Origin of the sequence: Psychrobacter sp. UBA3962, assembly GCF_002385225.1 — a bacterium.
GTDB lineage: Bacteria > Pseudomonadota > Gammaproteobacteria > Pseudomonadales > Moraxellaceae > Psychrobacter.
In genome coordinates, this window is sequence record NZ_DGDC01000020.1 from 1 (window position 1) to 96,111 (window position 96,111).

Consider the following 96,111-nt stretch of genomic DNA (forward strand, 5'->3'; position numbering starts at 1 on the left):
AAATTGAGGACACGCCCTAAGCAAAACAACTCATCTTTCTTGATGAGCTTCTATTGTCTAATTTTATCCCTTTTTTGTACAAGTGCGTTAAGCAATGACTTACTTGCTTACTCAGGTCGCTTGTGCTTTTTTTTGTTAATCTTTTGGAGGATTAATTATGAGTATGATGTCAGAGTTTAAAGAGTTTGCCCTAAAGGGTAATGTTATGGATTTAGCAGTGGGTGTGATCATTGGTGGTGCATTCTCAGGTATCACTAACTCTTTAGTTGAAGATGTGATCATGCCAATCGTTGCTTTCATCGCTGGCGGTGAGATTAACTTTAAGAACATGTTCATTTTATTAGGCGATGCTCCAGAAGGTGTTGCCATGACTTATGATGCCTTAAAAGAAGCAGGTGTTCCTTTACTGGCTTACGGTAGCTTCATTACTGTACTTATCAACTTCTTAATCTTAGCCTTTATTATCTTCATGATGGTGAAAGGTATGAACAAAATGCGTCGTAACAGCGATGTGGAAGAAGTGGTTGAAGAGACCCCATCAGAAGAAGTTTTATTGCTTCGTGAAATTAGCCAAAAGCTAAGCAAGTAACTCTTAATATAGTAACTATTAATACAGCAACTACTTAAAGCCGTAAATCGCAATATAGTAACTGTATTAGCTAAAAGAAAATAAAAAAAGAGACTATCTAAGGTAGTCTCTTTTTTATTTGCTAAATTTTATGCTTATTCTCTATTCATTATTATGCGTTACGAGTTAGGTTGAGGCTGACAATTCGGACAGAAAGTACTGGCGCGACCAGTGATGGTTACCTTCTCAATAGGAGTGTCGCAGGTAGGGCAGGGCATTTTGTGTTTGCCATATACCAATAAGGTCTGCTGGAAATAACCCGTTATGCCGCTGGCCACAGTAAAGTCTTTTAAAGTCGAACCCCCTTGGGTGATGGCTCTTTTAAGGATTGCTCGAATATGATCCGCAAGCTCAGATAACTGGGATCTAGTTAGCTTATGGGCAGGCGTACTGGGATGAATACCTGACATAAACAGACTTTCAGTAGCATAAATATTGCCCACTCCTACCACAACCACTTGATCCATTATTACCGCTTTAATCGGGCGGCTGATTGGCTTTAAGGGTGGTTTATTGAGTTTATTGCGAGCTTTGTTTTCAGAGATACGATGGATTTTATCGTATAAATAGTCTCCTGAGAACTCTGCATCTAACGGCTCTGCTCCCAAGTGAGCCAACAGCTTTTGTTCATAATCGTCTAACCACAAAATAGCCCCAAAACGGCGGGGGTCATGGTAGTGTAGCTGAATGGAGGTTTCTGAGGCATGATCACTGTCGTACTGCATAATCAGATGGTCATGCTTACGCTTGTCTGTGCCCGTAGGGAATTGCTGCAAACTACCTGACATGCCCAAATGAATGATTAAGGCCTTAGTTGGTGGCTGCGTGATAGTGGCTTCAGTTATGCCAGATTGCATATTTCTTTTAAAATGCAAAATTAAATACTTCGCTCGGCGCTGAATATTATCTAACACATAGCCTTGCAGGCTATCAATATCCTCGGGGACCTGCCAACGTAGCTTGGGCTGAAAGACCTCAACAGTCGCTATTTTTTTATTAAGTAGCGGCTTTAAACTGGTCTTAGTGGTTTCGACTTCAGGTAACTCAGGCATAATTAGACAGCTCTTCTTGCATGTAAGATACCCGGTTGCTGTTCAAGCTTAGCCAGCAATTTTGATAACTGTGATAAACCGGTCACCTCGAGGCGAAACTTAAGGTGGGCCACATTATCATCGTCACTATTGGTATCTACGCCGCGAATGTTAACATCTTCTTTATCGATAACTTGGGTTAGGTCGCGAAGTAAGCCTCTTCTGTCATAAGCCTCAATAATGATTTCAACAGGCTGATAACTGGTCTGCTGTGAGACCCAAGAGGCCGAAATTTCACGTTCAGGTTCCCGTTCAATTAAGCGGTTGTACTCTGCACAGCCTCGATTATGAATCGAGACCCCACTACTTTGAGTAATAAAACCTGCGATAGGCTCACCGTAGACTGGCTGACAGCAATTGGCAAACCGAGTTTCTATATTATCTAGGCCATCAATATTAATCTTATAAGCGTCGAGTTTCCCTGTGACTTTGGGATGCACGCTTGGGGTATATTCTTGCTCTTCCTTATCAGTGACTAGATCAAGCTCTCGAGAGATATGCCCTGTCAGCTGATGAAGGCCGATTTCACCGGTGACTAAACCTACTAAGATATCGTCGGCAGAGTTCACATTAAAATGTTTAACGTAGTCTTTTAAATTAATGCTATTAGGATGGACCGATAAGCGGCCCAACTCTTTTGCTAGCATCTGTTTACCGATCTCTAAGTTTTTATCTCGGTCTTGCTTATTAAACCATTGACGTAGTTTTGAGCGGGCACGTGAAGTTTGAATGTAGCCCAAGGAAGGCACCAACCAATCCCGGTTGGGTTCCCGCGATGATTTGGTGATAATTTCAACCTGTTCCCCAGTTTTTAATTGATAGGTGAGGGGGACATAACGTTGGTTTACGCGCGCTGCTTGAGCCCGGTTGCCTACTTGAGTATGCACATAGTAAGCAAAGTCTAAAACAGTGGCACCTTTAGGCAGCTCGGTAATGTCTCCATCACGGCTAAACACGTAGATGTGCTCTAATTCGCCAAAGTCTACCAGTTGTTCTTCGTCTTCTTCTAAATCAAACTCATCAATGATGCCTTCGGGTGATAAGTTTTTATTGGTGCTATCACTGCCTGCCAATAATAACTGGCGTAAAGAGTTAATTTTCTGATTAAGGTAAGTGTCCTGCTTGTTTTTACCACCTTCTTTGTAATTAACGTGAGCACACATACCCAGCTCAGCTTCAAAGTGCATCTGATGGGTACGAATCTGAATTTCTAAAGATTTATTTTCAGCAATAACTGCAGTATGTAATGAGCGATAGCCATTGGCTTTAGGGTTGGTGATATAGTCGTCAAATTGTTCTGGAATATGACGCCACATACCATGGACAAGACCTAAAGTGTGATAACACTCAGCTTGGGTATCGACCAATACCCGCAGAGCTCGAATGTCATATAGCTGATCAAATGATAAGCCCTTTAGCTTCATCTTGCGGTAGATAGAGTAGATGTGCTTAACCCGCCCAGAGACTTCCCCTTTAATGCCGGCGTCTGCCAACGCTGCTTCGAGTTGGGCTTGTACCCGCTCGATATATTCTTCTCGCTCACTACGCTTTTCGGACAACAGTTTGGCAATTTCTTTATAGCGATCAGGGGCCAGATAGCGAAATGCCAGATCTTCTAATTCCCATTTAATCTGAGCAATACCCAAACGGTGCGCTAAAGGGGCATAAATAGTCATGACTTCACGGGCCACACGCTGCCTACGCTCTTCACTGGCGTAAGAGAGCTCGCGCATGGCGAAGGTACGCTCCGCCAGCTTGATCAGCACCACACGTACGTCATTGGTCATAGAGATCAGCATGCTGTAAATATTTGACAGCTGCTCGCGCTGATTATTAGCGAAATGGTCTTCTAATCGTTTGTTGCTCTCGATGGTTTCAGATAACTGACCCAGAGCTAAGGCATCTTTAACCAGTTTAGCCACTTCACTGCCGAAGGCTTCTTCGATACGCTCATTAGAAATCAGATTGGTACGCGCCGCACGATACAGCATAGCAGCTGTTAACGCATCTTCATCTTGGTATAGATAAGTAAGAATATCGGTCATACCAATGCCAGTCATATAGGCACTAGAACGATTGTCCTCAGTCTCTAAGCTAGACTTTCTACCCACCATTTCACAGGCTTTTGCTAAATCTGGTAGCTCAGGAATATTCACCCGATTAGAAACCGCTTTTAGCCAAGCGGGTAAGTCAATAATGGTATTTTCCGCTAAGACCTTATCTTTGTCTGGCTCATCGGTAGGGCTGGATTTATTATCAGAATCGGAAGTAGAGACAGTATTGTGAGAGTAGGTTAAGGTATCAAGTTTCACCCGCTCAACCAATGCGGCATCATTAAGAGGCAGGAAATCCGCTTCAATAGAGCGGTCCATAGCAGTGGTGAGCTTGGAGATGGCCAGTTGTTTCTTTAAATCTTCATTCAGCAAATTAAAGGAGTCACCAGCGCCCGGTTTATAATAACCATGTTGCTGCTGAGCAATCATTTGCGCAGCTAGGGAGGCACTGTCTTCAGTTGTTGTTTGACCATCAATAAGGGGTAACCCTTCGCGAACTTTTACCAAGTATTCCTCCCTTAACATAAGTTAGACAGGTTTAAGTTAACAGCTTAAACCGGGTCTTATATTATGCTGTATGTTATTACTTAACTATGGTTTATTATTATCTTATCTATTAAAAATATTTCAAGTTCCGCTCTGTGAACAGTTGTGAACCAAAGTAAACCTTGGTCCTATCAATTATATTTTATAAGTATTGTATAGTAAGTAATCAAAATCCTTTTATACCATAGTGAGCTGACTTAACCCTTATATTTCATATGAAGACCTAAGGCTTAGAGAATGTAAGGGTCAATAGGCTCGCTATAGTTTACAGTTAATCCGTTTTGAATTAATCCGACTCCACTTTTTCAAAGCGGGCAATGGACTCAACGTGACCGGTGTGACAGAACATATCCATAACGCCAGCATCTGTTAGACGGTAGCCTTGTTCAATCAAAGCTTTAGTGTCACGAGCCAGCGTGGCAGGGTTACAAGAGACATAGACAATGCGTGAGGCATTAAAGCGAGGTAGATACTGCATCACCTCCCAGGCTCCTGAGCGAGGCGGGTCAATTAAAATGGCATCAAAGCCTTGCTGCGCCCACGGCTGCTCACTAAAGTCTTGGGTCAAATCTTGATTATAAAATTCAGTATTGCTGATGCCGTTACGCTTGGCATTATCTGCAGCGCGGGCTGTCATGGCGTCTGAGCCTTCCACCCCAATGGCCAGACCTTGAGTGCCGTCTTCACCCCCAACTAAGCGGGCTAAAGGTAAGCTGAAATTCCCCAGACCACTAAATAAATCCAGTACACGCTCACCAGGCTTTAAGTCTAGGAGGTCACAGGCCAATTTGGTCATCTTGCGGTTGACCGATAAGTTTACTTGAGTAAAGTCGGTGGGAATAAACTCATAAGTTAAGTTAAATTCAGGCAGTTGATAATACAAACGACCAAACTGCTGCGTTAAGTCATCGGTGTCATGTAAGGCAATACGCTCGATACTGTCTGGGCCTTTTGATTGCAAGTAAAGCTGCCAGTTACGGGCTTTAAAGAAGGTTTTTAGCTTCTCGATATCAGATTCAGATAGTGGTTCAAGGTGACGCAAAATAAGGGCCACAGGCTGGTCGCCATCTGCCAGTTCTGATATCGCTTCGCCCATTGCTAGCTCAATTTGAGCAATATGTGAGCGTGCTTCAAGTGAGCTGATCAAAGTCTTTAAGTTCTCAAGCTCAAAGCCAATACGCTCATCTAGAATATGACACTCATTTAACTCAGCCAGGAAGTTACTGTTACGCTCACGAAAGCCTACTAAAGCCGTATCCTTTTTGGCCACATAACGAACCCCCATACGCGCTTTGGTGCGATAGCCTAAACGGTCTGCCACCACAGGCTCTAGCCAATTGTCAGGTTGAACGTCGGCTTGGTGTTGTAACAGTTCTGCCAGCACAGTTTGTTTAAAGGCTATCTGACCATCAGGCTGCCAATGTTGTAGGCTACAACCACCACATACCCCAAAGTGTGGACAAGGAGGGGTTTGACGTTCTGGGTGAGCATTTTCAATCAGCTCAACCGCATCTCCTTCTTCGAAGCTTTTACGGCTATTGGTTAGGCGTACAGTAACGGATTCGTTAGGCAAGGCAAAGCTGACAAATACTTTTTTGCCATGTTTTTCTTCAATATGACCTTGGTCAACACCAAACTCATTGCCATAAATAGCCACACCTCGACCATCATGAGATAAGCCATCAATTTTAAAAGGGAGCGGCGCAGCGTCTTTTAAGCGGCGGCGCACTCTTGAGCTGGGCTTAGAAAGCTTCTTGCTTGGGGCTGCCGCTAAAGAAGCATTGTCAGTGTGACTGTCAGTTGGAGAAGGGGTGTTGTTTGTATTATCGGTGGGCTGCATAAACCTGCCTGTTTGTTAAATGTGCCAGAAATTAAGAGTAAATATGAGTGAGATTTTAACACATAAAGCCCTTGGCCGAGACTGAAGCGTTAGCAATAACTGCTTTAAAACTGATTAAAAGACGGAGTAAATCTATTAAGGTATCGGAATTTGGGATTAAATCAGTGAAATAGAAGTGGTACAGGGAGGAGTGTTTTAGCTATGCCTCTTGAAAGTGATTAATGAGAGACCGGCCAATACGCTAAAAAGTCCTGATGCCGAATACTGTTATCCTCTTCAAGTTTGTTTTGCAAAAAGTCGCGAGTTTGATCTTGCCAAGTGTCAAAGTCAGCTGAAGAGAGGCTGCCTGTCAAACGCATCCAACGTAGGTAGATTAGCCAAGTATTGAGGACATCTGACTCGCAGTAAATGGCAAGCTCGTGCCACTGCTGCTGTGCCACCATATTGCCAACTTGACTGCCATCAAGCTCACGCTTACCAGGCAAACCATATAAATTAGCCACGATGGTCATGGCTTCACGGCGACTGCTGCCATACTGACTGAATCGATCCATTAAATCCAAATGCCGAGTATGAAAGCGATTAACGTAATTATCATAGCGCATGGCAGTAATGCGGTTGCCTTCTTCAAACAGTAAAGGAACGCTTAGATCGTATAACATTGCTCGGTAAATCAATACTGGGATGTCAAATCCTGACCCGTTCCAACTGACCAATTGCGGTAAAGTATTAAGGTCTTTAAAAGCACGGAAGAAGGTAGATATAATTTCTTTTTCACTAAGCGTTTCAGCCGTTAGAGAAAATAGGGAGAGCTGACCGTCTTTCAAATAAAACACAGAGATACACACAATCTTATGTAGCGGGAGACGCATAAAGTCATCCCCAGACTCTTGAATACGTAGACTGGTTAAAGCGGTCAGCGCATCCTCATCATTAAGGTTAACCAACTGAGGATAAACCCGACGCGCGCCGTCAATATCGCCGATGGTTTCAATGTCGAATACCAAGACAGGTTGTTTTGAAAAATCAGTCATAGCGTATCTGCTGTGTTTTTAGGATTAATAACTCAGTATCGAAAGTAAATGGCAACGGCAAGCTCGCTGCTAGTGCTATTAACTTTCTTATTTTTTATATCGTTGCAAAGCGATTATTCAGCAGTGAATAAGCCGGTAGATAGATATCTATCACCACGATCGCAAACGATAAAGGCGATGACCGCGTCTGGCTGTGTATCTTTGATCTCTTTGGCCACTTGAATAGCGGCCCAAGCGGCGGCTCCTGAAGAGACGCCTGCTAAAATACCTTCAGTACGGGCCAATTTACGCATATAAACCTCTGCCGTATATTGGCTAATGTCCATAGTACGGTCAATAACAGCTGGATCATAAATCTCTGGTTTGTACTCTTCAGGCCAGCGGCGAATACCAGCAATAGAGGACTCATCATCAGGCTGCAGACCAATAACTTGTATGTCGGGGTTTTGCTCTTTTAAGTATTTACCAGTCCCAGAGATGGTTCCTGTTGTACCCATGGAGCTGATGAAGTGAGTGATACGACCGCCAGTCTGACGCCATAACTCAGGACCTGTTGTCTCGTAATGGGCGGCACTGTTATCAGGATTGGCGAACTGATTTAGCACAATGCCTTTGCCTTCAGCTTGTAGCTGTAAAGCCTGATCACGAGCCGCCTCAATACCTTCATCTACTTCAATTAAAGTGGCTCCATAAGCGGCCATAGCATCTTTGCGCTCTTGGGTAGAGTTGGTGGGCATTAACAGAATCATATTGTAGCCGCGCATGGCCGCGACCATAGCCAAGGCAATGCCAGTATTGCCACTGGTGGCCTCAATTAGCGTATCACCTGGTTTGATTTGGCCTCGCTTTTCGGCTTGATGAATCATGTTAAAGGCTGGACGATCCTTAACTGAGCTGGCTGGGTTGTTGCCTTCTAACTTAGCCAAAACTTGTACCTGAGTGTCAACGCCTTCAAGCTGAGGTAAACGCTGTAGAGATACCAAAGGGGTGTTGCCTACGCAGTTTGACAAGGTTGTGACTTGATCGAAGAAGTTCACAGGGGTTTGAGTCGAATTTGACATAAAGAGCCTCAGTACAAGTTATCAATAGTATTATAAGAAGTATAAATGTAAAAGATTATACCATTTTGAGCCCTATCAGGTTATCTGCAATACGTTAAAACCTGTTACACTTATTGTGGCTTCGGCTTATATATAGCTGAGCGTTTATTTGCTTTTATTTGGCTCTAATCTATTGTGGCCTTAATGCCTTTAAATAAAGTCTATTTCTCATGCGAAAAAAAATAATTGATTTTAGTAGTGCGTATGCACAGCTCATCTTACTGGTGTTTTTGCCCATTGTTATATTGGCAGCCGTAGGGGCTTATTTGGTAGAAAGAGAATCGAGTAAAGCCATTAAGTCTGAGCAGCGCACTTTGGCCACAGCAGCATTAATACGCTATGAGCCCATGGTAAAGCAGCTACTGCCTGTGATCCTAAACAACCAAAATGAGGCTCAAGACAGCTTACCCAGCGAGGCCTTACCCGAAAGTTTGGAGCAAAGCGAATCTGCCTCGACAATCAGTGGCAACGATGAAGTTACCCAAGATTCAAGCTCTCAAGTGGCCAATATGTCATTGCCTGAAGAACTTCAAGGTGTTGACGGTAGCATTGGCAGTGAGGAGCTAGAAAGAAACCTTAAGTCTTTAGATGATATACAAAAGCGAATTAGCTATATCTTATCGTCAATGAATAATAATCAGCACATCCAGCGGGTGGCTATTGTTGATGAAAATGGTAAGGCTTTGGCTTCTTCCGGGGACCAAAATATTGAGACTTGGATTAAGGTTAGTCCACAAAAATTAGTTGATACAACGGCTGTTGATCAACAAGAGTTTGTGTCAGGTATTCCCACCGAGATTGGGACAGCCTACGGTTACCTACTGGGAAGCTATGAGGGCACAAAGTATTGGTTGTTCGTTGATATGGACAATGAGCCGTTGACCATAGCTCAGCTAAAGGTTTGGTTGGGATTGGGGATTACCGGTCTATTTACCTTGCTTATGCTGCTACTAAGCCTGAATACTTATGCTAAGAGCTGGATTGCGCCTATTTATGACTTACGACTGCATTTACAGCAAATCACTCCAGAAAACATGTATTTGCCGGTAAACATCGAATCCACGGGTGAATTAAATTTATTACAACAGGATTTGCTCAAGACTTTTAGACGGCTATATGGAGACTTTCAGGAGCTAAAGGATCACTCTGACCAGACCGAAGACGATCTACGCGATGCTTTTGATGAAATGGAGATGCAAAACATCTTTATTCGAGAAGCCCGTGACCAGGCCATCTCTAGTAGCCAAGCCAAGTCTGCCTTCTTAGCCAATATTAGCCATGAGTTACGCACCCCTTTAAATAGTATTGATGGCTTTATTAACCTTCTGGCGCGGCATGGGAATCTAACTGCCGAGCAAGACTTATATGTGCAGACCATCCGTAAATCTTCTGCCCACTTATTGGCTCTAGTCAATGATGTTTTAGACTTCTCAAAAATTGAAGCCGGTAAACTGGTGCTAGATAAGCATGAATTTAGTTTGTACTCAGCCATTTATGACGTGATGGATATGTTGTCGCCGTTGGCTGCTGAAAAAGGGCTGCGGATGGCGGTTATGTACTATAACGATGTGCCCAGCACCATCATTGGTGATGCCTTGAGAGTTAAGCAAGTACTGACCAACTTGGTAGGTAACGCCATTAAATTTACCGATGTGGGTGAAGTTGTGGTCCGAGTGGGCATTGATGAGATTGAAGAGGCCACGGTGATTGAGAGAGACTCAGACACTGCTAAAAGTGCTGGAAAGGGTCAAATTTCAAGAGACAGTAATCCGCACAGTGGCAGCATGATTCACATTGCCATTCAAGACTCAGGCCAAGGATTGTCCGATAGTGCTAAGAGTCAACTATTTCAAAGTTTCAGCCAAGGCGATCCTTCGATTACTAGGCAGTATGGCGGTACCGGTTTAGGATTGGTCATTTCTAAGCAGTTGACCAAACTAATGGGCGGCAGTATTGGTTTTTATGATAATGATAAGGTCAATATAAATGGTCAGGGGTTATTGGCGGACTCCACCTTGCATACCAATGCCAATACGGGGCCAGTTCGTACCGGAGCCACTTTTTGGTTCACAATTCCAGCTCATATAGAAGTAGACCTGCCCGATGATATCGAGTTTGGAGCGACTCATGAGGATATGGAAGATGAAGACCAAATAAGGCTACCTGTACTGCGTCCTTTTGCCCAGTCATCGACAGTCGAAGATAAGCCTTTTGAGATGTTGGTATGGATAAACCATGCCCCAAGTATCCAAGTATTTATGGCGGCTACTCGTCCATTGAATATGAAGGTGACCATAGCCCGCTCGTTGGCAGGGGCTTTAGAGAAGCTAAAAGAAGGCGGTAATCGTTGGAATTGGGTGGTTATCGATGGGGGAGATAGTGAGGCCAGGGAAGATAGGGCTGCCCTGTTAAAGCAAATTAGGTTGCACTACCAAGGAAAGTTAGCCATTTATGGTTATCAAGTGGCTTTAGATGCGACCTTATTGGAGCGTTATAAGGCGACCGGACTTTATCAGCCTCTAGATAAGCGTCAGCTATATAGTATGCTAGACACACGGACCACCAATGTCTCAACTATGGTCGCTCCGCCAACTTGGCAGGGAATAACGATACTGGCGGTGGATGATCATCTACCAAACTTGTTGGTGCTTGACGCGTTACTTAGTGAGTTAGGAATTAAGGTTATTACCGCCAATAGTGGCTATGATGCAGTAGACATAATCAGTAAGCAGATTATGTATGATACCTACCATTATTCAGAGCTGTCCCAGATAGAAGGTGAAGCCAACTCTAACTCAGAAAAAGACAGTAAAAATACTAAAATTGATTTGGTATTTATGGATGTTCAAATGCCTAGAATGTCTGGCGATGAAGCCGCTAAAAAAATACGTCAATTAGAGGAAGAGGCTCAAAAAGAGCATTCAAACTATACCAAACGCTTGCCCATTATTGCGTTAACAGCGCATGGTTTAGCGGACGGCAAAGACAAGCTGATAGCCGCTGGTATCGATGATTATGTGGGCAAACCTATCAGTCGCCCGCAGCTGCTACAAATTCTACAGCGCTGGCTAGGGCGAGGCGGAGAGCCGGTCTCAAGTGCCTTAAAACAAAGTAAATCGGCGCAATCTGATGGTGCGTTGAAACAAAAGCAAGAGGATGCGGCGGCTTCTAGGACAGACAGTGGCGAGATGCCAGTAGTAGATTGGCGAGATGCTTTGATGCGATCGGCGAACAAGGCTGACTTGGCCAAGCAATTACTGCTGATGATGCAGGATTCTGTAAAAGATGAGCTAGTAGATTTACAAAAGGCTTGGGACAATAGAGACAGAGAGCAATTGGCACAAATCGCTCATCGGATACTGGGCGCAAGTCGCTACTCTGGTGTGCCCCAAATCCGTCAAGCCAGCCAAGATCTAGAGGACAAGTGTTTGCTAAACGTGCAGCATACTACGCCAGCACAGTTCAATATGTTAGAGGAATACTATACAGCGCTGGTTTCTAGCTTAAAAGTGTTGCAAGCCTTAGATTTAGATGCTTATATAACCAAACAAATGCAAGACAGTGATGAGAAAAATTTAAGTGAAAATGACATGACTTGGAAAATGATCTAAATTTATTGCCAGTTAACGGAACCCACCTCACTAATTAAGCCAAAAGAGAAAAGCTATGTCCTCCCTACTAACTAAGATTTACCACACAATTACGTTAAGTGAGACCAATGATATTTTGACTGTGACCTTAAATCGTCCAGATAAAAAAAATGCGATGAGTCTGCAAATGATGGCAGAGCTGATCAATGTCGCCAAAGCTCTAAAAAAAGACCGAGCCATAAGGGCTGTTATTATTAATGGAGAGGGCGATACTTTCTGTGCGGGCATTGACTTAGGCGATTTAAATAATCCAAAAAACGCCATTATGGGATTGTATGAGCTGCTAAAACCTACCCAAAGTATCTTCCAAAGAGTGTGTTTGATATGGCGTGAAGTCCCCATGCCGGTCATTATTACCACGCATGGTTACTGCATTGGGGCGGGCATGCAATTGGCCTTGGCGTGTGACTTTCGTATTACCACACCGGACTGTCAGTTTGCCATTATGGAGGCCAAGTGGGGCTTAGTGCCTGACATGGGATTGACTCAATCTGCTTTCCACGTTTTGCCGGTAGATACCCTAAAAGAGCTGACCATGACCGCCCGCTTGATATCAGCAAAAGAAGCCGAGCAGTTACATTTAGTCAGCCATGTAGATGATAGTCCTTATGAGAAAGCCCAAGCCTTGGCTGAAGAGATTGCCAGCCGTTCGCCAGATGCGGTATTGGCCAGTAAGCGAGTCATAAACCATATGACCAAACAAAGCTTTGGTGCTTTGTATCAAGAGAAGATGTGGCAACTTAAGCTTATGGGCGGCGGTAAAAACCGTAAGCTGGCGATTAAAAAAGCCAAGGACAGTGGCGTTCAGTTTTTAAAGCGTCAGTTTAGCTAGCCAGTATAGTGTGTGGATTTTTATTGTTAGTAGCCACTAAAAAACCACCACTAACCTTATTGTTTTATAGTTGAGTAAGCTTGCGTAATTTTGATTGACTAACCCTTATATAAGAGTACGCTTAGCTTATTAACTCCTCTTTTTTAATGAATAACCATGGTTAGTTACTCTAACCTGATTTAAAACAGCCAGTTTCTTTTCGGGGAGACTGGCTTTTAATCTTATTGGGTCTCTATATATTTTATGTCAAACAAACAAACGACTCCTGTTGATAAGCAGCCCATGCCGGTCGCTTGGATTATGATGCTAGGGCTCATTGTGGCTATTGGTCCGTTATCGATAGATATGTATCTACCAGCCTTGCCAACAATGGCCAAAGATTTTGGGGTGAGTACCGCTCAGATTTCAAACTCGGTGCCGGCGTATTTTGTGGGGTTAGTTTTCGGTCAGCTTATTTACGGGCCATTAAGTGACCGTGTTGGCCGAGTAAAGCCCCTTTACTTTGGTATGACGTTATATGTTATCGCCTCACTAATATGTGCCACCACAGACAGTCAATATGTGTTGTTTGCTGCCCGTACGCTGCAAGCCTTGGGAGCTTGTGTTGGTGCCGTGGTTACCCGGGCTGCCATTCGGGATACTATGCCACCGCGTCAAATGGCAAAAGCCTTCTCAATTATGGTGCTGGTCATGGGATTGGCGCCTATTTTAGCTCCGTCCTTGGGCGCTGCTTTTTTAAGGTTTTTTGACTGGCATGCTATTTTTTGGTTTTTAGCCGCTTTTGGGGTGTTAAACCTACTGCTGACCAAGTTCTTTTTTAAAGAGACTTTAACGGAAGAAAACCGCAGCATTCGCCCCTTAAATACCATATTGGCTCAATATCTAGATTTGTTGAAAGATCCATCTTTTGGCTATCCTGCTGTGGGCGCTGGACTGTTGATGGGTTCCATGTTCGTCTATATCAATGCTGCGCCAGAGTTACTGATGGATGGTTATGGGCTGACAGAAAGTCAATTTAGCCTTATATTTGGAATAAATGCCGCTGGATTTATTTTATTAACCCAAGTAAATCAGTTTTTGACCAACCGCTTTCGTCTTATTTCACTGCTGCGTTTTGGGGCCACACTACAGACGATAGCCGCGAGTTGTTTGCTATTTTTAGGTGTGGTTTATGGCTCAGAAGCTTGGTTGCCCTTGGTGCTGATCTGTATCTTCTTTTGTATTTCAGGTTTAGGGTTAACTCAGCCTAATGCTTCAGCGATTGCCTTAGCCTTTCAGAAGCATCGTGCTGGTATGGCCAGTGCCTTACAAGGCTCACTGATGTTCTGTGTGGGTATTTTTGGTGGACTTTTACTGAATCTATTTCCAGTCAATCCGGTATTCAAACTGGGAGCAACCATGACGATATTAATGGGGTTGGGTACGTTTTCAGTGTACCGAGTGGATAGAAAGCTTAACTTAGATAGCGCTGACTGATACCGCCGATAATTACACTCATAAAGCTCACTGAATTAAGCAAATCCATTACTAAAAAAAGACCTTTTGGCATGAGCCGAAAGGTCTTTTTAGTTTTAATCTTCAATACTACCAATCTTCAGTGCTACCAAACTGGAGGACGCCATAAAGGACTGTGCCAGCCATAAGGACCGTAACCATAACGGCCATATCCCCAAGGGTAGGGAGTACTTAGATACTCCATATCTCGTTGGCGTAGATAGTAATAACGGCCTTGATTATAAGCCTCTTCTAGTTTTTCAATGTCCTGTAATGGGCACACCGGTTGCCAAGCGTAGCCCTCACGACCCAGCTTATAGGCATTTAATTCGGTACAGAATTGTTTCAGGCCTTGTTGTCGCCCCTCTTCCCATAACACGCGATTGGGGGCACTCCCTGGCACGGGCGTGCAGCTCTCTATATGTTTTGCAAAATGCGCTCCTGAACGGCCTACAATGCCATCGGCATAGCCAATCTCCGACCAGTTACCAGCTTGACATTGCTCAGGAGACAGGGCTTGAGTAGTGGCACATCCGGACAGCAGGGCGAGGGCAGTGCTTAACACACCACCGGCTAAAGTTATTCGCATTATATTCATGTGGGTTGCTCCTGAGTAAAAATGCCAAGGTAGGAAGTAACAAGGTAAGAAATAAACACTTCCTAAAGCGCTTCTATAGATTAAAAACTATTAGATAGCTTTTTAAAAATATTAATAAATACCTTGGGTTAGGTGCTTATAGAATACTTTTCTTCTGTTATTATGTATGGTGACTCATTTAAGCAACAAAGTTAATAGTTAAATATTGAATTTACGTTAAATCACGTATATATAAGTAGTATAGGAAGGATAACCTAATTTTTAAATAATAATGGGCATAACTATGAAGACAGTATTAGTGGCAAATCAAAAAGGAGGGTGTGGTAAAACCTCAGTGGCAATCACTTTGGCCGCCGCTTTAGCCAATCAAGGCCAAACCGTAGCGTTAGCAGATGCTGATCCCCAGAAATCTAGCTTGCGTTGGTTAAAACAGCGCCCAGACACCGCCGCAAAAATTTATGCTGTAGATTGGCGAGATGAAGAAGAGATTGGTGAACTTCCCAAAAAAGCGGCCAAAAAGTTAGGTAAAAAAGATTGGTTAATTATTGATGCGCCGGGCTCGTTAACCGCTGATCATGCTGAGTCTTTAATTAGTGAGGCCAAAGCCATTTTAATTCCAGTGTTGCCTTCTATCTTCGATGCTGACAGTACCAAGCAGTTTTTAAAGTCTATTCAAGACATCAAGCGTATTCGTAAAGGCAAGGTGGATATTCATTTATTAGCCAATCGCGTCCGTCCTCAGAGTAGCACCAACCAAACTTTACAGGGGTTCTTTGCTGAAATAGGTCAGCCCCCCTTGGCTTGGCTCAGTGAAAGAAGTTTATACCCACAGTTAGCGGAACAAGGCCTGAGTATTTTTGATTTTAATCAGAAGCGCTATCGTGATGTGCAAGCCCAGTGGCAGCCCGTAATGGATGCTTTGATGCCAAAAGTGGCGAGTAAATACGAAGAGGTATTGGCAGACAGTACGATACCTGCTACTTTAGAGAAGTTGGCAAACAGCAGCAATGATCAGGAAAATGCATTAAAAAAAGCAGGTGATGGCTCAACATGGTATGAATAACCATAAAAACCTACTAAACTAGCGCCCTATTTATTCTATAACTGTTGATTGCTGTTATGACTGACAGCGAGTCAAAATTACGGGGAAACTATGGGTACCTGGATAGCCATCGCTATTGGTATGTTTGTATTGGGCACAATTATGGCACTAAAGCCCAGTGTTGTTGATATGCGTTTAGATAAACTGCGTATGACTGCGAGAAGGTTGGAGTTAAACCCTAAAGTTGTTGCCTGTCCCGATTGGGTTCGCGGCCGCAATAATGAGTTTGGAAAAGGGATGATCGGACAGTACTCTCTTATCATGGATGATATGAAATTTCCTGAAACCCACTATCAAGTGGTTGATGGGGTGTTGAAGTTTGAGAATGCTCAAGCTCAAGGTTCAGATGTAAATTCTCAATCCTCCTCTATAGATGAGTCACATTCGACCTCTAAACAGCGGATCGCTCAGCGTTTGCAAGGCGAACCCCTAAATCTACCTCCTAGTATGGCGCCCTTGGTTAAGGGGGTCTATCTTAAAGCCAATAGTCTGGTAGTGTTTTGGCAGGACGGCAGTTATGTGCAACCCGCTACCAATCCAAATTTTAAGATACAACAAATTGAGCCTGAGCTATCCGCTTTAAAGTCGACCATGCAGAGTTGGGCACAAAAGCTGGTCAGTAAAGACGGTTAAAAGGCTCAAAATTGTCTTAATTTGTACAATAGTAGCCTGCTGCTCTTGAAAAACTCGGTTGACAGCGCAACCGTTAGCAGTGTAACGTCAAAGCAACTTTTGGCATTCAGCCTTATTTAATAGTCGCTGCCTTGCTTATAACCCATACATAACAAATATAATTTATAAAAAAGATTACTTAGGATTGTGATATCAATGGCTAAAACCACCGGTAAAAAAACAGCATCGACCTCTTCAGCCAGTGCCAAAGGTAAGTCACTGGTTATTGTGGAGTCTCCTGCAAAAGCGAAAACCATCAATAAATACTTGGGTGACGACTTTATTGTCCGCTCAAGTATTGGTCATGTGCGTGATTTGCCAACCAGCAGCGGTGCCAAGAAAAAAGCCACCAAAGCGGATGAAGACTTAACCAAAGAAGAAAAAGCACAGCAAGCCTTGGTACGCAGAATGGGCATCGACCCAGAGCATGGCTGGAAAGCAGTGTATGAAGTCTTGCCTAGCAAAACCAAAGTTATTAAAGAATTAAAAGCCCTGGCCAAAGATGCAGATAAGATTTATCTGGCGACGGATTTAGATAGAGAAGGGGAAGCCATTGCTTGGCACTTACGTGAAGTGATTGGCGGTGATGACAGCAAATACCAAAGAGTGGTGTTTAACGAGATTACCAAATCTGCCATCCAAAACGCGTTTAAAGAGCCAGGTAAGCTAGATATTGACCGAGTTAATGCTCAGCAAGCTCGCCGCTTTTTAGACCGTGTGGTGGGCTTTATGGTGTCTCCTTTATTGTGGCAAAAAATTGCCCGTGGTCTATCTGCAGGACGAGTACAGTCGGTAGCGACTCGTCTTGTGGTAGAGCGTGAGCGTGAGATTCGTGCCTTTATTCCAGAAGAATATTGGCAAATTCATGCCGACACCACTATGAAAGGTAGTGACAATGCCAATGTGGCCGAAGACACACCTATTCGTCTAGAAGCGGTTAAACAAAATGGCAAGACGCTTAAGCTTGAGAATAAACAGCAAACTGACGCGGTACTTGAGGTTCTTAAACCCGCCAAATATGTGGTTAAAGAGCGTGAAGAAAAACCCACTCAGTCCAAACCAGGTGCGCCATTTATTACCTCGACCTTGCAGCAAGCAGCCAGTACTCGCCTGGGCTTTCCAGTCAAGAAAACCATGATGTTAGCACAGCGCCTGTATGAAGCTGGTCACATTACTTATATGCGTACCGACTCTACCTTCTTATCAGCTGATGCCTTAGCGGGAGTTCGCGGCTTTATCGAAGACAGCTATGGCAAAAAGTATTTGCCAGAGAAGCCCAACTTTTATGGCAGCAAGCAGAATGCCCAAGAGGCTCACGAAGCGATTCGTCCGACCAATGCCAATCTAAAATCGACTCAGTTGAAAGGCGTTGAGCGTGATGCCATTCGTCTTTATGAGTTGATCTGGCGTCAGTTTGTGGCTTGTCAGATGTTACCGGCCAAATATAAGTCAGTTAATTTATTGGTTGAAGCGGGTAACGTGGAGCTAAAAGCCCGTGGTCGTACCATGACTTTTGATGGCTATACCAAGGTTATGCCACCCGCGAAAACAGATGATACCTTACTACCTGATGTTAAACAGGGTGATGAGCTGAATCTGATCAAGCTGGACCCCAGTCAGCATTTCACCAAGCCGCCAGCACGTTACACAGAAGCCAGCTTGGTTAAAGAGCTTGAGAAAAAGGGCATTGGCCGTCCCTCTACCTATGCTTCAATTATCTCGACCATTCAAGACCGGGGTTACGTCAGATTAGAGAACAAGCGCCTATATGCTGAGAAAATGGGTGATATTGTCACCGACCGTCTGACTGAAAGTTTCCCAGAGCTGATGGACTACACCTTTACTGCAGGTCTTGAAGATGAGCTAGACCACGTGGCGCAAGGGGACCAAGATTGGAAAGCGGTTCTTGACGATTTCTATGGTGATTTCAAAAACAAACTTGAACATGCCAAAGAAAAAGACGGTATGCGTCCTAATGATCCAACAGATGTGCCTGATGTGCACTGTGACCTATGTGATCGACCGATGCAGCTGCGTAATGGTTCAACTGGGGTGTTCTTAGGCTGTACTGGTTATAACTTGCCCCCTAAAGAACGCTGTAAAGGCACCAAAAACTTAATGCCTGTTGAGGCCTTTGCTAACTTAGACGACAGTGAGATTGATGAGACTGCTGAAGTCAAAGAGTTGATGGAGAAAAAACGCTGTCCTAAATGTAGCACCGCAATGGATGGCTATATTGTCGATGGTGGCTTAAAACTACATATTTGCGGGAATAACCCAGATTGTGACGGCTATCTGCTAGAAGAAGGTAAGTTTGAAGTACCAGGGTCTGATGCACCGACCATTGATTGTAATAAATGTGATGGTCAAATGGAGCTAAAGACCGGTCGCTTTGGTCCTTACTTTGCCTGTAACAAATGTGACAACACGCGTAAAGTGTTGAAAAATGGCGAGCCTGCGCCACCGCGTATGGACCCAATCGACATGCCACAGTTAAGATCGACCAAGCATGATGACCACTTCATCTTACGTGAGGGCGCGGCGGGCTTGTTCCTAGCAGCGTCTAAGTTCCCGAAAGTACGGGAGACCAGACCCCCGAAATTGGCTGAGCTGCGTAGTATCCAAGATCAAATGGAAGACAAGTTCCAGTACTTGTTCAAAGGTCCAGATGAAGACCCAGAGGGCAACCCAACGATTCTACGTTGGTCGCGTAAGCAAAAGGAGCAGTATATTGGCTCGGAAAGCTTGAAGACGGGCAAGGCGACGCGTTGGGGTATTTACTGGCGTAATGGCGAGTGGGTTGAGGAGTAGGACTTAAGCCATTGGCTACTTGCTTAAGTTAAATAAAGACCACAAGCATATTAAAAGAAAAGGCCCAACACTTTAAGTGTTGGGCCTTTTGCTATAACAGTATTTACTCGATTAAAATTTACTCACTTAGAAGAGACTAGTCTTGTTGCTGCTGCTCAAGCTTTGCTTGTAGCTTCTGCTGTTTGCGAGTTTCAATAACGTCATTTACTTCAGCGCCAATGTGGGCTTCACCACGCTCTTTGGCCAACTGGATTTGACGTTGACGCTCACGGAATCTAGCTCGCTGCTCTTCAGTGGCTTTATCGATACAATGAGGGCAAGACTCGCCTTTTACATAGGCAGGATGCTGCTTATCTTCTTCGGTAATCGGCATACGGCAAGCGTAGCATTGGTCATAATCACTTTTTTCAAGGCTATGATTCACGGCCACGCGATTGTCAAAAACGAAGCAGTCGCCTTCCCACATAGATTGCTCAGCAGGCACTTCTTCTAAGTACTTTAAAATACCGCCTTCTAAATGATAGACCTCATCGAAGCCCTGCTCACGCAAATACGCGGTCGATTTCTCACAGCGAATACCCCCAGTACAGAACATTGCCACTTTTTTATGCTTAGTGGGGTCCAGCTCATTTTTTACGTATTCTGGAAACTCACGGAAGGTTTCTGTTTTTGGGTTTACCGCATTTTTGAAGGTACCGATTTGAACTTCATAATCATTACGGGTGTCGATTAACAGTACCTCTGGATCGCTAATTAAGTCATTCCACTCGCTAGGCTTCACGTAACGGCCAACGGATTGTAAAGGGTCAATACCTTCTACACCCATGGTAACGATTTCTTTTTTTAGCTTAACTTTGGTACGGAAAAAAGGCTGGGTATCGGTAAAAGACTCTTTGTATTCTAGCTGGCCGATGGCTGGTATCTGTTGAATATAGTCTAGTACGGCATCAATCCCTTCACGGCTACCAGATATGGTGCCATTAATACCTTCAGAGGCCAGTAATAGCGTGCCACGTACCTCTTGATCTAACATCAACTGGCGCAATGGCTCACGGTAATCTTCATAATCATTAAAGCGGGTAAATTTATAAAGGGCAGTTACTACAATATCCTGTTGCTGTGAAGTAGCTTCTGCACTTATTGGATTTTGAGTTGTCATGTTTTCTCCTGCTGGCTAGGTCGCAAACCTAGTGCTGATGAGGTCAAAGCAATACATAAAATAGTAGATAATTTTATGATCACTTTGACGGGTTAAAATAGCAAAGGCAGTCAAAAACTGTGCTTTGCTGCTTAATAAACTGCAAAAATAAAAGCGCTATCTTTCATAGCGCTTTTGGGTAGGGTAATCTTATTGGTGGTGGCATACTGTATAAATAGCAAGGGTAGCTTGCAGTTACCTAATCCCTCACTAGAGCCGATGTGAGGAGTTTTACTCTGCTTTAGCAGTTTCCTTCTTCTCAGGAGCTTTCTGCTCTACTTTCTCGGGCTTCCTAGCTGGTGCTGGCTTCTTCTCTACCGGTTTTTCTGATTTTGGTTCAGTAGAAGGTGGGGGCTCAACAGGCTCTGGTGGCTTTCTTTCAGTCAAAGCGGCTCTAGGCGGCGTCATGCCTGCATTGCCGATTACTTTCTGGTTGGTAATTTGACTGCTGTAGTCTTTTTCGCCTTGTTTATCATCATCTGATAAGTTAACCACTTCTTGCTTCTTAATTTCAGATTTTGCCACGTTGTTAACGCTGACCCATTGATAAGGGACAGATTTTAGGGCGCTGCGCATATATTCTACCCAAATAGGCAAGGCAGCCACACCGCCATATTCCCCTCTACCTAAGGTTGAAGGCTGGTCAAAACCTAACCATACTACTGATACTTGAGTGGGATGGAATCCTGCGAACCAGGCATCCTTCATCTCGTTAGTTGTCCCTGTTTTACCGCCAATATCAGAGCGACCTAAGGCTTTGGCTCGGGTTGCTGTCCCGCTTTGAATGACGGCACGAAGCATACCTGCCATCTCATAAGCCACAGCGGGCTTTAAGATACGAGGCGCTTGGTCTGCTGCTTGATAAGTCAACGGTACAGGTTTCAAGCGATCTGATTCAGGACCTGCATCGTAGCGTATAGATTCAATAGCAGTCTGCAACGATTTTTTAGGATCCGGCTTGGCTTCTTCTGAGTCAGAATCTTGGGCAACCACTTCAGGTTCTTCTGACTCTGACGTTTCACTGGCTGTGATTAGCTCTGGATCTTCTTGCAAGGCTTTAACTGCTTTTTCGCGCTGCTCAGCATTGGCCTCAGCTTGTTTCTCAAAATCTTCAAGCTGTTTTTCATTTAGCTCTTTAAGCTCATTGTTGTAGCACAAAGCACAGGCACGTTGAGGATTGGCTAAATATAATAGGTTGTTTTCATAATCGTAAACTTGATCAATAAAGTAAGGCTGTACGCGGTGGCCACCGTTAGCAAAAGCGGCGTAAGCAGTCGCCATTTGTAAAGGGGTGGCTTGTCCAGCGCCCAATGCCAAAGATAGGGTAGTAGGCAGCTTATCCTTATCAAGACCAAACTGATCTAATAACTGACGCGCTTCTTCAGTACCTACCGCTTGCAGTAAACGAATAGAAACCAAGTTACGCGATAAAATAAGTCCCCGTCTTATAGTCATGTCGCCATAGAAGCGACCGTCAGAGTTTTTAGGACTCCAATCGCCAATACGTAAGGGACCATCAGAAATCATGCTGTCAGGGCGATAGCCTTTTTCTAATGCTGCAGCATAGTTAAGTGGCTTAATGGTTGAACCAGGCTGACGCCAGCCTTGTGTGGCCCGGTTAAATTTACTGTGCTGATAGTCAAACCCACCCACTAGAGCTTCAATGGCTCCGGTTTCAGGATCTAAGGCTATCAAGCTCCCTTGCACATCAGGAACCTGAGTTAAGCGCCAAGAGGTGTTATTTTCATTGGCTATTAAACGCACGATATCATCCTTTTTGACGATATCTGAGGCGCTGTTGGGATATCTTCTAATACGGTTGGCATCTAGATATTCTTTGGCCCAGCTCATGCCTGACCAAGGAATGGTAACCACTTCACCGTTTTGTAACTCAGCTTTGAAGCTACGACCACTCACCTCAGTAACTTTGGCTGGAACCATGTTGGAATAAGTTTTGAAATTAGCCAAAGGCTCACCATTGGCCTCAGCACCTCGCCAACCGTGGCGACGGTCATAGCCGATCAAACCTTTTTTGATGGCTGTGTCTGCTGCTCTTTGGTCTACACTATCTACGGTCAGCTTAACGCGCCAACCGGCGTTGACCACTTCTTCTCCATAGCGATCCACTAAAGTACGACGGGTCATTTCAGCCAAATAAGGCATATTCACATCGAGCTTTTCTTTATATAGATGGACGCCAAGTGGCTGCTGAATCGCTTTGTCATGCTCCGCTTTAGTAATATGACCCAACTCTAACATACGCCCTAAAATCCAATTACGACGTTCTAGCGCGACGTCAGGATTAGAGACAGGGTTATTTTGTGAAGGAGCTTTAGGCAGGCCAGCCAGTGTGGCCATTTCAGCGATGGTTAGGTTTTCTAAGGACTTACTAAAATATTTCTTGGCAGCGGCCCGGATACCATAAGCGCCTTCTCCCATATAAATCTTATTGACATATAAGGTTAGGATTTCTTGCTTGGTTAATTCTTCTTCAATGTTACGGGCCAAATATAGTTCAGTTAGCTTACGGCTGAAAGTGCGCTCAGGACTTAAGAAATAGTTCTTTGCCACTTGCATGGTAATGGTTGAGCCACCGGTTTGCCCTTCATCCTCAGTAATAATTTCGGTTACCGCCCGACCCAAACCTTTAATACTAATGCCGCTGTGCTCATAGAATGAGGAGTCTTCAGCCGCTAAAAAAGCATTAATAAAATCTTGGGGAATCTCATCATAGGTCACTGGCAATGACATACGGTTACCGTATTGACCAATTAACTTGTCGTCTTTGCTATAAATTTGCAAAGGCATTTCCAGATTTGAGGTCTTGATATCTGAAATATCGGGTAGGTTTGGCGAGATATACATGGCCATCCCATAAAATCCAATAGGCAGTGCCAATACCAATATGAGAGCCAAGGCAAGGATGGCCAACAATATGGAAACAATATAATGGATAAGACGAGAGTTAGCAGACGATTGAGACATAGTGACTCTATTAATTAGAAACGGAAATATTAGGCACAGTAGAAATTACAGTCTCTGCCTTAAAAATCAATCAAAACAGTAACCTAGGTTGACTGCTATAGCCGATTAAATTCAAGAGAGGTCAGGATAGTGATTTCTTGCTATGCATAAAAAGCACATATAACACGCATATAACTACAATTATAAAGCAAATTATAAAGTAATTGAGCGTTATCTTATAGTTCTAACCACAAAACAAAGTAATGCGCTAAGTTTTAAGTGATAAAAAGTTCTATTTTATAATAAAACACAGAGGAAGGTGTAGAAAAGCTAGAGACATCATAGTTTAGCGTAAATTTAAAGTTATCACCTCAACTATTGGGAACAGTTGAAAATAATTTATTATGTATATCTTAATAGAATAATTAATTTAAATTAATTATTGTATTGACAAAGGGTGGTTAAATAAATAGGGTGGTAAATCAAATTAGAGAGAATTAATTTATTGAAACCAACGCTAGTCGGTAACAACTAAGCTTATTATTAGCGTACAAAATCAAGGATGTGTCTCTTGCGGCTATCTTTTGCCCAATCAAAATCATTACTAGCAATATCGGTTAATGCCAGTACTTTAAGCGTTGTAGAATTAAGTTTCAAAAAGCAGCAGTACCATTTGTTAGCCTATGGCATGGTGGCACTAGAGGAGGGGGAGGTTGTAGACAACCAGATTATAGACACCGAGCATATGGGTCAACGTATTGCCACTCTTGTTGCTCGTAGTTCGTGTCAAACCAAGCATGCAGCAATGGCTCTAGCAACAGATCTGGTTATCACTCGCTACATTAATTTGCCTAACGATCTTGATGAACAAGACATTGAAGCTCAAATACGAGTCGATGCCGACCAGTATATTCCTTATCCCTTGAATGAGGTGAGTTTAGACTTTGAGGTATTAGGAGCAGCCAAGGATGAGGTTGGCTGCAATGAAGTTTTGTTAATAGTGGCGCGCACAGAATACGTCGAACAGTATCGCGATACTTTAATATTTGCTGGACTAAAACCAAAGATAGTAGAGGTTGAGGCACAGGCTATCGAGCGTGCTTTGCAACTTATGCTTAGCGGAAGTATTAATTATCCAACTACGATAGCATTGGTCGTTATAGGTCAAAGTCGAACCACGGTTTATATTGCTCAGCAAGGGCAATTTGTTTATCAGTTGCAACAGTTGTTTGGTGACAGTCATTTGACCAGTGCCATTGCTACACACTATGGCCTAGTCAGTGAAGAGGCTGAGCAGGCCAAATTAAACCCAAAGTCGCTCATTGATTATGATCAGCTCCTCTTTCAGCCCTTTATTGACACTTTAATGGCACACCTAACTGTGGCTTTTGAGCAGTATGCAAAAACTGAGATAAGTTCTGAGATTGAACACGTCATATTATGTGGCAAAGGGAGTGTACTGCCTCAGTTGGACAGTAAGCTACAACAGCAACTGTCTTTGCCGGTTACCTTAGCCAACCCGTTTAAGGCTATGAATATATCGGCCGCTATTGATACTGAACAGCTGTTGAACGATGCCCCTCAGTTAATGACCGCCTGCGGCTTAGGCATGCGCTGCCAAAGGGTTGGCTACTGATGCCTAAGCTTAACTTGTTGCCGTGGCGGGAGCAGCGTCGGCAGCAAAAAAATAATCAATTCATAATGGCTTTGGTTTTAAGTTTAGCTATTACCTTATTGATGGCGGCAGCTGTTTGGGGCTATTTGCAGCAAATAAACCATACTCTTATTTTGGCCAATAAAGTATTGATTGATAAAAACGCACAATTACAGATTGCCATAGATAAGGATCAGTCAGAGAAGCAACGCCAACAAAAGATCGTCGCACAGTTTATAGAAACAGAGCGCCTGGCTCATCATCGCAACAGCTTAGTGCAGCTGTGGTCAGAGCTGACTTCAGTTATTCCAACAACGATGTCTCTGACAAATATTGAGAGTCAACAAGGCTCAATGGTGTTTCGCGGCAAGAGTAGGGAGTCTAGTGCAGTCTCAAAGTTTGTGGCTTACTTACAGCAAAATCCAGCCATACAACAAGCACAAGTTAAACATATAAAAAAACCAGAATCAGTGACACAAGCTACGCCTTATCACAGTGATCACAATCAGAGCAGTGTTGATCAGCAGATTGGTGCATCTCTTATAGACTCAAGGGCTGATAGCCACCACTTCGACTTTGAAGTGGTGGCTATCTTGTTTGAGAAGGAAGCTAAGCATAATGATTCTGTACCAAACAACTCTAGCAACGAAGCAGCTAGTAAAGAGGCCGGATCATGAGCGCTCTACAGATGCCTCAGCAGCCAGCTTTAACTAAGGTAAAGCGCTTGGATTTACGGCATTGGTATTATGAACTGCAAAGTTTAGATAGCCAAAATTATGGCAGTTGGCCTTTTGCAGTAAAGGGATGTTTAGTAGCAATGGCGGTGCTACTGGCCAGTTTAGCCTGCTATTTATTACCTATTAGCAATCAATTGCAGCAGATTGAAGCAGAAGAAAATAAGCAGCAAGTATTAACGGGGACGTACCAAAGTATCCAAGCTCAGGCCAATCAGTTAAGCACTGAGATTGAACAAGGTGAGGATACTCAGCAACAGCTTGACACGCTATCGTCTCTAATGCCCAGTGTAGAAGGTATGTCTTTGACACAGCAATTAAATGAGTTAGGACTTAGTAGCGGAGTCATCATTGAGGATTTGAAGCTTGAGGCAGAGCAGGAACTAGACTTTTATCACGAACAGCCGCTGACTCTGATAGTTTCGGGTAATTATCATCAAATAGGCGAATTTCTAGGCCGTGTATCTGCTTTACCACGGTTGGTTACCTGGCATGATTTTTCAGTAAAAGCTTTAGCAGCCAATAGTTTGCAACAAGCGAAATCTCCAAGTTTGGCCCTGACTCTGCAAATCAAAGCTTATCGTTTAAAACCTGACACCTTTAGTAAAACACAAAAAGAAAAGGTCGCATCTGCTTTTTATATTCCCGAAGAACCAAAGGCAGACACTACTGAGACAAAAGCCAACCTCTATCAGCCCAACGCCCAGCGCAGTCCCTTTAGCTTACCTAATTTTATAACTCCGCAATCACCTCCAGCCGCTAAGCCGGACAGTAACTGGAGTGAGTCTCTGCCCACACAGCCCGATAAACAGTGGCAACATCCCCTGAGTAGCTTCCAATACCGAGGTAGGATAACTGGAATAGGAGGGAGTTATGGCTTAGTTGAAGATGCTGATGGGATAGTAAGGCGTGTCGAAGTAGGCCAGACATTGGGACAAGATAATATCAAGGTCGTAGAAATAACCCCCACTCAGATTAATTTCACTGAGCAGCTTGAAGACCTTAGAGCAGGGCGCTCCGAAAACAGGTTAGCTTTAATAGCTCCTACATCACCCCTTAGGAATGGCCAATGATATCTAATGTCTCGACTTTGAAGTGGCTCTGGTCAGTAGTGATAATGTCTGCCACAAACTGTTTTAGACCAGTAATTTACAATAGACGAGCGACTTATCATATCGTTGTCAGTACCTTGTTATCGATGCTGATAGCCTTAAGTAATCTAGCTCATGCCAACCTCCACTATTCAGAAGGGCTAATTGATATATCTGCTGTAACTGCAGATATGAGCGCCAATGAAGATAATATAAAACCTAAAAGCTATTTAAGCCGTGAGGCTATTCATTATCAACCTTTAGGCGATAAGGCTGAAAGAGTAGAGATTGTGTTGAAGACAGCCGATCAAATAGCAGCTATTGAGCGTCAAGGTAATAAAGTTATTTTGAAGCTACCAAAAACTCAAATCGAGCCAGGATTAATCTACCAGCAGAATTCCTCGGAGCGTTTGCTTCGATCTATTTATAGTAAAAATAAGGGCAAGTATGGTGGGTTAACTATTGAGTTAGGCCAAGACTTTGAATACCAAAGCTATCAGGTGGGAAATAAAATAACAATAAACTTGCAACCTGCTAAAAGCTTAGTCCAATTTAGTGCCCCCATTACTAAATATAGTGGTGCCCCTATTTCTATCGACTTTCAAAATGTTGAAGTACGCAGTGTGCTTCATTTGCTTGCGCAATTTATGGATACCAATATTGTCGCCAGTGAAACAGTCACAGGCACCCTGATGCTGAACTTAATTAATGTTCCGGTAGATCAAGCCTTAGATATCATCTTAACCAGTAAACATCTTGGTAAGCAGGTAAATGGTAATGTTATCTTAGTTGCTCCCTTAGCAGAATTAGCCAAGCAGCAAACCACCTTATTACAAGCACAGCAACAAAAAGTGGCATTGATGCCCTTACGCAATGAATATATTCGGCTTAATTATGCCAAGGCCAGTGAAGTTTATGCTCTAATCGAAAAGACCAGTGGTAATGCGGTTATCAACAATAAGCGTATGAATAGTAGGGGTAGTGAAGACAGTCAGCAACCTGAGCTTATTGCTAATAAGATGACCACTAATTTACTCTCGAATCGCGGGGTGATGGCGGTCGATATCCGCACCAATACTTTAATCATAAAAGACACGGCGACCAGCATTGATAATATTAGAGCCTTAATTGCGAAGATTGATATTCCAGTGCAACAAGTTATGATTGAGGTGAGAATCGTCAGTGCCACAGATAACTTTAGTAAAGAGCTGGGAGTTAAGTGGGGAATATTATCAAATGGAGTGGCCAATAACGACACTCTGTTGGTGGGTGGCAGTGATCAAACTCTAGCTGATCTAAAGAAATTTAGCTTACGCAATACCACCTTTAAAGGGAGGCCAGTCAGTAATCCTGATTATGGTGTGAGTCGACCTGATAACCTTAATGTCGATTTGGGAATTGCCAATCCTGCCGGCAGTATTGCGTTTGGCATATTGAGTATGTCGGATTTGATGATTGATTTAGAATTATCCGCGATGCAGGCAGAAGGCCGTGGTGAGGTCATTTCAACCCCTAAAATACTGACTTTGGATAAACAAACCGCTCGGGTCTCTTCAGGAACAAAAATTCCGTATCAAAGTGAATCTGAAGGAGGGGGGACCACTACCCAATTTGAGGAGGCCTTGCTAAGCTTAGAGGTTACCCCAAACATTACTCCAGAAGGAAGGATATCACTACAACTGAATATCGAAAATGGTCGCCCAAACCCAGTAGGGAATGGGGTTATTCTTATTGATACCGATAGACTGAGTACTCAGGTGAATGTTGCTGATGGAGAAACCATGGTTTTGGGAGGTATCTATCGCAATCAGGTATTTAATAATGTTGAGAAGGTACCATTTTTTGGCGATTTACCTTATCTAGGACGATTATTTAAGAAGGACATGCGCCGCAATGATAAGCAGGAACTGCTAATTTTTGTTACCCCAACATTGATTGCAGATAAAGTTTTGACTCATTGAACGATACGGTAAAACAAATGGCAAGCTCTAGGTGCAGATAGGTTTAGCGGAATAGTGACAGATCGCTAGTTATGTCAAAACTGGGTTGCTATTATTACATTCATGGGTGATTCATTATAATTGGCGCCTAGTTTTTAAAAATAGCTTTAATAAGCCAGTTAATCAGAAGTTTAAAGAGTTATTTTTATTAAGCACTGTTTTTAGTTTAATCGGATTAGTCACCTAAGCAGGACTAACGACAAAAATGCCTGTATAATCTGTGTATTTATGTGAGAGATAATAATGCAATCGACATTGCCGTCATTATTTATTGTGGGCCCTATGGGAGCGGGGAAGACCACGATTGGAAAGTTGTTAGCAAAGCATTTAGGACGCACTTTCATAGACAGTGATTATTATATTTGCGAACAAACGGGTGCGGATATTCCTTGGATTTTCGAAAAGGAAGGTGAGGCCGGGTTTAGAGAGCGCGAAATACGAGCTATTGCTGAGCTGACTGAGTTGCCCAATATTGTATTGGCGACGGGTGGTGGGGTCGTAACACAGCCACAAAATCGTGAAAACTTGAAGAAGCAAGGCATCACCATTTACCTTAGAGCCAATGTCGATGTGCAATTAAAAAGAACTTCTAAAGATAAGTCGCGCCCCTTATTAAACAATCCTAATCCTCGAGCAGTATTGCAATCTTTGTTTGAAGTCCGTGATCCTCTATATCTTGAAGTTGCCGATGTCGTGGTAGAAACTGGGGAGGGTTATCCTAGATATATGCTAAAGAAAATCATGGAAGCTTTAAAAGAGAAATATCCTGAGCATTTTGTGTGACCATATAACGCTATCATGCTAGCAGGTCGTTGCCGCAAATGAGAGACCCCCTTTGACCCTTGTAATCGCCAAAAGTGGCCAGTAGTAGCTAACAGTAGACAGTAGATAGGGAAGACAGATGAAAGCTAATTTAACCGTACATACCCAAAGTCATGATTATCCGATCGTTATTACCAGTCAGTGTGATTTGGCCAAAGAGGTAGCTCCTTATATTAAGGGCAAGCAGGTAATGGTAGTTACCAATACCACGGTAGAAAAGCTGTATCTGCAAGCTTTGGTCGAAGGGCTACAAGCCGACTTTGAAGTATTAACTATGGTGTTGCCCGATGGCGAACAATATAAGACCCAGCAATACATCGATCAAATTTATGATGCTTTAATGGACAATCATTGTAGCCGTGATGTCACTTTGATTGCTCTTGGTGGAGGGGTTGTAGGCGATATGACCGGTTTCGCTGCCGCCTCCTTTATGCGTGGGGTGAATTTCATTCAAATCCCAACCACCTTATTGTCACAAGTGGACTCTAGTGTGGGCGGTAAGACAGGCATTAACCACCCCAAAGGTAAAAATATGATTGGGGCGTTTTGGCAGCCACAAATGGTCCTAGCCGATATGCACACCTTAACCACTCTACCACAGCGTGAGTTGTCAGCGGGTATGGCAGAGGTTATCAAATATGCGTTGATCATGGATGCTGACTTCTTAACTTGGCTCGAAGACAATATGTCGGCGCTCATGTCTTTGGACAAAGTTGTGTTGGCTGAAGCAGTCGCTAGGTGCTGTCAATATAAAGCAGATATTGTCGCTCAAGATGAGCGTGAATCAGGCAAAAGAGCCTTATTAAACTTTGGTCATACCTTTGGTCATGTGATTGAAACCCATGAAGGGTATGGCAAGTGGCTACATGGTGAGGCCGTGGCGGCTGGCATGGTACAAGCGGCGCAACTGTCACAGAAAATGGGCTGGATTAGCGAGGCAGACGTTCAACGTATTAGTAAGGTTCTGCAATCAGCTCAACTGCCAATTAAACCACCAGTCATTGACACCCAGATCGCTTTAGATTTAATGCAGCACGATAAGAAAGTTAAGTCAGGACAAATTCGATTGATTTTGTTAAAATCAGTGGGTGAGGCGGTAGTTACGGCTGACTTTGATCAGTCACTGCTTGAGGCAGTCCTTACTGAGACATTATAATAGCTTCCTATCCTGCAGTTTGATTACCTATTTTTAATAACTCTTTTTAATAACCCTCTTTTTAATAATTTTCTATTTACTGGATTTGCTCTATGGCAATCACTCAAGGCTCTTCTACCAATCATCTTGATAAGTCGCCAAAGAATAAAGGGCGCTTGGTGGCCAGCGCTTGGCTTATCATGGCTTTATTAACAGGTGCAGCAGCTCTGGCTTTGTGGATGTTTAGTTCGGCGCCTATTTTTGAGCAAGAGACAGAAGCTGAAAAAGAGGCTCCCGCTGAAGTGTTGGCTTCCAATATTGATCAGGTGAAGCATATTGACCAACTTAATGAGTTAAGTGGCGATGTTAAGCCCATCTCATTTGATGCTTTGGTTAGAGATTTGCGTGATTATCCTGAGGAATTCAAAGACTCTAAGTATCTTAAGAAAAATAAGGGTAAATGGACTGTTCAGGTTATGGATGTGTCCGAGCATGAAATCATTACTGATTATTTAGATTCACGGGATGACCGACAGAAATTTGCCTATTTCCGCTATCGTGATTCTAATAATCAGCCCCGTTATTTGTTGATGTATGATGTAATGGTTAATAAGCAACAAGCGACAAATGCTGCAGATAGCGTGGATTTCGGCTTGCCTGCCAATGTTAAAGTCATTCCTGAAGAGATTTCAGATTATTTAGATGTCATTGAGAACTATGAATTGACAGGTCCGGTGAAAGACTTATCTAGAAATAGAACCCGACAAGTAAAATTACAGCCCACTAAGCGTGAGTTGGCGCCTCGTCGCCGTGCTAGTGACACACAGCCTACTCAACAAAGTAATACGCGCTCTGAGAATCAAGGTAACAGTAGCTCCTCTCAACCAAACCAGTCACAAGCTACTAATACTGCCATTAGAGACTCAAGCGATACTAGCGAGACGTTATCTGTTCAAGAAGAGCGCACAGTGGTTACACCAAGCTCGGGCTCTGAAAATGCTGCCCCCGCTCAGCCAAAAGAGCCTACCAAACCGAAAGCAGAAGCCAGTAAGCCACAGCCTCCCGCTGAGCCGACTAAGCCGCAAGAGAAAAAGCCAGCAGAAGCTAATAAGAACAATCAAAAACCTGCCAATAGTGGCGAAGGTGATAGCATTAAACAGCTTATTGAACAAAAATCTGAATAATTATTTGACCGCTGATTATTGGGATATAGAAAAAAGACACTTTAATAAAGGTGTCTTTTTTTATGCCTGTCATTAGCACTAAGCAAGTATTGGTTTTAGAGGAGCTTGATTGAGTTGTTATCTTTTCTCACCCTTTAATAATAAGGCATGAAAACTATTTTTGACTATGATGCGGGTAGTAAAATTATACAATCTAAGTCGGTAGAATAGTTTTTCTAAATACTAAAAATTCAAAAACCTATTAGTTGATAAGGGTTTGTACAAAAATAAAATGTCACGAAAAAATGAAAACAGTTGTTAAATTTCACTGGATTTTATAACCATGTTTCTCTAATATGGTTTATATGACGTTTGGTAATGCAATCGAACAGGTTCTGTTTGCTGCCGGCTAACATGAATATTTGTCGCTATTTTATTGCATTAATCCAGTCATTATTCAGTCATTATTTACGACGCTTTATTAGATGATGAATAGGTACCTTGTAAGGTCGATAAAGTGTTAAATATTATCCCAGCTTTGTCGGCATTATTAGGTAGGGTATTAATGTTTAAACAATATATTGTTGTTAAACACTGAGCTCACAAAGCGTCACAGTCATTAATATATAAAGTGAGATGTCTATTCGAACTCTCTATTTTTTTGGCTCACTTCCTAACACAGCTGTTCTATCTATCCCTATAGCTGTGCCTATCTCGAACATTCATAGGTGATGAGAATTATTTATCACCTGATTAAAGGACATGCCATGACACAGAATTTTATAGCCCATTGTGCCGCCCAAAATAATTACCCCGATAGCCAACCTCCTCAATCCCATTCAAAACCTTCCCCTCAAGACCATCCTACTTATTTAGCCTCTCCTGAAGATTTCAAAGACAACTGTGGCTTTGGCCTAGTTGCTCACATTGAAGGCAAACCTAGCCATCATTTAGTAAAAACAGCAATCCATAGTTTAAGTTGCATGACTCACCGCGGCGGCGTTGCTGCTGATGGTAAGACTGGAGATGGCTGTGGTTTATTACTGGCCAAGCCGGTTGATTTTTTTCACACGGTGGCTTCAGAGATTGGACTTGAGCTTACTGAAAACTTCGCTGTGGGTATGGTGTTTTTAAATCTTGATGAGACACTTGCAGCGCACAGCCAACAAGTACTTGATAAAGAAGTGGCGGCTCAAGGCTTAACAGTGGCCGGTTGGCGCGATGTGCCCGTAGATTTATCGATAGTGGGTGAAATCGCTCGTGAGACTCTACCTCAGTTTAAACAAATTTTCGTTAACGCTCCAAGCGACTTAAGTGCCGAAGACTTCAATCGTAAGTTGTACGTTGCGCGCAAAAAAGCAGAGCTGGCGCTGACTGAAGATGAGCTGTTTTATGTGACTTCCCTTAATTGTGAGACGGTCATTTATAAAGGTCTGGTGATGCCATCAGACTTGCCAGCTTTTTATAGCGATTTGCAAGACAGCCGTCTACACTCACACATTGTGGTGTTCCATCAGCGCTTCTCAACCAACACTCTACCACGCTGGCCATTGGCTCAGCCGTTCCGTTATTTGGCACACAACGGTGAGCTGAACACCATTACAGCCAACCGTAACTGGTCTGTGGCTCGTACCCCAAAACTTGAAACACCAAAATTACCAGAAATTACTCAGCTGCATCCATTGGTAAACCGTACAGGCTCGGACTCTTCAAGCTTAGACAACATGCTTGAAGTACTTATCTCAGGGGGCATGACTTTATTCCACGCCATGTCAATTTTAGTGCCACCAGCTTGGCAAAACGTAGACAGCATGGATATGGACTTACGTGCTTTTTATGAGTTTTACTCGCAGCACATGGAACCTTGGGATGGTCCGGCCGGTCTGGTGATTCAAGATGGTCGCTATGCGGTGTGTATGCTAGATCGAAACGGCTTACGTCCGTCACGTTGGGTTACCACCAAAAATGGCTATATTACCGTCGCTTCAGAGATTGGCGTATGGGATTATGATCCTGATGATGTGATTGCCAAAGGCCGTGTTGGACCGGGTCAAATGTTGGTTATTGATACCTTAAATGGGGAGGTATTAGACGATCAGGTGATTAGTAATCGCTTGAAAAAAGCACATCCTTATCGCAAATGGCTACGGGAAGAAGCCACTCGTATTCGTGAAAATGAGCAAATTGAAGAAAAACTGCTTGAGCAAGGCGTGCGCGGCGAACCTCTTAAAGCGCTACAAAAGATGTTTAACATCACCAACGAAGAGCGTACTGAAATTATTCGTCCCAATGCCGAAAATGGTCAAGAGCCTGTGGGTTCAATGGGCGATGACACCCCTATGGCTGTGCTATCGAAGCAAGTACGTAATGTGGCCGACTTTTTCCGTCAGCAGTTTGCTCAAGTGACCAACCCACCGATTGACCCTTTACGAGAGTCCATCGTGATGTCTCTACAGACCTGCTTAGGGGCAGAGACCAATATCTTTAACCCAACTCCGCGTGATGCTCATCGTATTATCTTGTCGTCACCGGTATTGTCGCCTAGTAAGATGCAGCAGATCGAAGCGCTAGAGGATCCTGATTTCGTTAGCCAGCGCATCGATATTAATTACGATGAATCGCTAAGCTTAGATACAGCCATTAAGCAGATTTGTGAGCAAGTAGAGCAAGCCATTTTAGATAATAAAACGCTTATTATCTTATCGGATAAAGGGATTGAAAAAGGCAAGTTGCCCGCCAACGCTATTTTAGTAACCGGGGCGGTGCATCATTACCTGATTGAAAAAGGTCTGCGTACCGATGCCAACTTAATTATTGAAACAGGTATTGCTCGTGATTCCCATCAAGTAGCAGTATTGATTGGCTTTGGGGCGACCTGTGTTTATCCTTATTTGGCTTATGATGTTATTTCAGACTTAGTGTCTTCAGGCGAATTATTAGGTGATCCGTTACAAGCGCGAGCTAATTTCCGCAAAGGTTTAGACAAAGGTTTGCTAAAAATCTTATCAAAAATGGGCATTTCTACCATTGTCTCTTACCGCGGCGCTCAGTTGTTTGAAGCCGTTGGTTTATCTGATGAGATTGTGGAGCTTTGCTTCAAAGGCGTACAAAGCCGAATCAAGGGCGCAACTTTTGAGGACTTGGCTTTAGACCAAGCTTTACTGGCTAAGAATGCCTTTAGTCGCCGTACGCCACTGGATCAAGGGGGTATGCTGAAGTTTGTGTTTAACAAAGAGTATCATGCATTTAACCCTGACGTGATTAACACCTTGCATAAGGCGGTTCGTACTGGTGATTACGAGAACTATCGTGAGTATGCCAACCTAGTTAATACGCGTCCTGTGGCCACGTTACGTGATTTATTGCAGTTAAAATCGGGTAATAGCATTCCAGTAGATGAGGTAGAAGATATTGAACATATTCTACCTAGATTCGACTCTGCGGGGATGTCTTTAGGGGCTTTATCGCCTGAGGCTCATGAAGCGATTGCGATGGCGATGAATACCATTGGTGGCCGTTCAAACTCTGGTGAGGGCGGTGAAGACCCTGTGCGTTACGGCACAATGCGTAACTCAAAAATCAAACAGATTGCCTCAGGTCGATTTGGGGTCACACCTGCCTACTTACGCTCAGCCCAGGTTTTACAGATTAAAGTGGCACAGGGGGCAAAACCGGGTGAAGGAGGTCAGTTGCCTGGCGGTAAAGTGAACTCACTGATTGCTCGCTTGCGTTACTCGGTGCCAGGAGTGACGCTAATTTCACCCCCACCGCATCATGACATTTATTCAATTGAAGATTTGGCACAGCTGATTTTTGATTTAAAGCAAGTTAATCCTGATGCGTTAGTGTCAGTGAAGTTGGTGTCACGTCCTGGCGTGGGCACCATTGCGACTGGGGTTGCCAAGGCGTATGCCGACTTAATTACCATTTCTGGCTATGATGGTGGTACTGCAGCCTCGCCATTGTCTTCTATTCACCACGCCGGATCACCTTGGGAGCTAGGCTTGGCAGAAGCCCATCAATCACTACGGGTAAATGGCTTGCGTGACAAAGTGCGTATGCAAACCGATGGCGGCCTAAAAACCGGTCTAGATGTGGTAAAAGCGGCCATCTTAGGGGCGGAAAGCTTTGGCTTTGGCACCACGCCTATGATTGCTGTGGGTTGTAAGTACCTACGTATTTGTCACCTAAACAACTGTCCAACTGGGGTGGCTACTCAGCAAGCGCGTTTACGTGATGATCATTTCATCGGTGAAGCGGAGATGCTAATTAACTTCTTTAAGTTTGTGGCAACCGAAACCCGTGAGTGGCTTGCTTTCTTAGGGGTGCGCTCTATGGAAGAGCTGGTAGGTCGTACTGACTTATTAGAAGTGCTTGAAGGCACTACCCAAAAGCAGCGTAATCTAGATTTATCGCCCTTATTGCACAGTCATCCTGCGGCAGAAGGCAAGCCACAAACTTGCCAAGTAGAGCGTAACGAGCCGTTTGATAAAGGGCTGTTGGCCGAAAAAATGATCGAAGACATGATTGTTCCTATTCGCCAAGGTCAAGGCGGCACCTTTAGCTATCAAGTGGGCAACTGCGACCGTTCTATTGGCGCCCGTATCTCAGGTGAGATCGCTCAGGTCTGGGGCAACTTAGGTATGTCAGACAGTCCTATTAAGCTGCATTTGGCAGGGACAGCGGGTCAAAGCTTGGGCGTATGGAATGCCGGCGGCCTAAATATCGAGCTCGAAGGTGATGCCAACGACTATGTGGGTAAAGGTATGGCGGGTGGTGAGATTGTGATTTATCCGCCAAAAGGGTCAACTTTTGCCTCGCAAAATACCGCCATTATCGGTAACACTTGTTTGTATGGGGCAACGGGAGGCAAGTTATACGCCTCAGGCACTGCAGGCGAGCGTTTTGCGGTTCGTAACTCAGGCGCTCATGCGGTTGTAGAAGGGGTGGGTGATCACTGTTGTGAATATATGACTGGCGGCGTAGTGACGGTACTGGGTAAGACGGGATTAAACTTTGGCGCAGGTATGACAGGTGGTTTTGCTTTCGTTCTAGACTTGGATAACACTTTCTTTGATCGTTGTAACCACGAGCTTATCGACTTGCATCGCATCTCAAGCGAGCAAACTGAAGAGCACCGCATTTATCTGAAACAGATCATTGAAACCCATGTGGAAAAAACAGGCAGTGCTTGGGGTCGTCAAATCCTAGCTGACTTCGAACACTATGTTCGTAAAGTCTTCTTAGTGAAACCTAAAGCAGCCAATATGGCATCATTGCTCCATAGCACTACAGCTGATCCACAATAAATCTATGCCAAGTCGTATGCTGTGGTCTCGGTAATTTGAGATCACAGCCATTTAACCGGTAATTGTTTAACTTTTACCCAGTATATTTTGTCCAAATGAAGGTAATTACCCCCTTCGTGCGGCAGGTTTTGCGTTTGGTAGATGATTCAGAGCAGCCTTTATTTTGGCCCTAATTGTCCTAAACGTGATACCAACTTAAGGAGACAAAACCCTAATGAAGCGTATTAATAATAACTTTCAGTTTTTAGATGTGCCTCGTCGCGAACCTGAGAAAAAAGACATCGTTACCCGTTCAACTGAATTTGTGGAGATTTATACCCCCTTTGAATCTCAAGAAGCCGCGCAACAAGCCCATCGCTGCTTAGAATGTGGTAACCCTTATTGTGAATGGAAATGTCCGGTACATAACTACATTCCAAACTGGTTAAAAATGGCAACAGAAGGTCAAATCTTCCAAGCCGCAGAGCTGTGCCACCGCACCAATACCTTGCCTGAAGTGTGTGGCCGTGTTTGTCCACAGGACAGATTATGTGAAGGGGCCTGTACTTTAAACGACGGCTTTGGCGCCGTGACCATTGGTAATGTTGAAAAGTACATTAACGATACTGCCTTTGCTTTAGGTTGGCGCCCAGACATGAGTGATGTGCAGTGGACGGACAAAAAAGTGGCCATTATTGGTGCTGGCCCCGCCGGTCTTGGCTGTGCTGATATTTTAGTTCGTGCAGGCGTGAAGCCAGTTGTGTTTGATAAACGTCCGGAAATTGGCGGATTACTGACCTTTGGTATTCCAGAGTTTAAGATGGAAAAACAAGTGATGCGCAATCGCCGTACGGTCTTTGAAGGTATGGGTATTGAGTTTAGCTTAAACACTGAAATCGGCACTGACGTCACTGTTGATCAGCTGCTTGAAGAATACGACGCGGTGTTTATGGGCATGGGTACTTATACCTATATGCGCGGTGGCTACCCAGGTGAAGAGCTGAACGGCGTATATGATGCGCTAGATTACCTAATTGCCAATGTCAATCGCTGCAATGACTGGGAAGAAAACCCTGCAGAATATATTAACCTAAAAGACAAAAAGGTAGTGGTACTTGGTGGAGGTGATACGGCGATGGATTGTAACCGTACTGCGATTCGTCAAGGGGCGGAGCGAGTGGTGTGTGCTTATCGCCGTAATGAAGCCAACATGCCAGGCTCGCTACGCGAAGTAAAAAATGCTAAAGAAGAGGGCGTTGAATTTTTATTCAACCGTCAGCCGACTCAAATTGTGGGTCTAAATGGTCAAGTCACTGGGGTGAAAGTGGTGACTACCCAACTAGGCAAACCAGACAACCGAGGTCGTCAGCGTCCTGAGCCTATCCCAAACTCTGAAGAAATTATTGAGTGTGATGTGGTGATTATGGCCTTTGGCTTCCGTCCAAGCCCAGCAGATTGGTTCGAGACCAGTGAAATTACTACTGATGAATCAGGCCGCGTCCTAGCCGCTGAAGAGCAAAAGTTTAAATTCCAAACCAGTAACCCTAAAGTATTCGCCGGTGGGGATATGGTCCGTGGTTCTGACTTGGTGGTAACCGCCATTTGGGAAGGCCGTGAAGCGGCAAAAGGTATTTTGGATTATTTAGAAGTTTAACTCGTTTTAAACCCAAAAAGTTATTTGCTGTTATTAATAAAGCCCTCCCTGTGAGTAATGCCAGTCAGTTAAGAGATTTTATAGCGAAATTCTGAAATTCGTTTTTTCTAGAAACCCCTGTTTATGGAGTTCTCTGGTTTTAAAAAACCATATCTCCGCTAAGTCTCTTGTTTAACTGACTGGCATTACTCCCTGTGAGGGCTTTATGTTGCCTAAAGTTTGCTCTAAACAGAGTGAATTGGTGTTGAGTGCGGTGCTCTACAGGATAAAGACAATAAGGGCTAAGAAACCGTTAGACCTATGCTAAAATTAGGGTCCATATTATTGTAAATTGTCATGAGATTATTATTATGCCATCAAGAAACTCAGGGGATAGACCTAAAACAGGGGAAGAGGCCTTACAATGGTTAAAAGTAGGCAATGCCCGCTACGTAAAAAGCTTAACCGACCCCGATCATCCTGTACCTGCCCGCCATGAATTAATTTCAGAGCAAGATCCTTTCGCCATTATTCTAGGCTGTTCAGATGCGCGGGTGCCAGTGGAGATTGTGTTTGATCAGGGCTTAGGCGATTTATTCGTTATTCGAGTGGCGGGTAATGTGGTAGCCCCCTCTCAGATTGGCTCGATTGAATTTGCGGTTGAGAAGTTTGGAACGCGTCTTGTCGTGGTGCTGGGTCACTCACATTGTGGGGCGGTCACCGCTTGTGTCGAAGCCTTGATGAATCCAGAGCAAAATTACACCACCAATTTACAATCCATTGTTGATCGCATTCGCCCCAGTGTCTATAACTTACATGAGCTTGCCACAGCCAAAGGCGGTGAAATAGATAAGCAGAAGCTGATTGATAGCTCAATCAGTGCCAATGTGCGTATGTCTGTGAGTCAATTAAAGCACGCGTCGCGCCTGCTTGAGGATATGAATCGCAGTGGTGAGTTGTTAATTGTAGGAGCAGAATATAACTTAGACACTGGTGAAGTTGAGTTTTTACCGATGTAGCCCGTCGAGGGTATGGTTGAATTGTGATAAATAAGAGCCATAAAGACAATAAGAGACAGTGGCTTATATTAAGTCAGTTTTTTTATGCCATGCCATGTCTTTTCTAACCAGCTATTTATTTAAGAAGCTATTTTTTTCATTGCTGTACTTGATAACCGAAGGAAATAATAATGTCTGTTGATTATATTGACCAACCAAAAAGCTCAGTTGTGGTCGAAGGCGTAGAACCTATCGCTGCTGCCACTACTGGCTATACTTTTAACCATACCATGTTACGTGTTAAAGATCCCAAAGAATCGCTTAAGTTTTATACGGGTGTACTGGGCATGACGCTTTTGACCGTAAAAAAATTCCCTGAAATGGAATTTGATTTATATTTCTTAGCTAAGCTGACCGAAGAAGAGATTGCTAATTTACCAGAAGACAAAGATCTGGCCATTTATACTTTCCGTCAGCGTGGTATTTTAGAGTTGACTCACAACTATGGTACCGAGACACAAGAGGGTCGCATCTATCATGACGGTAATGCTGAACCTCAAGGTTTTGGTCATATCTGCTTTAGTGTGCCAGATTTACAGGCGGCAGTAGAGTGGTTTGATAAAAATAACGTAGAGTTCAAAAAGCGCCCTGATGAAGGCAAAATGAAAAACGTGGTGTTTATCAAAGATGTCGATGGCTACTGGATTGAAGTGGTACAAGCTGATTTGATGGCCTAATAAGACAGTTAAAGCAGTCACTGCTTATTTAAGATGTGATACTGAAGCTGGCTTTACTAAAAGTAGAGCCAGCTTTTTTAAACTTAAAATTAACCAAAGGCCTAAAGAATCAACTAAAAATAGCTTAAAAAATAAAGCTACAATTAGAGTAAGTCCGCAAATAGAAAAATAGGAGTACCATGCCACAGCTTAATGTCGATAATGTCAGTGATAAGATTAATGAATACCAGACCATAGCCTCTGCAGCCAATCAAATGATGCATGATTTTATGGTACGGCTGCCTTATTTTATGGTTGCTTTATCGGTGCTGTTGCTATTTTGGCTGCTGTCGATTTTATTCAAAAAGCTGGTGACTAAGCTGTTATCCAAGACGCACACCCACCGTAATTTGATCCGGGTGTTTCAGCGAATTGGCGGGGCATTGATTATCTTCGTGGGATTAATGGTGGCCATGGTAATCGCCATACCGGGCTTTACGCCCGCTAAATTAGTGGGCGCGTTGGGTATTGGCTCGGTGGCGATCGGCTTTGCGTTCAAAGACATTTTTCAGAACCTATTATCGGGGATCTTATTGCTGTTGTCTGAGCCCTTTCGTATAGGGGATCAGATTGTCTCAGGGGAGTATGAAGGGACTGTTGAGGACATTAAGGTGCGTGCGACCACCATTCGAACTTATGACGGCCGGCAAGTGGTGATCCCCAACTCGCAACTCTATACCAGTGCGTTAACGGTGAATACCGCTTATAAGCGTCGCCGACTGGAGCTAACCATAGGTATCGGCTATGAAAATGATATTAATGAAGCCAAAGCGGAAATACTCAAAGCATTAAAACAGTCTGAGACAGTGTCGAAACTGGCTGAACCCTCTGTGGTGGCTACAGAGTTTGGGGGCTCTAGTATTGATTTAAAAGTGCGTTGGTATATCGATGATGGGACGCAGGCCAATAAAGTCGCCTCAATTCACGAAGTCATTGTGCAAATAAAATCAAACCTAGATGCTGCAGGCATTAATATTCCTTTCCCAATACGTACTTTGGATTTTAGTGATGTCTCTGCCAAAGCGTTAGCCAACCATATTTTCCATCTGCAAAGTCAAACTGAGAAGTCTGCAGCCAATGCTCAAAGCCAATCTCAACCTGAACTTCAAGCTAAGCCAAACCAAGCACCGCCGCAGTAATGATTTTAATAAAAAATGTGGTCTCCCAAAACAAAAAAAGCCCTGATATTTTCAGGGCTCTTTTACTAGAATCGATATAAGCATTAATCGTTTGGTTTTTTGAAGTCTTCGTGGCAAGACTGACAGCCGTCACCCACAGGTTTTAAAGCAGGTAGGATTTCATCTAGAGTAGTGGCATTTTGTGCAGCTGTGTTTAATTCAGCAGTAACTTGTTGAAAGTTTTCAGCTTCCGCTTTGAATTCATCAGGATTTGACCAAACTGCTTCAGTAGCCCCGCCCAATTGATTTTGATCATTAAAATGAGTCCATGGCTTATTAGCAGACTCTGCTAAGAACTGAGCGTTTTCTTGGAACTTGGCCAGATCAAAAGTATCTGGTGCTTCTGCCATACCGCCCATAACACCCATGGCATCTTTCCAGTCTTTCATTACGTCCTGGCGGGCGCTAACGTCTGGATTTGAGCCTCCTGAACAGGCCGCTAAGGTCAAAGTTAGGGGGAGGGCGGCTGTTAAAAACAGTGATTGAATTTTCATAGCATTATCCTTGCTTTTATACTTATAAGAAAGTTAGTAGGTCAAAAAATTAATAGGTGCAAATGATTCAAAGACCAAAATGGTTAAAAAACAGATGTTTATCATTAACACCACAGGGGTTATTTGGTCATATTACCAAAAATATTTTAAATGTCACAATAGTAATGTGGCTATCTTGTTACTACTTAAAGTAATTATCCTTATCATTAAGGCGCTTCTAAATTAAGCCAGTCACGTGGTTTTAGATAAAAATCAGTTAGCTCATACTCAGGAGTACCTGGCTCAGGCTCATAGCGATAATGCCATCCGGTTAGCGGAGGAAGGCTGACCAAGATGGACTCGATACGGCCATTACTTTGTAAACCAAATAAAGTACCCCGATCATAAACTAGGTTATATTCCACATAACGGCCACGGCGATATAGTTGGAATTCTCGTTGCTGTTCGGTATAAGGCAAGTCTTTGCGTTTATTAAAAATAGGCAATACCGCCTGTAGATAGCCTTCACCGACCGCTTGCATGTGTTTAAAGCAGGTCTCAAAGTCCCAGCCACGACTTGAGGTATTCACATCATCATAAAACAGACCGCCCACGCCCCGCTGCTCATTGCGGTGGCGCAAATAGAAATAATCGTCACACCACTTTTTGAATTCAGGATAAATCTCATCCCCAAATGGAGCAGATAGGTCATGACAAACCTGATGCCAGTGCACACAGTCTTCTAATACTGGATAAAAAGGAGTCAAATCAAAACCCCCGCCAAACCACCAAATAGGATCTTCGCCTTCTTTTTCGGCCACAAACAAACGCACGTTGGCATGACTGGTCGGCACATTAGGGTTACGAGGGTGCACCACTAAAGACACCCCCAAAGCTTGGGCTTTACGGCCCGCAATGTCAGGGTGACGCGCAGTGGCAGTCGCAGGTAAGTTGCTAATGTGGATGTGGCTAAACATTACCCCTGCTTTTTCAATAACTTTACCGTCTGCCATAACACATGAACGGCCACCGCCCCCTTCAGGGCGCTTCCAGTCATCGGGAGTGAACGTTGCTGTGCCAGCGCCTTCAGCCTCTTGCTGTTCCAAGGCTTGGCAGATATCCGCTTGTAATTGAACTAAAAAATCACGTACCCGCTGAACATCATGCGCAGTAGGGGTGCTGCTTTTATCAGAAGTATTTTGTGAAAGATTAGGGGTTCCGATAGAAGAAATAGTCATGCCGTACTCCGTTAAAAGATGAGTTCAGTGGGTAAAATAGAGAAGGCCAAAGTTATTGGTCTGAGGTGGGTTTGAAGACCAAAGAGGAGATGTCATTGGCCAAATGATGTCCCATACGCTCACGCTTGGTGGCCAAATAATCCACATTAAAAGGATTAAGACCAACGACCAAAGGAATGCGCTCTACCACCTCAAAGCCTAAGTCCTCTAAATAACTTAGCTTATCAGGGTTATTGGTCAACAGGCGTAGCTTACTAATTCCCACATGGTCTAACATAGGTTTGCACATCTCGTAAGTGCGGGCGTCTGCCGGTAAACCCAAAATCAAGTTGGCATCTAGAGTGTCATGGCCTTGGTCTTGTAAGGCGTAAGCACGAATTTTATTGGTCAGACCAATGCCTCGACCTTCTTGACGCAAATACAAAATAGCGCCACAACCTTCTTGCTGTATGGCTTGCATTGTCGCATTAAGCTGTGGCCCACAATCACACTTCAATGAGGAAAAAGCGTCGCCAGTTAAACACTCTGAATGGATACGAACTAACGGCGCTGTTTGCTCAGCTGTTTTTTTTGCCGTGGGGTCTAAAGGCAGACCACAAGTCAGCATCACGTGCTCTTGATTCTCCTCGTTTTCAAAGACATGGATATCAAACTCTCCATGAACTGTGGGAAGTTTTGCCTTACTAACAAACTTATAAGGAGAGTGTGTTTTGGTTTCTGAAAATTGTTGAGACATTACAGACCTAAGGAGTCATATTCGTGAATAAGGGTGGGATTTAGGTTGGTATATCAATACAAACTAAGCGTCGGTGGCATTTATTAGCCGGCCATACTTCATAGACCTTAGTGAAATACATAGAAATTTCACATAGCGAGTCCGATGAATAAAGCGTTAAATGAAAAAAAATGGTATTATGCCATACTCTTAATCCCGATACAGTGTTTGCTTGACCTGGGCTTGGGTACCTGAGATAGGATAACCTTGCCTAAATGGGCCTAGCGTTCACTATAATATAATTCTTTGGTTAAGACAGTATGGCGTATTATGGCCATTATAACTTATCATAGGGAAGTAAATGACGGCAGTTCACTAAATATCAAGTGGCAACAGAACAGTACCTAGTAGCCTTAGGCGAAAATACTCAGTTGTCACCAGAAGATAATGACTGCTGCAATAAAGAATACTGGAACGGGTTTAATCTGTGCAGAAGATGCATAGGTCTGATAACTTAGCAATGTTCAGCAGTTAAACTGGGCAGTTGTCAAAAGACAGACACATTATTTTTACCCATATTCACCCATACTGATGCTTCGCTTATGGTTTTGGTAAAGTTTTACCTTGATATGAGCAAAAGATGATATTAAGCCAGTGCTAGTGGCTTGATACACAGCGTCTATATACTAAGATTAGTAGGTTTTTTAAGGTCTATGCAGCAATATTCTAATTCAACTAAGCCCAAGCCTGCGCCCTCGCATCAAATGGACTCACCTTCGGTAAATAGCAGTGCTGATGTGGCGGTTTCTGAGGTTGCGGCTAATAAGCCAGCAGCCATGCGTCTTTTTAGTGAAATTCCTACTTCACGGCCTACTACTCCGTTATTAGACACAATAGATTCACCTGCTGATTTAAAGCCCTTAAGCCAGGAGCAATTGCTGACCCTAGCTGATGAGCTGCGTGAGTACCTGCTTTATTCTGCAGGCCAAAGTGGCGGACATTTTGGTGCCAACTTAGGGGTGGTTGAACTAACGGTAGCTTTACATTACTTATTGGATACTCCTAACGACAAGTTAGTATGGGACGTGGGTCATCAAGCCTATGCTCATAAAGTGTTGACCGGTCGTCGTGACCGTTTATCGAGCATCCGCTCAAAACAAGGCCTTACTGCCTTCCCTGAGCGTCAAGAATCAGAATACGACACTTTTGGGGTGGGACACTCGTCAACCTCTATCTCTGCCGGTCTTGGCATGAGCTTAGCTTTACGTCATTTAAAATCAGATGCCAAAGTGGCTTGTGTTATTGGCGATGGTGCCATGACGGGTGGTATGGCCTTTGAAGCTCTAAATGATGCGGTGCAACAAGATGCTGATTTACTGGTCGTGCTTAACGACAATGACATGTCAATTTCATGCTCAATTGGCGGCTTTTCACGTCACCTAGCAATGCTGTGGGAATCGGGTTATCAAGTAGATATTACAGCGAAGGGTAAGCCAAAGCTGACCCATCGACCTGAGATGCCTTTGTCTGAGCGCCGGGCTCGCCATAGTGCTTTACGTGATATCCCAAAAGTAGCAGATAACCTATTTAAAGCCATTGGTTTTAGTTATTTTGGTCCCTTTGATGGCCATGACTTACCAGAGCTACTGAGAGTACTAGAACGTGCCAAAAACGTTTCTGGCCCAGTGTTAGTTCACGTATACACTACCAAAGGCAAAGGTTTTATTCCTGCCGAAGGCGATCCGGTCACCTACCATGCCATTAGTAAACTGCCACAACCACAGCAGAGCAATGAGTCTACCACTGCCGTTCAGCCTGCTGCCCCTAAGAAAAAGTATTCGCAAGTATTCGGCGAGTTTCTTTGTGATAAAGCCGCTGTCGATAATAAGTTAATTGCCATTACTCCTGCTATGGAAGAGGGCTCAGGCATGACTGAATTTGCTAAGCAATATCCTGAGCAGTTCTATGACGTAGCAATCGCCGAACAGCATGCAGTGACATTAGCGGCCGGCATGGCCACATTAGATGTAAAACCTATCGTTGCTATTTACTCAACTTTCCTGCAGCGTGGTTATGATCAGCTGATTCATGACGTTGCTTTACAAAATTTGGATGTGACGTTCGGGATTGATAGGGCAGGTCTAGTTGGTGAAGATGGGGCCACCCATGCTGGCGTGTTTGATTTGGCTTATATGCGTTGTGTACCAAACTTAGTGATTGCCACGCCTAAAGATGAAAATGAGTGTTATCACTTATTAAACACTTGTTATGAATATAAAGGCGCGACAGCCGTACGTTATCCTCGTGGTACAGGCCCTGGTGTCGAAATTACCAAGCCTGCGCAAAGCTATGAGGTGGGTAAAGCTGTGGTAGAAGCGGTTTATCAATCCCAAGATAGCGTTTCAAATAGTAACCCTTATAAACTGGCTCTATTGGCCTTTGGCCCAATGGTTGCCACTGCAGATGCTGCCGCAAAGGCGCTAATGGCAGATACTGATCTTGAAGGTCCTGTAGAAATTAGCGTGGTCAACATGCGCTGGGTAAAACCACTGGACACCCAGCTTATCGATGAGTTAATCGCTAAGGGCTATACCCATATTGTCACTCTTGAAGAGCACGTGGTGATGGGCGGTGCAGGCAGTGCTGTCAATGAATACTTATTAAACCATATTTCAGGTATGAAGCAGCAGCTTGATATCAAAAATATTGGTATTGCTGATGAGTTTATCGCTCATGGTAGTCATGATGAGCAATTGGCAGATTGTGGCTTAGATGTGGCGGGCGTCACCTCGCAATTGCGCAGCTTATTCACAGTACAATAAGTCAATCTTTTAAGTGACGACACTTATATCAATATATCAATTAACCTTGGCTGAAAATTTCAGCTAAGTTTTCAACCGCTTTAATAGAGCAAATAGGAAAATTATGGAACCAATGGTCGTAATAGCAGCACGTGCTGCTGAAAAAGTCGGTGCGGAACTATTAAAAGCGCATCACAACCGTCATAAAATCGAATTCGATACCGAATCAAAAGGTCTTGAAGGTCTTGTCACTAAGATTGACCGCTTTAGTGAAGAGTTGACGATTGAAACGTTGAAGTACAACTACCCAAATCACTCTTTTTTAGGGGAAGAGTTTGGCCTGCAAGAAGGTCAGGGCAGTGACTCAGAGTGGTGCTGGATTATTGATCCCTTGGATGGCACACAAAACTTTGTGCACGGGGTTCCCCACTTTTGTATCTCTATCGCAGTACAGCATAATGGGGTTACCCAGCATGGTGTGATTTATGACCCTGTGCGTGATGAGATGTTTTCTGCCAGCCGTGGTAAAGGCGCTCGTTTAAATCAGCGCCGCTTGCAAGTGAGCCAACGAAAAACGATTGAAGGTGGCTTATTCACTACCGGTCATCCTCTTGAGCGTCAAGAAGGTGATAAAGTTGTTTCATATGCCAAAGAGCACTTTGCTACGCTACAAAAAATTGCTGAAGAAGGCGGCCAAGTACGTCGTTTAGGCTCAGCCGCTTTAGACTTAGCTTACGTAGCCGCAGGTCGTTTTGATGGTTATTTTGAGATGAAGCTTAAGCCTTGGGATATCGCCGCTGGTGAGCTAATCGTTAATGAAGCGCGTGGTGTGGTTGTGGATCATCATGGCGCTCATAACTCAATGCAAACCGGTTCTATCTTTGCTTGTAATGTAAAACTGTTAAAACCATTAATGCAAATGGTTGTGCCTACGTGGGGTAATGCGGTTCGTTAATATCAATAATTAATCTGATAAAAGCCCATAGATCATTATGATTTATGGGCTTTTTTTGAACTAATAAATTTGGTTTATAACGGTTAAAATAGCTATTTGTATAGATGAAATATAATAATTGGGATAAGCCATGAAAAAGCCAATAATGAGTGCCCTAGCTGCCTGCCTACTTTTAATCGTAGGCTGTAATGCAGAGTCGGAAAAGGCCGAACCTAAAGCGGCTGTAACTAATACAGAAGATGTGGTGCCTATTGGTAATACTCAGACCCCGAATCATGGGCAAGCTGCCAAGTTGATTAAAAAGCCAAACTTTGACATTAAGATTGAAGATTATGGCAATAAGGTCAATGAGTTACTGGCCAATACTGAATTTGCGACTATGACCCTGACAGAAGTAGTAGAAGGAGACTCAGGTGATGCTTTTATTATAGATTATCCGCATCACATAAGCCTTACCGGTGAGGTGAATGAGTCTGGAGTGTTAGAAGCGTTAATTTACACCATGCCCTCCAATGAACAGTTAGAAAAATCGGGTGCTAAATTATCGCAGTTAGTGACAGCTTCCATGTTGGCGTTAAATCCTGAGCTGTCACCATCAGAAGCCAAGCCCAAAGTAGCAGAGTTACTAGATCAAGCTTTCTCTAATTATATTTTGCAAAAGACCCAGCAACGAGCCATAGGAGTCGTTGGAGAAGGAGTGTATGTTTGTGAAATCTCTGAAATGGGCGTAAGGCTATTAATTGAGCCGGCTGAAGGCAGTCGTTTTATTAATAAGGAATAAGATAAGCAATAAAGATAATTAAAAAAAATTAGACAATAAAAAAGTGGGTGGCGTTGGAAAACGCCACCCACTTTTTTAGCTATTCTTTTATTAATATCAGTTAAATACAACGGTCTTATTACCGGCCACAATAACCCGGTTTTGCACATGCCAGTTGACAGCGCGTGCTAAGACATTGCGTTCAACATCACGGCCAATAGCGCGTAGCTCAGTTACCCCTTGACGGTGGGTTACACGGTGCACATCTTGCTCAATAATAGGCCCTTGATCTAAGTCAGCAGTCACGTAGTGAGCTGTAGCACCGATTAACTTAACGCCTTTATCGAAGGCCTGACGGTAGGGGTCAGCACCAACGAATGCAGGCAAGAACGAATGGTGGATATTAATAATTTTCATTGGCCAACGGCTGACAAAGTCTTCTGATAAGATTTGCATATAACGAGCCAATACTAAAAGATCATTACCGGCCATAATTTGATGGATTTTTTCCTCAGCTTCTGCCTTAGTGTCTTTAGTAACAGGAACATGATGAAAAGGAATGCCAAAGTTTTCGACCGCTTGGCGTAGATCATTGTGGTTGCTCACTACACAGGTAATATCACAGTCTAATAGACCACGTTGATGACGCCATAACAAGTCGAGTAAGGCATGATCAAATTTAGACACCAAAATACCCACTTTGGTTTTAATTGCATTGTTATGTAGGCGCCATTCCATTTCATAACGCTTAGCAACCGTGTGCTCAAAGCTGGCTTCAAAGTTATCAATAATTTCACTAAGACCTGCCAATGCAAATTCTAGACGCATGAAGTATTGCCCCCCTTCATGGGCGGTTGAATACTGATCTAAGGTAATAATATTCGCGCCATAGCGATGAATAAACTCAGAAACAGCTTGGACGATACCAGCTTGGTCTTTACACTTAATTAATAAGGTAGCGGTATCAATGGCAGGGTCAGTAATTGGGGCTTTAGTATCTTTTGACATAAAAACTCACTAAATAATAAGATGAAAAAAAGCAGGCAAGACAGTCATTGACTGCCAGCCTGTTCTAAAAAGTAAGTATTAAAATATAGAGCATATTAAAAATATTTGCTGTTAAAGCCTATTATAACAGTTACTGACAGGGGTAAAGTTGACAATAAATCAACTCATTAATAGGTTTGTTTAACCCTATATAATCAAATAACCCACTCGCACTGAGTGGGTTATTTATTTATGCATTCAAAGCTATCGAAGGCAACTATCTGTTATTTAAGTGCTTCGCAAGCAATACCATCATTGTCCCGATCAAGTCCTTTATACCCAGGTTTCTTTGCATCAAAATAAGCCTGAGCTTCTTTTTGAGACTTAAAATCAGAGCATTTAACTTTGGCGGCATGGGCAGGTAGGCTGGCTGATACTAACATTAGGCAAAAGGCTGTAAGCAAAGTTTTATTCATATGACTCACCCTATAACTAATAATTAAATCATCAAAATAAGATATATTAGAATATATATTAATTATATCAATATTATATAATAAAGCCATACCCAGAGAGGGGAATAAGTGAGAGCTACTCATCTCGACAACATATTGCTGTATATTAATCTGATGCTTGAACTTGTTATAGTGTGATAACTTAATATTAAAATAAGAAAGTTTTAACAGTAATAGTTGTTTAGTCGAGTGAGGGGTGGGAATATGGCTTTTATTTTCAACGTTTACCTTATCTTATTTTTGATAATGCCTCTTGTGTTGGTATTTTGGTTAATACGTCCTGCTTACTTTCCTTTTGTGGCCGATATTAATAACCCTCCAAGTAGACTAAAGATTTTGGGCTTATCTTCTTTAGTTTTTATGGTTTCTACGATAATTATCGGTGCTTTTCTTCCTGAAGAGAGTACTCCAGATGATTCTGTAGCAGGATTACTTGCTGGGCTAATTTTATCTATTACGATTATTTACTTATCTATTAAACAAGGTAAGTCTGCCCCAAAGATAGAAGATGATCAGATTAAAGCTCTAACAGCAAAGCCTTTGTTTAATATGGATTTACAGCAGCTAAAACCACCAAGTTTAAAGCCAGATAAAATCCCTAACAAAGAGACTGAGGTTAATAAAAAGCGTTCTTTCTTTGAGCAAAGAAGAGTCAAGTCAGAGACTTACAAACAGCTAATGCTAATGGCGAGTGATGGAGAAATAAACCAGGAGGAAGAACAAAAAATTAAAAAGCTGTTGATGGAGGCAGAGCTTACCGATAAACAGCAGTTACAAGGTTTTATTAAAGCTTATAAGAAGGCTTATGAGCATGTTGTGTCTGATGAGATTGTGACTCAACAAGAGCATGAAGCGTTACATCGCATACAAAAGTTATTTAATATTCCGTCTGACGAAATTTCAGCGGAATTAGAGGTACTAGATAAGCACAGAGTATTAAGGCAAATACAGAGTGGGATTTTGCCCACTTGTCACACCAATATCATTTTAAAAAAAGGCGAGGTGGCTCATTTTAGTTATTTTGCAGATCTAATTGAAGAAAGAGCTGTGAGAGGGCGTTACCAAGGGGGTTCGGCTGGGGTGAGCTTCAGGGTAGCCAAGGGAGTCAGTTTTAGGGTAGGGCAGTCTCGGGGTACTTATAAATCAGATCGAGAGCCTGTTGCTGTCAGTTCAGGAAAGCTTATAGTGACTAATAAGCGTATTATTTTTGATGGGGATAAGAAAGGATTTAATATAACTATTGGACAGCTATTATCTTATGAAGTGTTCGATAACAGTATTTTGGTGAAGCCGACACGGGGTAATCCAAGGTTAGTTCAATTTAGGGACACAAGTTATGATCCTGATATTTTGGATATAGGGATAAATAGCATTGTTTATAGCTAAAGGTGTTGGTATCGTCTTTTTCAATACCAACAGCTATACCAACAAATATACCGTAATTCAACAAAATGACTCTTACCTTGTTGATTAATGCAGAGTTAATAAGACGATCGAATTTACTAATAAATGAGTCAAATCAAATAGTTAAGCGCATAAAAAAAGACCTGCCATATTAAATATGGCAGGTCTTTTAAATGTTTGGTCGGAACGGCAGGATTTGAACCTGCGACCCCTACACCCCCAGTGTAGTGCGCTACCAGACTGCGCTACGCCCCGATGGACAAACTATTTTACTCATTATTAATATTAATGCAAGTGGTTAATCACCATTTTATCCCAAAATCTCTTTCAAGATCTGGTTCACCTGCTGCGGGTTGGCTTTACCACGGCTGGCTTTCATCACTTGACCAACCAGACCGTTAAAGGCTTTTTCTTTACCGCCTTTGTACTCGTCAACCATCGCTTGATTATTGGCGATAACTTCTTCCACCATGGCTTTAATAGCGCCCGTATCCGTTTCTTGCTTCAGACCTTTGGCTTCGATGATTTTGTCTGCTGCGTCTGCATCATCGCCACCTTCACCATCATATAAGGCAGTAAATACTTGTTTTGCTAACTTACCTGACAAGGTGTTGTCGTTTAAGCGCTTTAACAAGCCCGCCAGTTGTACTTCGCTGATAGGGGAGTCGATGATGGTTTTGTCTTCTTTATTTAACGCACCAAGTAAATCACCCATAATCCAGTTGGCAGTCAATTTGGCATGCTCTTTACCAACTGCTTCAAGTACGGTTTCAAAGTAGTCAGCCAACTCACGGCTACCGGTTAAGACACGGGCATCATATTCTGATAAGCCAAGCTCAGTACCGAAACGCTCACGGCGTACCACAGGCAATTCTGGCATACTGGCACGAATAGCATCAACAGTCTCTTGCTCTAGACGCACTGGCAATAGATCTGGATCGGGGAAGTAGCGGTAATCATCCGCATCTTCTTTGGTGCGCATGATACGAGTTTCGTCCGCTTCTGGATCATAAAGCATAGTGGCTTGAACTACCTTGCCACCGTCTTCGATGATGTCGATTTGACGCTCGATTTCACGGTTAATGGCGTTTTCGATATTGCGGAAAGAGTTTAGGTTCTTAAGCTCAGTACGAGTACCAAACTCTTCGCCTGGCTGACGCACAGAGACGTTACAGTCACAGCGGAATGAGCCTTCCGCCATGATGGCATCAGAGATATCTAACCAAGTGACTAACTGGTGAATGGCTTTGATATAAGCCACCGCTTCTTTTGAGGAGCGCATGTCTGGTTCAGACACAATCTCAATTAGTGGTGTGCCCGCACGGTTTAAGTCAATCCCAGTCATACCCGGTACTGCATCGTGCACTGATTTACCAGCGTCTTCTTCTAAATGACCGCGGGTAATACCAATGCGTTTGCCATATTCGTTTTTCTCACCTTCATTAACGATGACATCGATATAGCCTTTACCAACGATGGGGTTTTCCATCTGGGTAATTTGATAGCCTTTTGGTAAGTCAGGATAAAAGTAGTTTTTACGATCAAAGGTATTTAGCATACCCAGCTCTGCATTCACCCCGATACCGAACTTTAACGCACGCTCAATCAAGCCTGCGTTTAATACAGGAAGCACGCCAGGTAAGCCTAAGTCAACGATACTGGCTTGGGTGTTTGGCTCATTACCAAATTTGGTTGATGAGCTTGAGAAAATTTTACTTTCGGTATTTAGCTGGCAGTGAATTTCAATACCAATGACCACTTCATAGCCGTCAATCAATAACTCTTTGCGAACGGGCTGGTGGGTGGTGTTACTTTCAGTGATAGCAGTCATTAGATGCTCTCCTGTGCAGTAGCAGATAGCTTAGTGTGATAGTCGGTGTGTTGCTGGAAGATATGAGCGGTCGATAGTAGCTTACTGTCATCCCAGTGATTGCCAATTAATTGTAGACCCACAGGCAGACCTGATTCGGTGAAGCCGGCAGGCATACTGATGGCTGGTAGACCCGCTAGGTTGACCCCGATGGTGTAGACGTCACCTAAATACATGGTCACTGGATCTAAAGCGGTATCAAGCTTATAGGCCGCGGTAGGGGCGGTTGGACTTGCAATCACATCACACTTATCAAAAGCTTTTTTGAAATCTTCTAAGATTAAGCGGCGTACTTTTTGGGCCTTAGTGTAGTAAGCATCATAGTAGCCGGCAGATAGCGCATAAGTTCCCATCAAGATACGGCGTTGTACTTCATCACCAAATCCTTCCGAGCGTGAACGGGTATATAGATCTGCTAAGTCTTTTGGCTCTTCACAGCGATAGCCAAAACGTACCCCGTCAAAGCGAGATAAGTTGGAAGAAGCTTCTGCAGGGGCTAGCATATAATAAGTTGCTAGAGTGATAGCAGGGTCGGTAATGTTAACCTCAACAATAGTCGCACCTAAGTCCTCATACTGTTTAAGCGCATTGCGAACATTGCTATCTACTTCAGTATCTAAGCCTTGACCAAAGTATTCTTTTGCCACCCCAATGCGTAGACCCGCAAACGGTTTGTCAGTATCAGCTTTTTTAACAGCGCTGTGCATATCGGCAATGTAATCAGGGACTTCGCGTTTGATGGAAGTAGCATCACGAGGGTCGTGACCAGTCATAGGCTGTAGCAAGTAAGCGCAGTCTTCTGCCGAGCGCCCAAAAGTACCGGCTTGATCTAAACTTGAGGCATAAGCAATCATACCAAAGCGAGATACGCTGCCGTAAGTAGGCTTCATACCCGTTAAGCCGCAGAATGAGGCCGGCTGGCGAATTGAGCCCCCAGTGTCACTACCTGTAGCAAATGGAACAAAACCGGCTGCCACAGCTGCCGCAGAGCCGCCAGATGAGCCGCCAGGAACCCGACTGGTATCCCATGGGTTGTGTACAGCGCCATAGTAAGAGCTTTCATTGTCTGAGCCCATGGCGAACTCATCCATGTTCAGCTTCCCTAAGCACACAGCGCCGGCTTCACGGATATTTGAGACGATAGTGGCATCATAGGGCGACACAAAGTTGTGTAGCATTTTTGAGCCAGAAGTGGTGAGTAAGCCCTTGGTACAAAATAGGTCTTTATGGGCCATAGGTAGACCCAGTAGCGCTGAAGTATCGCCTGCGCTGCGTTTTTCATCCGCAGCTTTGGCTGCTTGGCGAGCGCCTTCTTCATCAACAGTGATAAAGCTGTTGATTTTCTCATCGAGCTTATTGATACGTTTTAGAAAATGATCGGTCAGTTCTACACTGCTAAACTGCTGGTTTTTTAGACCATCAGCAAGCTGAGCAACAGATAGGTGATGTAGGTCAGACATATTGGGTGTCCATTATTATTAAAGATAAGGGTTATTAAAGGTAAAAGTTATTAAAAGTAAGAAGGTTATTTAAAAAAAAGGGTAAAAATGTTTTTTTGGCTACTATCCTCGGCTACAACTTTATAAGCATTTTTATAAATTTACGCTTTCAGTCGTTATTTGTTTTTCATCCTACTTGGTTTTAAGTCAGGTTGGTTTTCTTTAATTTTTAACAAAGAAGATAGTTTTTAATGAAGCCAAAGAAACTGCAACGTAATAGATAAGGGTTATTCAATAACTTGCGGTACCAGATATAAGCCTTGTTCGACTGCTGGGGCCACAGATTGATTCAACTCACGGTCAATATCAGCATTGGGAATATCCGCACGTAATTCTTGAGCAGCTTCGTGCACATTAGATAGGGGCGCTACATTATCAGTATCTACGCTTGAAAGGGTTTGCATCATGTCTAAGATTTTAGCGATGTCCTCAGCGAAGGTTTGTGCCGCTTCTTCATCTACCGCAAGGCGAGAAAGCTTGGCTACTTCCAAAATATCAGTGGTACAGATTTGATTGTCGCGGTTAGGCGTCTGCGAATTTGATGTGCTATCGGTAGTCATGAGACAAAGCATCCTTTTTAAAATCGGTTAATAGAAAAATGAGTAAAGACAGTAAATAGAAAAGTCAGCAAAAATTAAGATAATAGAAGTTTATCAAACTGTTTTTATGGTATCGGGCTATTATAATGCAACTGACACTTATTTTCAGTGGTTACCTTGATATGCGATTGGTTGTTAATATTATAAATATTGGTCTCATTAATTTATTCAAAGAAGTCACAATAACAGCAAAGCCCTATCAATAGAGCCCGTTATTGAGTAAATAATGAGTTTGACATGAGATGTTGCAATTTAATACGGCAGAGTTATATGAAAAATATGATATTTACATGATTTATCTATAATTAACCGCTATAATTTGCACCACCTGAATATTTGAATAAATTTTCAAGGTTTATTCTTGTCGTCATGCTTTACTTTGGTTAAAGTGTGTCATTTCTATTCGACAAAATCTTAAAATATTTTTTAAAATATTAGACTCTTTTTTGAGAGCCAGTCTCTGCTTATTAAATGCATGAGATGATGACGCTACTCTTTAACTCGCAATACGCTGGAACACGATACATGAACCCGTTTGGATTTCTATCTAACAACATCGCCATTGACCTTGGTACTGCCAATACATTGATTTATGCGCCTGGAAAGGGTGTGGTTCTCGATGAGCCTACTGTTGTGGCTCTGCGTAGTAACCGTACTCAGAACCCAACGGTGGCTGCTGTCGGCATTGATGCAAAGCAAATGCTAGGTCGTACTCCCGATAATATTACCGCAATTCGTCCTTTAAAAGATGGGGTCATTGCAGATTTTGAGGTCACTCAAAAAATGCTGAAGCACTTCATCAGTAAAGTGAAAGCCAGACGCTTCTTGGCCCAGCCAAACGTTGTGGTTTGCGTGCCTTGCAAGTCTACTTTAGTTGAGCGTCGTGCTATTCGTGAGGCGGTATCCTCAGCGGGAGCCAATAAAGTTTTCTTATTAGAAGAGCCTATGGCTGCTGCTATTGGTGCAGATTTGCCAGTCCATGAGGCCAGCGGGTCAATGGTGGTGGATATCGGCGGTGGTACCACAGAGATTGCGGTTATTTCATTATCAGGTTGTGTCTATGCAGACTCAATCCGTATTGGCGGTGATATCTTTGATGAAGCAATCATCACTCATGTGCGCCGTAATCATGGCTGCGTGATTGGGGAAACCACCGCTGAGCGTATTAAGCAAAGCGTAGGGTCTGCTATTGATGAAGACGCTAAGCTTGAAGTTGAAGTTCGTGGTCGTAGTATGGCAGAAGGGGTGCCAAAAACCCTAACCGTTACTTCTGAAGAAATCCAAAAAGCTTTAAGTGACTCTTTAACCGGTATCGTTAGTGCGGTTAAAACGGCGCTTGAGCAAACGCCTCCTGAATTATCATCAGATATCGCCGAGCGTGGTATTGTATTGACTGGTGGCGGGGCATTGCTACGTAATTTTGATAAATTACTGTCAAAAGAGACGGGGCTACCAGTTACTGTAGCTGAAGATCCGCTAACCTGCGTTAGTCGTGGTGGTGGTGCTGCTTTAGACTTTATCCATAACAAAAGTTTAAATATGATTTTTGTATAATCTATAAGTTTGTAAGTTCACTATGCCAACGACCCTATTTGCTCAGTACAATCTTACCTTAAGAAAAACAGCGGCCGTATTATTGGTCGCTATGGTTTTGATGTTATTGGACAGTAAAAATCCTGACTGGTTTAATCCTATACGGGATACCAGCCATTCAGCGATGCAGCCTATTTATCAAATGTCGGTACTGCCAACCTTTGTTAGTCACTGGGCAGATGGGACGTTAATGAGCAAAGAGGCGTTACGACGCGAAAATGTACAGTTGCATGCGCAGTTGTTACATGCGCAAGCTAAGCTGCAACAGCAAGATTATGTGCTGGCTCAAAACGCACGTTTGCAAGGAATCTTATCTACTACCAAGCCAGATCAGTATGAATTAAATTTGGCCCAAGTAATTGGTACCGATACCAACCCCTTAAAGCAAATTGTAGTATTGAATAAAGGCAGTAAAGATGGGGTACAGGTTGGCCAAACTGCCATTGATGAAAATGGTATCTTAGGTCAAATCATTAATGTCTATCCAAATACCAGCCGCTTGTTATTGATTACTGATGAGCTACAGTCTGTCTCAGTTACTGTCAGAAGAACAGGGCAGCGTGCTATTGTTACTGGTGAAGGAACGCCCAGCACTCTGAAACTTGATTATATATTCAAAACTTCAGACATTCGCGTTGGCGATGAGCTAATCTCCTCTGGCTTAGGGGGCCGCTTTCCAGCCGGCTACCGTGTGGGCCGTGTGGAATATATTAGTCCTGAACAAAATGAAAACTTCATGAATATTGATGTGACCCCGGCAGCAGATTTTGTGAACAGCTCCTATGTGTTAATTATGCAGGACAGTGAGCATGCGCCAAACTTTAGAGATGATAGATTTGCAGGCTCTTTAGAGCTCACTCAGATTCCCTATGTTCCCCCTAGTCGTTCTATTGAGTCTAAGTGAGTGGCACAGTGATGTTGCTGAGTCTGTTGTTAAAGCACAATTTAGAGCGCCGAATATTATGGCCCCGATTGTCAGAGGAGGGTAACAGGCTTACCGGTCACTTTTCTATCCCCAGTTCTCTCATAACCCCAATAATCCTGATGACCCTCATAACCCGGATGACCCTCATAAATAGTCATTGCCTAAGCTTATCTATTGAGGCTTCTTAAAAGGCGCTGCTGCTATTATGATCAAAACTCCTTTAAGCCCTTTCCAGTCTTTAATAGTGGTTATTGCAAGTTTTGTAGTAGCTTCTGTTATTAATATCTACCCCATGAGCTTAGAAGCTTCTTTGCTGCGTCCTATGGCACTTATTATGGTGCTTATTTTTTGGTTAATATATAAGCCAAATTATGTGGGAGTAGTGACCGCCTTTGCCATTGGTATCATCTCAGACTTACTATTGGACACGCGCTTGGGTCAACAAGCCTTTGCGGCTGTAGTGATGGCCTTCTCCGTTAGGTTTATGGGGCAGTATATTAAACAGTTGAATTTGTCTATTGTTTGGGCAGTGGCTACGGTCGCCTTGATAGTTTTTCAGCTGACTTTATGGTTGGTACAATATCTCACTCAGAATATATTTTTTACCAGTGCCTTATTTAGCTTGATAGTCAGTATTATTACTTGGCCGCTGGTCTATATGTCCTTGAATCATTTTATAAAAAAATACTAAAACCACGCCAGCTACTTTTGTCTACACAGCCTAGTCTATATTTTAATAAAACCTCCTTCACCTCTGATACTTTGAGCATATAATGAAAATTATTCTGGCTTCTACCTCTCCGCGTCGTCAACAATTATTGGCCTTGGCAGACATCGACTTTGTTACCCAATCGGTTGAAGTGGATGAAAGTGTGCTACCTAACGAGACCCCGCAGGATTATATTGTACGAATGGTGCAAGCCAAAGCCACGGCAGCAGGACAGAACCTAACGGGCTGCTATGAGGCAGGTGAGGATCATTATTTAGTGATTACCTCAGATACTATTGGGGTGCTTGCTGACGGTCTGTCTATTTTAGTGAAACCAACGGATAAGGCGGATGCCTTTGCTATGTGGCAAAAGATGTCTAATACACAGCATGCGGTTTGGACGGCTGTACAGCTAACCGTTTTCGATAACCAGGCTAATCGTCTTTATAGCAAAAATATTTTAGAGAAGACCGAAGTTACTTTTATTGAATTAGACGAGCCTGCTATGGAAGCTTATTGGGCCAGCGGTGAGCCTGCTGATAAAGCGGGCGGCTATGCCATTCAAGGTAAAGGCGCAGCTTTGGTAGAGCGTATCAACGGCAGTTACACCAATGTCGTTGGCCTTCCTTTGTCACAGACTTTGGCGGCGATTAAAAATATTGAGAAGCGGCTAGCTGGCCGAGAGTAGACTAGATAACAATTTTTCAGAGTCAGTGGTACACTGGAGCTTATAAAAAGATATTTTCGTAATTTATTTTGAAGACAAAGTGACTCTAAAATTAAAGCTGCTATAAAAGAAAAAATATCTCGCTATAATTACTTGTCTTTACTAAAACATATTTAATCAATAATAAGATAAAAGGTCTGCTATGTCAGAAGAGCTACTCATTAATGTTAGCCCAATGGAATCTCGAGTTGCTGTTTTAGATAATGGTGTCGTCAGTGAGGTTTATATTGAGCGGCATAATAAGCTTGGCTTGGTGGGCAATATTTACTTGGGCACTGTGGTACGGGTTCTACCCGGCATGCAAGCGGCATTTGTAGAGATTGGACAGTCTCGTACCGCCTTCTTACATGTCAATGATATGCGCCGTTTACCTCGGCCAACGGTAGTAGAAGATAAAACTTCGGCACCGCCGCGTCCCCCTAGTCGACAAGAGCCTACGGTTTTAACCAGCATACCAGTGGACCGCTCTGAGCATATTGCCGAAAACACCTCTAAGGCCGACAGTGATATCTCATCATTAGAGACTGGATTAATCAGTGCCTCAATAGTAGAAGGGGAGCCTGATAGTCTTCGAGAAAAGCAATCCGTCTTAGCGGATGAAACGTCCAATTTTCAAAGTGACTTGCACGACAATTCTCTATTAGATAATGACTCGCCAGATAAAGTAGGAAATGCGATCACTCAAGTAGAAAAGTCGCCTACGGTGGTTAAAGAGCGCCAAGTGATTGAGCCACCCCGTCATGAATTAATCCAGTACCGGCTTCATGAAGGCCAAAAAATATTGGTACAAGTGACCAAAGATCAGTTAGGAACCAAAGGCGCGCGCCTAACTACTAATATCTCATTGCCGTCTCGTTATTTGGTTTATTTGCCATCTAGTGAGCATATTGGCATCTCTCAGCGTATTGATAATGAAGAGGAGCGCCACCGCTTAAAGACTGAGCTAGCCCAGTTGATGCAAACCGTAAATTTAACGGGAGGCTTAATTGCTCGTACTGCGGCAGAACGTGTGCCTGTTGCTAAGCTTGAAGAGGATATTTATTACTTAGTACAACTGTGGCGAACCATTCAAGCGCGTAAAGACGCTTCCGCAGGCAGTGGTCAGGCAGCGGTGCTCATTTATCAAGAGTTGTCTCTACCGCTGCGCTCGATTCGAGACTTGGTACACCCCGATACCGAAAAAGTTATCGTTGATCACGAAGGCATGTATAACGAAGTGCGTCAGTTTGCTAAAGAGTTCGTGCCCTTCATTTATCCGCGTATTCTGCCGTATATGGGAGAGCAACCTTTATTCGATGTGCATCGGGTAGAGGAGGACTTAAGAGATGCGCTAAAGCGTCGAGTGGATTTAAAGTCAGGCGGCTACTTGATTATTGATCAAACTGAAGCGATGACCACCATCGATGTCAATACCGGCTCATTTGTCGGGGGTCGCTCGCTTGAAGACACCGTCTACAAAACCAACTTAGAAGCCACTCACGCTATCGCTAGACAGCTTAGGTTGCGTAATCTAGGTGGCATCATCATTCTTGATTTTATCGATATGCTAGAGCAAGAGCATAAAGATGATGTCCTAGAAAGCTTACAGCATCAGCTGGCTCAAGACTATGCTAAGACCAAAATCACTCAGGTCAGCGAGCTTGGCTTAGTTGAGATGACTCGTAAACGTACTCGTGAATCGTTAGAGCAGCAGCTTTGTGAGCCCTGTAAGACGTGTGAGGGTAAGGGTTTTATCAAAACCGCTGAGACTGTCTGCTTTGAGATTTTCCGCGAGATAATGCGCTGTGCCCGTACTTATAATTCGCCGAAGAAATTTACAGTAGTGGCTCATGCGTCGGTCATTGATTTGCTGTTGTCTTCTGAAGCAGATACCGTTGCTGACTTAGAATATTTGCTGGGCAGAGTGATTACTTTTGAAGTGGAAAATCTGTATACCCAAGAGCAATACGATATCGTTTTAGACTGATAATTTAGGCGAAATAGGCGAGGGAGGGGTAACTGTTATTAAAATGTAAAATCGACAGATTACCCCCTGTTTACGGTCATTAAAAGTAACAAATACCCTTGCAATCGATTGTCAACTGTGTATAATACAACCCACTGAATTTATATGAGCGTTTCAAGTAAGTGTGATCAAATACGGCAGCGTATTAGACTGTAAACACTTGTAAAGCTTGACGTTAATACAGCTGAAGCATCGTTTTCGGCACTAATTTCATTCTTCTTTGCTACCTTCCTATATGGAAATGGTGGGCAAGGATTAAACTTATTTTGTTTTTTGAATTGTTGGATGTGATTAACCTCACGATTTAACCAAAAAATGAATCATTTATATAACGGCTATTTATCATTCAAGACCTGCCATTAGGGCAGCAATGATGATAAAACCACTTATTAGGAGCTTGCTGGCATGGCTAACCAGAGAATCCGTATCCGACTAAAATCTTTTGATCATAGATTGATCGATCAGTCGGCACAAGAGATTGTCGATACCGCAAAGCGCACTGGTGCGCAAGTTTGTGGTCCTGTACCGTTGCCTACTCGCATCGAGCGTTTCAACGTCCTAACCTCGCCACACGTCAACAAAGACGCGCGAGATCAGTACGAGATTCGTACTCATAAGCGTATGCTTGACATCGTGCAACCAACTGACAAAACAGTTGACGCATTGATGAAATTGGACTTGGCTGCTGGTGTAGACGTTCAAATCGCATTGGGTTAATCAAAAGCGCGTATATTTAAGCGTAATGATTAATAAAACGCGACTTTTAGATATTACCCCAAACTATTAATTGAAGATATAAAGAGGTTTAACATGGCGATCGGTTTAGTCGGTAAGAAATGCGGCATGACCCGTGTCTTCACTGAAACAGGCGCTTCTATCCCTGTAACGGTTGTTGAGGTCGATGCAAACCGCATTACTCAAATCAAAACCAATGACACTGACGGCTATCAAGCCATCCAAGTAACCACTGGTGAGCGTCGTGACAGCCGCGTAACTGCAGCACAAAAAGGTCACTTTGCTAAAGCTGGCGTTAAAGCTGGCCGTGGTACATGGGAATTCCGTGTTACAGAAGAAGAACTTGAAGGACGTGAAGCGGGTAGCGAAATTGCTGCTGACCTATTTGAAGCAGGGCAACTTGTGGATGTTACAGGTCAAAGTAAAGGTAAAGGCTTCCAAGGTGGCGTAAAACGTCATAACTTTAGTATGCAAGATGCTACTCACGGTAACTCAGTATCGCACCGCGTATTGGGTTCTACAGGTCAGAACCAAAGCCCAGGTAAAGTTTTCAAAGGTAAGAAAATGCCAGGGCAAATGGGTAACAAACGTGTTACCGTTCAAGGACTTGAAATCGTGTCAGTAGACGCTGAAAAAGGTCTTCTAGTCATTAAAGGTGCCATTCCAGGTGCCAATGGTGGCGATGTCATCGTACGTCCGTCAATCAAAGCCTAAGCAAGGGGATTAACGTGAATTTAAAAACTGTTACAGGCGCAGCGGTTGAGCTGTCTGACACGGCATTTGGTCGTGAATTCAACGAAGCCCTCGTTCACCAAGTCGTCACTGCTTATTTAGCAGGCGCACGTCAAGGTACCCGCGCACAAAAGACTCGTGCTGAAGTTTCTGGCGGTGGTAAAAAACCATGGCGTCAAAAAGGTACTGGACGTGCTCGTGCAGGCTCAATTCGTAGCCCTATCTGGCGCAGTGGTGGTCGAGCGTTCGCTGCTAAGCCACAAGACTGGTCACAGAAAGTGAACCGTAAAATGTATCGTGGTGCGATGCAGTGTATCTTAGCCGAACTAGTTCGCCAAGATCGTCTAATTTTAGTTGAAGACATTACTGTTTCAGCTCCAAAGACAAAAGAACTAATTAGCAAATTGGAAGAACTTAATGCACCACGTGCATTAATCGTGACCAATGAAGTTGATGAGAATCTATACTTAGCTGCCCGCAACATTCCACATGTGAATGTACTTGGTACTAACGAAGTGGATCCTGTTAGCTTGATTGCGTTTGATAAAGTCATCATGTCTGTTGACGCAGCGAAACAATTTGAGGAAGCACTAGCATGAATAACGCAAGACTTTATCAGGTCTTAAAAGGGCCTGTGTTCTCAGAGAAATCTCAGCTGTTAGGTGACTCGCTAGGTGTGCAGGTTTTCAAAGTTGATAACAATGCCACTAAGCGTGAAATCAAAAAAGCAGTCGAGTTAATGTTTGAAGGTGTGGAAGTTACTAAGGTAAACACCTTAAATGTTAAAGGTAAGACAAAGCGCTTTGGTCGCACTGTAGGTCGTCGTAATGACTATAAAAAAGCCTATGTGACTTTAAAAGCTGGTCAAGATGTACAAATGGCTGATGCTGGTGAAGAGATTGCAGACAATGCAGCTTCTACTAGCGAAACAGCGAACAACGAATAAGGATACAAATCATGCCTATCGTAAAAGCAAAGCCAACATCACCAGGTCGCCGTTTTGTTGAAAAAGTGGTGCATCCACACCTTTACAAAGGTCGTCCGCATGCCCCACTTGTTGAAGCACAAGGTAGATCAGGTGGTCGTAATAATAATGGTCGCATTACGTCACGTCATATTGGTGGTGGACATAAGCAACACTATCGTATTATCGACTTCAAGCGTACGAAAGACAATATTCCAGCAACGGTAGAGCGTATCGAATACGATCCAAACCGTACTGCTCATATTGCTTTACTTAAGTACTCTGATGGTGAGCGTCGTTATATCATCGCTCCTAAGAAACTTAAAGTTGGCGATACTGTAATGTCAGGTGAGTCATCACCAATTCGTCCAGGTAACTGCTTACCACTTAAAAATATTCCTGTAGGTACTACTATTAGTAATATTGAACTAAAAATCGGTAAAGGCGCGCAATTAGCTCGTTCAGCTGGTGCTTCAGTTCAACTACTAGGTAAAGATGGTATTTATGCAATTATCCGTTTACGCTCTGGCGAAACTCGCCGTGTACACGTAAATTGCCGTGCAGTTATTGGTGAAAACTCTAACTCTGAAAATAACCTAAAATCACTTGGTAAAGCAGGTGCAGCACGTTGGCGTGGCGTTCGTCCACAGACACGTGGTACTGCGATGAACCCGATTGATCACCCACACGGTGGTGGTGAAGGTCGCACAATGGGTAAACATCCAACTACGCCATGGGGTCAGAAGACCAAAGGTCTTAAAACGCGTCACAATAAGCGTACTGACAGTATGATCATCCGTCGCCGTCGCGCCAAGAAGAAATAAAGGAAAATTTCATGCCTCGTTCATTGAAAAAAGGTCCATTCATTGATGCGCATCTGTTTGCCAAAGTAGAAAAAGCTGTTGAGTCTAACTCACGCAAGCCAATCAAAACTTGGTCACGTCGCTCGATGATTCTGCCACAAATGGTTGGTCTAACAATTTCTGTTCATAATGGTCGTACACACGTACCGGTTATCATTAGTGAGCAAATGGTTGGCCATAAACTAGGTGAATTTGCCCCGACTCGCACATATCGCGGTCATGGCTTTGACAAGAAAGCAAAAAAATAAGGTGCTCACTATGGAAGTAACTGCAAAATTACGCGGTGCCGCCATTTCGGCACAGAAAGTTCGACTTGTCGCAGATGAAGTTCGTGGTAAGTCTATTGAGCGTGCTTTGGATATCCTTGCGTTCAGCAATAAAAAAGGCGCAGTATTCGTTAAGAAATGTCTTGAGTCTGCTATCGCTAATGCTGAACACAACCACGGTTTAGATATCGATACGCTTAAAGTATCAACTATCTATGTGGATGAAGGCATCACGCTAAAGCGTATCCTACCACGTGCAAAGGGTCGTGCTGATCGTATCAGTAAACGTACCTGTCACATCACTGTTAAGGTAGGAGAATAATTCATGGGACAAAAAGTACATCCAATCGGAATTCGTCTTGGTGTTGTAAAAAAACACAACGCTAACTGGTATGCAGACCCAAAACAATATTCTGAATACCTACTTAACGATCTACAAGTACGTGACTATCTTCGTAAGAAGTTAGACAATGCTATGGTTAGCCACATTATGATTGAGCGTCCTACTGGCGCTGCTAAAATCACAATTTCAACGGCTCGCCCAGGTATCGTTATTGGTAAGAAAGGCGAAGATATTGAGAAGTTACAGAAAGAATTAACTAAAATGATGGGCGTACCAGCTCAGGTTAATATCGAAGAAATTACTTCTCCAGATTTAGATGCTCGTCTAGTTGCTGAAGGTATCGCTAGCCAACTAGAACGTCGTGTTATGTTCCGTCGTGCTATGAAGCGCGCAGTACAAAACAGCATGCGTTCTGGCGCTCAAGGTATTAAAGTTGAACTGTCTGGTCGTTTAGGTGGTGCTGAGATCGCTCGTACTGAGTGGTATCGTGAAGGTCGTGTACCTTTACACACTCTACGTGCCGATATCGATTATGCATCAGTTCGTGCAGAGACTACTTACGGAACCATCGGTGTTAAAGTATGGATTTTCCGTGGTGAAATTCTAGATGGTATGGATAGCGTTTATAATCCTCCTAAAGAAGATAAGACTCGTGCGCCAAAACGCCGCGGCCGTGGAAACCGTCGCAATTCAGACAGAGCAAACACAGATAGAGGTTAAGCTATGTTACAACCAAAACGTACCAAATTTCGTAAAATGCATAAAGGGCGTAACACGGGTTTAGCACATCGTGGTAGCACTGTTGCATTTGGTCAGTTTGGCTTAAAATCAGTTGGTCGTGGTCGTATGACTGCTCGCCAAATTGAAGCCGCACGTCGTACTATTACTCGTAAGGTTAAGCGTGGTGGTAAAATCTGGATTCGTGTATTCCCAGACAAACCAATTACCAACAAACCATTAGAAGTTCGTATGGGTAAAGGTAAAGGTCCTGTAGAGTACTGGGTATGCGAAATCAAACCAGGTAAAATGCTATATGAGATCGAAGGGGTTTCAGAAGAGTTAGCCCGCGAAGCGTTCACGCTAGCCGCAGCTAAGCTTCCCTTCAAAACTACCATTGTTAAGCGGACGATAATGTAATGAAGATCAGTGAATTACGAGACAAATCAGTAGAAGAGCTGACTGGATTACTAGATGAGAAGCAACTTGATGCTTTCCGTCTTCGTATGGCGAAAGCCACCGGTCAACTAGGTAGCACACACGAAGTCAAAGCAAATCGCCGTGCGATTGCTCAAATTAAGACTTTGATTAATGAGAAACAAAGAGGCGCCTAATGAGTAACGATATTCAACAAACCGAAGGTGTAGGTATTGTTACTGGTAAGGTTGTCAGTAACAAGATGGATAAGTCAATTACAGTGCTAATCGAGCGTAAAGTTCGTCACCCACTATATGGCAAACAGATCCGTCGTTCTACAAAAATTAAAGCCCACGACGAAAACAATGTCTGTAAAGAAGGTGACGTGGTTCGTATCATTGAAACACGCCCAATCTCTAAGACTAAGTCTTGGAAACTAGTTGACGTTGTGGAAACAGCGGAAAAAATATAAGCAAATTGCAATTGGCATTAATTACTGGTAAAATACGTCCCCTTTATGGCGACATACCAGATTAGTGAATACTTCATGTGATTTTTATAATTGCATGAAGTAAATTCACCAGTATTGTTATTGCCTATTGTATATTATTGGAGTAACGCGATGATTCAGACTGAAACAATTCTGGAAGTTGCAGATAATAGTGGTGCACGACGTGTACAGTGTATTAAGGTACTAGGCGGTTCACATCGTCGTTATGCCTCTGTAGGCGACATCATTAAAGTATCTGTTAAAGAAGCAATTCCACGTGGTCGTGTTAAGAAAGGCGATGTAATGAATGCTGTGGTTGTACGTACCAAAAAAGGTGTACGTCGTCCAGATGGTTCAGTACTACGTTTTGATGACAACGCTGCTGTATTGCTTAACCAGAATAAAGCCCCGATTGCCACTCGTATCTTTGGGCCGGTAACTCGTGAACTACGTGGTGATCAATTTATGAAGATTGTATCACTAGCACCAGAAGTACTGTAGAGGTAACCCATGGCTAAATTACGTAAAGGCGACAGTGTTATTGTTATTGCTGGTAAAGATAAAGGCAAACAAGGCATTGTGCTAGCGGTAAAAAATGACCGTATCAAAGTGGAAGGTATTAACATCGTCACCAAACACCAAAAGCCAAATGCGGCAACTGGTGCTGAAGGTGGTATCGTTAAGCAAGAAGCATTTTTACATATTTCTAACGTCGCAATTTTTAATGCGCAAACCCAAAAAGCTGATCGTATTACTTATCAGTTTGACGAAGACGGCAAAAAACAACGCGTCTATCGTTCAAACGGTGAAGTAGTGGCGACTGCGTAAAACACTAAGGGTGTAATAGCAATGGCTAGATTAAAATCACTATACAATGACCAGTACAAGCAACAGATCAAAGAAGAACTAGGCTTGGAAAACGTCATGCAAGTACCAAAGATCACCAAAATTACTCTTAACATGGGTGTTGGCGGTGCTTCACAAGACAAGAAGCTTTTAGAAGGTGCCGTAGCGGACATGACTGCAATTGCAGGTCAGAAGCCGGTAATCACTAAAGCTCGTAAATCTGTCGCTGGCTTTAAAATTCGTGAAGAATGGCCAATTGGCTGTAAAGTGACACTTCGTGGCGAGCAAATGTATGAGTTTTTAGATCGTCTCATTGCTATTGCTATCCCACGTATCCGTGACTTCCGTGGCTTTTCACCAAAAGCTTTCGATGGTCGTGGTAACTACTCGTTAGGTATTAAAGAGCAAATCGTTTTCCCAGAAGTTGATTATGATAAAATTGATCGCCTTCGTGGGCTTGATATCACTATCACGACATCTGCTCAGGATGACGAGCAGGGTCGCGCACTGCTTAAAGCATTCGGCTTCCCATTCAAATAGGAATAAAGCATTATGGCAAAAAAGAGCATGATTAATCGCGAATTAAAACGCGAGAAAATGGTTGCTAAGTATGCTGAGAAGCGTGCAAATCTTAAAGCAATCATTAGTGACATGAACGCAAGTGATGAAGAGAGAATGGACGCCATTCTTGAGCTTCAATCACTGCCACGTAACTCGTCTCCAGTTAGACTACGTAACCGTTGTGGTGTAACTGGCCGTCCTCATGGTTACTTCCGTAAGTTTGGTTTATCACGTAACATTTTACGCGAACGCGTAATGCAAGGTGATGTTCCAGGCGTTCGTAAAGCTAGTTGGTAAGGGAGTAATACTATGAGTATGCAAGATACAGTTGCTGATATGCTAACCCGTATCCGTAACGCACAAATGGCACGTAAGGTTTCTGTTGCTATGCCAAGCTCAAAGCTACGTAAGTCAATTGCTGACTTATTAGTAGAAGAAGGTTACATCGCATCTGCTGAAGTAACTGAAGAAGGCAATGGTAAAGCAACTTTAGAAATCGAATTAAAATACTTCGAAGGCAAGCCTGTTATTGAAGTAATTAAACGCTACAGCCGTCCAGGTTTACGTCAATACCGCGGTAAAGACGCAATCCCATCGGTACAGCAAGGTTTAGGTGTTGCGATTGTTTCAACCAGCAAAGGTATTATGAGCGATCGTGCTGCTCGTGCCGCTGGCATCGGTGGTGAAATCATCGCATTTGTTGCTTAAATCATATTTTGTATTATTTAACTTTTTTAAATTCTATTAATAGGGTATAATGGGCGCCTTTATTTAGGCCCCTAGTTACTCAAAATAGTTTAAAGCTTAAGTAATATAGAGCTGATTATTTAAATTAACAGGCCTAGTGCCTGTTAATTTTTTCATAATCATTCGTTATTTATCTGTTATTAAGGAATACTCCTATGTCTCGTGTGGCTAAAGCCCCAGTAGCACTGCCTAAGGGTGTAAGTGTTACTTTGAACGGTCAGCAGGTTGAAGTTAAAGGCAGTAAAGGTACTATGTCTTTACACCTGCATGATTTGGTCGAGCTAAAACAAGAAGATGATCAACTGATCTTATCACCTGTTTCTGACTCTAAAGAAGGTTGGATGCACACTGGTACTATGCGTTCATTAGTGAACAACCTAGTAGTAGGTGTTTCTGAAGGTTTTGAAAGAAAACTTCAGTTGATTGGTGTTGGTTACCGTGCCCAAGTAGCAGGTAACAAAGTAACTTTAAACGTTGGTTACTCTCACCCAATCGAATATACACTTCCAGAAGGTGTAACTGCTGAAACCCCAAGCCAAACTGAAATCGTTTTAAAATCAAACGATAAGCAGGCATTAGGTCAAGCTGCTGCGAAAATCCGTGGTTATCGTCCGCCTGAGCCATATAAAGGTAAAGGTATCCGTTATAGTGACGAGCATGTGGTTCGTAAAGAAGCTAAGAAAAAATAAGGTGAAATGACATGTTTGATAAAAGAGCTGCTCGCTTACGTCGAGCTAAGAAAACACGTGCCCACATCCGTCATCTAGGTGTGCATCGTTTAGTTGTTAACCGTACCCCACGCCATATTTATGCTCAGATCATTTCTCCAACTGGCGGAGAAGTATTGGCACAAGCATCTACGCTTGATAGCACTTTACGCTCTGGCGCTACTGGTAACGTTGAAGCAGCTACTGCTGTTGGTAAACTTATCGCTGAACGTGGAAAATCTGCTGGTATCACTAAAGTTGCTTTTGACCGTAGTGGTTTCAAATACCACGGCCGTGTTAAAGCATTAGCTGACGCCGCTCGTGAAAATGGATTGGAGTTTTAATCATGGCTAAAGTAGAGCAAAATGACGGTTTAGTAGAAAAATTAGTTTCTGTTGATCGTGTATCTAAAGTTGTAAAAGGTGGTCGTATTTTCTCATTCACAGCATTAACTGTTGTTGGTGATGGTAACGGCCGTGTAGGTTTTGGACGTGGTAAAGCTCGCGAAGTTCCAGCTGCTATCCAAAAAGCACTTGAAGCTGCTAAGCGCAACATGATCACTGTTGATCTTGACGGCGTTACTTTACAGCATCCAATTGTTGCCCGTCATGGTGCAAGTAAAGTATACATGCAGCCAGCTAACGAAGGTACTGGTGTAATTGCCGGTGGTGCAGTTCGTGCCGTACTAGAATCAGCTGGTGTAGAAGACGTATTAACTAAATGTTACGGTTCAACAAACCCAACAAACGTAGTACGTGCAACATTCAATGGTTTACGTGATATGTCGTCTCCTGAAAAGGCGGCTGCAAAACGTGGTAAATCTGTAGACGAAATCTTGGGCTAACCATTATTTAGATATTAAAGTAGGTGAGTTACGATGAAAAAAATGAAAGTTACTCAAATTAAATCTGGTGCCCATCGCCTCAAGAGCCATAAAGCTTGTCTTATGGGCCTTGGTTTACGCCGTATTGGACATACAGTTGAAGTTGAAGACACGCCTTCAACCCGTGGAATGGTGAATCGCATCAATTACATGGTTAAAGTGGAGGAAGCGTAATGGGACTTAAATTAAACGAATTATCGCCAGCCGTAGGCGCCAAAAAAACCGCACTTCGTAAAGGTCGTGGTATTGGTTCTGGCCTAGGTAAAACTGGTGGCCGTGGTGTTAAAGGTCAGAAGTCACGTTCAGGCTCAAGCATCAGTGCTGGTTTCGAAGGCGGTCAAATGCCTTTATACCGCCGTGTGCCTAAGTTTGGCTTTACCAGTCAAATGGGTCTAACTACTGCAGAAGTACGTCTTTCTGAACTTAACAAGATTGATGGCGATGTAGTAAGCATTGAAACTTTAAAAGAAGCAAATATTATCCGTCGTGATATGAAACGTGCGCGTATCATTTTATCTGGCGAGATTACTAAAGCTTATACATTTAAAGGTGTTAAAGTGACCAAAGGTGCTAAAGCTGCTATTGAAGCTGCTGGTGGCACAGTTGAGGAAACTCAGGAGTAATTTAAATGGCGAAGCAATCTGTGCCTACCTCTGCAATTCCGATGAATCCGCTTGTCTTTATTCGTAAGTATGATGAGCTATGGAGTCGCTTGTTGTTTTTGATGGGGGCGCTGGTTGTTTACCGTTTAGGTTCACATATTCCAGTTCCTGGTATTAATCCAGTTAGCCTAGCAGATCTATTCTCTCGTAACGAAAACACCATCTTAAGCATGTTCAACATGTTCTCAGGGGGTGCGTTAGAGAGAATGTCTATTATGGCTTTAGGAATCATGCCATATATCTCAGCTTCTATTATCGTACAGATGATGTCGGCCGTATTGCCTTCATTAGAAGCTTTGAAGAAAGAAGGAGAGTCTGGTCGTCGTAAATTGAATAAATATACGCGGCAGGGGACTCTCTTTTTGGCATCTATCCAAGCCATTTTTATGTGCACTGGATTAATCAGTCAAAACCTGACATTGTCTTCAGGATTAACATTTTATATACCTGCTGTAAGCTCCCTTGTAGCAGGCGCCATGTTCTTGATGTGGCTTGGTGAGCAAATTACAGAACGCGGTGTGGGCAATGGTATTTCAATGCTTATTTTTGCGAGCATTGTGGCCAGTGTACCTAGTATGTTAGGTCAGTCCTTTGAGATGGTGAAAAACGATCCTCAAAGTCTGATTGTACTGTTGGTATTTGCGGTATTAGGTATTGCAGTGACAGCGGGCATTGTGTTTATTGAAAGAGCACAACGTCGTATCCCTGTAAACTATGCCCAAAAGCAGCAACTGGGTCGTAAAATTTATGCAAATCAACAATCTCACTTGCCTTTGAAGATTAATATGGCCGGGGTTATCCCAGCTATTTTCGCCAGTGCTTTGTTGATGTTTCCAGCAAGTTTAGGACAATGGGTAGGTAACTCTGCCGATCCTAGTGCGTGGCAGCAATTTTTACAAACCCTATCATTGGTTCTGGCACCAGGTCAGCCATTATATTTGGTTTTATTTGGTGCAATGATTATTTTCTTCTGTTACTTCTATACAGCGCTAGTGTTTAGCCCAAGAGAAGTGGCAGAGAACTTGAAGCGTAGTGGGGCTTATATTCCAGGAATTAGACCTGGTTTACAAACTCAGCGTTATCTAGATCACGTGTTAAACCGTCTTACCTTTATTGGGGCGATTTATATGACCGCAATCTGTTTAATGCCGATGCTACTACAGTCTTCATTTGGCATACCATTCCACCTAGGTGGTACATCACTTTTAATTATGGTAGTCGTGGTTATGGATTTCATTTCCCAGCTACAGGCTCACTTAATGACACATCAGTATCATGATCAGACTCTAATCAGATAGTTTTAACCTATATTTAAAGCTTTTGAATAGATCTGTTCAATAGGAGAAAATTATGAAAGTTCAAGCATCTGTTAAGAAAATTTGTGGTAGCTGTAAAGTAGTTCGCCGTAAAGGTAAAGTACACGTTATCTGTAAAGCAGAGCCACGTCATAAACAGCGTCAAGGTTAATTGTTAAGATTTGTATTTTAAAGTAATTTATAATACAGATGACGAATTAAACTTGAAAATTTAGGGCGGATGAGCTATCATCCGCCACTTGCCGTCGTTTACTTACTTTTATTTGGTTTTTTGGTGTCAAATCAAACTACCAAACACAAAATAAAGTGAATGGCAAAATCTGAAACATAAGTCTGAAAATATTTTTATATAATAAAGACTCATTTTTCATAACTGGAGAGAAATCAATGGCTCGTATTGCCGGCGTCAACATCCCGGATAACAAGCATGCAGTGATTTCATTGACTTATATCTTTGGTATTGGTCGTACTACTGCTCAGAAGATCTTAGAAGCAGTTGGTATCGAACCTACTACAAAAGTAAGTCAATTAGATGACGCACAGCTTGATGCTATCCGTGCAGAAGTTGGTAACTACATGACAGAGGGTGACCTACGTCGTGAAGTTTCAATGAATATCAAGCGTTTGGTCGACTTAGGTTGTTACCGTGGCATCCGCCATCGTCGTAACTTACCTGTAAGAGGTCAAAACACGAAGAACAACGCTCGTACTCGTAAGGGTCCGATTCGTTCAATTAAAAGATAATTAACTTAGGAAGCTAAAAGATGGCAAAAGACACCCGTGGTCGTAAAAAAACGGCACGTCGTTCGGTATCCGAGGGCGTAGCCCACATTCATGCGTCTTTTAATAACACCATTGTAACGATTACTGATCGTCAAGGTAATGCATTGGCTTGGGCCACCTCAGGTGGACAAGGCTTCCGTGGTTCACGTAAATCTACACCATTCGCAGCCCAGGTTGCAGCTGAAGTTGCTGGTAAAGCAGCCCAAGAAACTTATGGTGTAAAAAATGTCGATGTTCTGGTTAAAGGTCCAGGACCGGGTCGTGAGTCTGCGGTAAGAGCTTTAGGTGCATTAGGTTATAAAATTAACAGCATATCTGATGTAACCCCAATCCCACACAACGGTTGCCGTCCGCCTAAAAAGCGTCGCGTATAAACTATTGTTACCGTATTTTTTGCTTAATTTATAGCAAATTATACGGTGTGTGTATTAAGACGAAATTACCGTTACAAGTTACTATTAAGACGTAACTCAAGGAGACACAAGCATGGCCCGTTATATAGGTCCAAAATTAAAGTTGTCGCGTCGTGAAGGTACTGATTTACAATTAAAATCAGGTGTTAAGCCTTATGACGTTAAAACTAAAAAAGCAGGTCGCGTACCTGGCCAACATGGCAACACTCGCAATAAAGCTTCTGAATACTCGCTACAGTTGCGTGAGAAGCAAAAAGTTAAGCGTATGTATGGCGTTTTAGAGCGTCAATTCGCTAACTACTATAAAGAATCTGCCCGTGCTCGTGGCGCAACTGGTGAACACCTATTGCAAATGCTAGAGCGTCGTTTAGACAACGTAGTATATCGTATGGGCTTTGGCTCAACTCGTGCTGAAGCACGTCAGTTAGTAAGCCACCGTGCGATTATGCTGAAAAAAGCTGGTCGTGATGAGTTTGTTCGTGTGAACATTCCATCTATCCAAGTTCAAGATGGCGATGTAATCGCTATTCATGAAAAAGCGAAAGAACAGTTACGTATTAAGAATGCTATTGAACTTGCTACCCAACGTGGTATCCCTGAGTGGTTAGACGTTGATCATAGCAAAATGCAAGGTACATTTAAGCAAGCTCCAGATCGTATTGATCTACCTGCAGAAATCACCGAAAGCTTAATCGTTGAATTGTATTCTAAATAATCGCTAACAATAATTTGATTAACTAATCGAGGTGACAATATGATGCTAAATGCTACTGAGTTTCTGACCCCTAATGCCATTAATGTGGATGCGGTTGATGAAACCAACGCAAAAGTCACGCTCGAGCCGTTAGAACGCGGCTTTGGGCATACCTTAGGTAATGCCCTTCGTCGCATTCTTTTATCTTCGTTACCTGGTGCAGCGGTAATTGAAGCAGAAATTGAAGGGGTAGATCACGAATATTCAACCCTTGAAGGTCTGCAAGAAGACGTTTTAGATTTATTGTTAAATCTAAAAGGTCTTGCAATTACTATGCACGATCAAAATGAAGTGTTTTTAACGCTAGACAAAAAAGGTCCAGGCATTATCACTGCGGCGGATATCGAACTGCCACATAACGTTGATATTGTTAACCCTGACTTGGTTCTAGGTACGCTAGGTGACCGTGGTCATCTAAAAATGCGCTTACGTGTGGTTATGGGCCGTGGTTATGAGCCTGCTAACCTTCGCCGTGAAGATGGTGATACGAAGGCCATTGGTCGCTTGAAATTGGATGCTAGCTTTAGCCCAGTTTCACGTGTGGCTTACCAAGTTGAAAACGCTCGTGTTGAACAGCGTACGGATTTAGACCGTCTAATCATTGAATTAGAAACCAATGGTACGATCGATCCTGAAGAAGCAATTCGCAAAGCAGCAACTATTTTGCAGCAACAAATCTCTATTTTTGTAGATTTAGAAGCAGAAGAAGCGCCAGAGCCTGTGAAAGAGAAAGAAGAGGTTGATCCTGTGCTATTACGCCCAGTAGATGACCTTGAACTAACGGTTCGCTCAGCCAACTGTTTAAAAGCTGAAAACATTTACTATATCGGCGATTTGGTTCAGCGTTCAGAAACTGAACTGCTTAAAACACCAAACCTTGGTAAGAAATCATTAACCGAAATTAAAGACGTATTAGCGTCTAAAGGTCTTGAACTGGATATGCGCCTAGAAAACTGGCCGCCAGCGGATCTACGTGTTGATGACCGTTTTTCTTACCGTAGCCGTTAAACTATTAAGGATATTTGACCATGCGACATCGTAAGAGTGGAGTTAAGCTGGGTCGCACCGGCAGCCATCGTAAGGCAATGTTCCAGAACATGACAAACTCTCTGTTTGAGCATGAACTGATCAAAACAACATTACCTAAAGCTAAAGAGCTTCGCCGTGTAGCTGAGCCTTTAATTACTTTGGCAAAAGAAGATTCAGTTGCTAACCGCCGTTTAGCATTCAGCCGTATGCGTAACAAAGATATGGTTGGTAAGTTATTTGGTACACTAGCACCACGTTATCAAGCGCGCCCAGGTGGATACATCCGTATCATCAAATGTGGCAACCGTGATGGTGACAATGCACCAATGGCCTATGTTGAACTAGTAGACCGTGACTAATTTTTATTAGTTATTTTACTGAACCTAGTATCAGTATTAAGAAACCTCAGTAGCGGTATAAATTTTGTATTTCATGATTTATACAGTTGCTGAGGTTTTCTTATGTCTACTTTAAATGCTCGTGGCCTCGGTAGAAAATTAAATGGCGGATTAATTAAATTAATCCGCCATTTATATTGGGTTGAATTTAGCTATTTAAGCTATGTATTAGGTTTATATAGCGAGGCTCTAGATATCTATGGATCAATCAACTGACTTGCATCACCAGCCCCTTGACGGATCAGTTCTGGTGGGAAGGTGGTCATATCGACAATGGTGGTTAGCTTGGTAGTCAATATCCCTGCATTAATCATGATGTCAATATTATTACCCAGCTTATCTTCGATATCAAAAGGGTCATCTAGAGCCAATGGCATGTCAGGTAGGATTAAAGAGCTGGTTAAGATGGGCTCACCCATGCCTTCAAGTATCATTTGAGAGATGGGGTTAGAGGGCACTCTAATACCTATGGTCTTTTTCTTTGGATGAGATAGCTTTTTGGGCACATCTTTTGTGGCATCTAAGATAAAAGTTATGGGAGCTGGAGTGGCTGCTTTTAAAAGCTTGAACTGTTGGTTGTCCACTGTGGCATAAGTGGCGATCTCGCTTAAGTCGCGGCATAAAAGGGTGAACTGATGCTTATCATCAAGTTGTCTTATCAGTCTTAGCTTCTCAATGGCGTTCTTGGAGCCGATTTTACAGCCAAAGGCATAACTGGTGTCAGTGGGATAAACAATGAGCTGGTCGTGATTTAAAGCGTCTACAACCTGGCTAATTAGTCTGGGCTGTGGGTTTTCTGGATGAATATATAAAGTTTGCATAAGATGCCTCCCTGTTTTTACTTTTATTAATGCTTTATCAATATTCTAGAAGCGGTTTTATTATTAGATAGTTTCTATTATTAATTAGTATTAGTGGGTCTCAACACCCGTTAGTAGCTGCAAGCAACTGTGTTATCACATGGTTTTCTATCGTTCTAACTGTCTATAGTATCATGACACACAAAAGCTAAAACTGTTAACAGCGTTTTTGCATCAGTGGGTAAGTTTTGTGGTGCATCGATATAGAATTTGGCTTGATTGTAAACGTCTTGCTCAAAAGTGCTTTGACTGGTGTCAAAGTCAGCATGTAAGTTATCTTGAGAAACTCTGAAGTTTCTGCCACACATCAGGCTCAATAAGCATTCAATAGCCTGAGGCTTTATTTCAACTTGTTCAAAAGCTTGCTGTTGAGCCTCTGTACGCCCATCAGGAGCATACCAGTAGCCAAAGTCAGGTAGGGTACGGCGATGCTTACCTGCCAAGCTCCAGTGACTTATTTCATGCAAAGCACTTTGAAAAAAGCCATGCGCAAATTCAATACGGGCCGGAGCAGTTTCAGTAGCTGGAAAGTATTCAGGTTCACTTTCTCCGCGTACCAACCTAACATTTTTGGCTGTAAACAAAGTATTGAATAAGTCTATTAGCCAATCCACTTGAAGGGCCTCTATAGATTCAGCAGAGGAGGGTATTGACTGATTAGGGTCATTAGGGGTGAGCTGTTGTAACTGCTGCCATTGTTGTCTAAACGCCTGCAAATCAAGAGAAGTAGAACGGGAGTCAGGGGAGTTAGGTAGAGACAGAGGCGCCACAACTTGATGGGTTAGATGATGCGCCAGCTTAAAGAGGGGCAACTTAGAAAAATAAATAACAGACATAGAATATGAGATATTCCTAGGTAACTATCAGAGAAAAAGGCAGAGGGGTGGTAATTGTGTCCCCAAGCCCTCAGATAAAAGATTAAAGGATATGCCATTCTATCAATTAATTTAATACTGACAACCCTATAGTAGTTATCGTCAGTTATTGTCATAAATAAAAAAATGCCCCATGACAGGTACGCTAGGTTTGGCAGGGTAAAAGGCGGTTAGGAGTCCTTCAGCTCCTTTTCGTTAGCTGCCAAATCGATATCAGTTTTAAATGAGAGAGAAGTATGACAAAATACAACCAGGATAATATGTCCACTAACTTGACGGATTCTAAATTGAGTAACCCTATAACCAATAGCAATACAGAAAAAAGCGCCCAACAGTTACCCAACCATGTTAACTTGGAAAAGTGGGAAGATGCCGGTTATGTATGGTCTGGTACTATTACACCACGCATGATGAGCAGACTGGTTGATACCGTTCCTGAAGCGTATCAAGACACTCCCATCGAGTTAAGATGTGAGCTGATGAAGCGAGGTCAGCTGCTTACTTTGTTAATGCAGTTTACTGGCGATATCTGGTTGACCTGTCAGCGTTGTTTGACGCCTATGAGTATCGATATCACGCATGATGCTGAGCTGATATTGCTACAATATGAGGATCAGCAAGGTTTGGTTGATGAGGCAGATGACTATCTTTTATTAGAAGAGTTGTTAGCCGATCAGCCAGAGAACAAGAAAGGGGATAGATTACTGCCTTTGAAAAAGTTAGTGGAAGACGAGCTTTTATTAGACATCCCGCTTTCTGCCAAACATGATGATTGTGAAATGGCAGTTGAGCAAGTGGGTGAAATTATTGAGGAAGAGCCTGAAAATCCATTTGCAGCTTTAGAAGCTTTAAAAGGAAAGTTATAACCGCGCTTTGAATCGGTTTTTATAACGATTTATTAGGCGGATTAAACTTGGTAAAGTATTACCCCTTTATTTTATTGTCTAAAGCGAGTATAATCCCTCGTTTATTATTCCCAGATTTTAAACCTATTTGATTTTTAATAAGAGTTGCTCTTATTGAGGTCAATAGAGAACTCATTTTGCTAAGTGAGCATATTGTATTTTATGACCAAGTTTATATAAAATACAGGGCCCTCATCAATACAGCATATTTTAGAATAGGAGCAAGACCCATGGCTGTTCAAAAAAGTCGTAAAAGCCGCTCACGCCGTGATATGCGTCGTTCACACCACCATATGGAAGTTGCTGAGCTAAGCATCGACGCTACTACTGGTGAAAAACATCGTCGTCATCACATGACTAAAGATGGTTTCTACCGTGGCCGTCAGTTGTTTAAAGCGAGCCAAGAAGACTAAGTTACAATCATTCATAATGATTGTGGTTTAATACAAGAGCTAAGCCTTACTAATGACCTCTATATCATTAGTGGCGCTTGGCTCTTTTTTTATGAGTATGTTTAGGCACAAGAAGGCTGAAAATGTCATTTAAATCGTCGCAAGCAGTTAGAAAACAAGGTCAACCAGATAAGCCACTTCGTATCGCGGTTGTATTCCCTGGCCAAGGTTCGCAAACTGTAGGTATGCTAAATGAGCTAAGCGAAGAATATCCAATCGTAAAGCAAACTTTTAGTGAAGCCAGTGAAGCGTTAGGTTTTGATTTATGGGCAGTGTGTCAGGATGAAGAAGAGCTGGCAAAAACTGAAAACACTCAGCCTGCCTTATTAGCTGCCAGTATAGCTATTTGGCGTATTCTTAAAGAAAATGTACAGTTTGAGCCTTTATATTTTGCAGGTCATTCATTAGGTGAGTACAGTGCTCTTTGTGCCGCTGGCTGTCTCAAGTTTGCAGATGCCATCAAATTGGTCCATGATCGTGGCCAGTATATGCAGCAAGCTGTGATAGGGGTGGATACCAAAATGGCGGCTGTCCTTGGATTGGAAAACAGCCAAGTCCTCAGTGTTTGTGAGCAAGTCGAAAGCAACAATGAGGGAGCAATTGTTAGTGCCGCCAATTTCAATAGTCCTGGTCAAGTAGTGGTGGCAGGTAACACAGAAGGCGTTGACATTTTTAGCCAACATATTCAATGTATGGGTAAGCGAATGGTGCCACTTAAAGTCAGCGTACCCTCGCATTGTGCCTTAATGCAGCCGGCTACTGATGCCTTGGCTGAAAAACTTGCTCAGTGTGAGTTTCAATTGCCTGAGACTCCTGTGATTCAAAATAGGCATGCTGCGCAAGAGAAAACAATAGCTACTATTAAAAAGGCATTGACTGAACAGCTAAGTAATCCTGTACTATGGACGCAGACCATGCAGAAGTTCGCCGACAAGCATATCAATATGATTATTGAGTGTGGAGCTGGCACGGTATTGAGTAACTTGGCAAAAAGACAAGAGACCCCCATCATCACCTATCCTACTGATAAGCCGGAGCGTCTCGCTAAACTATTTGAGAAGTTGAATGAGGAATAGCCATGAGTCGTACAATTACTTTAGTGACGGGAGCCAGTCGTGGTATTGGCAAGGCGATTGCCAAACGTTTTGCTAAGCAAGGCCATTTCGTCATTGGAACGGCGACCACCCCTCAAGGGGCACAGTCAATCGATGAGTATCTGCATGATGCAGGAGGCATTGGTCGTGTTTTGGATGTGACCAATCAAGAGCAGATTGAAAAGCTGTTTGAAGAAATTGAAAGCGTTTATGGCAGTGTCCAGGTCCTAGTAAATAATGCCGGTATCTCACAAGATGGCTTATTGATTCGTATGAAAGATGAAGACTGGGATAAGGTGGTAGATACCAACTTAACCGCCATTTATCGCATGAGCAAGCGTGCTATGAGAGGCATGATGAAGGCTCGCAAAGGTCGTATCATTAATATTACCTCCGTAGTAGCTGAAATGGGGAATGCTGGTCAAGCTAACTATGCGGCAACCAAAGCAGGGGTAGAAGGCTTCAGCCGTACTTTGGCCCGTGAAATTGGCTCAAGACAAGTAACCGTTAATTGTGTGGCGCCTGGCCTAATTGAGACAGACATGACCGATGAGCTAGATGAGCGTTTACTTAACTCTATGCTTGATGCAGTACCAGTAGGACGTTTAGGGCAGCCAGAAGACGTAGCTGCAGCCGTCTCTTATCTAGCCAGTGATGAGGCCAGCTATGTAACTGGTGCGGTGATCCCTGTTAATGGTGGTATGTACATGTAATGGGCTAAATTATTAGAATTAGTCTATGGCTTTTGCTATTATACACAGCAGATACAGAAAACAAGTGTACACAGAACCTAAGTTGAATTAAGGTAATGAGCAGGTAAGCCATATCCAATGAATGAAAATTTTGGTTAATGGCTGTGTCAGAATTAATAAAAGCTAGATTGGGACTGACATTGCCGTGTTTTAGACTTCAATCTAGACTTTAGTTCTACAAAATTGTTTCAAATTAAACAAAGCGTTTTTAAACTAAAAATAAGGATGGAGATTCCTATGAGCGAAGAAATTGAATTAAAAGTAAAATCGGCAGTTGCTGAGCAACTAGACGTTGATATTGATGATATTAATAATGATTCTTCATTCATCAATGACTTAGGCGCTGACTCTTTAGACGTAGTAGAGCTGGTAATGACTTTCGAAAATGATTTCGATATCACTATTCCTGACGATGACTCAAATGAGTTAACCACAGTACAAAAAGCGGTAGATTACATCAAGTCAAAACTTGAATCTTAAGCCTTATTTTGATTGCCTTAAAAAAGACCATAAATTTATTTATGGTCTTTTTTTTATTTAAGGCTTTATCAGGTAGTGAGAAGGTTTGATAATTTGCAAAGCAATAAAACTTAACAATTATCTACATTCGTATAGTAATAAATAACCTGGGTAATCAGTATACTTAAAAAGTGGATAACACAACTAACAACTATAAGTAAGTCATGCATTGAGCTGTTTATTAAGTGGGTTACTAACGTAAACAAAAGACTTGGTACAAAACTTAGTAAAAGTTACTTTGAATAATAATAGTAGATATTAAAATTATATGTGGCTTATATATCAACAATAATTTATAGGAGAAATTCATGGGAATTTTTAGTTTTGCAAAGGATATCGGCGACAAGATTTTTCATCGTGATGATGCAAAAAAAGAAACAGAATCACAGGCAGATGCCAATAAAGCACCAGCAGCAGGTGAGCCATCAGCGCAGTCAGTTGCTAACCTTTTATTAAAGCGCATTCAACAGCAGAATCTTAACATTACTAACCTAAAAGTTAAGTACAATGCGACTACAGATACTGCAGAGATCAGCGGTAATGCTGAAACTCAAGCTGATCGCGAAAAGGCAATTATCGCCATTGGTAATGTTCAGAACGTAGCAAAAGTTATCGATAATATCGATATTAAACAAGATGCTCCTGAGTCAACTATGTACACTGTAAAATCTGGTGATTCTTTATCTAAGATTGCTCAGGAAGTTTATGGCTCAGCCAATGAGTACAACAAGATTTTTGAAGCAAACAAGCCAATGCTTTCTAGCCCAGATAAAATCTATCCAGGCCAAGTACTTCGTATTCCTAAGCCATAATTTTTAAGGCAAATCATTTAAAAGTGATAGCACTTAAAAATAGCTAGAATAAAAGAGCACCTATCTAATTTGGATAGGTGCTTTTTTTAAGCTAATTTTATTGTGGTCTTAATTGGCTTTGGCTTGTTGCTCTGTAATCGCCCAACGAATGTGCTCATCTAACATATCGCCAAGTGTGCCCAATCTCGATTCAAGGGCAGTTATATTGTCAGCAGTGTAAGGAGCATTGCCGATGCCTATGGCTAGGTTACGTAGGAAATTGACGTAGCCAGTCCGGCGTATGGGGCTGCCCTGAGTTTTATCCAAGAACATTTGTTCTGACCACTGCCATAGTTCAATAAGCAAGCTGTCGTCTAAGTTATGGCGCGCTAAAAAGTCATCGATGGAGCTAAGCTTGGCATAGCGGTTCCAAGGGCATATCAACTGACAGTCATCACAGCCAAAAACTCGATTGCCAATCGCCCTTCTATATTTTTCGTCAATAACGCCGTCGTGCTCAATCGTTAAATAGGAGATACAAGCGTCTGCTTTGAGCTTGTAGGGGCCAATGATGGCCTTAGTAGGGCAGATATCAATACAGGCACTGCAGCTGCCACAGTGAGCAGTTACAGGGCTATCATCTGGCAATGCCAGACTTAAAAACAACTCTCCCAACACAAAAAATGAGCCGGATTGCTTGTTAAGCAATAGGGTATGTTTGCCCGTCCACCCTAATCCTGCAACATCAGCTAAGGGACGTTCAAAAATAGGGGCTGAATCACTAAAAGGCCGAAACACAAAAGGTTGGTCTGCATTAACATCTAAGTGTTGCCACTGCGGTAGCATAGTTTCAATTTTTTGAGCCAATTGTTTTAGACGCGAACGCATGGTTTTATGATAATCACGCCCTCGCGCGTAGCGAGCAATAATGGCATGATTGGGACGATGATCGTCTTCTATACACCGCGGTTTGGGAGTGGCCTCTAGATAGTCCATGCGTACTGAGATAATGGTGCGCGAGCCTTCTACCAATAGACCAGGATTGGCCCGCTTATCATGGTTTAATTCCATGAAGTTAAGCTGACCATAATGTCCTGCTGCAAGCCAGTCCCGTAACCCTTGCATTTGCTGCGAGAAAACGGGGTGATTGATACCGATAAAACCACAGTCAGCAAACCCTAATGCCAATGCCTGCTCACGTATCCAGTTTTTGACATCTTGAGCATCATTAAAAGGGTTGGGGTTAAGGGATGGAGAAGCGGATGAATCTGGAGGGGTAGAATCTGGCATAGACAGAGGACTCGAAGCTTATATAAAGGAGTATGATAAGCTATTATTAGACAAATATAAAACCTACGCCAAAACCCTCTTCTCTTGGCTAGGTCCTACTCATAATAGGAGTAATTAACAGATGTCACTACGTCATACTCTAGACCAAGAAAATGAGCAGCAAGATAGACAGCCCGTTGCTTTGTACACCCCACAACAAGTCTATGCCATAGAGAAAATGTGGTTTGATAGTGGCAATGTGAGTTATTCATTAATGCAGCAAGCGGCTTGGCAAATTGCGCATTGGGTGAACCAAAATATTGTCGCAACAGCATATCCTAAACTCGATGAACAAGGCAGACCTGCTGTAGAGCCTATGGCATTGAAGGCTTGTGTCTGGGTAGGTAGTGGCAATAATGGCGGTGATGGGTGGTTGGTAGGGCATTACTTGAATCAGTTGGGGGCTAAGGTATCTGTTATCGAGGTAGGGCAAGCATCAACGGCCGATGCCACCTTAGCAAAAAATCAAGCCTTACAAGACGGAGTGGTTGTTTATCCCTTTGCTGAAGGACAGTATAAAGCCGATACGACTGATGCAGATCTATATATCGATGCTTTATTTGGTATTGGTTTGGACCGAGCACCGGCGAATGATTATGCAGAGGCCATTGCTATAATTGATGAGCATAAGCGCTATCGGTCAGATAGGTTAACGATCGTTAGTGTCGACATTCCAAGTGGGGTGCTGGCTGGCACCGGACAGGTTTTTTCGGGCAGTGCGGTTAAATCTGATTTTACTCTTTGTCTAGTTGCCCGAAAACTAGGGCTGCATATCAAAGATGCGATGGATTATTGTGGTCAAATCGTGGATATACGACTGATACCAACTGTTCTTAATCAAACCCCTGTCGCTTGGCTACAGTATCAAGCTACGCCCTTAATTGAGCGTGAAAATAATACTCATAAAGGCAGCTTCGGCCATGCTTTAATCATAGGCGGTAATCAAGTCGATGGCTCCCAAGGAATGGGGGGCGCCACTATTTTATCTGCAAAGACCGCCTTCGCTACTGGGGTGGGCAAACTAACAGTAGCCTGTCATACCGCCTTTCACGGCAGTCTGATTGGTAGTGTCCCAAATGCCATGAGTTTGGACTTACACAATACTAAAGCGGTAAAAGCGTTAATTGAACAAAGTGAGGTCATCGCTATAGGTATGGGCTTAGGCCGAGATGAGTTAAGCCTTCGCTTGTTTCAAGAGTATCTGCAGCACGCGGTAGAGCAAGGTAAGGATTTAATTATTGATGCCGACGGCTTGTATCATTTGGCGACCCTGGCTGATAAAGATGTACAGCTAATTGAGCAGTTAATAGCGCATGCTAAGCTGCATGAAGTCTGGTACACACCGCATAGTGGGGAAGCTGCGAGACTATTAAACACTGAGGCAAGCGAAGTTGAAGCAGATAGGCTGGCTGCCGTGTCCAGCTTGCAGCGTAAATATCAAGGCAGTTGGTTGCTAAAAGGAGCAGGCTCTCTGGTAATTAGTAATGAGCAAACCTATGTCTGTGCAGCAGGCAATCCTGGCATGGCCACTGCTGGCATGGGGGATGTGTTATCAGGTCTGGCGGCAGGCTTACTGGCACAGTCTACTTTAGCCAAAAGTACTCGAAGCTTACAACAAGCAGTAATGTTGCACGCCATGGCAGGCGATAATTTACAGCGCATTAAAGGAGCCTGGGCGGTGCAAGCCAGTGATATGCCACAAAAAGTGGGTGAGATATTTAAACAGCAAACCCTAGCCTAGCTGAATACGAGACCTTGTCGTTTATAGCGCGCTAATTTTTATGAGCGTTGTTGGCTTATCAGCGGCAGTATTGGGCCAACAGCTTTTGAGTACTCTCGACTTTAACGGCTACCTCGGAAGGAGTTAAATAACGGTGTGCGCCATCTGACTTAGATTCATAGATTTCACCACCGAGTTGTAAATTAGACAGATTGTTTCTGAGCTTTTGGCATTGCGAGGGAGTGGCTGCATTGGGGTCGGAGGGCTTGGTAGCAGTGGGATTGTTTGTTGAGCTGTTGCTAGTTGAATCGCTGACCGTTTTTGAGCTGACTTTATTTGGCTCCGTAGCAAGCGGAGCAAAAAGTCCAGGCTGGCTGGGTCTACCATCACTTCGCATTTGAATTGTTTCTGTTTTAGTATTTGATTCAGGGGCAAATTGAGAGTATTTAATTTCACCAAATTTACCCACAGTCTTATAGATGGTTTTATGGTCAGTGTTAGGTTGAGCTTGAGACAAGCTGCTACTGACTGCAAAGAGGCCAACTACAGCTACTGTCTTGAAAATGCTCAACACCCTATTGATTTCAATAGAGCAGAGTACTGAGCAATAACGCAGGGGAAGTGGCATGGGACTTTGGTCCAGATAAGGTGGAAAGAAACTGCGGCGAACACCCAAGAGTACTTAATCTAATAGCGTTTAATACCCTTATCTTTAGGAATGGTCTCTTCATGAATCGGGAACTTTGCAGGATCATCCGTGGTTTTACGGTCATTAAAATAATGTTTCAAGGTACGTTTGACCGCTTCGAAGGCAATGTCATCCCATGGAATATCTGCTTCTTCAAATAATGCACACTCTAAACTTTCGGGACCGACATCATATTTACCTTCCTGTAGCTCAGCCAGATACAGCACATAAATTTGGCCAATATGCGGAATGTCATACAAGCAATAAAGATGAGGATTGATGGCCACAGCATCGGCTTCTTCTACCGTCTCACGCGCTGCCCCTTGTGCCATGGTTTCGCCGATTTCCATAAAGCCTGCAGGCAAGGTCCAATAGCCATATCTAGGTTCGATCGCACGGCGACAAAGCAGTACTTTGTCTTCATGGATGACGATGGCACCACAGATAACCTTGGGGTTTTCGTAGTGAATATAATGACAATTGGGACAAACCAAGCGGGGTTTATTATCTCCATCAGGAATCTTATGTTCCGCTTGGTGGCCGCATTGTAAACAGTACGCCATAGGGCTGTCCTTATTATTGTATATTGTGATTTTTTAATTTTAGTAAGTGGGCTATAGCTATATTATGATACGCTCGATATCATTAATAATACAAAAGAACTGAAACGTGCAAGTCATCAAGATAGCATACTTAAAGGCAATACGTTAGTCTAACCTTAGTCTGTTAACTATTTGAAAATGATAAAAAAGGTATTATGAAAACCTCTACTAAAATGACATCGGCGATAAGAATGAAATACCAAAATAGTCACTCTCCTCGATTTGAAGAGTTGGCTGTGGTGTTGCCGGAGTACATTACTCACCCTGAGCTAAGGCAAATGGCGCAGCGAGTACAACAGGCCATGTTTCAAAATAGCGTAGCGGATTGTAGGACAGATAGCCAAAAGCTTGAACGACAAGGAGAAATTGGTCGAGTCAAAGCCATATTAGATCATCTGATCACTACCCCAAATGCTGATGCCGCGGTATTGGTACTTATTACTAATGAGCCTCAGCCCAAGATATTGTTGACGCGAAGGGCGGCACACTTAAGCAGTCATGCCGGTGAGGTTTCTTTCGCCGGAGGAAAGCATGATGCAGGCGATGGTAATAATGTGGTTACCGCTTTACGTGAAGCCTGTGAAGAGACCGCATTGCCGCCCAGTAAGGCACAAATTATCGGCCAGTTGCCCACCCAGATTTCTAAAAAAGGACTAGAAGTGAGACCGATTGTCGCCCTGGTCGAACCACCGGTGACTTATGTTCCTGAGCTTGGGGAGATTGCCCGAATATTTTGGGGAGATTTTGAGAAGATAATCACTGAGCCCACTTGTGATTATGTGTTGCCTTATACTATGGGAGGTCAAACCGTCCACATCAAGACACCCTGCTGGAGAGTAGACGGTGAGGTGGTTTGGGGGCTTACTGGGAAGATATTGGCCAGCTTGTTAGAGGTGGGATTTGATAGGCAGATTGAGTGGTATTATCAGCCAGTAGAGGCCCACTGCCAACTGGCCGATAATGAATAGAACCCATTTCTAATTTACGATTTTAATAATCGGTCCCTGCCTATGAAGCCTCTTAGATTATGCGAATGGTACCCGTGTATATTTTAACAATCTTATCTTCTAAATCCGTTTTAAGCTGTAAACTCCCATCTTCGTTTAAACCCATCACCTCTCCTTGTAAAACCACGGGTTTTGCAGTCTCTAAATCTGATTGATTGATGTCCTTCAAAGGTTGCTGGGTGATTTGTACCTGACGACCTGCTAACACATTAACCGATTGATAGTCCTCAATGAAGCTCGGTAAGCTATAAGCTTGGTGTTTAAAGCTAGTGAATTGATGGATGGCGCGTAAAATTGTGGTGCTAACAGGTAGGTATAAATCATCTGCTTTAGGATAAGGAAGGTCCAGAGTAGATGGCCCAGCTTGGTTGTGAGCAGTCTGATTTTGTGCCTTCTCGTTTTTAGCATTAAGAGTCATTTGGGCTTGAGCAGTTTCATCTATAATTTGGGTCAAGCTGACCGCTTGATACCCCATGCTTTCTTGGGTAGCATCGCCTAGTACAGGAGCGGCCTCAATATTTATTCCAACTCCCACAACAACCCCGGTAATTTTGTTATCCACCGCTACCGGCTCAATTAAAATACCGGCCAATTTTCTAAAGCTATTACCCTCAGAGTTTTTCTCTATCGTATGATTTGTAGCATAGTAACCAATATCATTGGCCCACTTCACCCCAATAGGAGGAAGATTTGCCGCATGACGTTGACGGTTTATTTGTTGAATGATGGGCAGGCGAGTGAGATGGAAGCCGACTACTAAAGACAGTAAGCCGGATATCGGCACTGACAAGGGATGATATAACGACAGATAAATATTACCAATGGGGGATTGCCAAGTACGGGCTCTCTGACCTCGTCCGGCTGTTTGTTGGCTAGCCGTTAGTAAGTAAGGCTGACTGCTGTCTATCTCCTGCTGCGCCAAGCTTTGCATAAGCTCATTATTGGTTGAGCCACATACGGCTAGATGTTTATGAGGAATAGGCTGAGAGGTCTGAGGAGTGTAGGAGTACATAGCGAAGCCTAGATTGAGCTTATAAAAAAATGAGTATGATTACCAAATAATATAAACTGGGTTTTAAATAGCAGGGCAATCCAGAGGGTCCCTAGAGGAATGTTTTGTCTGTTGATTGATAAGCTGATTATACGCCGAATGCAACCAATAGCTAAAGGCAGCGTAGATCTGGCAAGCCTATAGATTGTTCAAATTTAGGTAAATGCTTTTGTTATACTGTGAGAATTATTTTTTTATATAGCAGAGAAGTTACATTATGATGATAGTTTGGTTCTTGGCTGCTGGGGCTTTTGCAGGAGTATGTGCCGGTTTATTTGGGGTCGGTGGTGGCATGATTATTGTCCCTGCATTGGTCTGGATTTTTACTGCCTACGGTTACTCTCCAGAGATTATCGCACATTTAGCAGTGGGAACCTCTTTGGCCACTATCATTGTGACTTCAATTAGCTCCCTGACTGCCCACAATAAACGCGGTGGAGTGCGATGGGATGTTTGGAAAAACATGGCCATTGGCTTGGTCGTGGGCAGTATATTGGGGGCTGCAGTGGCTGAACAAATCCATGGTTTAATGCTACAAGCCTTGATTGGGGCAGGGGCGCTACTGGTTGCTTTCAAAATGCTGTTTTTACCCAATAAAGAAAACCTAGGTAAGCCGCTGCCTTCAGCACCGGTACAAGTAGGGGCTGGATCTGGTATTGGTATGGCCTCGGCTGTTTTTGGTATTGGTGGGGGTAGCTTAACGGTACCATTCTTGACTTGGGCCGGCTTGCCTATGCGTCAAGCGGTTGGAACTTCGGCGGCTTGTGGGTTGCCTATTGCTTTAGCGGGGGCTGCGGGGTTCGCTTGGTTCGGTCAAAATGTGGCTGAATTGCCAGAAGGCGCCGTTGGATTCGTTCACGTTATTGGCTTTATCTGTATCTCATTTGCCAGCTTTATTACCGCCAAGCTTGGCGCTAAGTGGGCCCATCAGTTACCGGCAGCTACCTTAAAAAAAGGCTTTGGGATATTGTTATTAGTAGCAGGAAGTCAGTTGTTATGGTCTGGCTTATCAGGGATGAATATTATCTAGTAGCTCTATGAATCCTTAAACCCAATAGTTAAGCCCAACTGATGCGCTGTTTTTAATTAGGTTTTTTGCGACTGTTATTTATTGTCTAAGGCGTCTAAACCTAGGCGCATCCACTGTATTGCTAACTCATTACGATCGGATATCATATTCCATAGAGCGTCTTCACTAAAGATTGAATGTACATCTCCCGAGTATTCGAGCTGAAGATCCGCCTCATGGTCAGCCATCCACTGGGGGCTTTGATAATACGCTTGTAACTCAGCATATAAAGCTTCCGCTTCTTGAAAGCGCTGCTGGGCTTGCAATTGTTCTTGGTATAGCTCACTCCAACGTTCAAATTTTTGTTGTAATTGCTGTGGGTCGTATTGAGACATAAGGCCTTCTTGCGTTACTTGATTTAAATTAAGTTAGTTGAAATGGACGGACTTGGCTGAAATAGATTTCGCTGTAAAAACTAAATAGGTTTTATTGCGTCCAATCTAGTTTGATAATCTATTCTGACAATATAGGCACTTTAGATAGTCAATTCAAATAAAGCTTATTTACGATTTGTATATTTTGGCTAAAAAGAGCTGAGACTGTAAAATCACTCAATTTCAGGTAAAATACGCCATTTTATTGCTTGCAATTATTTCTGTTAATCCCTCTAACCTTTAACCTCATGCGGCCTTCATGCGTCTAAAATCTCTTAAGCTGGCAGGATTTAAATCTTTCGCCAACCCTACTACCTTTACTTTTCGGCATGGCATTACCGCCATTGTCGGTCCTAATGGCTGTGGGAAGTCCAATGTAATTGATGCCATTCGTTGGGTGCTCGGTGAGTCTTCCGCTAAGCAGCTTAGGGGCGGAGCAATGAGTGACGTAATTTTTGCAGGCACTCAAGATAAGGCTGCGAAAAGTGTCGCCAGTGTCGAGCTAACTTTTGAGCATACCCAAGATGAGCAAACGGGTATCCGCCACGAACTAAACTTGTACCATGAGTTGTCAGTGCGACGCCAAATTAATGTCGAGGGCAAATCTGACTACTTTATCAACGGGACGCGTTGTCGCCGCCGTGATGTGGTGGATGTGTTCTTAGGAACGGGACTGGGCCCGCGCAGTTACTCTGTGATTCAGCAAGGGATGATTGGGCGTATTGTTGATTCAAGCCCGCAACAGCTGCGAGAGTTTATTGAAGAGGCCGCAGGGGTATCGCGTTATCAAGCCCGCCGTGAAGAAACCCAAAAAAAGCTGCAAAAAACCCAAGAAAACTTAGAACGTCTTAATGATATTGAGGCTGAGCTTAGTCGTCAGAAGAAAAAGCTGGTGAAGCAAGCAGAAAGTGCCCATCAATATCAGCAAATTCAGGAGCAATTAGCGACAGTTAAAGAGCAGTTGGCCATTCATCAACTATGCCATGCCAAGTCGTTACAAATGCAGCATAAGTCTAGTGAAGCGTCACTGACTATATCGGTGACCACTTTGCAGCAGCAGTACAGCCAATTGAAAACCAAGTTTGGTAAATTAAGTGACCGCTTGGCTGAAGAACAATGGCTAAAAGATGAAGCCCGCGACAAGTTGCATATACAGGATATGCAGCGTCAGCAAGTAGAGCATCAATTACATACGCTACAAGCTAATATTAACCAACTGGATGGGCGTCAACAGGCCAATATAGAGCGTCAAAAAAGAACTGAAAATTCACTGGCAGAAGCAAAAAAGGAACAGCAGCAGCAAGCTGAGGTTATAGGGTTAATAACCCCTAAAATTACTGAGCTAGAACAGCGACAACAGCAAACCCAACAAGCCTATGCACCGCTGCAAGCCACTTGGGATGAGGTGAATTCGGAAGTCATTGAGTTAGAAAAACAAAAACGCCACTATGAGCAGCAACTGGCTCTTGATAATCAGGCTAACAGCCGAGTGAAGCAAGACTTATCCAAGTGGCAATCACAGCAAAGTTTGTGGCAGCAAGAGGCTGTAAAATGGGGATTAGCGCCCTCAGACTCCAGTTCTGATAAAGACAGTGATAACTTGCAAGACAGTCCTGTACAAGCTTTGGCTGAGCTTAAGACCAAGCTATCGGGACTGATGAAGCAGCAAGAAACAGTGACTGAAAGCTTAGAGACTGAGCAGCCCGCCTTAAATGAGCTGTCGCAACAGCTAACCACTCAGCAAACTCAGTTGGCACAATTAGAAAAGCAGCATGCGAGTTTAATAGCTGAGTATGAGACGCTGCACAGCATAGTCCATCCCAAAAAGAACAATACAAAAGACGATAAGACACAGCAGGGTAATGCCAATCCACAGGGGAAAAACACTGCAGTGGCAACCTTGAGTAAGCTACCGGTACTGCATCAGCAGATTCGATTAACTTCAGCTGGAGAGCAGCATGCCTCTGTGTTGGATCGTTGGCTAGCCTTTTGGCTAGACAGTCGAGTTATGGATATTACCTTGGCTGAAAATAAGGCAGAGGTGGGTGAGTGGTACCAGCTTCTGTCTGGTTTAACTTCTCCAGATGCTGACTTAGTCGCTAACGAGACCACTAATAAAGATAGCAGTAACCCTAATCGCCATAAAACTAAAGCTTCTGCACAGCAGCCACACAATAGTGTGCTTTTCGCGGGTGCTGTAGTAGCAAATCAGCCTAAGAGCATAGGGTCACAGCTGATTCCTTTATCAGAGTTGATTGTCGCCCCTAAATTGAGTTTATGGCAGCAGTGTTATCTCTACTCGCCCGACGCTTCACAGGACAGCTCGGAGCAAGACAGCTCTGAGCAAGAAATACTGCAGACGGCGGCAACCTTGATTGTACAGCTTCCTCAGTCTGCGTTAATTCTTACTGCATCTGGTTGGGTCATGGGGCACTTTGGTGCCATTCACTTATCTAAGCTGAGCAATGAGTCACAAAACACCCAGTTTTTGAGCGTACGTTTGCAGCAGCAACAACGCTTAGCTACCTTAGAGGATAAGTTAAATGACCTCGAAGAGCAGATAGAAACGGTTAGCAAAGCAGTCAAAACCAGCCAATTAAAAAAAGAACAAAGTTCGGTATTTGTAGAAGAATTAACCGCACAGTTATCGGCGCTAACTCATAACTTACATAGTCTAAAGCAGCAGCAAGTGGAGCTACAGGCTAAGCAAGACCGACAACAAGGTGAGCAGCAGCGACTCACTAAGCAGCGTGAGCAGTTAGATGAGGATTATCAACAACTGCAACAGCAGCAGTCACAGCTTGCAATTAGTATTAAGCAGGGCAATGAGGAGTTACAGGCCATTGAGCCTAAATTGGTTACAGTAAAAGATAAGCTACAGCAGATAGAACAGCAGCGTCAATCTATCAGCGAGCAAGAGCGACAGGAGGCGAATACTTTACGTCAGCTGCAGTTGGAGCTGAATAAAGCAGAGCTCGCAGACAAACACAGTCAGCAGCAACTACAGCAGCTTTCAATAGAGCTAAAGCAGTTGCAACAAGCGCAGCAGCGACTACAACAAGAGCAGCAAAAGACAGAGAGTCAGCAGCCCAAGTTAGAGTCTAGTTTAAAACAAGCTAGGGATAGTCATCACCAATTACAAACCGCATTAGAAGAGCGCAACGCCATTATCAATACGCTGCAAACTGAAGCCGATAGCTTAAAAAAGCAGCAGGATGACACTGAGCAACAATTGCAGCAACAGCAGCAGCAGTTGGCAGAGACGGTGACACAAGTAGCCATTGCCAACGAGCGTATTAATGAAGCTGGTGAACGACTGAAGCAGGTCAATAGTGAGCTTAGTGCTGAGCGGGTGTTGACTGAGTATCTGACCCACGGTCGTAGCTTGTCGGATGCGAAAGTGCAAAAGCTACAAACCGATGAGACTGAGCTCAGCCGCAAGCTGGATAATATGGGACCTGTAAACCTAGCCGCAGCAGCAGAATTAGCCGCTGTTGATGAACGTCTGCTGCCGCTTGAAAAGCAGATAGTGGATATCACAGCGAGTATGGCGACCTTAACCGATGCTATTGCCTCTATCGATGCCAAGACCAAGATCTTGTTCTTACAAACTTTGGATGCGGTCAATGAGTCGTTAACCAATTTGTTCACCAAAGTATTCGGTGGGGGTCAAGCAAGCTTGACCTTGATTAAAGAAGAAGGCTTGGCTCAAAACGAGCAGTGGCGCGCAGGCCTAGAATTAATGGCTCAGCCTAAAGGTAAGAAAAACAGCCGACTGGCGGTATTGTCTGGGGGTGAGAAAACACTCACTGCACTAAGCTTAATATTTGCTATTTTTAAGCAACATCCCGCTCCGTTTTGTGTGTTAGATGAAGTGGATGCCCCACTTGATGATGCCAACGTCATGAGGTTTACCAACCTAATTTCAGATTTAGCAGATGAGGTACAATTTATCTTTATTAGCCATAATAAACTGGCGATGCAAATTGCAGATGAGTTAAAAGGGGTGACTATGCCGCAGCCGGGTATCTCCTCCCTAGTGAGCGTCAGTTTAGAAGAAGCTGAGCATTACCTAGACCCTTCGGTTTAATTAAGTGGCCTTATAACAGTGGTAGTTACTGTTTATAGGTTAGTTATAGGTGATAAGTTATAAGGTTTGTGTAGTCTCTGGTTACATTGGCAAAATAGATTTATAAGTCCTTATCACGTTACAATAAAGGATTGAGCTTTAATAAATACACTGATTAATATTTTTTTAAACCCTACTATTTTTCTTGTCATTAACGCTTGTAGCATTAACTTAAATAGTTAACTATTCCCCGTCGTTATTGATGACGAGCGACGGTAAGCGTGATAGACTAATCTCGTTTTTTCTATCTTACTTTCAGGACGCGTAAATCATGACCACCGTAGACTATATTTTAATAATCATCGCTGTTGTAATTATGGTGGTAGGTCTTTATATGATCATTCGCGGAATTTTAGCCCGCAAAGACAATGCCAACTCTCAAGCCATTATCCGAGACAAAAATGGTATTCCTATTATTCCTCGTCATGAACGCAACTTAGTCGAACCGTCAGATCCAGTACAGATAGAAGAAAGTGAGACCATCATTACTCCCGATCGTGAAAAGCTGCAGCCCGTTATTCATGAAGACAGTAAGGTCCCGGTAGCTAGTGGTTCATTTGGTGCAACACAAACTCCTCAAGCAGCAACGATAGAAGATTACGAACAGCAGCCTCAATATGAGTCTGATAATGACTATGAGCCAGCCAGCACCGCCTCGAAAGTAACCCCTTTCAGCAATCCCTTAAATACAGCTTCTGCCCAAGATTCAGCTATTGAAAAACAAACCCTGACAGATATGGAATTGGCCGGATTACAGATTGATGATGGCGAGGACGATGTGTTCTCAACTTTGGCTTCTGCTACTGAAAAGTTGATGCCAGTAATTGAGACGGCTGAGGAAACAGAGTTTGCAGATAACAGCCCTATGCTAGATCATCATTTATTGGCAGCGGCTGATCAAGATCAAAATAGCCCTCTAAATCATGCTCAAGAAAATATTAATATCACCTTGATACCTAAGAATAACTATGAATTTATTGAGGGTAAAACCATCCTTTCTTTAGTATCGCAGTATGGGCTAAAGTATGGGGCGATGAATATGTTCCATCGTTATGAAAACAAAGATGGTTCAGGTATTTTATGGTTCAGTATGATGGGCGTTGATCAAAACGGTGTTATTACTCCTTTTGATTTAAACCTATTACCCACCTCTAGATATAGTGGTTTGGTGCTGTTCTTATCCTTGCCACATCCAAAAGCCACTCAAGGTTTTGACACTATGATGAGTGTGGTAAATCTGATTTCTAATGACTTAAATGCTTTGATATTGGACGAAAATAACGAAATATTGACTCGGGAACGTAGACAGCAGCTGCGTACAGAGGTGCAAGAATATCAAGCAGCCATGCGTGAAGCGCGTTAGTGTCTTTAGATAGATTTAGAGTGAATAAAAAAAGCCGTAGCTTG

88 protein-coding genes, 1 tRNA gene and 2 pseudogenes are annotated in these 96,111 nt (G+C 43.1%); 67 read left to right on the forward strand and 24 right to left on the reverse strand.

Annotated elements, in window-relative coordinates; genetic code table 11:
• Positions 1 to 157: 157 nt before the first annotated feature.
• The gene (gene mscL, locus B3S92_RS04775; RefSeq protein WP_296203276.1) at positions 158 to 589 is read left to right on the forward strand and encodes a large conductance mechanosensitive channel protein MscL; all 432 of its coding nucleotides are present in this window, start codon (positions 158 to 160) and stop codon (positions 587 to 589) included.
• Positions 590 to 747: 158 nt separating this feature from the next.
• Here mscL and mutM read toward each other — a convergent pair whose 3' ends face one another.
• From mutM to cysM, 5 genes are all read right to left on the reverse strand, one after another.
• Positions 748 to 1,680 carry a bifunctional DNA-formamidopyrimidine glycosylase/DNA-(apurinic or apyrimidinic site) lyase gene (mutM, locus tag B3S92_RS04780; protein WP_296203279.1) on the reverse strand — a complete coding sequence of 311 codons (933 nt, stop codon included), beginning with the start codon at positions 1,678 to 1,680 and terminating at the stop codon, positions 748 to 750.
• A gap of 2 nt (positions 1,681 to 1,682) precedes the next feature.
• Positions 1,683 to 4,298: a RelA/SpoT family protein gene (locus tag B3S92_RS04785; protein ID WP_414706993.1), complete on the reverse strand. Its 2,616-nt coding sequence runs from the start codon at positions 4,296 to 4,298 to the stop codon at positions 1,683 to 1,685.
• Between the two features lie 307 nt (positions 4,299 to 4,605).
• Entirely contained in the window at positions 4,606 to 6,159 is a 1,554-nt protein-coding gene (rlmD, locus tag B3S92_RS04790) for a 23S rRNA (uracil(1939)-C(5))-methyltransferase RlmD (RefSeq protein ID WP_296203285.1), read from the reverse strand.
• Between the two features lie 218 nt (positions 6,160 to 6,377).
• Positions 6,378 to 7,193, reverse strand: a complete 816-nt coding sequence (locus B3S92_RS04795) for a 3'-5' exonuclease (protein WP_296203288.1) — start codon at positions 7,191 to 7,193, stop codon at positions 6,378 to 6,380.
• 113 nt (positions 7,194 to 7,306) lie between these two features.
• On the reverse strand, positions 7,307 to 8,254 hold the full coding sequence (gene cysM, locus B3S92_RS04800) for a cysteine synthase CysM (RefSeq protein ID WP_296203290.1): 948 nt from the start codon (positions 8,252 to 8,254) through the stop codon (positions 7,307 to 7,309).
• Positions 8,255 to 8,463: 209 nt separating this feature from the next.
• On the opposite strand from cysM, the gene B3S92_RS04805 reads away from it, so the two are divergent.
• From B3S92_RS04805 to B3S92_RS04815, 3 genes are all read left to right on the forward strand, one after another.
• Positions 8,464 to 11,904: a histidine kinase dimerization/phospho-acceptor domain-containing protein gene (locus B3S92_RS04805; protein WP_296203292.1), complete on the forward strand. Its 3,441-nt coding sequence runs from the start codon at positions 8,464 to 8,466 to the stop codon at positions 11,902 to 11,904.
• Between the two features lie 55 nt (positions 11,905 to 11,959).
• On the forward strand, positions 11,960 to 12,775 hold the full coding sequence (locus B3S92_RS04810) for a crotonase/enoyl-CoA hydratase family protein (protein ID WP_296203293.1): 816 nt from the start codon (positions 11,960 to 11,962) through the stop codon (positions 12,773 to 12,775).
• A 243-nt stretch (positions 12,776 to 13,018) separates the two neighbouring features.
• Positions 13,019 to 14,251, forward strand: a complete 1,233-nt coding sequence (locus B3S92_RS04815; protein WP_296203294.1) for a multidrug effflux MFS transporter — start codon at positions 13,019 to 13,021, stop codon at positions 14,249 to 14,251.
• Positions 14,252 to 14,375: 124 nt separating this feature from the next.
• On the opposite strand, the gene B3S92_RS04820 is transcribed toward B3S92_RS04815, so the two are convergent.
• Positions 14,376 to 14,867 carry a DUF2799 domain-containing protein gene (locus tag B3S92_RS04820; protein ID WP_296203295.1) on the reverse strand — a complete coding sequence of 164 codons (492 nt, stop codon included), beginning with the start codon at positions 14,865 to 14,867 and terminating at the stop codon, positions 14,376 to 14,378.
• Positions 14,868 to 15,150: 283 nt separating this feature from the next.
• On the opposite strand from B3S92_RS04820, the pseudogene B3S92_RS04825 reads away from it, so the two are divergent.
• The 3 genes and pseudogenes from B3S92_RS04825 to topA all read left to right on the forward strand — a co-directional run.
• Positions 15,151 to 15,792: pseudogene (locus B3S92_RS04825) on the forward strand (AAA family ATPase); the annotation flags it as partial.
• A gap of 228 nt (positions 15,793 to 16,020) precedes the next feature.
• The gene (locus tag B3S92_RS04830; RefSeq protein WP_296203297.1) at positions 16,021 to 16,602 is read left to right on the forward strand and encodes a hypothetical protein; all 582 of its coding nucleotides are present in this window, start codon (positions 16,021 to 16,023) and stop codon (positions 16,600 to 16,602) included.
• Between the two features lie 195 nt (positions 16,603 to 16,797).
• The gene (gene topA / locus B3S92_RS04835; protein ID WP_296203300.1) at positions 16,798 to 19,452 is read left to right on the forward strand and encodes a type I DNA topoisomerase; all 2,655 of its coding nucleotides are present in this window, start codon (positions 16,798 to 16,800) and stop codon (positions 19,450 to 19,452) included.
• A gap of 136 nt (positions 19,453 to 19,588) precedes the next feature.
• On the opposite strand, the gene B3S92_RS04840 is transcribed toward topA, so the two are convergent.
• Together B3S92_RS04840 and B3S92_RS04845 are read right to left on the reverse strand one after the other, a co-directional pair.
• Positions 19,589 to 20,611, reverse strand: coding sequence for a rhodanese-related sulfurtransferase (locus B3S92_RS04840; protein WP_296203301.1), 1,023 nt, complete (start codon positions 20,609 to 20,611; stop codon positions 19,589 to 19,591).
• 270 nt (positions 20,612 to 20,881) lie between these two features.
• Positions 20,882 to 23,635, reverse strand: coding sequence for a penicillin-binding protein 1A (locus tag B3S92_RS04845; RefSeq protein WP_296203303.1), 2,754 nt, complete (start codon positions 23,633 to 23,635; stop codon positions 20,882 to 20,884).
• Between the two features lie 550 nt (positions 23,636 to 24,185).
• Between B3S92_RS04845 and pilM the strand changes: the two genes are divergently transcribed.
• The 12 genes from pilM to B3S92_RS04905 all read left to right on the forward strand — a co-directional run bounded on the left by pilM (position 24,186) and on the right by B3S92_RS04905 (position 42,047).
• Entirely contained in the window at positions 24,186 to 25,250 is a 1,065-nt protein-coding gene (gene pilM / locus B3S92_RS04850) for a type IV pilus assembly protein PilM (RefSeq protein ID WP_296203305.1), read from the forward strand.
• Entirely contained in the window at positions 25,250 to 25,945 is a 696-nt protein-coding gene (locus tag B3S92_RS04855) for a PilN domain-containing protein (RefSeq protein ID WP_296203306.1), read from the forward strand. Before pilM ends, B3S92_RS04855 begins: the two co-directional genes overlap by 1 nt.
• Positions 25,942 to 27,075, forward strand: a complete 1,134-nt coding sequence (locus B3S92_RS04860) for a pilus assembly protein PilP (protein ID WP_296203307.1) — start codon at positions 25,942 to 25,944, stop codon at positions 27,073 to 27,075. The genes B3S92_RS04855 and B3S92_RS04860 overlap by 4 nt, the downstream gene beginning before the upstream one ends.
• A 44-nt stretch (positions 27,076 to 27,119) precedes the next feature.
• Positions 27,120 to 29,054: a type IV pilus secretin PilQ gene (locus tag B3S92_RS04865; protein ID WP_296203310.1), complete on the forward strand. Its 1,935-nt coding sequence runs from the start codon at positions 27,120 to 27,122 to the stop codon at positions 29,052 to 29,054.
• 282 nt (positions 29,055 to 29,336) lie between these two features.
• Entirely contained in the window at positions 29,337 to 29,876 is a 540-nt protein-coding gene (locus B3S92_RS04870) for a shikimate kinase (protein WP_077450044.1), read from the forward strand.
• Positions 29,877 to 29,994: 118 nt separating this feature from the next.
• A complete protein-coding gene (gene aroB, locus B3S92_RS04875; RefSeq protein WP_296203316.1) occupies positions 29,995 to 31,071 on the forward strand; it encodes a 3-dehydroquinate synthase in 1,077 nt (358 codons plus the stop codon).
• A gap of 92 nt (positions 31,072 to 31,163) precedes the next feature.
• Positions 31,164 to 32,234, forward strand: a complete 1,071-nt coding sequence (locus tag B3S92_RS04880) for a hypothetical protein (RefSeq protein WP_296203318.1) — start codon at positions 31,164 to 31,166, stop codon at positions 32,232 to 32,234.
• Between the two features lie 746 nt (positions 32,235 to 32,980).
• Positions 32,981 to 37,522 (forward strand): glutamate synthase large subunit, encoded by a 4,542-nt coding sequence (gene gltB / locus B3S92_RS04885; RefSeq protein ID WP_296203320.1) that lies wholly within the window; start codon positions 32,981 to 32,983, stop codon positions 37,520 to 37,522.
• A 214-nt stretch (positions 37,523 to 37,736) separates the two neighbouring features.
• The gene (locus B3S92_RS04890) at positions 37,737 to 39,155 is read left to right on the forward strand and encodes a glutamate synthase subunit beta (protein WP_296203323.1); all 1,419 of its coding nucleotides are present in this window, start codon (positions 37,737 to 37,739) and stop codon (positions 39,153 to 39,155) included.
• Positions 39,156 to 39,505: 350 nt separating this feature from the next.
• Positions 39,506 to 40,153: a carbonic anhydrase gene (locus B3S92_RS04895; RefSeq protein ID WP_296203326.1), complete on the forward strand. Its 648-nt coding sequence runs from the start codon at positions 39,506 to 39,508 to the stop codon at positions 40,151 to 40,153.
• A gap of 170 nt (positions 40,154 to 40,323) precedes the next feature.
• A complete protein-coding gene (gene gloA / locus B3S92_RS04900) occupies positions 40,324 to 40,869 on the forward strand; it encodes a lactoylglutathione lyase (protein WP_077450038.1) in 546 nt (181 codons plus the stop codon).
• Positions 40,870 to 41,048: 179 nt separating this feature from the next.
• Positions 41,049 to 42,047, forward strand: a complete 999-nt coding sequence (locus B3S92_RS04905; RefSeq protein WP_296203330.1) for a mechanosensitive ion channel family protein — start codon at positions 41,049 to 41,051, stop codon at positions 42,045 to 42,047.
• An 83-nt stretch (positions 42,048 to 42,130) separates the two neighbouring features.
• Here B3S92_RS04905 and B3S92_RS04910 read toward each other — a convergent pair whose 3' ends face one another.
• From B3S92_RS04910 to ribA, 3 genes are all read right to left on the reverse strand, one after another.
• The gene (locus B3S92_RS04910) at positions 42,131 to 42,580 is read right to left on the reverse strand and encodes a c-type cytochrome (protein WP_296203333.1); all 450 of its coding nucleotides are present in this window, start codon (positions 42,578 to 42,580) and stop codon (positions 42,131 to 42,133) included.
• 206 nt (positions 42,581 to 42,786) lie between these two features.
• Complete coding sequence (gene hemF, locus B3S92_RS04915; protein WP_296203336.1) at positions 42,787 to 43,797, reverse strand: oxygen-dependent coproporphyrinogen oxidase; 1,011 nt, start codon at positions 43,795 to 43,797, stop codon at positions 42,787 to 42,789.
• Between the two features lie 52 nt (positions 43,798 to 43,849).
• On the reverse strand, positions 43,850 to 44,533 hold the full coding sequence (gene ribA / locus B3S92_RS04920; protein ID WP_296203339.1) for a GTP cyclohydrolase II: 684 nt from the start codon (positions 44,531 to 44,533) through the stop codon (positions 43,850 to 43,852).
• 692 nt (positions 44,534 to 45,225) lie between these two features.
• Here ribA and dxs point away from each other — a divergent pair.
• The 3 genes from dxs (at position 45,226) to B3S92_RS04935 (ending at position 49,049) form a co-directional block, all read left to right on the forward strand.
• Positions 45,226 to 47,334, forward strand: a complete 2,109-nt coding sequence (gene dxs, locus B3S92_RS04925) for a 1-deoxy-D-xylulose-5-phosphate synthase (protein ID WP_414706994.1) — start codon at positions 45,226 to 45,228, stop codon at positions 47,332 to 47,334.
• A 103-nt stretch (positions 47,335 to 47,437) separates the two neighbouring features.
• Positions 47,438 to 48,268, forward strand: a complete 831-nt coding sequence (locus B3S92_RS04930; RefSeq protein WP_077450031.1) for an inositol monophosphatase family protein — start codon at positions 47,438 to 47,440, stop codon at positions 48,266 to 48,268.
• A 130-nt stretch (positions 48,269 to 48,398) separates the two neighbouring features.
• The gene (locus B3S92_RS04935) at positions 48,399 to 49,049 is read left to right on the forward strand and encodes a hypothetical protein (RefSeq protein WP_296203346.1); all 651 of its coding nucleotides are present in this window, start codon (positions 48,399 to 48,401) and stop codon (positions 49,047 to 49,049) included.
• 96 nt (positions 49,050 to 49,145) lie between these two features.
• On the opposite strand, the gene purU is transcribed toward B3S92_RS04935, so the two are convergent.
• Both purU and B3S92_RS12140 read right to left on the reverse strand, forming a co-directional pair.
• Entirely contained in the window at positions 49,146 to 50,036 is an 891-nt protein-coding gene (gene purU, locus B3S92_RS04940; RefSeq protein WP_296203349.1) for a formyltetrahydrofolate deformylase, read from the reverse strand.
• Between the two features lie 263 nt (positions 50,037 to 50,299).
• A complete protein-coding gene (locus tag B3S92_RS12140; RefSeq protein ID WP_414706995.1) occupies positions 50,300 to 50,614 on the reverse strand; it encodes an excalibur calcium-binding domain-containing protein in 315 nt (104 codons plus the stop codon).
• A gap of 120 nt (positions 50,615 to 50,734) precedes the next feature.
• Here B3S92_RS12140 and B3S92_RS04950 point away from each other — a divergent pair, with 120 nt between their 5' ends.
• On the forward strand, positions 50,735 to 51,916 hold the full coding sequence (locus B3S92_RS04950) for a hypothetical protein (RefSeq protein ID WP_296203351.1): 1,182 nt from the start codon (positions 50,735 to 50,737) through the stop codon (positions 51,914 to 51,916).
• A 196-nt stretch (positions 51,917 to 52,112) separates the two neighbouring features.
• On the opposite strand, the gene B3S92_RS04955 is transcribed toward B3S92_RS04950, so the two are convergent.
• From B3S92_RS04955 to gatC, 4 genes are all read right to left on the reverse strand, one after another.
• A tRNA-Pro gene (locus B3S92_RS04955) sits at positions 52,113 to 52,189 on the reverse strand.
• A gap of 55 nt (positions 52,190 to 52,244) precedes the next feature.
• Positions 52,245 to 53,765, reverse strand: a complete 1,521-nt coding sequence (gene gatB / locus B3S92_RS04960) for an Asp-tRNA(Asn)/Glu-tRNA(Gln) amidotransferase subunit GatB (RefSeq protein WP_296203352.1) — start codon at positions 53,763 to 53,765, stop codon at positions 52,245 to 52,247.
• The gene (gene gatA, locus B3S92_RS04965) at positions 53,765 to 55,264 is read right to left on the reverse strand and encodes an Asp-tRNA(Asn)/Glu-tRNA(Gln) amidotransferase subunit GatA (protein ID WP_296203354.1); all 1,500 of its coding nucleotides are present in this window, start codon (positions 55,262 to 55,264) and stop codon (positions 53,765 to 53,767) included. The genes gatB and gatA overlap by 1 nt, the downstream gene beginning before the upstream one ends.
• Positions 55,265 to 55,530: 266 nt before the next feature.
• On the reverse strand, positions 55,531 to 55,863 hold the full coding sequence (gatC, locus tag B3S92_RS04970) for an Asp-tRNA(Asn)/Glu-tRNA(Gln) amidotransferase subunit GatC (RefSeq protein ID WP_167366843.1): 333 nt from the start codon (positions 55,861 to 55,863) through the stop codon (positions 55,531 to 55,533).
• Positions 55,864 to 56,427: 564 nt separating this feature from the next.
• Between gatC and B3S92_RS04975 the strand changes: the two genes are divergently transcribed.
• The 33 genes and pseudogenes from B3S92_RS04975 to rplQ all read left to right on the forward strand — a co-directional run bounded on the left by B3S92_RS04975 (position 56,428) and on the right by rplQ (position 76,448).
• Complete coding sequence (locus B3S92_RS04975) at positions 56,428 to 57,456, forward strand: rod shape-determining protein (RefSeq protein WP_077450882.1); 1,029 nt, start codon at positions 56,428 to 56,430, stop codon at positions 57,454 to 57,456.
• A gap of 22 nt (positions 57,457 to 57,478) precedes the next feature.
• On the forward strand, positions 57,479 to 58,399 hold the full coding sequence (gene mreC / locus B3S92_RS04980; RefSeq protein WP_296203362.1) for a rod shape-determining protein MreC: 921 nt from the start codon (positions 57,479 to 57,481) through the stop codon (positions 58,397 to 58,399).
• Positions 58,400 to 58,625: 226 nt separating this feature from the next.
• Positions 58,626 to 59,111, forward strand: coding sequence for a rod shape-determining protein MreD (gene mreD, locus B3S92_RS04985; RefSeq protein WP_296203364.1), 486 nt, complete (start codon positions 58,626 to 58,628; stop codon positions 59,109 to 59,111).
• An 82-nt stretch (positions 59,112 to 59,193) separates the two neighbouring features.
• Positions 59,194 to 59,817, forward strand: a complete 624-nt coding sequence (locus B3S92_RS04990; RefSeq protein WP_296203366.1) for a Maf family protein — start codon at positions 59,194 to 59,196, stop codon at positions 59,815 to 59,817.
• A gap of 181 nt (positions 59,818 to 59,998) precedes the next feature.
• Positions 59,999 to 61,822, forward strand: coding sequence for an Rne/Rng family ribonuclease (locus tag B3S92_RS04995; RefSeq protein ID WP_296203368.1), 1,824 nt, complete (start codon positions 59,999 to 60,001; stop codon positions 61,820 to 61,822).
• Between the two features lie 444 nt (positions 61,823 to 62,266).
• Entirely contained in the window at positions 62,267 to 62,578 is a 312-nt protein-coding gene (rpsJ, locus tag B3S92_RS05000; protein WP_007394248.1) for a 30S ribosomal protein S10, read from the forward strand.
• Between the two features lie 93 nt (positions 62,579 to 62,671).
• Positions 62,672 to 63,310 (forward strand): 50S ribosomal protein L3, encoded by a 639-nt coding sequence (gene rplC, locus B3S92_RS05005; RefSeq protein WP_007394247.1) that lies wholly within the window; start codon positions 62,672 to 62,674, stop codon positions 63,308 to 63,310.
• Between the two features lie 14 nt (positions 63,311 to 63,324).
• A complete protein-coding gene (rplD, locus tag B3S92_RS05010; RefSeq protein WP_028858248.1) occupies positions 63,325 to 63,927 on the forward strand; it encodes a 50S ribosomal protein L4 in 603 nt (200 codons plus the stop codon).
• Positions 63,924 to 64,274: a 50S ribosomal protein L23 gene (gene rplW / locus B3S92_RS05015; RefSeq protein ID WP_011959715.1), complete on the forward strand. Its 351-nt coding sequence runs from the start codon at positions 63,924 to 63,926 to the stop codon at positions 64,272 to 64,274. The genes rplD and rplW overlap by 4 nt, the downstream gene beginning before the upstream one ends.
• 11 nt (positions 64,275 to 64,285) lie before the next feature.
• Positions 64,286 to 65,116 carry a 50S ribosomal protein L2 gene (rplB, locus tag B3S92_RS05020; protein WP_077450878.1) on the forward strand — a complete coding sequence of 277 codons (831 nt, stop codon included), beginning with the start codon at positions 64,286 to 64,288 and terminating at the stop codon, positions 65,114 to 65,116.
• An 11-nt stretch (positions 65,117 to 65,127) separates the two neighbouring features.
• Positions 65,128 to 65,403, forward strand: coding sequence for a 30S ribosomal protein S19 (gene rpsS, locus B3S92_RS05025; protein WP_007394243.1), 276 nt, complete (start codon positions 65,128 to 65,130; stop codon positions 65,401 to 65,403).
• A gap of 10 nt (positions 65,404 to 65,413) precedes the next feature.
• Complete coding sequence (gene rplV, locus B3S92_RS05030; RefSeq protein WP_011959717.1) at positions 65,414 to 65,743, forward strand: 50S ribosomal protein L22; 330 nt, start codon at positions 65,414 to 65,416, stop codon at positions 65,741 to 65,743.
• Positions 65,744 to 65,746: 3 nt separating this feature from the next.
• Positions 65,747 to 66,548: pseudogene (gene rpsC, locus B3S92_RS05035) on the forward strand (30S ribosomal protein S3).
• Positions 66,488 to 66,901, forward strand: coding sequence for a 50S ribosomal protein L16 (gene rplP, locus B3S92_RS05040; RefSeq protein ID WP_011959719.1), 414 nt, complete (start codon positions 66,488 to 66,490; stop codon positions 66,899 to 66,901). The pseudogene rpsC and the gene rplP overlap by 61 nt, the downstream one beginning before the upstream one ends.
• Positions 66,901 to 67,095 carry a 50S ribosomal protein L29 gene (gene rpmC / locus B3S92_RS05045; protein ID WP_028858245.1) on the forward strand — a complete coding sequence of 65 codons (195 nt, stop codon included), beginning with the start codon at positions 66,901 to 66,903 and terminating at the stop codon, positions 67,093 to 67,095. The genes rplP and rpmC overlap by 1 nt, the downstream gene beginning before the upstream one ends.
• Positions 67,095 to 67,370 carry a 30S ribosomal protein S17 gene (gene rpsQ, locus B3S92_RS05050; RefSeq protein ID WP_037031557.1) on the forward strand — a complete coding sequence of 92 codons (276 nt, stop codon included), beginning with the start codon at positions 67,095 to 67,097 and terminating at the stop codon, positions 67,368 to 67,370. Before rpmC ends, rpsQ begins: the two co-directional genes overlap by 1 nt.
• Positions 67,371 to 67,520: 150 nt before the next feature.
• Positions 67,521 to 67,889 (forward strand): 50S ribosomal protein L14, encoded by a 369-nt coding sequence (gene rplN / locus B3S92_RS05055; protein WP_007394238.1) that lies wholly within the window; start codon positions 67,521 to 67,523, stop codon positions 67,887 to 67,889.
• A 9-nt stretch (positions 67,890 to 67,898) separates the two neighbouring features.
• Complete coding sequence (rplX, locus tag B3S92_RS05060) at positions 67,899 to 68,216, forward strand: 50S ribosomal protein L24 (protein WP_296203394.1); 318 nt, start codon at positions 67,899 to 67,901, stop codon at positions 68,214 to 68,216.
• Between the two features lie 21 nt (positions 68,217 to 68,237).
• Complete coding sequence (gene rplE / locus B3S92_RS05065; protein ID WP_019671645.1) at positions 68,238 to 68,774, forward strand: 50S ribosomal protein L5; 537 nt, start codon at positions 68,238 to 68,240, stop codon at positions 68,772 to 68,774.
• A gap of 12 nt (positions 68,775 to 68,786) precedes the next feature.
• Positions 68,787 to 69,092: a 30S ribosomal protein S14 gene (rpsN, locus tag B3S92_RS05070; protein WP_007394235.1), complete on the forward strand. Its 306-nt coding sequence runs from the start codon at positions 68,787 to 68,789 to the stop codon at positions 69,090 to 69,092.
• A gap of 12 nt (positions 69,093 to 69,104) precedes the next feature.
• The gene (gene rpsH / locus B3S92_RS05075) at positions 69,105 to 69,503 is read left to right on the forward strand and encodes a 30S ribosomal protein S8 (RefSeq protein WP_296203404.1); all 399 of its coding nucleotides are present in this window, start codon (positions 69,105 to 69,107) and stop codon (positions 69,501 to 69,503) included.
• A 194-nt stretch (positions 69,504 to 69,697) separates the two neighbouring features.
• Positions 69,698 to 70,231, forward strand: coding sequence for a 50S ribosomal protein L6 (rplF, locus tag B3S92_RS05080; protein ID WP_077450875.1), 534 nt, complete (start codon positions 69,698 to 69,700; stop codon positions 70,229 to 70,231).
• Positions 70,232 to 70,242: 11 nt separating this feature from the next.
• Positions 70,243 to 70,593, forward strand: coding sequence for a 50S ribosomal protein L18 (gene rplR / locus B3S92_RS05085; protein WP_028858239.1), 351 nt, complete (start codon positions 70,243 to 70,245; stop codon positions 70,591 to 70,593).
• A gap of 2 nt (positions 70,594 to 70,595) precedes the next feature.
• Entirely contained in the window at positions 70,596 to 71,093 is a 498-nt protein-coding gene (rpsE, locus tag B3S92_RS05090) for a 30S ribosomal protein S5 (RefSeq protein ID WP_019671650.1), read from the forward strand.
• Positions 71,094 to 71,126: 33 nt separating this feature from the next.
• Entirely contained in the window at positions 71,127 to 71,306 is a 180-nt protein-coding gene (gene rpmD / locus B3S92_RS05095) for a 50S ribosomal protein L30 (protein WP_007394230.1), read from the forward strand.
• Complete coding sequence (gene rplO / locus B3S92_RS05100; RefSeq protein ID WP_077450874.1) at positions 71,306 to 71,755, forward strand: 50S ribosomal protein L15; 450 nt, start codon at positions 71,306 to 71,308, stop codon at positions 71,753 to 71,755. The genes rpmD and rplO overlap by 1 nt, the downstream gene beginning before the upstream one ends.
• Positions 71,756 to 71,760: 5 nt before the next feature.
• Entirely contained in the window at positions 71,761 to 73,092 is a 1,332-nt protein-coding gene (gene secY, locus B3S92_RS05105; protein ID WP_077450873.1) for a preprotein translocase subunit SecY, read from the forward strand.
• Positions 73,093 to 73,144: 52 nt separating this feature from the next.
• On the forward strand, positions 73,145 to 73,261 hold the full coding sequence (rpmJ, locus tag B3S92_RS05110) for a 50S ribosomal protein L36 (protein ID WP_007394227.1): 117 nt from the start codon (positions 73,145 to 73,147) through the stop codon (positions 73,259 to 73,261).
• Between the two features lie 236 nt (positions 73,262 to 73,497).
• Entirely contained in the window at positions 73,498 to 73,854 is a 357-nt protein-coding gene (rpsM, locus tag B3S92_RS05115) for a 30S ribosomal protein S13 (protein WP_028858236.1), read from the forward strand.
• A gap of 20 nt (positions 73,855 to 73,874) precedes the next feature.
• Positions 73,875 to 74,267 carry a 30S ribosomal protein S11 gene (gene rpsK, locus B3S92_RS05120; RefSeq protein ID WP_007394225.1) on the forward strand — a complete coding sequence of 131 codons (393 nt, stop codon included), beginning with the start codon at positions 73,875 to 73,877 and terminating at the stop codon, positions 74,265 to 74,267.
• 112 nt (positions 74,268 to 74,379) lie between these two features.
• Positions 74,380 to 75,021 (forward strand): 30S ribosomal protein S4, encoded by a 642-nt coding sequence (gene rpsD / locus B3S92_RS05125; protein ID WP_007394224.1) that lies wholly within the window; start codon positions 74,380 to 74,382, stop codon positions 75,019 to 75,021.
• 39 nt (positions 75,022 to 75,060) lie between these two features.
• A complete protein-coding gene (locus B3S92_RS05130; protein WP_007394223.1) occupies positions 75,061 to 76,068 on the forward strand; it encodes a DNA-directed RNA polymerase subunit alpha in 1,008 nt (335 codons plus the stop codon).
• A gap of 20 nt (positions 76,069 to 76,088) precedes the next feature.
• Entirely contained in the window at positions 76,089 to 76,448 is a 360-nt protein-coding gene (gene rplQ / locus B3S92_RS05135) for a 50S ribosomal protein L17 (protein ID WP_007394222.1), read from the forward strand.
• Between the two features lie 236 nt (positions 76,449 to 76,684).
• On the opposite strand, the gene B3S92_RS05140 is transcribed toward rplQ, so the two are convergent.
• Both B3S92_RS05140 and B3S92_RS05145 read right to left on the reverse strand, forming a co-directional pair.
• Positions 76,685 to 77,308 carry an L-threonylcarbamoyladenylate synthase gene (locus tag B3S92_RS05140; RefSeq protein ID WP_296203419.1) on the reverse strand — a complete coding sequence of 208 codons (624 nt, stop codon included), beginning with the start codon at positions 77,306 to 77,308 and terminating at the stop codon, positions 76,685 to 76,687.
• A gap of 155 nt (positions 77,309 to 77,463) precedes the next feature.
• On the reverse strand, positions 77,464 to 78,183 hold the full coding sequence (locus B3S92_RS05145; RefSeq protein WP_296203421.1) for an elongation factor P hydroxylase: 720 nt from the start codon (positions 78,181 to 78,183) through the stop codon (positions 77,464 to 77,466).
• A 326-nt stretch (positions 78,184 to 78,509) separates the two neighbouring features.
• Here B3S92_RS05145 and B3S92_RS05150 point away from each other — a divergent pair, with 326 nt between their 5' ends.
• From B3S92_RS05150 to lysM, 6 genes are all read left to right on the forward strand, one after another.
• Entirely contained in the window at positions 78,510 to 79,088 is a 579-nt protein-coding gene (locus B3S92_RS05150) for a YceD family protein (RefSeq protein ID WP_244156566.1), read from the forward strand.
• Positions 79,089 to 79,357: 269 nt separating this feature from the next.
• On the forward strand, positions 79,358 to 79,540 hold the full coding sequence (gene rpmF / locus B3S92_RS05155) for a 50S ribosomal protein L32 (RefSeq protein ID WP_011959737.1): 183 nt from the start codon (positions 79,358 to 79,360) through the stop codon (positions 79,538 to 79,540).
• A 122-nt stretch (positions 79,541 to 79,662) separates the two neighbouring features.
• Positions 79,663 to 80,655, forward strand: coding sequence for an ACP S-malonyltransferase (gene fabD / locus B3S92_RS05160; protein WP_296203426.1), 993 nt, complete (start codon positions 79,663 to 79,665; stop codon positions 80,653 to 80,655).
• A complete protein-coding gene (fabG, locus tag B3S92_RS05165; RefSeq protein WP_244156567.1) occupies positions 80,652 to 81,386 on the forward strand; it encodes a 3-oxoacyl-ACP reductase FabG in 735 nt (244 codons plus the stop codon). The genes fabD and fabG overlap by 4 nt, the downstream gene beginning before the upstream one ends.
• Before the next feature lie 276 nt (positions 81,387 to 81,662).
• Positions 81,663 to 81,905 carry an acyl carrier protein gene (gene acpP / locus B3S92_RS05170; protein WP_037031550.1) on the forward strand — a complete coding sequence of 81 codons (243 nt, stop codon included), beginning with the start codon at positions 81,663 to 81,665 and terminating at the stop codon, positions 81,903 to 81,905.
• Positions 81,906 to 82,252: 347 nt separating this feature from the next.
• A complete protein-coding gene (gene lysM / locus B3S92_RS05175) occupies positions 82,253 to 82,756 on the forward strand; it encodes a peptidoglycan-binding protein LysM (protein WP_077451003.1) in 504 nt (167 codons plus the stop codon).
• 108 nt (positions 82,757 to 82,864) lie between these two features.
• Here the strand turns inward: lysM and queG are convergent, their stop codons facing one another.
• Positions 82,865 to 84,025 (reverse strand): tRNA epoxyqueuosine(34) reductase QueG, encoded by a 1,161-nt coding sequence (queG, locus tag B3S92_RS05180; protein WP_296203431.1) that lies wholly within the window; start codon positions 84,023 to 84,025, stop codon positions 82,865 to 82,867.
• A 121-nt stretch (positions 84,026 to 84,146) separates the two neighbouring features.
• Here queG and B3S92_RS05185 point away from each other — a divergent pair, with 121 nt between their 5' ends.
• The gene (locus B3S92_RS05185; RefSeq protein ID WP_296203434.1) at positions 84,147 to 85,805 is read left to right on the forward strand and encodes an NAD(P)H-hydrate dehydratase; all 1,659 of its coding nucleotides are present in this window, start codon (positions 84,147 to 84,149) and stop codon (positions 85,803 to 85,805) included.
• Positions 85,806 to 85,863: 58 nt separating this feature from the next.
• On the opposite strand, the gene B3S92_RS05190 is transcribed toward B3S92_RS05185, so the two are convergent.
• Positions 85,864 to 86,412, reverse strand: a complete 549-nt coding sequence (locus B3S92_RS05190) for a DUF4124 domain-containing protein (RefSeq protein WP_296203436.1) — start codon at positions 86,410 to 86,412, stop codon at positions 85,864 to 85,866.
• A gap of 59 nt (positions 86,413 to 86,471) precedes the next feature.
• Positions 86,472 to 87,035 carry an NUDIX hydrolase gene (locus tag B3S92_RS05195; RefSeq protein WP_296203438.1) on the reverse strand — a complete coding sequence of 188 codons (564 nt, stop codon included), beginning with the start codon at positions 87,033 to 87,035 and terminating at the stop codon, positions 86,472 to 86,474.
• A 230-nt stretch (positions 87,036 to 87,265) separates the two neighbouring features.
• On the opposite strand from B3S92_RS05195, the gene B3S92_RS05200 reads away from it, so the two are divergent.
• Positions 87,266 to 88,042 (forward strand): NUDIX hydrolase, encoded by a 777-nt coding sequence (locus tag B3S92_RS05200; protein ID WP_296203440.1) that lies wholly within the window; start codon positions 87,266 to 87,268, stop codon positions 88,040 to 88,042.
• Between the two features lie 52 nt (positions 88,043 to 88,094).
• Here the strand turns inward: B3S92_RS05200 and B3S92_RS05205 are convergent, their stop codons facing one another.
• Positions 88,095 to 89,093 carry a biotin--[acetyl-CoA-carboxylase] ligase gene (locus tag B3S92_RS05205; RefSeq protein WP_296203442.1) on the reverse strand — a complete coding sequence of 333 codons (999 nt, stop codon included), beginning with the start codon at positions 89,091 to 89,093 and terminating at the stop codon, positions 88,095 to 88,097.
• A 256-nt stretch (positions 89,094 to 89,349) separates the two neighbouring features.
• On the opposite strand from B3S92_RS05205, the gene B3S92_RS05210 reads away from it, so the two are divergent.
• Entirely contained in the window at positions 89,350 to 90,162 is an 813-nt protein-coding gene (locus B3S92_RS05210) for a sulfite exporter TauE/SafE family protein (RefSeq protein WP_296203444.1), read from the forward strand.
• A 74-nt stretch (positions 90,163 to 90,236) separates the two neighbouring features.
• Here the strand turns inward: B3S92_RS05210 and B3S92_RS05215 are convergent, their stop codons facing one another.
• Positions 90,237 to 90,536, reverse strand: a complete 300-nt coding sequence (locus B3S92_RS05215) for a DUF4298 domain-containing protein (protein ID WP_296203448.1) — start codon at positions 90,534 to 90,536, stop codon at positions 90,237 to 90,239.
• Between the two features lie 298 nt (positions 90,537 to 90,834).
• Here B3S92_RS05215 and B3S92_RS05220 point away from each other — a divergent pair, with 298 nt between their 5' ends.
• Together B3S92_RS05220 and B3S92_RS05225 are read left to right on the forward strand one after the other, a co-directional pair.
• Positions 90,835 to 94,665 (forward strand): AAA family ATPase, encoded by a 3,831-nt coding sequence (locus B3S92_RS05220; protein WP_296203449.1) that lies wholly within the window; start codon positions 90,835 to 90,837, stop codon positions 94,663 to 94,665.
• A gap of 310 nt (positions 94,666 to 94,975) precedes the next feature.
• Positions 94,976 to 96,067: a cell division protein ZipA C-terminal FtsZ-binding domain-containing protein gene (locus B3S92_RS05225; protein WP_296203453.1), complete on the forward strand. Its 1,092-nt coding sequence runs from the start codon at positions 94,976 to 94,978 to the stop codon at positions 96,065 to 96,067.
• Positions 96,068 to 96,111: the final 44 nt, after the last annotated feature.

Excerpts from the sequence above, each read along its gene's own strand:
- rplO (WP_077450874.1), top strand. The coding sequence starts at position 71,306 with ATGGGACTTAAATTAAACGAATTATCGCCAGCCGTAGGCGCCAAAAAA.
- lysM (WP_077451003.1), top strand. The coding sequence starts at position 82,253 with ATGGGAATTTTTAGTTTTGCAAAGGATATCGGCGACAAGATTTTTCAT.
- B3S92_RS12140 (WP_414706995.1), bottom strand. The coding sequence starts at position 50,614 with ATGAGTAGCTCTCACTTATTCCCCTCTCTGGGTATGGCTTTATTATAT.
- dxs (WP_414706994.1), top strand. The coding sequence starts at position 45,226 with ATGCAGCAATATTCTAATTCAACTAAGCCCAAGCCTGCGCCCTCGCAT.
- B3S92_RS04785 (WP_414706993.1), bottom strand. The coding sequence starts at position 4,298 with ATGTTAAGGGAGGAATACTTGGTAAAAGTTCGCGAAGGGTTACCCCTT.
- rpsS (WP_007394243.1), top strand. The coding sequence starts at position 65,128 with ATGCCTCGTTCATTGAAAAAAGGTCCATTCATTGATGCGCATCTGTTT.
- B3S92_RS04815 (WP_296203294.1), top strand. The coding sequence starts at position 13,019 with ATGTCAAACAAACAAACGACTCCTGTTGATAAGCAGCCCATGCCGGTC.
- purU (WP_296203349.1), bottom strand. The coding sequence starts at position 50,036 with ATGTCAAAAGATACTAAAGCCCCAATTACTGACCCTGCCATTGATACC.
- rplX (WP_296203394.1), top strand. The coding sequence starts at position 67,899 with ATGGCTAAATTACGTAAAGGCGACAGTGTTATTGTTATTGCTGGTAAA.
- rplW (WP_011959715.1), top strand. The coding sequence starts at position 63,924 with ATGAATAACGCAAGACTTTATCAGGTCTTAAAAGGGCCTGTGTTCTCA.
- rplV (WP_011959717.1), top strand. The coding sequence starts at position 65,414 with ATGGAAGTAACTGCAAAATTACGCGGTGCCGCCATTTCGGCACAGAAA.
- B3S92_RS04880 (WP_296203318.1), top strand. The coding sequence starts at position 31,164 with ATGGCAATCACTCAAGGCTCTTCTACCAATCATCTTGATAAGTCGCCA.
- fabD (WP_296203426.1), top strand. The coding sequence starts at position 79,663 with ATGTCATTTAAATCGTCGCAAGCAGTTAGAAAACAAGGTCAACCAGAT.
- B3S92_RS05130 (WP_007394223.1), top strand. The coding sequence starts at position 75,061 with ATGATGCTAAATGCTACTGAGTTTCTGACCCCTAATGCCATTAATGTG.
- rplC (WP_007394247.1), top strand. The coding sequence starts at position 62,672 with ATGGCGATCGGTTTAGTCGGTAAGAAATGCGGCATGACCCGTGTCTTC.
- rplR (WP_028858239.1), top strand. The coding sequence starts at position 70,243 with ATGTTTGATAAAAGAGCTGCTCGCTTACGTCGAGCTAAGAAAACACGT.
- B3S92_RS04805 (WP_296203292.1), top strand. The coding sequence starts at position 8,464 with ATGCGAAAAAAAATAATTGATTTTAGTAGTGCGTATGCACAGCTCATC.
- rpmC (WP_028858245.1), top strand. The coding sequence starts at position 66,901 with ATGAAGATCAGTGAATTACGAGACAAATCAGTAGAAGAGCTGACTGGA.
- B3S92_RS05140 (WP_296203419.1), bottom strand. The coding sequence starts at position 77,308 with ATGCAAACTTTATATATTCATCCAGAAAACCCACAGCCCAGACTAATT.
- hemF (WP_296203336.1), bottom strand. The coding sequence starts at position 43,797 with ATGACTATTTCTTCTATCGGAACCCCTAATCTTTCACAAAATACTTCT.
- B3S92_RS04905 (WP_296203330.1), top strand. The coding sequence starts at position 41,049 with ATGCCACAGCTTAATGTCGATAATGTCAGTGATAAGATTAATGAATAC.
- rpmJ (WP_007394227.1), top strand. The coding sequence starts at position 73,145 with ATGAAAGTTCAAGCATCTGTTAAGAAAATTTGTGGTAGCTGTAAAGTA.
- B3S92_RS05145 (WP_296203421.1), bottom strand. The coding sequence starts at position 78,183 with ATGTCTGTTATTTATTTTTCTAAGTTGCCCCTCTTTAAGCTGGCGCAT.
- rpsN (WP_007394235.1), top strand. The coding sequence starts at position 68,787 with ATGGCAAAAAAGAGCATGATTAATCGCGAATTAAAACGCGAGAAAATG.
- cysM (WP_296203290.1), bottom strand. The coding sequence starts at position 8,254 with ATGTCAAATTCGACTCAAACCCCTGTGAACTTCTTCGATCAAGTCACA.
- mscL (WP_296203276.1), top strand. The coding sequence starts at position 158 with ATGAGTATGATGTCAGAGTTTAAAGAGTTTGCCCTAAAGGGTAATGTT.
- B3S92_RS04855 (WP_296203306.1), top strand. The coding sequence starts at position 25,250 with ATGCCTAAGCTTAACTTGTTGCCGTGGCGGGAGCAGCGTCGGCAGCAA.
- acpP (WP_037031550.1), top strand. The coding sequence starts at position 81,663 with ATGAGCGAAGAAATTGAATTAAAAGTAAAATCGGCAGTTGCTGAGCAA.
- B3S92_RS04865 (WP_296203310.1), top strand. The coding sequence starts at position 27,120 with ATGTCTGCCACAAACTGTTTTAGACCAGTAATTTACAATAGACGAGCG.
- mreD (WP_296203364.1), top strand. The coding sequence starts at position 58,626 with ATGATCAAAACTCCTTTAAGCCCTTTCCAGTCTTTAATAGTGGTTATT.
- rplB (WP_077450878.1), top strand. The coding sequence starts at position 64,286 with ATGCCTATCGTAAAAGCAAAGCCAACATCACCAGGTCGCCGTTTTGTT.
- B3S92_RS04950 (WP_296203351.1), top strand. The coding sequence starts at position 50,735 with ATGGCTTTTATTTTCAACGTTTACCTTATCTTATTTTTGATAATGCCT.
- secY (WP_077450873.1), top strand. The coding sequence starts at position 71,761 with ATGGCGAAGCAATCTGTGCCTACCTCTGCAATTCCGATGAATCCGCTT.
- rpsK (WP_007394225.1), top strand. The coding sequence starts at position 73,875 with ATGGCAAAAGACACCCGTGGTCGTAAAAAAACGGCACGTCGTTCGGTA.
- B3S92_RS04845 (WP_296203303.1), bottom strand. The coding sequence starts at position 23,635 with ATGTCTCAATCGTCTGCTAACTCTCGTCTTATCCATTATATTGTTTCC.
- mreC (WP_296203362.1), top strand. The coding sequence starts at position 57,479 with ATGCCAACGACCCTATTTGCTCAGTACAATCTTACCTTAAGAAAAACA.
- B3S92_RS04995 (WP_296203368.1), top strand. The coding sequence starts at position 59,999 with ATGTCAGAAGAGCTACTCATTAATGTTAGCCCAATGGAATCTCGAGTT.
- rplN (WP_007394238.1), top strand. The coding sequence starts at position 67,521 with ATGATTCAGACTGAAACAATTCTGGAAGTTGCAGATAATAGTGGTGCA.
- gloA (WP_077450038.1), top strand. The coding sequence starts at position 40,324 with ATGTCTGTTGATTATATTGACCAACCAAAAAGCTCAGTTGTGGTCGAA.
- B3S92_RS05185 (WP_296203434.1), top strand. The coding sequence starts at position 84,147 with ATGTCACTACGTCATACTCTAGACCAAGAAAATGAGCAGCAAGATAGA.
- rpmD (WP_007394230.1), top strand. The coding sequence starts at position 71,127 with ATGAAAAAAATGAAAGTTACTCAAATTAAATCTGGTGCCCATCGCCTC.
- rpsJ (WP_007394248.1), top strand. The coding sequence starts at position 62,267 with ATGGCTAACCAGAGAATCCGTATCCGACTAAAATCTTTTGATCATAGA.
- B3S92_RS04910 (WP_296203333.1), bottom strand. The coding sequence starts at position 42,580 with ATGAAAATTCAATCACTGTTTTTAACAGCCGCCCTCCCCCTAACTTTG.
- rpmF (WP_011959737.1), top strand. The coding sequence starts at position 79,358 with ATGGCTGTTCAAAAAAGTCGTAAAAGCCGCTCACGCCGTGATATGCGT.
- B3S92_RS05195 (WP_296203438.1), bottom strand. The coding sequence starts at position 87,035 with ATGGCGTACTGTTTACAATGCGGCCACCAAGCGGAACATAAGATTCCT.
- rplQ (WP_007394222.1), top strand. The coding sequence starts at position 76,089 with ATGCGACATCGTAAGAGTGGAGTTAAGCTGGGTCGCACCGGCAGCCAT.
- B3S92_RS05190 (WP_296203436.1), bottom strand. The coding sequence starts at position 86,412 with ATGCCACTTCCCCTGCGTTATTGCTCAGTACTCTGCTCTATTGAAATC.
- B3S92_RS05225 (WP_296203453.1), top strand. The coding sequence starts at position 94,976 with ATGACCACCGTAGACTATATTTTAATAATCATCGCTGTTGTAATTATG.
- rlmD (WP_296203285.1), bottom strand. The coding sequence starts at position 6,159 with ATGCAGCCCACCGATAATACAAACAACACCCCTTCTCCAACTGACAGT.
- B3S92_RS05210 (WP_296203444.1), top strand. The coding sequence starts at position 89,350 with ATGATGATAGTTTGGTTCTTGGCTGCTGGGGCTTTTGCAGGAGTATGT.
- topA (WP_296203300.1), top strand. The coding sequence starts at position 16,798 with ATGGCTAAAACCACCGGTAAAAAAACAGCATCGACCTCTTCAGCCAGT.
- aroB (WP_296203316.1), top strand. The coding sequence starts at position 29,995 with ATGAAAGCTAATTTAACCGTACATACCCAAAGTCATGATTATCCGATC.
- rpsH (WP_296203404.1), top strand. The coding sequence starts at position 69,105 with ATGAGTATGCAAGATACAGTTGCTGATATGCTAACCCGTATCCGTAAC.
- B3S92_RS04840 (WP_296203301.1), bottom strand. The coding sequence starts at position 20,611 with ATGACAACTCAAAATCCAATAAGTGCAGAAGCTACTTCACAGCAACAG.
- rpsD (WP_007394224.1), top strand. The coding sequence starts at position 74,380 with ATGGCCCGTTATATAGGTCCAAAATTAAAGTTGTCGCGTCGTGAAGGT.
- B3S92_RS05200 (WP_296203440.1), top strand. The coding sequence starts at position 87,266 with ATGAAATACCAAAATAGTCACTCTCCTCGATTTGAAGAGTTGGCTGTG.
- B3S92_RS04795 (WP_296203288.1), bottom strand. The coding sequence starts at position 7,193 with ATGACTGATTTTTCAAAACAACCTGTCTTGGTATTCGACATTGAAACC.
- rpsM (WP_028858236.1), top strand. The coding sequence starts at position 73,498 with ATGGCTCGTATTGCCGGCGTCAACATCCCGGATAACAAGCATGCAGTG.
- rplF (WP_077450875.1), top strand. The coding sequence starts at position 69,698 with ATGTCTCGTGTGGCTAAAGCCCCAGTAGCACTGCCTAAGGGTGTAAGT.
- B3S92_RS05220 (WP_296203449.1), top strand. The coding sequence starts at position 90,835 with ATGCGTCTAAAATCTCTTAAGCTGGCAGGATTTAAATCTTTCGCCAAC.
- mutM (WP_296203279.1), bottom strand. The coding sequence starts at position 1,680 with ATGCCTGAGTTACCTGAAGTCGAAACCACTAAGACCAGTTTAAAGCCG.
- B3S92_RS04935 (WP_296203346.1), top strand. The coding sequence starts at position 48,399 with ATGAAAAAGCCAATAATGAGTGCCCTAGCTGCCTGCCTACTTTTAATC.
- gatA (WP_296203354.1), bottom strand. The coding sequence starts at position 55,264 with ATGTCTGACCTACATCACCTATCTGTTGCTCAGCTTGCTGATGGTCTA.
- B3S92_RS04895 (WP_296203326.1), top strand. The coding sequence starts at position 39,506 with ATGCCATCAAGAAACTCAGGGGATAGACCTAAAACAGGGGAAGAGGCC.
- B3S92_RS05205 (WP_296203442.1), bottom strand. The coding sequence starts at position 89,093 with ATGTACTCCTACACTCCTCAGACCTCTCAGCCTATTCCTCATAAACAT.
- rpsE (WP_019671650.1), top strand. The coding sequence starts at position 70,596 with ATGGCTAAAGTAGAGCAAAATGACGGTTTAGTAGAAAAATTAGTTTCT.
- rplE (WP_019671645.1), top strand. The coding sequence starts at position 68,238 with ATGGCTAGATTAAAATCACTATACAATGACCAGTACAAGCAACAGATC.
- rpsQ (WP_037031557.1), top strand. The coding sequence starts at position 67,095 with ATGAGTAACGATATTCAACAAACCGAAGGTGTAGGTATTGTTACTGGT.
- queG (WP_296203431.1), bottom strand. The coding sequence starts at position 84,025 with ATGCCAGATTCTACCCCTCCAGATTCATCCGCTTCTCCATCCCTTAAC.
- B3S92_RS04890 (WP_296203323.1), top strand. The coding sequence starts at position 37,737 with ATGAAGCGTATTAATAATAACTTTCAGTTTTTAGATGTGCCTCGTCGC.
- B3S92_RS04975 (WP_077450882.1), top strand. The coding sequence starts at position 56,428 with ATGAACCCGTTTGGATTTCTATCTAACAACATCGCCATTGACCTTGGT.
- B3S92_RS04820 (WP_296203295.1), bottom strand. The coding sequence starts at position 14,867 with ATGAATATAATGCGAATAACTTTAGCCGGTGGTGTGTTAAGCACTGCC.
- gatC (WP_167366843.1), bottom strand. The coding sequence starts at position 55,863 with ATGACTACCGATAGCACATCAAATTCGCAGACGCCTAACCGCGACAAT.
- B3S92_RS04990 (WP_296203366.1), top strand. The coding sequence starts at position 59,194 with ATGAAAATTATTCTGGCTTCTACCTCTCCGCGTCGTCAACAATTATTG.
- B3S92_RS04810 (WP_296203293.1), top strand. The coding sequence starts at position 11,960 with ATGTCCTCCCTACTAACTAAGATTTACCACACAATTACGTTAAGTGAG.
- gltB (WP_296203320.1), top strand. The coding sequence starts at position 32,981 with ATGACACAGAATTTTATAGCCCATTGTGCCGCCCAAAATAATTACCCC.
- rplP (WP_011959719.1), top strand. The coding sequence starts at position 66,488 with ATGTTACAACCAAAACGTACCAAATTTCGTAAAATGCATAAAGGGCGT.
- B3S92_RS04930 (WP_077450031.1), top strand. The coding sequence starts at position 47,438 with ATGGAACCAATGGTCGTAATAGCAGCACGTGCTGCTGAAAAAGTCGGT.
- B3S92_RS04860 (WP_296203307.1), top strand. The coding sequence starts at position 25,942 with ATGAGCGCTCTACAGATGCCTCAGCAGCCAGCTTTAACTAAGGTAAAG.
- B3S92_RS04870 (WP_077450044.1), top strand. The coding sequence starts at position 29,337 with ATGCAATCGACATTGCCGTCATTATTTATTGTGGGCCCTATGGGAGCG.
- gatB (WP_296203352.1), bottom strand. The coding sequence starts at position 53,765 with ATGACTGCTATCACTGAAAGTAACACCACCCACCAGCCCGTTCGCAAA.
- B3S92_RS05215 (WP_296203448.1), bottom strand. The coding sequence starts at position 90,536 with ATGTCTCAATACGACCCACAGCAATTACAACAAAAATTTGAACGTTGG.
- B3S92_RS04830 (WP_296203297.1), top strand. The coding sequence starts at position 16,021 with ATGGGTACCTGGATAGCCATCGCTATTGGTATGTTTGTATTGGGCACA.
- ribA (WP_296203339.1), bottom strand. The coding sequence starts at position 44,533 with ATGTCTCAACAATTTTCAGAAACCAAAACACACTCTCCTTATAAGTTT.